We start from the raw sequence: 113402 nt of genomic DNA, 5'->3' as shown, positions 1-113402 counted from the left end.
GGAACATGCCGCCGTGCTGGCCTGGTGCGACAATTCGCTGCAGACGGAGCCCTCGGGGCGCGTGATCGTCCCCGATCCGGCCCGTGCGGCGCTGCAACTGGCCAATTCCGAGACCGGCGTCATCCAGGACCTGCCCCAGGGGCTGGCGGCCAGCGACCTGACCCAGGCCTTCGGAAAGATTCCCTTCGCCTTCAACTGGCTGGGGATCGAGGCCGGTTTCGTCAGCGCCCACAAGCTTGGCGGTCCGCGCGGCATCGGCGCGCTGGTGGTCCGGCGCGGCACCGAGATCGAGGCCCGCATCCGGGGCGGCGGGCAGGAACAGGGCCGCCGCGCCGGGACCGAGAACCTGATCGGCATCATGGGCTTTGCGGCGGCGGCGAAAGCGGCGCAGAATGATCTGGATCAAGGAATCGGGGAAAAAGTGTCGGAAATCCGCGATTCCCTGATGGCTACTCTGGAATCCGGGGCAGAAATGGTTACATTCCCGGGGCGCGAATCCCGCCGCCTGCCGAATACATTGTCGATCCTGACGCCGGGATGGCGCGGAGAGACGCAGGTGATGCAGATGGACCTCGCCGGATTTGCCGTATCGGCAGGCTCGGCCTGTTCCTCGGGCAAGGTCCGGCCAAGCTCCGTCCTGACGGCCATGGGAATCGCGCCGGAATGGGCGGGCGATGCGATCCGCGTCTCGATCGGTCCGACGACGGACCCTCGGGACGTCGTGCGTTTTGCGGATGCCTGGCTGGCGGCTTATGCGCGCTGGCGGCAAAGGAATGATCAGCGGGCGACCGCGGGAAGGGTGTGAGATGTCTGTTGAGACCGGCGAGGCCATCGAAGTCCGCGAGGGTGTAGACCGCGAGACCGTCGAGACCGTTCAAAGCATGGGGTCCTACAAATACGGCTGGGACACCGAGATCGAGATGGAATATGCCCCCAAGGGCATCAACGAGGACATCGTCCGGCTGATCTCGAAGAAGAACGAGGAGCCGGAATGGATGACCGAGTGGCGGCTGCAGGCCTTCCGCCGCTGGCAGACCATGACCGAGCCGAAATGGGCGATGCTGCATTATCCCGAGATCGCCTATCAGGAGCAGTATTACTACGCCCGCCCGAAAAGCATGGAGGTCAAGCCGAAGTCGCTGGACGAGGTCGATCCCAAGCTGCTGGCCACCTATGAAAAGCTGGGCATCCCGCTGAAGGAGCAGATGATCCTGGCCGGGATCGAGGGCGCCGAGGGCGCGCCTGCCGAAGGGCGCAAGGTCGCGGTGGACGCGGTCTTCGACAGCGTCAGCGTCGGCACCACCTTCAAGGACGAGCTGGCCAAGGCCGGGGTGATCTTCTGCTCGATCAGCGAAGCCATCCGCGAGCATCCCGAACTGGTGAAGAAATACCTGGGCTCGGTCGTGCCGCAATCGGACAATTTCTTCGCCACGCTGAACTCGGCGGTCTTCTCGGACGGCAGCTTCGTCTATGTGCCGCCGGGGGTGCGCTGCCCGATGGAGCTGTCCACCTATTTCCGCATCAATGCCGAGAATACCGGCCAGTTCGAGCGCACGCTGATCATCGCCGACAAGGGCTCTTACGTCAGCTATCTGGAAGGCTGCACTGCGCCCAAGCGCGACGTGGCGCAGCTGCACGCGGCGGTGGTCGAGATCGTCGTGCTGGAGGATGCCGAGGTCAAGTATTCGACCGTGCAGAACTGGTTCCCCGGCGACGAGGAAGGCAAGGGCGGCATCTACAACTTCGTCACCAAGCGCGCCGATTGCCGCGAGGCGCGGGCCAAGGTGATGTGGACCCAGGTCGAAACCGGTTCGGCGATCACCTGGAAATACCCGTCCTGCATCCTGCGCGGCGACGAGAGCCAGGGCGAGTTCTATTCCATCGCCATCGCCAACAACCACCAGCAGGCGGATACCGGGACCAAGATGATCCATCTTGGCAAGAACACCCGCTCGCGCATTGTTTCAAAAGGGATTTCCGCCGGGCAGGCGCAGAACACCTATCGCGGCCTGGTGTCGATGCATCCGCGCGCCAAGAACAGCCGCAACTACACGCAATGCGACAGCCTGCTGATCGGCGACAAATGCGGCGCCCATACCGTGCCCTATATCGAGGTCAAGAACACCTCCTCGCGCGTCGAGCACGAGGCGACGACCTCGAAGGTCGATGACGACCAGCTCTTCTATTGCCGCCAGCGCGGCATGGACGAGGAAGAGGCGGTCGCCCTGGTGGTGAACGGCTTCTGCCGCGAGGTCCTGCAGGCGCTGCCGATGGAATTCGCCATGGAGGCGCAGTCGCTGGTCGCCATTTCGCTGGAGGGGTCGGTCGGATGATCGTCACCACCACCCCCGGCATCGAGGGCCGCCGCATCAGCGCCTATCACGGCGTGGTGACGGGCGAGACCATTATCGGCGCCAACATCTTCCGCGACATCTTCGCCGGGATCCGCGACATCGTGGGCGGCCGGTCGGGCGCCTATGAATCCGCGCTGGCCTCGGCCCGCGAAACCGCCTTGTCCGAGATGCAGGACCGCGCGACCGCCCTGGGCGGCAATGCGGTGGTCGGCGTCGACCTGGACTATGAAGTCATCAACAACATGCTGATGGTGTCGGCCTCCGGCACCGCCGTGACCGTCGAATAGGAACCGAACCATGCTGGAAATCAAGAATCTGTACGTCAAGCTTGAGGACGAGGATAAGCAGATCCTCAAAGGCGTCGATCTGACCGTCCCGGCTGGCGAGGTCCATGCCATCATGGGGCCGAACGGCTCGGGCAAGTCGACCCTGTCCTATGTGCTTTCGGGCCGCGACGGCTATGAGGTGACCGAGGGCGAGGCGAGCCTGGAGGGCGAGAGCCTGCTGGAGATGGAGCCCGAGGAGCGCGCCGCCGCCGGCCTGTTCCTGGCCTTCCAGTATCCGGTCGAGATCCCCGGCGTCGGCAACATGACCTTCCTGCGCACCGCCGTGAACGCGCAGCGCAAGGCGCGCGGCGAGGAAGAGCTGTCCTCGGCCGAGTTCCTGAAGCTGATCCGCGAAAAGGCCCGCACGCTGAAGATCGACGCCGAGATGCTGAAGCGCCCGGTCAATGTCGGCTTCTCGGGCGGCGAGAAGAAACGCAACGAGATCCTGCAAATGGCCATGCTGGAGCCGCGCATGTGCATCCTGGACGAGACCGATTCCGGCCTCGATGTCGATGCGATGCGGCTGGTGGCCGAGGGGGTGAACGCGCTGCGCTCGCCCGACCGGGCCTTCCTGGTGATCACGCATTACCAGCGGCTGCTGGACCATATCCGGCCGGACGTGGTGCATATCATGGCCGACGGCCGCATCGTGCGCACCGGCGGGCCCGAACTGGCGCTGCAGGTCGAGCAGCACGGCTACGGCGATCTTCTGGCGGAGGTCGGGTAATGGCGGACACGGCTGTTCTTGCCGCGCAGGTTCCCGCGGTCGAGGGCAAGGCCCGTCCCGGCGACACCGCCCTGGCGGCGCGCCTGGACGCGCTGGACCTGCCGCGCGGCGGCTTTACCCGTCCGGCGCGCGAGGATGCGGCGCAGCGGCTGCAGGCCATGGGCCTGCCCGGCGCGCGCGACGAATACTGGCGCTATACCGATCCGGCAGCTTTCAACGCCGCCCGGCCGCAGCCGGTCGATCTGGCAGCCGATACCAGCACCCTGTTCACCGGCATTGACCGGCTGAACATCGTCTTCGTGGACGGGCGCTTCGATGCCGTCGCCTCGGATGCGCTGGAAGCCGAAGGGGTCGAGATCGAAAGCCTCGCTGCCGCCGAGGCGCGGGCGGATCACTGGGCCGCCGGGTTCTATGGCCGGCTGGAAGCCGCCGGGCAGGTGCCGGTCAAGCGTCCCTTCGCGACGCTGAATACGCTGGCCGCCGCCGAGGGCGTGCTGATCCGCGTTACCGGCAAGCTGGACCGGCCGGTGCACATCACCTATCGCCGCTCGGCCGCCGATGCGGACGTCCATCTGCATCACGTCGTCAAGCTTGAAGAGGGGGCCGAGCTGACGCTGCTGGAAACCGGCTCGATCGGCGCGCGCTCGAACGTGGTGTTCGAGGCCGATCTGGGCCAGGGCGCGCGCTTCCACCACATCAGCGCCAAGCGCGCCAACGATCCCAAGCTGGGGCTGGGCCATATCTTCGCCCGCGTCGCCGCCGAGGCGCTGTTCAAGTCCTTCACCTTGACGGTCAACGGGCTGATGATGCGCAACGAGGCGGTGATCGACATTGCCGGCGACGATGCGGTGGCGCATATCGCCGCGGCGGTGCTGGGCGACGGCGATATCGGCCGTTTCCACCACGACGACACCGTCTTCATCACCCATGCCGCCGAGCGTTGCGAAAGCCGGCAGGTGTTCAAGAAGGTGCTGAAGAACGGCGCCGAGGGCGTGTTCCAGGGCAAGATCCTGGTCAAGCCCGGCGCGCAGAAGACCGACGGCTACCAGATCAGCCAGGGGCTGCTGCTGGACGAGGGCAGCCAGTTCCTCGCCAAGCCCGAGCTGGAAATCTATGCCGACGACGTGAAATGCTCGCATGGCTCGACCACCGGGGCGCTGGACGAGACGGCGCTGTTCTACCTGCGCTCGCGCGGGGTGCCGAAGGAACGCGCCATCGTGCTCTTGGTGCTGTCCTTCCTGGCCGATGCGCTGGACGAGATCGAGGACCAGCGGCTGCGCGACGACATCCTTGGCCGGCTGGAAGACTGGCTGACGGCGCGCGCGGGCAATCCGGGCAAGGCCGGTTCGGGCGGGGCATGAGCCGGGCCGGCATCGTCCCGCGCATTCTGGAAAGCTGGTGGGCGCCGGGCAGGGTGGTCAGATCCCTGCGCGGCATGCCCGACCGGGCGCTGATCGTCGTGCTGATGGCGGCGATGCTGGTGTTTCTGGTCGCGCAGGCCCCGGGCCATGCCCGGGATGCGCAGCTCATGCCCGAGGTGCCCCTGGGCGCGCGCATGGGCGGGGCGCTGCTGGCGGTGATGTTCATGATGCCGCTGCTGGCCTATGGGGTGGCGGCGCTGGTCTCGGGCCTGTCGCGGCTGACGCCCTGGCCGGTGGCGCCGCAGGATTCGCGCCTGGCGCTGTTCTGGGCGCTGCTGGCGGTGGCGCCGGCGATGCTGCTGGCGGGGCTGACCGCCGGCCTGGTGGGCCCCGGTCCGGCGCTTGGCCTGACGCGGGCGGTGGCGGGTCTGGGCTTTCTCGTGATATGGGGCGCGGGACTGCGCGCATTGGCGGGGAACAGATGAAACTGGGCGATCTTGGCGACCTGACGGTCCTGACCCTGCGGGACCCGGAGGCAGCCGTCCGCGTGCTGCGCGAGCTGGACTTGCCGATGGTGGCGCGCTGGATGGTGCTGCTGCTGGCGGTGACGCTCTCCACGCTGCTTGCTGCGCTGTCGCTGCTGCTGTTCCCGGTCGAGGTGGACAACCCCGTCTCGCGCATGCTTTCCGAGCCGATGACGCTGGCCGGCATCCAGCTGGGCGCCATGGTGCTGTCGGCCCTGTTCGTGGCGCAGATCGGGCGGCTGTTCGGCGGCCATGGCACCTTTCCCGACGCCCTGCTGATCGTCGGCTGGGTCGAGCTGATGCTGGTCGGGCTGCAGGCTGTGCAGGTGGTGATGATGGCGCTGTTTCCTGCCACGGCCACGCTGCTTTCCATGCTGGCCTTTGGCCTTTTCCTTTATCTTGCCGTGACCATGACCAAGGCGTTGCACGGCTTCACCAGCACCGGCAAGGTGGTGGTGGGCCTGATCGGCAGCGTCTTCCTGCTTGGCTTCGTGCTGTCGCTGATCGCGGCGGCATTCGGCATCGTCCCCGAGGTGACACCATGAGCTTCGACGTCGAAAAGGTCCGCGCCGATTTCCCGATCCTGTCGCGGCAGGTGAACGGCCGGCCTCTGGTCTATCTGGACAATGGCGCTTCGGCGCAGAAGCCGCGCGCGGTGATCGATGCCATCACCCGTGCCTATGAGGCGGAATATGCCAATGTCCATCGCGGGCTGCATTTCCTGTCCAATCTCGCGACCGAGAACTATGAGCGGGTGCGCGCCATCATCGCCCGCTTCCTGAACGCCCCGCGCGAGGACGAGGTGATCTTCACCTCCGGCGCGACCGAGGGCATCAACCTCGTCTCCTATGGCTGGGCCGCGCCGCGCCTGCAGGCGGGCGACGAGATCGTGCTGTCGGTGCTGGAGCATCACGCCAATATCGTGCCCTGGCATTTCCTGCGTGAGCGCCAGGGCGTCCAGCTGAAATGGGTCGAGCCCGAGCCCGACGGTAGCCTGCCGCCCGAGAAGGTGCTGGCGGCGGTGGGGCCGCGGACAAGGCTGATCGCCGTCACCCATATGTCGAACGTGACCGGCACCGTGGTCGATATCGGCGCCATCGCGCGCGGCACCTCGGTGCCGGTTCTGGCCGACGGCAGCCAGGCCGCCGTGCACATGCCGGTGGACCTGTCCGCGCTCGGCGTCGATTTCTACTGCATCACCGGGCACAAGCTCTATGGTCCCTCGGGGTCGGGCGCGATCTGGATACGGGCCGAACGGCAGGCCGAGATGCGGCCCTTCATGGGCGGCGGCGACATGATCCGCACCGTCACCCGCGACAGCGTCGATTATGCCGACCCGCCGCTGCGCTTCGAGGCCGGCACGCCCGGCATCGCCAACCAGATCGGGCTGGGCGCGGCGCTGGAATACCTGATGGCGCTTGGCATGGAGAACATCGCCGCGCATGAACGCGACCTGCGCGACTATGCCCGCGACCGGCTGCGCAGCCTGAACTGGCTGTCGGTGCAGGGCGACGCGGCCGAGAAGGGCGCGATCTTCTCGATGACCATGCAGGGCGCGCATGCGCATGACATCTCGACCATCCTCGACAAGCGCGGCATCGCCGTGCGGGCGGGGACGCATTGCGCCATGCCGCTCTTGGATTATTTCGGCGTCACGGCCACGGCGCGCGCCAGCTTCGCCATGTATAACACCCGCGCCGAGGTCGATGCGCTGATCGACGGATTGACCTTCTGCCGCGAGCTTTTCGCCTGAACCCCATTGCAGAGCCGCGCGTTTGCGGGTAATCAACGGGGGCTCGCGGTCCCATAGCTCAGCTGGATAGAGCGCTACCCTCCGAAGGTAGAGGCCACACGTTCGAATCGTGTTGGGACCGCCATTTTCCCTTCATCCGCCCTGCCGCCGCGCTTCCTGATCCGGCGCCGCGATGGAATGAAGCCCCGCTCATGGCAGGAGCGGGGCTTGCGTTCGCTGCGGATCTCGGGAGGAAAAATTCCGCAGCCTCTGGGTGACTGATCCGGGGACCGGCCTGTGCAGCCTATCTGGGGGCGGCCGCGGCAAAGGGGAATGCGGGATCACCTGTGACGCGGCGTCATCCGTGGGGTTTGCCTTGGGCGCGTGAAAAACCCGGCCATCGCGAAGGCGACAGCCGGGCGCAAAGGAAGACCCAGGACAGGATCAGGCAAGTTCCAGGTTCAGCCGCTTCTCGAAGGCGCCGCGATAAAGCTGCGACAGCTCGGCCAGCGGCGCGGCGTCGCTGCCAAGCGAGACCCGGTCGGCGCCGAAGCGGCCCACGCGCGCCAGCGGCACGCCTGCCGTCTGGGCCGCTGCGATCAGTTGCGCCGCATTCTCCTCGCTGCAGGCGACCAGATAGCGGGCCTGATCCTCGCCGAAAAGCTGGGCGATATCGGCGCTGTCCAGCGTGACGCCCAGGCCCGCCGCCTCGGCCAGCTCGAAGGCGGCCAGCGCCAGCCCGCCATCCGACAGGTCGGTCGCGGCCGAGACCAGCTTGCCATGGGCGCGCAGGAACTCGCCGTTGCGCCGCTCGGCGGCCAGGTCCACATGCGGCGCGTCGCCCGCCTCGATGCCGAAGGCTTCGGCGGCCAGCGCCGACTGGCCAAGATGGCCGCGGGTCTCGCCGATGACCAGCGCGATGTCGCCCTCGGCCGGCAGGCCGGCGATCAGATCGTCCAGGTCGGCGATCAGCCCGACGCCGCCGATGGTGGGGGTGGGCAGGATGCCCTTGCCGTCGGTCTCGTTGTAAAGCGAGACGTTGCCCGAGACGATGGGGAAGTCCAGCGCCGCGCAGGCCTCGCCGATGCCCTTGATGGCGCCGACGAGCTGGCCCATGATCTCGGGCTTCTCGGGATTGCCGAAATTCAGGTTGTCGGTGGTGGCCAGCGGCAGGGCGCCGCAGGCGGTCAGGTTGCGATAGGCCTCGGCCACCGCCTGCTTGCCGCCCTCATAGGGGTTGGCCTTGACATAGCGCGGCGTCACATCGCTGGTGAAGGCCAGCGCCTTGCGGGTGCCGTGCACGCGCACCACGCCGGCGCCGAGGCTGGGGCGGCGGATGGTGTCGGCGCCGACCTGGGTGTCGTATTGCTCCCACACCCAGCCCTTGTGGGCGTGGTTCGGGCTGCCGATCAGCGATTTCAGCGCCGCGATGGGGGTGATGGCGGGCAGGGCGGGCATCTCGCCCGCTGCCGGGGTCTCGATCCAGGGACGGTCGTATTCCGGCGCGCTGGAGCTGAGCTTGGACAGCGGCAGGTCGGCCTTGACCTCGTTGCCGTGGACGATCAGGAAACGGTCCTCGGCGATGGTCTCGCCGACGATGGCGAAGTCCAGGTCCCATTTCTCGAAGATCGCCCGCGCCTCGGCCTCCTTCTCGGGCTTCAGCACCATGAGCATGCGTTCCTGCGACTCGGACAGCATCATCTCATAGGCGGTCATGTTGGTTTCGCGCTGCGGCACGGCGTCGAGCACCAGCTTGATCCCCAGGCCGCCCTTGTCGCCCATCTCGACCGCCGAGCAGGTAAGGCCCGCCGCGCCCATGTCCTGGATCGAGATCACGCTGTCGGTCTGCATCAGCTCCAGGCAGGCCTCCAGCAGGCATTTCTCGGTGAAGGGGTCGCCGACCTGCACGGTGGGGCGCTTTTCCTCGATGGTGTCGTCGAACTCGGCCGAGGCCATGGTGGCGCCGCCGACGCCGTCGCGCCCGGTCTTGGCGCCCAGATAGACCACCGGCATGCCGACGCCCGAGGCGGCGGAATAGAAGATCTTGTCGCTGTCCGCGAGGCCCGCCGCAAAGGCGTTCACCAGGCAGTTGCCGTCATAGCTGCGGTGGAAGCGCACCTCGCCGCCCACGTTCGGCACGCCGAAGGCATTGCCATAGGCGCCGATCCCCTCGACCACGCCCTTGACCAGATGCGCGGTCTTGGGATGCTCGGGCCGGCCGAAGGACAGCGCGTCCATGGCGGCGATGGGGCGGGCGCCCATGGTGAAGACGTCGCGCAGGATGCCGCCGACGCCGGTCGCGGCGCCCTGGTGCGGCTCGATATAAGAGGGGTGGTTGTGGCTCTCCATCTTGAAGACCACGGCCTGGCCGTCGCCGATATCCACGACGCCGGCGTTCTCGCCCGGGCCGCAGATCACCTGCGGGCCCTTGGTCGGCAGGGTGCGCAGCCATTTCTTCGAGGACTTGTAGGAGCAATGCTCGTTCCACATCGCCGAGAAGATGCCGAGTTCGGTGAAGCTCGGCTCGCGACCGATGATCTCGAGGATGCGCTGGTATTCGTCGGGCTTGAGCCCGTGCGCGGCGATCAGTTCCTCGGTGATCTGCGGTTCGTTCATGTCTGGCGCCCTTTTCCCCGGTTTCCCGGGCCTTTTAAGCGCAGGCGGGGCTTTAGGAAAGGGGCCGCGCGCGGCCCGGCGCGGCGGCGATCCGAAACGGTTCTGCCGCGCCGCGGCGAAGGCGCGGCCGGCGGGCAAAAAAAAAGCCGGGCATGAAGCCCGGCTCAAGTCCAACAGGGAGGTTGAAGGTGATGAGAATTGCTTCAAATCATCCCCTTCGAGATCGGAAATATGTGCAGTCGGCGAACGGTTCAAGGATGATTTCCGCATTGCGGCACATGGCCGATATGCATTCTGCGAATGCCTCGGGCAGAACGGCCGGGCAACTGCCCGCTTGCCGCTCATCCGAGGGGGCGGTCGCCGGCCTGTTCCTCGGTCTGCTGCCTGCGCAGCGACTGGATTTCCTCCAGCACGAAATCGCGGAAGGCCGCGACCCGGCGCGAGGCGCGCAGTTCTTCCGGGAAAGCCAGAAAGACCGGCACCTCGCCGGATTCGATATCCGGCAAGACACGGGTAAGATTGGGAAAATCGGCGCTGAGGTAATCCGGAAGCACGCCGATGCCGACATGGTTCAGCACCGCCTGCAGCACGCCGAAATAGTTGTTCACCATCAGCGTCGATTTCATGGTCCGCGCCAGCAACATCTGCGACAGCACGGCGCCCGAGCTGACCTGCGGCGTCTGCGGGCTCTGGCAGATCAGCCGGTGCGGCGCCAGATCCTCGAGCGTGTGGGGCACGCCGGCCTTTTCCAGATATTCAGGTGTGGCGTAAAGCCGCATGCGGATATTGAGCAGGCGGCGACGGATCAGGTCCTGCTGGTTCGGCTCTTTCATGCGGATGGCGACATCGGCCTCGCGCATGGGCAGGTCGAGGACGCGCTCTTCCAGCATCAGGTCGATCTTGAGGTCCGGATAGCGGTCATAGAGCTTGGCCAGGCGCGGCACCAGCCACATGGTGCCGAAGCCGGTGGTCGTGGTGACCTTGAGCTCGCCGAAGACGTTCTCCTCGCTGTCGCGGATGCGGGCGGCGGTGGTGTCGAGCTTGCGGACCATGGACGAGGTCGCCTCGAACAGCAGTTCGCCCTGTTCGGTCAGGATCAGTCCCCGGGCATGGCGGTGGAAAAGCGTGGTGCCCAGCGAATCCTCCAGCGCGCGGATCTGGCGGCTGACGGCGGATTGGGACAGGTGCAGAACATCGCCCGCGTGGGTCAGGCTGCCCGCGTCGGCGACGGCGTGAAATATTCTTAACTTATCCCAATCCATAACAGTGCTTTCTTGCGGCATCAGCCATGCAATCCGTGCAACCCTTACCACAGAAGGTTAGCGGAACAAGCCTGCAAAACGCCCGGAAAACCCTTTATCCGTCAGTGTTGCTGACGCACACTGCCCGCCGAACCGCCATCCGCCCGGAAAGGGCCGGACAAGCGTGCAGAATACCGCCCGCGGGGTCCGATTCTCCGCCGGGCGCCGTCACGGGCTTTTGAACGCCGGCGGCATCGGGATGGGCCGCCGCGGGCCCTGGCCGCATGACATAAATCATGGCGTTCCCTCGCCTTGCGTCCTAAAAAGGCGCGTCGCGAGCAGGAGGCTAGTCATGGCGGTAGGGGTTTTCGATTCGGGTCTGGGCGGGCTGACGGTTCTGGCCGCGATTGCCGCCCGCATGCCGGACCTGCCCTTGGCCTATCTGGGCGACAACAAGCACACGCCCTATGGGGTGCGCGACGCCGAGGATATCTTCGACCTGACCTGCGCCGGGGTCGAGCGGCTTTGGGACGAAGGCTGCGACCTGGTGATCCTGGCCTGCAACACCGCCTCGGCCGCGGCGCTGCGGCGCATGCAGGAGACCTGGCTGCCCGAGGGCAAGCGCGTGCTGGGGGTCTTCGTGCCGATGATCGAGGCGCTGACCGAGCGGCGCTGGGGCGACAACTCGCCGCCGCGCGAGGTGGCGGTCAAGCATGTGGCGCTGTTCGCCACCCCCGCCACCGTCGCCAGCCGGGCCTTCCAGCGCGAACTGGCCTTCCGCGCCATCGGCGTCGATGTCGAGGCCCAGCCCTGCGGCGGCGTGGTCGACGCGATCGAGATGGGCGACGAGATCCTGGCAGAGGCGCTGGTGACCAGCCATGTCGAGGCGCTGCTGCGCCGCATGCCGCATCCCGAGGCGGCGATCCTGGGCTGCACGCATTACCCGCTGGTGCAGGCCGCCTTCCAGAAGGCGCTGGGGCCGCAGGTCAAGGTCTATTCCCAGCCCGATCTTGTCGCCGAAAGCCTTGAGGACTACCTGAAGCGCCATCCGGAGATGCTGGGCAGCGGCACTGTCTCGCGCTTCCTGACCACCGGCGATGCCGAGCGCGTCTCGGGCAAGGCCACGCAATTCCTCCGCCATCCGATCAGGTTCGAAAGTGCCTGAAACTGGAAAGCTTGAACGATGAAATCACTGAAGAAAAAGCGCCGCATCCAGATCATTGTCGCCGCCGCCCTGGCGCTGGTGCTGGCGGTCGGGCTGATCGGCTACGGTTTTCGCGACGGCATCAACCTGTATCGTTCGCCCAGCCAGATGGCCGAAAGCCCCCCCGAGGCCGGCGAGGTCTTTCGTCTGGGCGGTCTGGTCGAGGACGGCAGCCTGATCCGCGGCGCCAGCGAGACGGTGAGCTTCCGCGTCACCGACGGCGGCGCCTCGATCCCGGTGCGCTTTACCGGCGTGCTGCCCGACCTGTTCGCCGAAGGCCAGGGCATGATCGGCACCGGCCGGATGGAGGGCGACACCTTCGTCGCCACCGAGATCCTGGCCAAGCATGACGAGAACTACATGCCGCGCGAGGTCATCGACTCGCTCAAGGAGCAGGGCGTCTACGAGGACCCGAACTCCTGACGCAACGCGCGCCCGGTTAACAGGGCGTTAACCGCACTCCCCCAGCCTTGGCCCCATTTCAGCAAGTGGGGGCTGGCATGAAGACAGTGGAACAGATCGCGGCCGAGATCGTCGCGCGTGAGGGGGGCTACGTCAACGATCCCGACGATCCGGGCGGGGCGACGAATTTCGGGGTGACGCTGGCGACGCTGCAGCGGCTGGGCATCGACAGGACCGGCGACGGGCGCGTCGACATCCGCGACGTCAAGGCGCTGACCCGCGCCGATGCCGAGCGCATCTTCGTCGAGCATTACTTCCGCCGGCCGCATCTGGCGGAACTGCCGGCCTCGGTGCAGGCCTCGGTCTTCGACATGTATGTCAATGCCGGCACCAATGCGGTGAAGATCCTGCAACGGCTGGTGACGCGCATGGGCTTTGCCGCGACCGACGACGGCCTGGTCGGGCCGCGCACCATCCTGGCCGCCCGGCAGGCCGAGGCGGCGGCGCCCGGCCATTTCGCCGATGCCTACGGCATCGCGCGGCGCAACTACTACTATTCGCTGGGCGATGCGCGCCCGGCCAGCCGCAAATACGCCCGCACGCAATCGGGGGGCAAGGGCGGCTGGATCCTGCGGGCCGAGGAGTTCATCTCGCCCCGCTATCACCTGTCGCTGGCCGAGCATCGCGCAAGGGTGGCGGCATGGGGCTGATGGACCGTTTCCTGGGGGCGGGCGCCGCCGCCGCCACCGTCGCCAATGCCGCCACCGGCATGGCCGAGGTGTTCCGCGAGAACGCCACCCGCCGCATGGAGCTGGACGAGCAAGCCTATGCCCGCGCCATCACCCAGCACGGCGCGGAATTCGCCGCCGCGCCGCGGGGCTGGTTCGATGGCATGATGAACGGGCTGAACCGGCTGCCGCGTCCCATGATGACGCTGGGGACGCTGGCGCTCTTCGGCTATGCCATGGTCGAGCTCGAGGGCTTCGGGCTGCGGATGCAGAACCTGAACCTTGTGCCCGAGCCGCTCTGGTGGCTGCTGGGCGCCGTCATCAGCTTCTATTTCGGCGCGCGCGAGGCGCATTACTTTCGCAGCCGGCCCGTCATCCGCAACGCGCCCCCGGCCACGCCGCTGACGCTGCCGACGCCGGAGGCCGGCGGGTCCTTCGGCGACAATCCGGCCCTGCGCGACTGGGCCGAGGCGGAAGCCGCGAAATAGCGATGCTGTGACAATCTGGCAGGCGCGGGGGGCTGGCTTGCCGCCCGCGCCACGGCTATTCTGCGGGGCAGCCACCCGGAGGAAGCCCATGATCGCCGAAATCGGCCATTTCGCCCTGATCCTTGCCTTTGCCGTGGCGCTTTTCCAGATGATCGTGCCGATGATCGGCGCCGCCAGAGGCTGGGGCGGCTGGATCGACAGCGCCCGCCCCGCCGCGCTGGCGCAATTCGGGCTGATCGGCATTTCCTTCGCGGCGCTGACCATGGCCTTCGTGACCTCGGACTTCTCGGTCGCGCTGGTCTACGAGAATTCGCATACCGCCAAGCCCATGCTCTACAAGATCAGCGGCGTCTGGGGCAATCACGAGGGCTCGATGCTGCTCTGGGTGCTGATCCTGTCGCTGTTCGGCGCGGCGGCGGCCAGCTTCGACGCCAACCTGCCGCCCAAGCTGCGGGCGCGGGTGCTGTCGGTGCAGGCGGCGATCGGCGCGGCCTTTCTGGCCTTCATCCTGTTCACCTCGAACCCGTTCGCCCGCATGGCGAGCCCGCCCTTCAACGGGCGCGACCTGAACCCGCTGCTGCAGGACCCCGGCCTCGCCTTTCATCCGCCGTTCCTTTATCTCGGCTATGTCGGGCTCAGCATGGCCTTCAGCTTCGCCGTGGCGGCGCTGATCGAGGGGCGGGTCGATGCCGCCTGGGCGCGCTGGGTCAGGCCCTGGACGCTGGCGGCCTGGGTCTTCCTGACCATCGGCATCGCGCTGGGGTCCTGGTGGGCCTATTACGAGCTGGGCTGGGGCGGGTTCTGGTTCTGGGACCCGGTGGAGAACGCCAGTTTCATGCCCTGGCTGATCGCCGCCGCGCTGCTGCATTCCGCCATCGTCGTGGAAAAGCGCGAGGTGCTGAAAAGCTGGACCATCCTGCTGGCCATCATGGCCTTCGGCTTCTCGCTGATCGGCACCTTCATCGTGCGTTCGGGCATCATCACCTCGGTGCACAGCTTCGCCAGCGACCCCGAGCGCGGCGTGTTCATCCTGGCGATTCTGGCCTTCTTCGTCGGGGGGGCGCTGCTGCTCTTTTCCGTGCGCGCGGCCTCGATGCAGGCGCGGGGCGCCTTCGCCCCGGTCTCGCGCGAGGGGGCGCTGGTGCTGAACAACATCCTGCTGGCGGTTTCGGCCTTCGTGGTCTTCATCGGCACGGTCTGGCCGCTGGTGGCCGAGATGGCCTGGGACAAGAAGCTCTCGGTCGGCGCGCCCTTCTTCGAGAAGGCCTTCACCCCCTTCATGGTGGCGCTGGCGATCATCCTGCCGCTGGGCGCCATCCTGCCCTGGAAGCGCGGCCGGCTGAAGCGCGTGCTTTATCCGCTGCGCGGCGCGCTGGTCTTTGCCGCCGCCGTCATGGCGCTGGTCTTTGCCGTCTCGACCGGGCATTCGGCGCTGGCGGTGATCGGCGCCGGGCTGGGTGCCTGGCTGGTCGGCGGCGCGGTGGCCGACCTGTGGCTGCGCACCGGCAATTCCGGCCTTGCGCGCCTGCGCCGCCTGCCGCGCGCCGATTGGGGCAAGGCGGTGGCCCATGCCGGGCTGGGCGTCACCTTCATCGGCATCAGCCTGCTGATGGCCTGGCAGGTCGAGGACATCCGCGTCGCCCAGGTCGGCCAGACCTTTACCGTCGCCGGCTATGACATCACCCTGGAGGCGGTCGAGGAGCGCCCCGGCCCGAACTACGATTCCATCGTGGCCACGATGAGGGTCGGCCGCGACGGCCGGCAGGTCGCCCTGCTGCATCCCGAAAAGCGGGTCTATCCGGTGCAGGCCATGCCGACGACCGAGGCGGCGATCCAGAACGGGCTGTTCCGCGACCTCTATCTGGTGATCGGCGACGAGCAGCAGGCCGGCGGCTGGGCGGTGCGCAGCTATATCAAGCCCTTCGCCAGCTGGATCTGGCTGGGCTCGGCGCTGATGGCGCTTGGCGGCTGCATCAGCCTGTCCGACCGGCGCTATCGCGTCGCCGCCGGCGCACGGCAGAGCCGGGCCGCGGCCCAGCCGGCGGAGTAGGCGATGCGCGTGCTGATCCTGACCCTGTCGCTGCTTTTGGCGCTGCCGGCCCTGGCGGTCCAGCCCGACGAGGTGCTGTCCGACCCGGCGCTGGAGTCGCGGGCGCGCGAGATCTCGAAGATCCTGCGCTGCCCGGTCTGTCAGGGCGAGACCATCGACGAATCCAATGCGCCGATCAGCCGCGACCTGCGGCTTTACCTGCGCGAGCGGCTGGTCGCGGGCGACAGCGATGCCGAGGCGGTGCAGGCCGTCACCGACCGTTTCGGCGAATACGTGCTGTTCGAGCCGCCGGCGCGCGGGGTGAACTGGCTGCTTTATCTGGCCGGGCCGGTCATGGCGGTCCTGGCGCTGCTGCTGGGCTGGCGCTTCGTGCGCTCGCGCAACCTGCCCGAGGAAGGTCCGGCCCGGCTCTCGGACGAGGAAAAGGCCCGGCTGGACCGGATCATGCGCGACTGACGCAGGGTCGGGCCTTTTCCCCTGGCCGGTGCTTGGGCAGGATAGCCGAAAGCAGGGGGACCGGATGAGCTTTCAGACCATCGAATTCACGCATCGGGACGGCATTGCGCGGCTGGCGCTGAACCGGCCCGACACCGTCAACGCGCTGAACCGCACCATGCGGGCCGAGATCGTGGCGGCGATGACGAACCTGCCGCAGGGCACGCGTTGCGTGGTGCTGACCGGGACCGGGCGCGGCTTCTGCTCGGGCCAGGACCTGACCGACGCCACGGCCGGCTTCGACGTGGAAATCATCCTGCGCGAGGAATACGAGCCGATGCTGGCCGCCATCTCGGACGCGCCGGTGCCGGTGATCGCGGCGGTGAACGGCATCGCGGCCGGGGCGGGGGCCAATCTGGCCCTGGCCGCCGATGTGGTCATCGCCAGCGAAAGCGCCAGTTTCGTGCAGGCTTTCAGCCGCATTGGACTGATCCCCGATGCCGGCGGCACCTTCATCGTGCCGTGCTCGGTCGGCGTGCCGCGCGCCATGGGAATGATGCTGTTCGCCGACCGCATCCCGGCGGCCCGGGCGGCGGAATGGGGGCTGATCTGGGAGGCGGTGCCGGACGCGGAATTCGCGACCGTGGTGGCAGAGCGGGCGCAAACCCTGGCCGAGGGGCCGACCGCGGCCTTCCTGGCGATCCGCCAGGCGCTGCGGGCATCAAGCGGCAACGACATGGCGGCGCAACTGCAACTGGAGGCGCGGCTGCAGGGCGAGATGGCGCGCAGCCGGGATTTCGCCGAGGGCGTCGCGGCCTTTCTGGAAAAGCGCGCGCCGCGCTTCATCGGACGCTGAGCCGGGCGCGCTGCGGCCGGGCTCAGCCGATGCGCAGGAAGCGCGGCGCCGAGTCGCGGTTGTCGAAGAAGGGCACCGTCGGCGGCGGGACAAGCGGGCTGTCCCCGGCCGCGGCCAGCAGGCCGGCGACTTCGGCCAGCACCACCTCGGTGATGAAGGGCAGGTCCAGCGCCCGCGCCTCGGGCAGCGGCACCCAATGCAGATGCGAAAGCTCGTCGCAGGCGGCGCTGAAATCGTTGCGGTCGCCATGCAGGCGCTCGGCATCCAGCAGCAGGAAGCGGGCGTCGAAGCGGCGCGGCCGGCCGGGCGGGGTGATGGCACGGAACAGGTAGATCAGCGCCGAAGGATCGGGCGCCAGCCCGGCGCCGGCGTAATGGTCCCAGCCGCTGGGGGCGGGTCCGGGCCGGCCGGTCAGCAGGCCGGTTTCCTCGGCCAGTTCGCGCAGGGCGGCGGCGGCCAGCGCCAGCGGCGTGGCGGCCGAGCCGGGGCGCGGCTCGGCCGCCAGCAGGGCCGAGGTCCGGGGCGGCAGGTCGCCGGCCAGCCGAACCTGCGCATCGGCGGCATCCACCGCCCCGCCGGGAAAGACGTATTTCGAGGGCATGAACACGGCCGAGGCGCCCCTTTGCCCCATCAGCACCGACGGCCCGCCGCGGGCCTTGCGGTCCAGCACGATGATGGTGGCGGCGTCGCGGATCGGCGGCTCGGCGGCGCTGCGGCTTGCGGGGGCGGTTCCGGCCTCGGCGCTCACGACGCGGCGGCCTCGATTCCCGCGGGCCCGGCGCCGAAGCCATGCATGCGGCGCGCCCATTGGAAGCCGATCATCCCGCCCTTGATCAGCGGCAGCAGCAAGAGCGACAGCACGACCGCGCCCAGGCTGAAGCCGATCAGCATCGCCATGGCCGAGGGCCGATACATCATGTAGACCGCCAGCAGCAGCGGCGCGCCCAGATGCGAGACCAGCAGGATGGTCAGATAGGCCGGCCCGTCATCGGCGCGCTGGTGGTGCAGTTCCTCGCCGCAATGCGGGCAGGCCGGGCGGACCGACAGGTAGCCCCGGAACAGCCGCCCCTCGCCGCAGGCGGGACAGCGGCCCAGGGCGCCGCGCAGCATGGCCGGCTTGACGGGACGTTCGGGCAGGGTGGCATCGGAATAGGCATGAGGCATCGGCGCGTTCCTTTCCTGTTCCGCCCCTATGTAGGACAAGAGGCCCGCAAAGAAAAGCGCCGCGGCCGACCGCGGCGGCAGCGGCAAAGCGACGCAGCGGCCTCACGCCGCGATCATCTGCGAGGCCATGACGATCCGGTTGCGCCCCGAGGATTTCGCGTTGAGCAGCGCCCGGTCGGCGCTGGCCAGCAGCGCCTCGGGGTCCAGTGCCGGCGCATGCGGACCGGGATGGCCGACCGCCACGCCCACCGAGATGGTGACGTCCAGCTCGGGCAGCGCGCAGCCATGTGGCAGGGCGACCGGCGCGGCCATCACCGCATGGCGCAGCGCCTCGGCGATCCGGCGGGCGCTGCGGGCCGGGCAATCGGGCAGCACGGCCAGGAATTCCTCGCCGCCGATCCGGGCCAGCAGCGCGCCCTCGGGCAGGGCGGCGGCGAGGCGGGCGGCGACCTCGGCCAGCACCGCGTCGCCGGCGGGATGGCCGTGGACGTCGTTCACCTGCTTGAAACGGTCCAGGTCCAGCAGCATGACCGCCAGATCGCCCCGGCCCTCCTGCGCCTCGGCCGCGAGTTCGGCCAGGCGGGGCAGGGCATAGCGGCGATTGTGCAGCCCGGTCAGCGGGTCGGTCATCGCCCAGCGCATGTTGCGCCGGGTTTCATGCCGGCGGCGGTCGGCCTCGTGCTTGCGGGCAAGCTGGGCTTGCAGGCGCATGGCCGATTCGGGCGCGGCGTCGGGACCGGCGAGATCCCAGGCCAGCACGTCCCCGGCGCCGAGGTCCAGCGCCACCGGCATCATCTCGGCCCGCCCGGCGCGCAGTGCGACGACGAAGCCCGCCTCGCGCGAATGCGGGCGCGAGCGCAGCTCGGACAGCAAGCGCAGCCCGTCGCCCGGCTGCTGGATATCCGCCGCGATCAGGTAAAGGTCGGCCACCCGGCCCGACGCCGCCTCGGCCAGGGCGCGCTCGGGATCGCTGACCGAGATCGCGAAATCGACCCGGCCCTGCAGGGCGTGGCGCCAGCCCAGGGCGGTGGCCGGCTGGTCGGCGACGAAGACCGCGCGCGGCCGGGCGTCATGGGCGTCATTGGCGTCATGGGCAAAGCCCGCCGCCGCCTCGGCCAGGCCGGGAAGGGGGTCTGGCAACGCGTCCGCCTCGTGCCGGATCAGCCCGCGGATCCGGGCCAGCAGCGTCAGTTCGTCGCCCGGCTCGACCAGCGCCGCGGCGCCGGCGCGCAGCGCCGCCACGCGATCCGGGCCGCTGGCCTGGAGCAGCACCGGCAGTTCGGCGCCGCAGGGCAGGGCGCGCAGTGCCGCGCAAAGCGCCGGTCCGGCCATATCGGGCAGGCTGGCGCCGATCAGCACGATCTGCGGGTGAATCAGCCGCGCCATGCGCAGCGCCTCGGCCCCCGAGGCGGCGGTCGAAACCTCGTAGCAGGCCGAGACCAGCCGCACCTTCATGGTGATGCGATTCGTCGGCACGCCGTCAACGACAAGAATACGTCCCGCCATGGTCATGCCCGCTTTACACCCGCTGCCCTGGCCCGCATCTTGCGCGACAATAGTTAACAAATCCTTTCCGGCCGCGACGATTTCGCCGCGGCCTCGAAGAAGGCGAGAGACGCATGACACCGAACGAGGCGCGCGACATCGCGGAGGCGGGCTTCGCCCATATCGCCGGGGACGCCGATCTGGCGGGGGCGCTGCTGGCGCAATCGGGCAGCGACGTGGCGGGCCTGCGCGCCATGGCGGCGCGGCCTGAATTCGCGGTCTTCGTGCTGGATTTCCTGCTGGAGCAGGACCAGCGCGTGCTGGACTTCGCACAGGTCGCGCAGATCGCGCCGCAGCGGGTGCAGATGGCGCGCGCCGTGCTGGGCGGGGGCGACCCCTGGTAGGGGCCGCCCGCCGCGTCAGGCGACCTCGGCGAAAACCTTGTCGAGCGCCTTTTCCAGCTTCTCGAACATCTCGTCCATCTGCGCCTCGGTCAGGATGAAGGGCGGGCACAGCACGATGGACTGGCCGAGCGGCCGGCAGATCAGCCCCAGATCGGTGCAGGTATTGGCGATGCGCTCGCTGACCGAAAGCTTGCCGTCGAAGGGGGTCTTGCTCGGCTTGTCCTTGACCGCCTCCAGCGCCCACATGAAGCCGATGCCGCGATATTCGCCGATGTTCGGCCGGTCGGCGATGCGCTTCAGCCCCTCTTCGAAGCGGGGGGCGAGGCGGCGGACATTCTCGGCCAGCCCCTCGTTCATCACCACGTCGATGGCCTTCAGCGCGATGGCGCAGCCGACCGGATGGCCCGAGGCGGTGAAGCCGTGCGGAAACTCCTCGATCGCCTCGACGGCGGCCTCGACCCGTTTCGCGAGGTCGGGGCCAAGGATCACCGCGCCCATGGGGAAAAAGCCCGCCGTCAGGTTCTTGGACGAGATGATGGCATCGGGCATGAAGTCGTAGGTCAGGCAGCCCCAGGTGCTGCCGGTGCGCCCGAAGCCGCAGATCACCTCGTCCGAGATCATCGGGATGTCGTGCTTTTTCAGGATCGGCAGGATGGCCTGGAAATAGCCCTGGGCCGGCGGGATCACGCCCCCCGCGCCCATCACCGGCTCGGCGAAGAAGCCGGCGATGGTGTCGGCGCCCTCGCGGGTGATGGTATCCTCCAACTCGCGGGCCAGGCGGGCGACGAACTGCGCCTCGGTCTCGCCTTCCTCGCCATAGCGCCAGTAATGCGGGCAGGTCAGATGGATGAAGCCGGGCAGCGGCAGGCCGAAGACCGAATTGTAGGGCTTGCCGGTCATCGAGGCCGAAACCGCGGTCACGCCGTGATAGGCGTTCCAGCGCGTCAGGATCTTGCGCTTCTGCGGCTTGCCTTCGGCGGCGTGCAGGAACCACAGCATCTTGACCATGGTGTCGTTCGCCTCGGAGCCGGAATTGGTATAGAAGACCCGGCCGCTGTCGAAGGGCGAGACCTCGACCAGCTTTTCCGACAGCATCACCGTCTGGTCGGACATGCGGCCGAAAAAGGCGTGATAGCCGGGAAAGCGGTCGTATTGCGCCTTGGCGGCCTCGATCAGGCCCTTGTGGTCGAAGCCGGCGACCATGTTCCACAGGCCGGAATTCGCGTCCAGATAGCGGCGGCCATGCACATCGACGATATAGGGACCCTCGCCATGGGTCACGACGACGGTGCCCCGCTGATGGACCGAGGGCATGTCGGTGAAACCATAGAGCGAATAGGTCTCGGCCCGGGCTTCCCAGCTTTGCGGTTGGTTCATGTCGTCAGCCTCCATCTGCTTTGCGGGCAGGCTAGCCGGGCGCCGGGGGCGGTTCAATGGGGCGCCGTCGCGGTTCGGGCCAAGTGACGGCCGCGGCGCGGCGCACCCGGCGAATTGCCCGACGGCGCGGCGAAAACACCGCCTAGCGCGGGCGGGGCAGGCCGATCCGGTCCAGCGCCGCCTCGATGGCGGAAAGCGGCGCGGCGCGCGTCTCGGCCACCAGCGCGTCGAAGCGGCGGCGCAGCGCGGCTTTCTCCTCGCCCCGGCAATCGTTCCAGGGCCGGCCCTGCAAGCCCATGTGCAGCACGTAATAGCCGATGAAATGCGGCCGCTCGCCGGCGGCCAGCAGCGCGCGATAGGCCTCGTGCGCGCCGCAGCGGCGCAGGGCGGCCGCATCGGGAATGCCGGCCGCGACCAGGGCGCGGGCGGTCGCGGGGCCGATATTCGGGATCGTGGTCAGGTCGCTCATCTTCGCCCAGCCTTTCCAAGGCAGCCGATTTCCTGTATCAGCGCGCGAACCCCAAGGACAGCACGGCATGAGCGACCAAGCCCCGAAATCCGCCCCGGCGGTGAAGAAACTCTTCATCAAGACCTATGGCTGCCAGATGAACGTCTATGACAGCCAGCGCATGGCCGAGGCCATGGGCGCCGAGGGCTATGTCCTGACCGAGAACCAGGCCGAGGCGGACATGGTGCTGCTGAACACCTGCCACATCCGCGAAAAGGCGGCCGAGAAGCTTTATTCCGACCTCGGCCGGCTGAAGCCGCTCAAGGCGGAAAAGCCGGACCTGAAGATCGGCGTGGCCGGCTGCGTCGCCCAGGCCGAGGGGCAGGAGATCCAGCGCCGCATGCCGATCGTCGATCTGGTGGTGGGACCGCAGGCCTATCATCGCCTGCCGGCCATGGCGCGCGCCGGAGGCGGCGTCGATACCGAATTCCCGGCCGAGGACAAGTTCGAGCACCTGCCGAAGCCCGCCGCCACCCGCCGCGCCCCTGCCGCTTTCCTGACCGTGCAGGAGGGCTGCGACAAGTTCTGCGCCTTCTGCGTCGTGCCCTATACGCGCGGGGCCGAGGTCTCGCGCCCCGTCTCGCGCATCCTGGCCGAGGCGCGCGACCTTGTCGCCCGCGGCGTGCGCGAGATCACGCTTCTGGGCCAGAACGTCAACGGCTGGCACGGCGAGGGGCCCGAAGGGGCCGAATGGGGCTTCGGCCGGCTGATCCGGGCGATTGCGGAAATCGACGGGCTGGACCGCATCCGCTATACCACCAGCCACCCCAACGACATGGCCGAGGACCTGATCGCCGCGCATCGCGACGAGCCGAAGCTGATGCCCTATCTGCACCTGCCGGTGCAGTCGGGCTCGAACCGCATCCTCAAGGCGATGAACCGCAAGCATACGGTGGACCAGTATCTGCGGCTGATCGAGCGCATCCGCGAGGCGCGTCCCGACATCATGCTGACCAGCGACTTCATCGTCGGCTTCCCCGGCGAGACGGACCAGGACCATCAGGACACGCTGGCGCTGGTGCGGGCGGTGAATTTCGGCACCGCCTTCAGCTTCAAGTATTCGCCGCGTCCCGGCACCCCGGCCTATGAGCGGCCGGAGGTCGAGGGCGCCGTGGCCGATGCCCGCCTGCAGGAGCTGCAGGCGCTGCTGACCAGCCAGCAGAAGGCCGCGCAGGAAGGCATGGTCGGCCGCGAACTGGGCGTGCTGTTCGAGAAGCCCGGCCGCAACCCGGGGCAGATGGTCGGCAAGTCGGACTATCTGCACGCGGTCTTCGTCGAGGCGCCCCAGGCCAGGGTCGGCGACCTGGTGCGGGTGCGCATCACCCACAGCGCGCCGAATTCGCTGGCGGGCGTGCTGGCCGCCTGAACGGCACTGGCCCGCGCCGCCGGGCGCGTGCCGTTTCTTGGGCGTCGCGCCTTGCCGCCCTGCAGAAGTGGTTTTCCGTGCGCTGCATCGCCCAAAACCGCCCGGGGGGCTGATCGGCCAGCCGCGCATGGCGCACCCTGCCGCCACCCTCTCCGGCGGCGGGGGCCGCCGCAGGGCTCAGGCGGTCGTCAGTTACGGCCCCGTCCGGGCGGGAACGAGGGCGGGAATGCCTGGGTCATGGCTGGCCGGCACAACAGCCGGCCGCCCTCTCACCCGCATTTCGAATGGCCGCAGGACGGACAGGTCATGCAGCCCTCGATCATGCGCATGCCGTATTGGCCGCAGGCCGGGCAGGCCGGGCCGCGCGGGCGTTCGCCCACCGCCATGACCTCGGCCTGGGGGTCGGATTTCAGCCCCATGCCCTCGCCGGCCAGGAAGCCGGTGGCGATCATGTGCCGCTCGATCACCCCGCCGATGGCGGCGAGGATCGAGGGCACGTAGCGCCCCTCGATCCAGGCACCGCCGCGCGGGTCGAAGACCGCCTTCAACTCCTCGACCACGAAGCTCACGTCGCCGCCGCGCCGGAACACCGCCGAGATCATCCGCGTCAGCGCCACGGTCCAGGCGAAATGCTCCATGTTCTTCGAGTTGATGAACACCTCGAACGGCCGGCGGTGGCCGCCCTGCACGATGTCGTTGATGGTGATGTAGATCGCATGCTCGCTGCCGGGGAATTTCAGCTTGTAGGTCGCGCCCTCCAGCGCCGCCGGGCGGTCCAGCGGCTCGGTCAGATAGACCACGTCGGCGCCCTTGTCGGCCTGCGGCGCCTCCTCGGTCTTTTCGCTGACCGACAGGACCGAGCCGGTGACGTCGTTCGGGCGATAGGTCGTGCAGCCCTTGCAACCCTTGTCCCAGGCGGCCAGGTAGACGTCCTTGAAATCCTCGAAGGAAATATCCTCGGGGCAATTGATGGTCTTGGAGATCGAGCTGTCCACCCAGTCCTGCGCCGCCGCCTGCATGGCGACATGGTCCAGCGGCGCCAGGGTCTGGGCGTTGACGAAGTAATCCGGCAGGGGCGCGTCGCCCTTCAGGTCGCGCCACATCTGCACGGCGTAGTCCACGACCTCCTCCTCGGTGCGCGAGCCGTCCTTTTGCAGCACCTTGCGGGTATAGGCATAGGCGAAGACCGGCTCGATGCCGGAACTGACATTGCCGGCATAGAGGCTGATCGTCCCGGTCGGCGCGATGCTGGTCAGCAGCGCGTTGCGGATGCCGTGCTGCGCCACCGCCTCGCGCAGATCCGCATCCATGCGCTGCATGAAGCCCGAAGCCAGGTATTTCTTCGCGTCGAACAGCGGGAAGGCGCCCTTTTCGCGGGCCAGATCGACCGAGGCGAGATAGGCGGAACGCGCGATGGCCTTCATCCAGGCCCGCGTCTGCTCGACCGCATCCGCCGCGCCATAGCGCAGGCCCAGCATCAGCAGCGCATCGGCAAGCCCGGTGACGCCCAGGCCGATGCGGCGCTTGGCCTGCGCCTCGGCCGCCTGCTGCGGCAGCGGGAATTTCGAGGCATCGACCACGTTGTCCATCATCCGCACCGCGGTGCGGACCAGCTCGTCCAGCGCCTCGGGGTTCAGGCGCGCATCGACGGTAAAGGGCGCCTCGACCAGCCGGGCCAGGTTGACCGAGCCTAGGAGGCAGGCGCCATAGGGCGGCAGGGGCTGTTCGCCGCAGGGGTTCGTCGCCGCGATAGTCTCGGCATAGTTCAGGTTGTTCTGCTGGTTGATGCGGTCGATGAAGATCACGCCCGGCTCGGCATAGTCATAGGTCGCGCGCATGATGCGGTTCCACAGGTCGCGCGCCCGCACGGTGTGATAGACCTTGCCGTCGAATTGCAGGTCCCAGGAGGCATCCGCCTTGACCGCCTGCATGAAGGCATCCGTCACCAGCACCGACAGGTTGAACATGCGCAGCCGGGCGCTGTCCTGCTTGGCCTCGATGAAGGCCTCGATGTCGGGATGGTCGCAGCGCATGGTGGCCATCATCGCGCCGCGGCGCGAGCCCGCCGACATGATGGTGCGGCACATGGCGTCCCAGACATCCATGAAGGACAGCGGCCCCGAGGCGTCGGCGGCCACGCCCTTCACCTCGGCGCCGCGCGGGCGGATGGTGCTGAAGTCATAGCCGATGCCGCCGCCCTGCTGCATGGTCAGCGCGGCCTCCTTGAGCATGTCGAAGATGCCGGCCATGCTGTCGGGAATGGTGCCCATGACGAAGCAGTTGAACAGCGTCACCTCGCGCCCGGTGCCGGCGCCGGCCAGGATGCGGCCGGCGGGCAGGAACTTGAAATCCTCCAGCGCGGCATAGAAGCGGTCCTCCCACAGCGCCGGCTCCTTCTCGACGCGGGCGAGGTCGCGGGCGACGCGGCGCCAGCTGTCCTCGACCGACAGGTCGATCGGCTGGCCCTCGGCGTCCTTGAGCCGATACTTCATGTCCCAGATCTGCTCGGCGATAGGGGCGGAGAATCGGCTCATGGCGGGCGTCCTTGGCTAGGGTCGGAATCGGGGCGAGCGGGTCTTATACAGCCGCGCCCGCCCGGTTGGAGTCGGAAAAACATGAGAGGTATGAATATAGGCGAAACCGGCGCCGATTTCCAGATCTTGCGGGCGCGCGCACGGCCCGCGCAACCTGTGGGGGCAGGCTATTGCTGCCCGCCGGCCAACTCGTCGATGACGTTCTGCCACAGGCTGGCCGGCTGCGCGCCGGTGACGACATGGGTGTCGGCGACGATGAAGGTCGGCACCGAGTTGATGCCGCGTTGCCGGGCATGCAGTTCGCGGCTGGCGATCTGGTCGCGATCCTCGGCCGTGGCGAGCAGGCGGCGGATCATCCGACCGTCCATCCCGGCCTTCTCGCCGATCTCGACCAGAACGTCCGGGTTCGAGATGTTCCGGCCCTCGCGCCAATGCGCCCGCATCAGGCCGGACATGACCGGGCTCTGCACACCCTCCAGCCCGGCCCAGTAGAGCAGGCGATGGGCGTCGAGCGTGTTCGGCACCCGCTCGATCAGCGAGGGGTTGATCCACAGGCCCAGCCGCTCGCTGGCCTCCATCACCGGCTTCATGGCGGCGATGATGCCCTTCTCGTCAGTAAATTTCATCTTCATGTAGGCGACGTAATCCATTCCGGCCTGCGGCATCTGCGGGTCGAGGCGAAAGGGCTGCCAGGTGATGGCGAAAGGGTGGCCGGGGCGGCTTTCCAGCGCCCGGTCCAGCTCGGCCTTGCCGATCAGGCACCAGGGGCAGACCGGGTCGGCGAAGATGTCGAGGCGCACTTGGCCGGGAAGGGGGTCGGTCATGGTCGGTCCTTGCGATGGGTGTCGTGCTGTGCGCGCGAATGGAGGTCGCGCAGGGCGCGGCGGTTGATCTTGCCCGTGGGCGTCCGGGGCAGGGCCGGCAGGCGGATGTATTCGCGCGGCTGCTTGTAGCGCGCCAGCGCCGCCTCGGCCTGCCGCCGCATCGCCTCGGCCGTGGCGGGGCCGGTCCAGAAGGCGGCGATGATGCTCGTGCCGGGGCCGACAGGCAGTTCGGCGGCGGCGACGTCGCCGGCATCGGGCAGGGCGGAAAGCGCATCCTCGACCTCGCCCGGTGCGACGCGGAAGCCGCCGGCATTCATCATGTCGTCGGCGCGGCCCAGGGTGCGGATCGCCCCCTCGGGCGTGGCCTCGGCCAGGTCGCCGGTCAGGAACCAGTCGCCCCGGAAGCGGGCGGCGGTCTCCTCGGGCTGGTCGAGATAGCCGAGGAACAGGCCGGGGTCCGAGCGGTGCACGGCCAGGATGCCGGGGCCCGGGCCCGGTGCGCCGCCATCGTCGAGGATGGCGATGCGGCGGCCGGGCTGGGGGAAGCCGGCCGTGCCCTCGGGCGCCGGCCGGGCCGGGCTGCCGGACAGGAAGGTCGAGCATTCCGACATGCCCATGGCCTCGTGCAGGTCGGTGCCGGTGCGCGCCTGCCAGTCGCGGCGCAACCCGGGGTCGAGCCGCTCGCCGGCGGTGAGGCCGTGGCGCAGCCCGGCCCAGGGCCTCCACTCGGCGCGCAGCATGCGGCGGAAGACGCCGGGCGCGGCGGCGAGGATGGTGGCGCCGTGGCGGCTGGCGATCAGCGGAATCTGCTCGGGCGCGACGCCTTCGGCCGGGATCAGCGCCGTGGCGCCGACGGTCCAGGGGTCCATGAGCCCGGTGCCGAGCGTGAAGGTCCAGTTGAAGGCGCCGGCATGCAAGAGCCGGTCCTGCGCCGTCAGCCCATACCACCCGTCGAACATCATCCGGCGGGCGAGGATGGCGCGATGCGCGTGGCAGACGGCGCGCGGCTGGCCGGAGGTGCCCGAGGTGAAGACGATATAGGCCAGGTCGTCGGGATCGCGTTGCGCGAAGCCGGCCGGCGGCAGGGCGGCGAAATCGGCGAGCCGGGCGGCGGGCAGAACCGGGGCCGGGTGGTCCGGGAGCGCGATGCCCTGGTCGGCGACGATCATCGCCGGGCGGATGGCGGCGGCGATCCTGCCGATCTCGGGCGCAGTCAGCATCGGCGAGGTCGGGACCGGCACGATGCCGGCGGCGATGGCGCCGAGATAGGTCACCGGGAAGCCGGGATTGTTGCCCAGCCGCATCAGCAGCCGGTCGCCGGGTGCAAGGCCGGCTTGCAGCAGGCCCGTGGCGGTGCCCAGCACCGCCCGGCGCAGCCGGGCGTGCGACCAGCGGTCGGCGCGGCTGAGGCCGAGGACCGACATGGCCAGCTTGTCCGGCACCGCCAGCCCGGCTTGCAGCACATGTTCGGCCAGATTCATCCCGTCACCTCCGCCCGGTCCAGGGCTTCGGGATAGAGGCTTGCGGCGCGGCTGGAAAGGGGGCTCTGCCCCCCGCGAGGCCGGCTCCTTTCGGGGCCTGCCTCGCGTCCCCCGGGATATTTGTGCAAGAAAGAAGCCGGCGGCCGGGCATGAAAGCGGCCGGCGCCTTGCGGGGCCGGCCGGTTCCGAAATTCCGGGTGCCGTCGAATCAGAGCAGCTTCAGATCCGAGGCCGAGCTGCGGCCGTCGCGGCCGGATTGCAGTTCGTAGGCGATCTTCTGGTTGTCGTTCAGACCGGTCAGGCCGGCGCGCTCGACCGCCGAGATGTGGACGAACACGTCCTTGCCGCCGTCATCGGGCGCGATGAAGCCATAGCCTTTGGTGGCGTTGAACCATTTCACGGTGCCGGTAGCCATTATACCGTCTCTCCTTCAAGTCCTCCCGGGGCGAGATTGCGCCCGGGCCGTGCAGCCCTTTCCCGTCAAGTCCGGCTGCCCCGTGAAGGGAGGCGGTAGAAAGTCGTGCTCACGCGGACGAGAGGATGAACGATTCGCGGAAAAACGCAAGCAATAATGCGTCGCGCAAGTTGACGCGAGGTCAGCTTGCGCGGTGCCATGGGCAGATTCTTGCTGATCTGCGCCGGTCAGCGCAGATCGGGCGGCGTGGCCTCGGCGGCGAGGGCCTGGATCGCCTGATCCAGCCCCAGGCTTTCGCTGCCCTGCCGGTCGAGGCGGCGCACGGAAACGCTGCGCTCCTCGACCTCCTTCAGGCCGACGGCCATGATGACCGGCACCTTGCCGACCGAATGCTCGCGGACCTTGTAGTTGATCTTTTCGTTGCGGGTGTCGGCCTCGGCCCGCAGCCCGACCTTGCGCAGCGCGGCCACCACCTGATGCACGTAATCGTCGGCGCCCGAGACGATCGAGGCGACCACGACCTGGCGCGGCGCCAGCCAGAGCGGCAGCTTGCCGGAATAGTTCTCGATCAGGATGCCGATGAATCGCTCGAAACTGCCCAGCACGGCGCGGTGCAGCATGACCGGCATGTGTTTCTGCCCGTCCTCGCCGACATATTCCGCCTCAAGCCGCTGGGGCAGGTTGAAGTCGCATTGGAAGGTGCCGCATTGCCATTCGCGGCCGATGGCGTCGGTCAGCTTGAAGTCGAGCTTCGGCCCGTAGAAGGCGCCGTCGCCGGGATTGACCTCATAGGGCAGGCCCAGGTGCTCGATGGCGCCTTTCAGCGCCGCCTCGGCCTTGTCCCAGATCTCGTCGGAACCGACGCGCACATCCGGCCGGGTCGAGAGCTTGATGTCGAATTTCTCGAAGCCGAGATCCTTGTAGACCGAGGACAGGAGCCCGATGAAGCCGGCGCATTCCGCCTCGATCTGGTCCTCGGTGCAGAAGATATGCGCATCGTCCTGGACGAAGCCGCGCACCCGCATCAGCCCGTGCATGGAGCCCGAGGGCTCGTAGCGGTGGCAGGAGCCGAATTCGGCCAGCCGCAGCGGCAGGTCGCGATAGGATTTCAGGCCCTGGTTGTAGACCTGCACATGGCAGGGGCAGTTCATCGGCTTGAGCGCGTTGATGCGCTTTTCCTTGGCGCCTTCCTCGTCCACCTCGACGATGAACATATTCTCGCGATAGGCTTCCCAATGGCCCGACTTCTCCCACAGGATGCGGTCGACGACCTGCGGGGTCTTGATCTCCTTGTAATCGGCGCGGATCAGCCGGCGGCGCATATAGGCTTCCAGCTCGCGATAGATCGACCAGCCGTTGGGGTGCCAGAACACCATGCCCGGCGCTTCCTCCTGGAAATGGAAGAGTTCCATTTCGCGGCCCAGCTTGCGGTGGTCGCGCTTCGCGGCCTCCTCCAGCATGGTCAGATGCGCCTTGAGGTCGTCGCGGTTCTTGAAGGCCACGCCGTAGATGCGCTGCAGCATCGGCCGCGAGGCGTCGCCCAGCCAATAGGCGCCGGCGACATGCGTCAGCTTGAAGGCGTCGGCCGGCACCTGGCCGGTATGCTGCAGATGCGGGCCGCGGCACAGATCCTGCCAGTCGCCGTGCCAATACATCCGCAGATCCTCGCCCTCGGGGATGCGGTTCACCAGCTCGACCTTGAAGGGTTCGCCGCGGTCCTCGTAATAGGCCAGCGCCCGGGCGCGGTCCCAGACCTCGGTGCGCACCGGATCGCGGGCGGCGATGATCTGCTTCATCCGCGCCTCGATGGCGCCCAGGTCCTCGGGGGTGAAGGGCTCGGCGCGGTCGAAGTCGTAGAACCAGCCGTAATCGCGCACCGGGCCGATGGTCACCTTCACGTCCGGCCAGAGCTCCTGCACGGCGCGGGCCATGATATGGGCGAGGTCGTGGCGGATCAGCTCCAGCGCCGGCTCGCTGTCCTTCATGGTGTTGATGGCGATCTTGCCGCCGGTCGTGATCGGCCATTGCAGGTCGATATGGCGGCCGTCGAGGCTGGCCGAGATGGCGTTCTTGGCGAGGCTGGGGGCGATGGAGGCCGCGACCTCGGCCGCCGTCACGCCGGCGGGATAGTCGCGCGCATTGCCATCGGGAAAGGTCAGGGAGATCTGGGACATGGAGTCCTCCTCGTCGGTTTGGCGCCCACGGAACGCCCGGTTGCGGGTATGTCGGGCGGGTGTGGCCCGATTGCCGGGCGTTGTCAATGCGGCTAGGGTCGCGGGGGGCTTTGCGCCCCCGTCGCGCGAGGCGCGACTCCCCCGCAGGGTATTTGGGAAACAGAGAAATGACGCAGTTTCTGGAAGGGCCGCAGGGGCGGCGCATCGCTTATGAACGGGTCGAGGGGCGGGGGCCGGGCGTAGTGTTCCTGGGCGGGTTCCGCTCGGACATGCAGGGCACCAAGGCGCTGTGGCTGGAGGATTGGGCGCGGGCGCGGGGCCGGGCCTTCCTGCGCTTCGACTATTCGGGGCATGGCGAATCATCGGGCGCCTTCGAGGAGGGCAGCATCGGCGACTGGTTCGCCGATGCCATGGCCGCGATCCGCGGGCTGACCGAGGGGCGGCAGGTGCTGGTCGGTTCCTCGATGGGCGGCTGGATCAGCCTGCTGCTGGCAAGGACCATGCCCGAACGGCTGGCCGGGCTGGTCACGGTGGCGGCGGCGCCGGATTTCACCGAGCGCGGCTATTGGGCCGGGTTTTCGCCCGCCGAGCGCGCGGCGCTGCAGGAGCGGGGCCGGGTCGAGCAGCCCAGCGACTATGGCGAGCCCTATGTCATCACCCGCCGGCTGATCGAGGACGGGCGCGACCATCTGGTGCTGGACCAGCCCCTGCCGCTGCCCTTCCCGGTGCGCTTCCTGCAGGGCACCGCGGATGCCGATGTGCCGATGGCCTGGGCGCTGGACCTGCTGGACCATGCGCGCGGCGAGGACATGCGGCTGACGCTGGTGAAGGGGGCGGATCACCGTTTTTCGACGCCAGACTGCCTGGCGCAGATCGGCGCGGCGATCGAGGAGGTCCTGGCGCGGGGATGAGAGGGGCGCGGCCGGCAGAGCGGGCCGCGCCGGGTTTCCCGCGAAAGGTCAGACCGCGATCTTGGAATCGTGTTCGGTGAGGTTGCTGACGCCGCAATCGACCGGGACCGGGCCGCTGCGGCGGCGCTTGCGCTGGCCGGCGGGCTGGACCTGTTCGTCGATGAAGTCCAGCACCAGCGGGCGGATGTTCAGCCGCCAGCTCTTGCCGGCGAAGATGCCGTAATGGCCGGCGCCGGGCTCCAGGTGCTGGGTCTTGCGGCTTTCCGGCACCCCGGTGCAGAGCGCCAGCGCCGCGACGCATTGGCCCGGGGCCGAGATGTCGTCATTGGCGCCCTCGACCGTCATCACCGCGACATCGGTGATCTTGCCCAGGTCGACCGGCTTGCCGTTCACGGTGAAGCGGTTCAGCGCGATTTCGCGCTCCTTGAAAATGCGCTCGACGGTGGAGAGGTAGAATTCGGCGGTCATGTCCATCACGGCGAGATATTCGTCGTAGAAGGTGTTGTGCTTGTCGCCCTCGGAGGCCTGGCCGCGGGCCTCGGCGAAGATCTTGTCGAGGAATGCCTTGGCATGGGTCTCGGCATTCATGGCGATGAAGGAGGAAAGCTGCGCGAGGCCGGGATAGACCATGCGCCCGGCGCCGCGATACTTGAAGCCGACCTGCTGGATCATCAGGTAGTCGAGTTCGCCCATGGTGATGCGGTTGCCGAAATCGGTCACCTCGGTCGCCGCCGCGTCGGGATCGATGGGACCGCCGATCAGGATCAGCGAGCGGGGCTGGGCCTTGGGGTCCTCCTCGGCCAGGAGCGCGGTCGCGGCCAGGGCCAGCGGCGCCGGCTGGCAGACCGCGATCACATTGGTGTCGGGGCCGAGATGGCGGATGAAATCGACCAGATACTGGGTGTAGTCGTCGATGTCGAACTTGCCGCAGCTGACCGGAATGTCGCGGGCATTGTGCCAATCCGTCACATAGACTTCGCAGTCCGGAAGCAATGATGTGACCGTGGTGCGGAGGAGAGTGGCATAGTGACCCGACATCGGCGCGACCAGAAGAACCTTGCGGGCCAGCGGCGTGCGCCGCGCGACGCGGAAATGCACCAGGTCGCCGAATGGGCGCTCGATCACCGGCTCGACATAGACGACATGGTCCTGGCCGTCCTCGGAGACGATGGGCGGGATCTCCCAGTCGGGCTTGATGACCATGCGGGCGAAGCTGCGCTCGGTCACCCGGCCCCAGGCCGACATGAGCTTGAACAGCGGATTCGGCATCAGCGCGAAGGCCGGATAGGAGGCCAGGGCGCGCGCGCTGGCGCCCATCCATTCGTTGGTGTTCCGGATCGTCTCCATCGCGTCGTAGGAGATGATACCTCTCAAACCTTTATACGTCGTCATTCCCAACCTTCTCCCGTGAACCCGCCGGATTCGGCCTTGCCGGGGAATGACACGGCTTTACCTGCGTATTGTGCTGGGCATAATGATTTTACGGTTCAGGGAGGATTGTCAATTATGGCGGGCAAAGACGAAAAGCCGGAAAGCGAAACCGGGGCCCAGACTGCGGCCAGCCCGGGCAGGGGCCGCAAGGCGGGGGCGAAGGGCCGGGCAGCCGCGCAGGCCGAGGCCGCCCCGGCCGAATCGGACAAGCCGAAACGGACCCGCCGGGCAAAATCCGCGTCCGTCGCCGAGCAGCCGGCCGCGCCGAAGGCCACCGCTTCCAAACCCGCTGCAGCGAAGCCTGCCACCGCAAAGCCCGCCGCCGAGCAGCCGCAGCAGCCGGTGAAGCCGGCCGCGCCGAAGGCCACCGCTCCCAAACCCGCCGCAGCGAAGCCTGCCGCCGCAAAGCCCGGCGGCGCGAAAGCCGCGACCAAGTCGGGGGCGCGCAATGCCGTGTCGCGGGCTCGGGCGGCCAGCCGCAGCGATCCCCGCACCGGCACGCGCCGCAAGCCGGCCGCCAAATCGGCGGCCAAGGCCAAGGCCGAGCCGGCGACGCTGGGCGCCGTGGACGAGGCGCTGCGTCCGCTGGGCGCCGTCGGCCCGGGCGGCCTGCCGCCCATGGGCGCGCCCGTCGCCACGACCCCGGCGCCCGCCGCGGCTGAAAAGCCCGCCGCCGACGCGTCGCCCGCACCCGGTTCCGCCGCCGCCTTTGCCGAGGCCGCCTTCGGCGTCGGCAGCCGCCTGCCCGAGAAACTGGCCCAGAACATCGAGCGCATCGAATCGCTGACGCAGCGCCTGATCAGCGCCCTGGCACAGCGCCGCCCCCACAGCCCCGGGGTCGAGATGCCCGGCCCCGACCTTTTCGCCACCGCGACCTCGGCCTGGATCAAGCTGCTGGCCGAGCAGCCCGAGCGGGTGATCGGCCAGCAGGTCAGCTATTGGGGCGAGACCCTGCGCCATTTCGCCGAGGCCCAGGCCGCGCTGGCCCGCGGCACGCTGACCCCGCCGCCCAGCGAGGGACCGCGGGACCGGCGCTTCTCGAACCCGCTCTGGGAGGCGCATCCCTTCTTCAACTTCATCAAGCGGCAATACCACATCAACGCCCAGGCGCTGCAGGAGGCGGCCAGCGCCCTCGACCTGCCCGAGATGAGCGACCGGCGCCGCATCGAGTGGTTCACCCGCCAGATGATCGACATGATGGCGCCGACCAATTTCCTGGCGACCAATCCCGATGCGCTGGAAAAGGCGCTGGAGACCGAGGGCGAGAGCCTGGTCAAGGGGCTAGAGAACCTGGTGCGCGACGTCGAGCAGAACAGCGGCGAGCTAATCGTCTCGCTGGCCGACCGCGACGCCTTCCGCGTGGGCGAGAACATCGGCACCAGCGAGGGGACGGTGGTCGCGCGCACCAGGCTTTACGAACTGATCCAGTACAAGCCCACCACCCCGCAGGTGCACGAAATCCCGCTGGTGATCTTTCCGCCCTGGATCAACAAGTTCTACATCCTCGACCTCAAGCCGCAGAACAGCCTGATCAAATGGATCGTCGATCAGGGGCATACGCTGTTCGTGGTGGCCTGGAAGAACCCCGATCCCAGCTATGCCGACACCGGCATGGACGACTACGTCTCGGCCTATCTCGAGGTCATGGACCGGGTGCTGGACCTGACCGACCAGAAGAAGCTGAACGTCGTCGGCTATTGCATCGCCGGCACCACGCTGGCGCTGACGCTGTCGCTTCTGAAGCAGCGCGGCGACGACAGGGTGAACGCGGCCACCTTCTTCACCGCGCTGACCGATTTCGCCGACCAGGGGGAATTCACCGCCTATCTGCAGGAGGATTTCGTCTCGGGCATCGAGGAGGAGGCGGCGCGGACCGGCGTGCTGGGCGCACAGCTGATGACCCGCACCTTCAGCTTCCTGCGCGCCAACGATCTGGTCTGGGGCCCGGCGATTCGCAGCTACATGCTGGGCGAGATGCCGCCCGCCTTCGACCTGCTGTTCTGGAATGGCGACGGCACCAACCTGCCCGGGCGCATGGCGGTGGAGTATCTGCGCAGCCTGTGCCAGCAGAACCGCTTCGTCCGCGACGGGTTCGAGCTGATGGGCCATCGCCTGCATGTCGGCGATGTCACCGTGCCGCTCTGCGCCATCGCCTGCGAGACCGACCATATCGCGCCCTGGAAGGACAGCTGGCGCGGCATCGCGCAGATGGGTTCGAAGGACAAGACCTTCATCCTGTCCGAATCGGGCCATATCGCCGGCATCGTCAATCCGCCCAGCAAGAAGAAATACGGTCACTATACCTCGGATGCCGGCTTCGATCGGGACGAGCAGCACTGGCTGGACCGGGCGCAGCACCATGAGGGCAGCTGGTGGGGCCGCTGGGGCGAATGGCTGGCCCGGCGGGCAGGAGAGATGGTCGAGGCGCGCGACCCCGGCGAGGGCTTCGGCCCCGCGCCCGGGCTTTACGTCCACGAGCGGGCGTAAATTTTTTCTGCACTGCAGCAAGAAAATCTTGCAATGCTGCAGTGCAGAAAGTATATGGGGAACAGAAGAGTTCAACCGGTGCCGAAGCTTCGCGCCGACCTAGGAGAGAGCAAATGGCCAAGACCCCTGACTTTACCAAGACCATGCAAGAAGTGATGGCGAAATTCCCGGTCGATACCTCGTCGTTCCAGGACGCCTTCAAGTCGCAGACCGCCCTGGGCGAAAAGATGGCCAAGGTTGCCCTGGCCGCTGCCGAGCGTTCGACCGAGATCTCGGCCCAGTGGGCCAAGGACACCATCGCCCGCATGGGTGAGCTGACCTCGTCCAAGGAAGAGCCGGCCGAATACGCCAAGGCGCTGAGCGACTTCGCCACCGCCGCCGCCGAAATGGCCGCCGAGCACATGGCCGCCTTCGCCGAAGTCGCCAAGAAAGTGCAGATGGACACCGTCGATCTGATGCTGACCGCCGGCAAGGACCTGGCCTCGGACGCCCAGAAGGCCGCCGAGAAGGCCACGCGCGAGACCCAGGCCGCGGTCAAGAAAGCCGCTGCCGCCGCGACCACGGCCAGCACGGTGACCAAGGCCTGATCCGGCCTCGGACGTTTCGGGACAAGGGGGCAGGTTTCTGCCCCCTTTTCTCATGCCCGCCGGGGCGTCCCGCTTTGCCCAGCATGGCGATTTTCTTTGCATTTCTCCGGGTCATTTCCCATCATGCTGCAAATGCATTGCCGGAGGAGCCATGGCTGAGGCCGAGAACACGACCCCGCTTCTGATCAAGCGCTATGCAAGTCGCCGCCTCTACAACACCGAGACGAGCGATTACGTCACGCTGGAGGACATCGCGGGCTTCATCCGTGCCGGGCGCCAGGTGCGCATCGTCGATCTCAAGACCGGCGACGACCTGACCCGGCAATATCTGTTGCAGATCATCGCCGAGCACGAGGGGCGGGGCGAGAATGTGCTGCCCATCGACGTGCTGATCGACCTGGTGCGCAGCTATACCACGCAGGCGCAATCGGTGGTGCCGCAATTCCTGGCCGCGAGTTTCGAGATGCTGCGCGAGGGCCAGTCCAAGATGATGGAGAATCTTTCGACCTTTCCCAACCCAATGTCCTCGATGCCGGGGTTCGAGGCGCTGCAGCGCCAGCAGCAGCTGTTCCTGAAGGCGATGGCAGCGGGCTGGGGCGCGGGCAGCAGCGGCCCCGACATGGACGAGATGGAGGGCGAGGCGTCTTCCGGCGGCAAGAAGGGCTCGGGCGGCGAGGACATGGCCGAGATCCGCCGGCAGCTGGCCGAGCTTCAGAAGCGGATTTCGAAGCTTTGAGAGAACTGCGACTTGCGCAGCCCGGCCCGTCGCGCTAGACGAGCCGCCACGGACGGTTGGCCGAGTGGTCGAAGGCGCACGCCTGGAAAGTGTGTAGGCGGGGAACCGTCTCGAGGGTTCGAATCCCTCACCGTCCGCCACTTGCCCTTGCGAAAGCGTTCTCCCGATCCGGCTCCAGCCGGAATTTCTCGTTGTTTTCGAGGGTTATGCGGGAGAGGCTGAGCACTGGCCTCTGGACCAAGAGGTCAGAAAGCGCTCTCTCAGGGCCGATATTCTCCGGACCTGTTGCCTGCGTCGATTTGGTGAATTTTTTCTAAGCGAATGTAATTATTAGACCTTTTTGGGTGGCGTGCTGAACACTTGGATTTCAGGGTCGCACCCCAGAAGGAACACAAATCGAACTCCGCCAGCTGTTCGCACTCCTCAACCGTCAGCCTGAGATGGTCCGGCCGAGACGTCCACCACGCCATCTTGCTTCCAGTCTTCGGCGTCCAGATCCCGCACACGAGCAAGGAAAACCCTGTGGAAATCGTTGATTTTAGAGGTCAGCCACTGATGCTGGCGGGGCCAGTCTCGCTCGTCTTCCGGATCGACATTCGTCATGTAGACCGAGATACGGCAATCGCGCCGCGTGGGGAGTTCCTCCCACTCGAGGGGATAGCCGAGCTCGTGCTCGATGGCTTGCCGTTGTTCGTGGAGTAAGTGAAAGAAGGCCTTCGCCTGGTCGCCAGCGATGTATAGTTCCGTCCTGATCTGTCGCTTCGGGCGGATCATTACCGCTCCAAGGTTGAAACCGGTCCGACCAATAGAGTAGCCCATCCACGACTGCGGCTGAGGTTTACGGCCACCGGAAACAGGACCTGCAGCTTGGTCAAGCGCCTGATGAAACGCGCCCCAATAGGCTCGCTGCTTCACCCGCGTGTCAGACAGTTCCGCTTCATCGATGGCTCTCGCGGCCTGCGCTACCGAGCGAGACCAGTCGTTCGGCTTGGAAACGATGTTGAATTTGGGTGCAGCGGGCGAGTCCCCGATCCTCCACAGCTCAACCTCCAATCCGAAGAACCGGAAGCTCTCGTCTGTGATCTTGTTGAGCCAGTCGAGTGTCGAACGATGCTCTTCTGTGAATCTGGCTGCAATCCATACAATCGTCACGGCTTCCAGCCCCGAGGCATACGTCAGGAGCTGCCCCAGGTGACTGTGATCCGTGCGTTCAAGCTGGTTCTCGACGAGCACCCAAGCACCGGTTCCGATGTCCTTGCACAGGATGTCGGCCCGAAATGGTCCAACGGCCTTCTCCTGTGCTTCCAGTTCGAGGTCGATGCCGAGCGCTTCGCCCAGTACCGTCAGGTTTTCTTCTCGCGCCAACCACGGGGTGAAGTCACTGGACTCGCTCGTCCAGATATTCCGTAGATCGACACGGGTCAGTCGACCGAGAACATGTTTGGAAGCAGTCATCTACTTTAGGCCCTCAATAGTATTCGCGAATATACCCGTAGGCCTTCTCGAAAAGCTCTGCATCCTGGTGCAGCTTGTAGCGAAAGAGCGTCTGACGAAGCGCCTTTTTTACCTCGCGTTCGCCCGCGTGCGTGGCTTGCCAGCCGTCGAACCTCACCGCACGCACGATCTCATCGATATCGTCCACTACCCGCTTGACCATCACGGGCGTGTCGCCGTTCCGGGCTTCCTCGAACAACTCGGTCAACGCCGCCTTGCCACGGTCGATGTCCTCTTCTTCCGGCGTCTCGCGTTCGGTCTTAACCACGTCTTTCGCCAGCGCCAGAAGCTCCTTCAGGAAGTCGATCGACAGCAGGAGACCCTGCTGATGCCGGTTCTTCAGGTCCTCCAGGCGCTCGCCCAGCGCCTTGAACTTCGGATTCCCCGCATGCTTCCGTAGGCGGCCCGCCAGCTTGACCGAGATTTCCTTGGCCTTCTTTTCCGGGTCAGGGTTGCCGAGGACCGCTTCGAGCAGTTCGGCATCCAGAACCAGCGTATCGAGATCATCCCGCACCGCATCCACATGGACGTTCTCGTGGATCAGCTCGATGGTCTTGGCGCCCAGCCGATGCCAAAGCAGCCGCCCTGTGCCGCTGGAGGGCTTCAGCGACTCGTAGACCTGCGCCAGCCAGCGATAATCGGTCTCGTACTGCGTCAGCACCGGATCGGGCGACAGGGCCTCCCAGATCCGCGCGAGCACGCTGAAGTCGGCCGCAAAGGCGTCGCGCAGGTCGTTGTTCGGGATGCACTCCTGCGCGGCGATCAGGCCCTCGTAGCCGGTCAGGCTCCGGTCCACGCCCGCAAAATAGGCCAGGCACTTCTGCAGCGCGGTCGGCAGTGCGTTGATCAGCTCGGCGATGTTCGACACCGCCTTTTGCACGCCTTCCTCGTCGAACTTCAGCGCCTGCGCCACGTCGTCGAAGATGCCGAGGTAGTCGACGATCAGGCCATGCGTCTTCTGCTCGCCATAGGGACGGTTGGTCCGGCAGATCGCCTGCAAGAGCGTGTGGTCGCGCAGCGGCTTGTCCAGATACATCGTCTGCAGGATCGGCGCATCGAAGCCGGTCAGCAGCTTTGACGTCACGATGATGATCTTCAGCGGGTCCTTCGGATCGCGGAACCGGTCGAGCAGCTTCTCCTCGGCATCGCGGTCGCGCTTGAAGGCCGCATATTCCGGCTCGCCGCTGTTGACCGAGATCACCACGTCCGAAACCTCAGGCGGCAAGTGGCGGTCGAGTTCCTGCTTGTAGAGCAGACAGCTTTCGCGGTCGAAGGTCACGACCTGCGCGCCAAAGCCGTTCGGGGCGACCTTCTCCTGGAAGTGCTTGGCGATGTCGTCGCAGATCGCGCGGATGCGTTCGGGCGCCTTGACCAGGATCGACATCTTGGCCGCCGCCTTGCCCAGCCGATCCCGGTCCTCGTCGGTCAGACCTTGCGTCAGCTCAGCGTAGGCCTCCTCGATGGCCTTCTGGTCGATGTGCAGGTCCACCAGCCGCGGCTCGAAATGCAGCTCCTTCGTCGCCCCGTCGCGGATCGAGTCGTTCAGGCCATAGCGGCTCATGTAGCCGCCTTCGTCGGTGTCGGCGCCAAAGGCGTAGAAGGTGTTCTTGTCGGCGCGGTTGATCGGGGTGCCGGTCAGGCCGAACAGGAACGCGTTCGGCAGCGCTTCGCGCATCTTGCGGCCCAAATCGCCTTCCTGTGTGCGGTGCGCCTCGTCCACCAGCACGATGATGTTGTCGCGGTCGTTCAGTACACCATCGGCTTCGGCGAACTTGTGGATCGTGGTGATCACCACCTTGCGCGCATCCTTGCCCAGCAGATCGGCCAGTTCCTTGCGGCTTTCCGTGCGCACCATGTTGGCCATGTCGGCGGCATAGAAGGTGCCGGAGATCTGGCTGTCGAGGTCGATCCGGTCCACCACGATCAACACCGTGGGGTTCTTCAGCGCCGGGTGCAGCCGCAGCTTGCGCGCGGCGAACAGCATCAGCAGCGATTTGCCCGACCCCTGGAAATGCCAGATCAGCCCCTTGCGCGGCTGGCCCGCCACGACCCGCGCGACGATCTTGTTGACGCCGTCCACCTGCTGATAGCGGGCGATGATCTTGATGCGGTGCTTGCCCTTTTGCGTGGCGAACGCGGTGAAGCTGTCGAGCATGTCGAGCACCATCGCCGGGCGCAGCATCGACGCTGCGGCCTTTTCCACCTCGCCCAGCGATTGCTTGCCGTCACCGTCGCGCCAGGGGCCCCACATATCAACCGGCATCCGGACGGAGCCATAGCGGAACTCCTTGCCCTCGGTCGCCACCGAAAAGACGTTGGGCACGAACAGCTCCGGCACGTTCTTCTCGTAATCGTCATGCACCTGCAAGGCGGCGTCGAGCCAGCTTTGGCTGGACCGCACCGGCGTCTTGGCCTCGATCAGGACCAGCGGAATGCCGTTGACCAGCAGCACCAGATCGGCGCGCTTTTCGGTCTTGCCGGCACGGACGGTGAACTGCTGGGTGACGACAAAGCTGTTCTTCTCGATCCCGTCAAAGTCGATCAGGCGGATGGTGACATGTTCGCCATTTGCGCCGAAGGGCATTGAGCGTTCGCCCAGCGCCCACGCGGCAAATTCCTCGTTCGCCTTTACCAGCCCGTCCGACCGCGCGCCCATGACGATGGCGCGCAGACGGTAGAGCACGTCATCGGCCCGGCCGGGGTTGGCGGCGATGTCGGGGTTCAGGCGGATCAGGGCGTCGCGCAGATGGGGTTCGACCAGAACCTCTTTCGGCTGGCGGGGAAGGTCGGCGGGGGCGACGTAGTGCCAGCCAAGGCCCGCGATCCTGCCGCCTGCGCGCGCGAGGCCGGTGGAGAGTTGCGCCGGGCGGGCCGAGGCCGCGCCCGTGAGAAGGTCGCGCAGATGGGCTTCGACGGTGTTGGACTCGTTAAACAAGCGCTGCCTCCAGAATCTTCTTCTGTAACGCCTGTGCACTGGCCTTTCGCGCTTGTAGCGCTTTCAAGCGCAAGACGAACTTATCTCTCAAAGACGACAGCTCAGCTTGTAGTTCGCGGCCTGGAATTGCGAAGAGCAATCGCTTCTGCGTCGTGATCGGAACTTGGTTTCGTGTGCTCTGGCGCATTATTGTGCTCAATTGATACTTAAAAACTGAACTCTCCAGAAACCAGCGCAGATAGTCTGGATCAAGATTTTCAGAGTTGCACCGATAGTATGTGGTCGAGGTGCTGGCGACGATAGGTGTGGGCCATTCGGGCAGACGGGTAACTCGACCAACGGTGGCATTGTGGGAAAGCACAATGTCCCCGGTCTGGGCTGGAGGGATACGCAGAGCAGTCGCTCTTTCTGGCCGGATGCGACGACAGCTTTCCAGATCAATTTCACCATCATCTGTGATATCCGTAGCCGACAGATATGGATATCCGACGGAGCCTAACTCAGAAGCGGTCGGATATTGCGACCCGTGGTTTCCGTCTTGCAAGGCTGCAAGATACCCGAAGTCCAGCAAATCCTGCCCCGTCAGGATGCGCCAGCCATCTTCAGGTTTTGCCTTGGCCAGATCTGGCTTTCCTTCCGGAAGGTTTAGCGGACGACTGATAACTTCCTTCTCGGTCGCAGCCTTGGTGGCAATGAGTGCATCAATTGCCGCATCAAACGCATATTTGATCGCTTCGCTTGCCGATAGCGCCTCCACCAACCGCGCCTGCTCCTGGATCGGCGGCAGCAGGAACTCGAAGGCTTCAAGGTCCGAGAAGTTGATGTAGGGGTTCACCGACCCTTTCGAATGCTTGATCGAATAGCTGTGGAACGCCTCGGTCTGCATCAGGAAGGGCAGCAGGTCGGGCATCAACCGGGCGGGGTCTTTCGTCTCGAGGACGAAGGTCGTGTTCGCCGTGATCCCCTCGAAATCCGCCAGCGCCACCTTGCGCAGATAGGTCCGGCGCGACCCGTAAAGCACATGCCCCGGTTTGAACCGCATGTGGAACGCTGGACCAAGGTAGTCGTCCCCGATCAGGCCCCAGCGCCGAATACGCAGATCGTCGGTGTCCATGTGTTCCCCGGCGACATAGCGTTCGAGCCCGGAGTCCCACGGATCGACCTTGTCGTTGACCTTTCGCACCACGTCGCCAAAGGCAACGCGCCTCCACCCCGCTTTGGAAATCGGCCGCTCAAGCATCGGCATCCTCCGCAGGCGTCAGGCCATCGAGCATGTCCACCAGTGCGTCCATGCCCGACCAGAAGTCGCGCCCATCCTCGTCAAAAGTCGCCCAGGTCGCCGCCAGCGTGACACCGCCCGCCACCGCCGCCTTGGGCCGCTTCACATAACGGGCGATCGACAGGTTGCCGCCCTCAGCCAGCACATCCGCCACCTCCGCCACCGCGGCAAAGCCGGGATCATCCGCAAAGGCGTGATAGGCCGACAGGATACGCGCCTGATGGTCGGGGCGCAGAAAGCTTTGCGCGCGTTCGCGGGCAATCTCGGCGACCGCGTCGATGAAGAGGATGCGCCCCTTGCGCGCCTCGGGCTTCTGCGACCGGCAGATCACCACGCAGGCCTCCATCGGCGAGTTGTAGAACAGCCCAGGCCCCAGCCCCAGCACGCATTCGACCCGGTCGGATTCGATCAGCTTGCGCCGCATCTCGGCCTCTTCATTGCGGAATAGGACGCCATGCGGAAACAGGATCGCGCACCGCCCGGTCTTCGGGTGCATCGACGACAGGATGTGCTGGAAGAAGGCGTAATCAGCCCGACCCTGCGGCGGGGTCCCAAGGAAGTTGCGCCCCCAGGCATCCTGCTCCCAAGCGCCACGGTTCCATTTCTTGATGGAATAGGGCGGGTTGGCCAGGACGACGTCGAAGGTGCGCAGCCGGTCGCCCTGCACGAAGGCGGGCGCGGCCAGCGTGTTGCCGCTGGCGATGTGGAAATCGTCCACGCCATGGATGACCAGGTTCATCCGCGCAATGGCGGCGGTGATGGTGATCAGCTCCTGCCCGTAAAGGCCGGTTGTGCGGATGTCGCCCCCGCGCCGCTTCACCTCGGCCAGACACGAGATCAGCATGCCGCCGGTGCCGCAGGTCGGGTCATAGATGCTCTCGCCCGGCTGCGGCTCCAGCATCTGTGCCATCAGATGGACGAGGGTGCGGTTGGTGTAGAACTCCTGCGCGGTATGGCCGCTGTCGTCGGCGAACTTCTTGATCAGGTATTCGTAGCCATTACCAAGCTCGTCCTCGGGCACGGCGGCAAGGGTCAGCTCGTGCTTGGAGAAATGCTCGATCAGGTTCTTCAGCGTGCTGTCAGGCATCTGGGCCTTGTCGGTCCAGTTCGCATTCCCGAAGACGCCCTGCAGGCGTTCGGGGTTGGCGGCCTCGATCGCGAGGAAGGCCGACAGCAGCGCCCGGCCGACATCGCGCGGTGCTGCGCGCACGTCGTTCCAATGCGCGCCTTCGGGGATCACGAAGCGGTCGTTGGCGGTGGCGGTCGCGTAGCCTTCATCGCCGGTTTCGTCGAGGGCTTGCTGGTAATCCCCATCCCAGACGTCGGACAGCCGTTTGAAGAACAGCAGCGGGAAGATGTACTGCTTGTAGTCGCTGGCATCGATGAGGCCGCGCAGCAAGGTGGCAGCGCCCCAGAGATAGCTTTCGAGTTCGCGTTGGGTCAGCCCGCTCATTGCAGCCAGCCTCCTTCGACCAGCACCTTGCGCAGGTGGTCCTCGGCTTCCCGGGCGTCGGCCAGCGCGGTCTTGAAGGCATCGACGGCCTCGGGCAGCGGCGGGATGTCCTGGCCGATGGGCGGCAGGACGTAACGCGAGATGTTCAGCGTCCAGCCTTCCTTCTTGATCTCGTCCAGCGTCGCCACCTTGGCGCGATCCTCGACATCCTCGAATGCGCGGTACCAGGCGACGATCTGGTCGCTGTGCTCCTGATCGAGGAAGTTCTGCGCCCGGCCTTTGCGGAACAGGCTCGAGGCGTCGATGATAAGGACCTTGTTCTTTCGAGCCTCGGGCTTCTTACGGCGCAGGATGACGACACATCCGGCCAGCTGCGTGCCGTAGAACAGGTTCGGCGCAAGGCCGATCACCGCCTCGACCATGTCCTTTTCCAGCAGGGCCTGCCGGATCGAGCCTTCGGCCGACTTCCGAAACAGCGCGCCTTGCGGCAGGACGACGGCCATGCGGCTGTTCCCGATGGGCGCCATCGACGCGATCATGTGCTGGACGAAGGCATAGTCGCCGTAGCTTTCGGGCGGGATGCCGTACTGTGCGCGGCCCCAAGGGTCGGCCTCCCACAGGTCACGCCCCCATTCCTTGAGCGAGAACGGTGGGTTCGCGATGACGCAGTCGAAGGTGGCAAGGCCGCCAGTGCTGGAATCCGTGAAAGCCGGGTTCCGCAACGTGTCCTCACGGGCCACCTGGAAGTCCTCGATCCCGTGCAGGACGAGGTTCATCCGGGCGATCGCGGCCGTGGTCAGGTTCTTCTCTTGGCCGTAGATCTTGCCGTAGAAGGTGCGCGGGTCGCCGCCCTTGCGCATGACATGCTCGATAGCCCCGAGCAGCATGCCGCCCGTGCCGCAGGCGGGGTCGTAGATGCTTTCGCTTTCCTGGGGATCGAGGATTTCGACCATCATGCGCACGACGCTGCGTGGCGTGTAGAACTCGCCCGCCTTATTTCGACGGGTGACGTCGGCGAACTTGCCCACCAGATATTCATAGGCGTCGCCCAGCACGTCGGTGCTGACGGCGGTGTTGCCGAGCCCGATCCCCGAGAACCCCTCGATAAGATCCTTCAGCAACTCGTCGGAGAACTTCTCCTTGTTGCCCCAGTCCGCCGAACCGAATACGCGGAAAAGCGTGTCCGGATTGGCCCGCTCGATCTCCTGCATGGCCCTCTGGAGGGCCGCGCCGACGTTGGCCGGGACTTCCCGGATGTCGTTCCAGTGACAGCCCTCAGGCAGCACGAAACGGTGCACCTCCGGAAACAGGGAGGGGTCCGCTTCGCCGTAGATCTCACGAGCCTCAGCCGTCTCTTCGTCCCAGACGTCGGAGATGCGCTTGAAGAACAGCAAAGGAAGAATGTAGCCCTTCCAGTCGGTACGATCGACTGCGGAGCCGCGAAGAGTATTCGCGGCGTCCCACATCGCAGATTTCAATTGCAGACCATTGTTCAACGAATCGTTCATTCTTCACTCTGAGTGCCGCCGGGGGCCTTGGGGGCTGCGCTTGCCTCGACCGCCTTCAGCCGTTCATATTCCTCGACGGCCAACACGACGACGACAGGCCGCCCGTGCTTGGCCACCGCCACCGGTTCGGTACGAGCCAGATCGATCAACCGTCCAAAGCCGTATTTCGCGTCTTTCGCGCTTAGGGTCTGCATTCGTCTCCCCGCCTACGCCTTCGCCACTTTTGGCCAATTTGGCCCAATGAAGCAATAGCCGCAGTGGCGTGAGATTGTGCGGCGAGGTGTTCAGGTGCCGGAGAAGAAGTGCTTCTGCTCGATCCAGCTGAGCGGGAACGGGTCCATAAGGCCCGCAAGTGTAATGGCATCGTTCTGTCGTCCGTCGAGAACCGCCTCAATGATGCCAGGCTCAAGCTGCGTCAGGCGCAGGATGCGCGTCATATAGGACGTCGCGATCCCCTCGCGCTCGGCCAGTTCGGCGATGGTGGCGAACTCACCCGACTCGAGCATCCGCTTCCAGCGGAAGGCGCGGGCCAGCGCCTTGACCAGCGTGTTGTCCGCCTTGCGGTCTGGCCGGAAACCATCGGGCAGGTGCATTTCCTTGCGCCCGCCGCGCTTCACGACGCGGAACGGTACGTGGAGGGTCACCGTCTCGGGGATCGGAGCCCGGCGGGTCATGCAGCTCCTCCGATGCCGCCGGCCAGCATCTCGCGCGCGAGGCCATAAAGGCCGTCCACGCGCAGCCGGACGTTCAAGCCTCCCACGCCGATGTCGACCCGCTCCACCGACAGCGCTACGATGCGCGCCTGCTCGGCAGGGAATAGCTCGTCCCACAGCGGGTCGAGCTGCTGCAGGGCTGCTCGGGCGTCGGTTTCGGTGATGTTGGCGTGGGCACGCGCTGCCTTCCACGTGCCCGCGATAATCTCGGGCTGGCGGAAGACGGCACGCAGTTGGTCGAAGACGGCGGCCTCGATCTCCCCTGCTGGCACTCGGCCCACGGGGCATGACCCGGCACCGTGCTTCAGCACTGTCTGGCTGACGTAGTAGCGGTAGAGCCTGTCGCCCTTGCGAGTATGGGTCGGCGAGAACGCGGCGCCATCGGGACCGAAGAGTAGTCCCTTCAGCAGTGCGGGCGTGTCGGCGCGAGTCCGGGCGGCGCGCTTGCGGGGGCTTTCCTGCAGGATGGCGTGGACGCGATCCCACGCTTCGCGGTCGATGATCGCGTCGTGCTCACCGGGATAGCTTTTGCCTTTGTGGACCGCGTCACCGATGTAGGCGCGGTTGCTGAGCATCCGATAGATGTATTTCTTGTCGATTCGATTGCCGCGCGGCGTCCGGAGGCCGCGTGTGCCGACCTCTCGCGCCAGTTCCGTGCAGGACCCGATCTCGAGGAAGCGGGCGAAGATCCAGCGCACATGCGCAGAGGTTTCTTTGTCGACGACCAGTTTCCGGTTCTCGACCCGGTAGCCGTAGGGCGGCACGCCACCCATCCACATCCCTTTCTTCCTGCTGGCGGCGACCTTGTCGCGGATGCGTTCGGCCGTCACCTCGCGCTCGAACTGGGCGAAGCTGAGCAGGATGTTCAGCGTCAGCCGCCCCATGGACGTGGTCGTGTTGAACGACTGCGTGACGGAGACGAACGTCACGCCGTTCCGGTCGAACACCTCGACCAGCTTGGCGAAGTCGGCGAGCGAGCGCGACAGGCGGTCGATCTTGTAGACCACGACGACATCGACCAGCCCGTCCTCGATGTCCTCCAGCAGCAGCTGAAGGCCGGGCCGTTCAAGCGTGCCGCCCGAGATGCCGCCATCGTCATACTGATCGCGGACCAGCACCCACCCTTCGGAGCGCTGGCTGGCGATATAGGCTTCGCAAGCCTCGCGCTGGGCATGCAGGCTGTTGAACTCCTGCTCCAACCCCTCCTCGGAGGATTTGCGGGTGTAGACGGCGCAGCGCAGCTTGCGGACGGGTTTCGATTTTTCCGGCGGCTTCGTCATGTCCGGCCCCGGTGATTCCTGAGGCCGAAGAACACCCAGCCGTTCCAGCGCGTGCCGGTGATCGCACGCGCGATGGCGGAGAGCGACTTGTAGGGCCGCCCCTGCCATTCGAAGCCTTCGGAGGTGACGGTAACGACCTGCTCGACGCCCTGCCACTCGCGCAGCAGCCGCGTGCCGGTGATCGGGCGGCCGCGATCGGCGCGGATGCCGCGCTTCTTCTTGTCGCCGCCGTCCAGTTCCTCGCCGAGCCGTTCCAGCCGCCGGATCGTCTCGGGCTTCAGCCCGCCATAGGCGAGTTCCTGAATGCGGTAGGCCAGGCGGGATTCAAGGTAGCGGCGGTTGAACGGCGGCGGCTCGCTGTCGAACAGGTCGCGCCACTGTTGCTTCAAGTCGGGCGTCGGTGTGGTCTTGAGCGCGGCCAGGCGCGCGAGGATGGGATCGGACTTGTTCATGCATTTCTCCGGGGCGTCGGAGTTGCATGACGGCATTGGTCGGACTGATAGTGTAGGCAACTTTCTCCAGTGTCGTCAGATTCTTCTACTGTCTCCCGCGTGCGCAGCCGACCCAGCCCGAGCGCCAGCAGCCTGCACAGTTCGGCGCGGCGCTCGGCCGGGGTCATCAGCATGGGGGACAGGGGATTGGGTCGTTTCATCAGGATCAGCCCGGTTGCTTCTCCTGAGGAAAAGCCACCCGTCCCGGAGGATCGGGACAGCGGGCACAAGATTATTTTGCCTTTTTCCTCTCTCGGGTTAGCCTTGGCAAACTCTGATCATGGAGACCTGCATGGTTCGAGCGCCTGCCAAGTCCTGCCCCGCCCTGTTCCGCCTGTTCGGCGATGCTGAGGCGTCGATGATCGCCGCGTTCCTGCAAATGCGGGTTTTCGACAAACTGACCTGGCTGGTCGATTACTACTTCGATCCGGATGAAACGGACGGGAACGTGCCGGCCGCCATGCTGCGCGAGCAGCGCAAAGAGAAGCTGTCACCGCTCGAAAACGAAGCGGCCCGCATCGTCACCATGTCGTCAGATCGCGGCCAGTTCGCGCTCGACGGACTGGTTCGCTCCAAACTGACGACAGAGCAGAAGCGCGAGTTCGAGGGGCAGCGCGACGCGCTGGCGCGCAGCTTGTGGGCTTATCTCAAGGAGCCGATGTTGTTCGAGGCGGCCGAGAACACCCTGCATCTGCGGCTCTATCGCCGCTATGACCGCCACTACCAGACGTTCATGGTCGCGCCTGTGGAAGACGGCGCGGCTGATGTCGCCTCATCAGCGCTGGACACCTTGCTGGACGATCTGCGGGATAGGCTCGATCGGGGCGACGGGTATGAAGTCGACCGGTTCGCTATTCCCCAGGACGGCGATGTGCCCGCCGAGGTCATGTACCTTGTGGTTCACCCGGAAGCCCCCACCAGTGTGCGGGAACTCCACGACGACGGGCAGCGCACGACAATGTATTTCCGCCCACCAGGGGAAATCATGATCGTGCACACCCCGAGTACCGGACGCGTGCATGTCCGTGCTGGGACCCGAAAGCTTCGCCATGACGCGGCCGAGAGCTTCATCAGAACGGTCCTCGAGCAAGAGCCCTCGCAACAACCTGTCGATTTTCAGGCCTACGACATCGCGCGGTTCTTTAACGGGTTCGATCTGGGACTCCCCGAGTTCGACGACGCAAGCATCCTGCGAGCTCGCGTGATCCGCGCGGACATCAGTATCGGAAACCTCGCCAACAGGCTGTCGGTCTCGACGTCCCTGGATGAAGACATAGGCCAGCTGATCAGCGATCAGCCGGGCCTTGAGAGGATATTTCGCAATGCCCTCGCGATGCGGTTCGTGGAAATTGCTGTTCAATACCGGCGGGCGGGCGTGGACGGCGAGCGCACGCTGGACTTTACCCTGACGGATCGAAACACCACGAGCCTGCTGAGCCTGGATGATCCGTTCGAGCGCGTCCTCGGTCACCGCTTGCTCCGCCATTGGGGCATATTGCGTGATGGTCGCGCACCGACGCCCAGAGAGAGCACGGCGGTGCTGCCTGCATTGCTGGCTTTGTGGAACCTGGCATCTGACCGGATAAACGGTGCCTGGCTTCATGAGCGGGGGGTAGACGTCAAAACCCTGCTCGATCTCGGGTTCCTGGTCCCCTCAGGTTGGGAGGGTGACGACCTGATCGACGAAGAAGACGATTTCGGGGAACATGTGGCAAAGGTCGTGGAGCGTCCTGAAGGACTCGAGCTTCACTCGAGCGACGGCCAGTCATCGTCGGCCGCGCTGCCTGAGCGTTACCGTGTCTATCGGATTCGAGACGGATGGGTCGCCAGCCACCTGCGCGAGCAGCTTGGCAAGGCGCTGGACATCACAGCGATGGAGAACATCCGGCCCGACCTCATCGCGCTCGGCGCACTCGAAATCGACGGGCGTGATGTGCCGCTCTATCTCGCGCGCCGACTCGAGGACGAACGGGTCCGCGCCGCCATCGACACCGAGCTTCGCGCGCGTGACAAACAGGGGATCGGGCTCGTCCTGCAGGCGGGCGACGTGGCCGGCGTCTGCCTGGCGGCAAATGTGCTCGCCAGACTCGCCGACCATATCCTGCCGGAGGGAGCCGAATTTGCTGTCGATCTGACAAGCCTGACGGCAGCATTTCGTCGGAACCGGTCGTTGGCCCAAGGTGGGGCGGCTGTCGAGTTCCACAAGTCGGGCACCGGCGCCGGGGTGCTGAGCGTACCAGGCCGAGGCACGATCGACATTGTGGGGGAAAATCGCGTCACGGTCATCGATCGACTGGTACAGGCATATCCGACGCCCATGAAGACCGAGGACATGATCGCAGGGTTCGGGGGGCAATCCCTCAGCAGCATTTTTGGCCAGCCATTGTGGGACAAGCTGAAGGCTGGCTTCATGCGCTCTCCGAAGCGCGGACAATGGGAGATCGCGGTCTGACCGCCAACTGCGCTCCAACTGCGTTCAGGGGCTCTGACTAACTGCGATTCGCTGTTTCATTTGAGTTGCTCCTTCAACGACGGAGCATTTCAAATGCCGACCCACAACTCTCATCTCCCGGCGGTGCGCTGCGCGCAGGACCGCACGCCCCGCATCTCATCTAACGACTGGCGCTGCAGCCGCTGCGGCGCACTGCTTGGCATCCACCGCGACGGCCTGATGCATGTGAGCTTCGCGCGCGGTCACGAATATCTGTTCAGCTATCCCGCCACGGCGACCTGCCGGCGCTGCGGGACCATGAGCCAGACGAAGGGACCGGCGCGTTAAGCCGCGCCGTTCCCCTGAATTTCCCGATCATCAGAGGCGCACGACGCCCTGAGGCCCGAGAGAGGCGCTGGACGCCCGGCCGGAAGGCTGGCGTCCCGTGTCTTTCTCCTGGTTCGCGATCCGCGAGGATCTCGCCCGTTCGTCGTCGACCCTGCAATCTCAACGCGATTATCGTGCCGTCCGGTCGGCCGAACCGTCGCTTCGGCCTTACGCCGATATCGTCGGGCTGCTCGGCGCCCTGCATCATGGGCATCTCGATTTCGATGGGCGAAACGCCATTCTCGCCGCCCTCGTGCGCAGGTCACAAGGCCGCGATCGTCCCGCGGGATTGGCCCTGCACGTCATGCTGCTTTCCCTGTGGCCGGGGCTCGATGCGATCCGCAACCGCTGCCTGCGTCGTCGTGTCGGCACTGCTGACGAGATCAGCTCCGACCTCCTGGCCCGCAGCACGGAAATCATCCGGACCCTTGATCTCGGTCGCGTCACCAATATCGCCGCCACCGTGCTGATGAACACCGAACGCGATCTGTTGCGCGCCCATCGACGCGAGATCGACCGCCAGCAATCTTGCGCGGAGGTAGAACCCGACTGGATTGCCGCGCCGCCGTCATGGGCGGAACGGGCCCGGATGCGGGCGGAATTGCGGGCTGATCTGTCGGCGGTAATCGGGTCAGATGCCGATCTGGTCCTCGGCGTCGCGGTGGACGGCTTAAATCAGATCGAGATGGCAAGCGCGCTCCGCCTGTCCGATGGGGCGGCGCGGAAACGTTATCAACGCGCCGCTGCGCGCCTGCGAGGCCATTACCGGCCTTGAGCCGCCTCGTGCCACGGATCCACCACCTCCACGCCCATGGCGGCGAAGGGCGCGGTGTCGCGGCTGGCGACGGGATAGCCCTGTGCCGCGGCAATGGCAGCAATCGCGCCATCGGCAAAACTCACGGCCTGTCCCTGCCGGCGCGCCGTTGCCATCAATACTCCGAAGGCACTGGCAGCGGCCTCGTCGAACGACAGGATACGTGCCGGAAATACCTCGGCCAGCATCTGCTCGAGCCGCGCGTCAAGATCGTCCCGACGCCGCCCAGCGTCCAGGCATGCAATGCCGAACCGCAACTCGGCCAGGCTGATGGTGGTCAGGTGCAGGGTGGTCAACTCTTGCCGGTTGAGCCAGTCGATCACCCGCGGCTCTGGCGCCGGCTTCATCGTCTCCGAGACGACATTGGTGTCGAGGATGATCATTCGAAACCGGCCGGCTCCGCGGGCGTCCGGTCGCGTTCGACCGAAAGGTCGTCCGTCTCGGCGCCGGACCAGATACTGCGCATCAGATCACCCGCGCGCGGGCGCGACTGCGGCAGCACCGCGCGGGCAATGATCTCGCGCAACTCGGCCTCGGCGCTGCGACCATGCGCGGCGGCCTGCGCCTTCAGCGCGCGATGCACCTCTTCCGGGATCTGACGCACGACGATCTGGGCCATGATGAAGCTCGCTCGATATCAATTTTAATTATAGATATCACATTTAATCGCGGCTTCAATGTCCCGATCGGCGTGCGGGGGTGGCTTTTGAACAGGTGAAGCCCCTGTTCACGAGCCCGATCGATGACACTGCCGCCCATTCCGCCGCCTGATCTCCTGAAACGTCTGCCGGGGTATTACCGCCGCTGGGAGCTGACCGAGCTGGTGATGCCAGACCGGTATTACTTCTTCGAAGCAGCCGGCCAGCATGAGGATGGCGAGGACCTCTTCGCGGTTTATGTCCAGCCGGCTGATATGGCGCCGGGCGAAGGGCGGCTGCAATGAGCGCGCCCGGCATCGATCGCGACCAGATCGCGCTGTTTGTCGACGTGGTCTTTTCCTGGTGCGACGGCCTGATCCCGCTGCGCGGTCTGCCCGAGAAGGGCGTGACGCCGGTGCCGTCGAACGACCTGCGCTGGATCCCGGCAGACGCGAGCGCGCCCGAGAACATCGCCACAGCCGCGCGAGCCGCCGCCTCCGTCGGGCGCGCGATCTATGTGATCCCCGGCACGGTCGGAAACAGCGGCGAGGGCCGCGCTGAGCATGTCCGGCAGATGCAGGCGCTGGTCGTCGATCTCGACGAGGGCGACATCGCCGCCAAGCGGGACCACCTGATCCACAACCTCGGCCCGGCGACGCTGACCATCGAGAGCGGCGGGGTGACGGAGGCCGGACAACCCAAGCTGCACCTGTGGTGGAAGTTGACCGAACCGGCCGAGGGCGAGGACCTCGCCCGGCTCTGCCGGCTTCGGGCGGCGATGGCGCTGAAGGTCGGCGGCGATGACAGCTTCGGCTCGGCGCATCAGCCCATCCGGGTGCCCGGGACGATCCATGGTAAATATGGACGGACGGCGCAGGTCCGGATCGTCGACCAGCAGCCCATTGAGGTCGATCTGGCTGAGTTCGCGGCCCTCGTCGCTGCGATGCCCGCGCTCACCCCGGAAACCTCAGGCTCAGCGTGGTTCGACTTCAACGCCGGTAGCAAACCCGCAGTCGATGACGTCCTGACCACGCCGGTGCGCGAGGGCACGCAGGATGACTGGACCCGGTTCCACGGGGCCAGCGCCGCGATCGGGCACTACCTCCGTCAGGCGCATGATGGCCGGCTCAGCCTCGACGAGGCCTGGGAGGCAATCTGCGGCTACAACGCCGCCATGTTGCGGCCTAGTTGGTCCGAGGAGCGCCTCAAGGCCGAGACCCGGCGGCTCTGGCAGCGGCATCTCGAACGCAACGGACCTGCGCAGCCGCCGCGGCAGGAGGCGCCGACAGCCCCGCTCGCCTGCTTCAGCCTCGGCCAGCTGCTCGATGACCACAGCGCGCTGCCCGACGACATCATCGCGCCGCGCGTGCTCACACCGGGCGGCCTGCTGGTCCTTGGCGGAGCGCCCAAGGTCGGCAAGAGCGACTTCCTGATCTCCTGGCTCGTCCACATGGCCGCGGGCGTGCCGTTCCTCGGCTTCACGCCGCCGCGGCCGCTGCGGGTGTTCTACCTGCAGGCCGAACTGCAGTATCACTATCTGCGCGAGCGTTTGCACCAGATCGGCCTGCCGTCCGAAGTCCTTGTTGCCGCGCGCGACGGCTTCGTCGCCACCCCGCGGCTGAAGCTGCTGCTCGACCACGGTGGCGTCACCCGCGTGCTGGAGGCGATCCGGAGCGCTTTCCGCGACAGCCCGCCCGACATCCTCTGCGTCGATCCTATCCGCAACGTCTTCGACGGCGGTCCCGACAGCGGCGGCGAGAACGACAACAGCGCGATGATGTTCTTCCTCAAGGAGCGGGTCGAGGCGCTGCAAGACGCGATCAATCCCGATGCCGGGATCATCCTCGTCCACCACACGAAGAAGCTGTCGAAGCAGCAGGTGAAGGATGATCCCTTCCAGGCGCTCTCCGGCGCCAGTGCTCTCCGGGGCTACTACACCTCCGGCCTGATCCTGCACCGCCCGGACGAGGACAGCACCGCCCGTCGCCTCGAGATCGAACTGCGCAACGGCCCGGCGCTCGAGCCGAAGCTGGTCGACAAGATCGGGGGTACATGGGTTGAGGTCAGCCCGCTCTTCGAACGCGTCGTCGGCCAGGAAATGGGCGCAAAGCACGATACCGAGCGGGATCGCAAGCGCGACGTCATCCTCTCGATCCTGCTCGCCGAGGCCGCCGAGGGGCGGCTCTATACCTCGACGCAGTTCCGCGAGGCCTTCGAGAACCAGTTCGGCCTTGGCAGCCAGTCGACGATTCGTGACCGGATCAATGTGCTGAGCACCAAGGGCTATATCCGCTTCCTGCGCGATGGCACCGAATTCGGCCACGAGGTCGTTCGCTCGAGGTTCGGATATCTCTGCGTCCACGGCATGGTGTTCGGCAGCGAGGCGCAGGTCGATCCGGAGTCCGGCGAGGTGCTGTCGACCGGCAAACCGGTCGTTCCCAGCCACTACAAGTCGCCCGCCAACGGCCTCTGCATGGAGCTGGAGGACCCCTGCAACTGGCCCGATCCGGAGGACGACCATGCGTGAAATCGTCCTCCAACACGTTTGTTCGTCCTCCCGGATTTCTTGTTCGACCTCAGGACAAACATGTTCGTCCTCCTCCGTTGTTCGTCCTCAACCCTGCAAAATCAATGGTTTGGCACAGGACGAGGACAAACATGTTCGTCCTCTTGTTCGACCTCTGTTCGTCGTCGAAAAGGCTTCAATATCAATCTCTTGTTCCGTTTGGAGGACGAACAACGGGACCCCCCATACTACGTATGGGAGGGCCGGCCTCAGGGCCGAGCCCCCCATCCGTGACGTCCGTGCCCGCGGTCCACCTCTCCGATCTCGTGTCTGCCTCACCCGATCACGGCGGCCAGAACGACAGGAGATGACGATGGCCCGAATGAAACTGACGATGATGCGCTACATGCCTCCCGGCTACGGCGGCACGCGGCGCAGCCCCGATGAGGTCAAGCGCGACGGCTGGCAGGAGATGGGCCTGCTGGCGGTCAGCCTGGACGATCCGCGCCTGACCTGGCCCGAGCGCGAGATGGTCGCGCAGCTGGGCCGCAAGCTTTACGGCCCCCGCGAGGGAGGGCGCGGCGATGGCTGATCGCGACTGGACCGCGGACGACGTCGCCGATCATTTTGAGGAGGCGTTCCGGACGCTGCGCAAGCTGCCGCCGGTAAAAGCGCAAGGCTACTTCAACGCCTGGCCGCAGGTGCTGCGGACGAAGCGCGAGATTGCCGCGATGGAGCCCGAGCCGATGCGCGTCTGGCCATCGGCGGCGGCCATCACCCGGCTGGAGCGGACCTTCGACTGGGTCCTCTGGATCGAGGAGCCCGAGCGCAAGCTGATCTGGTCGCGGGCGGCACGGGTGCCGTGGAAGGTGATCGCGGGCGAGATGGGCTGCGACCGGACCACGGCCTGGCGGCGCTGGCAGCTGGCGCTCACGAAGATCGCTGCCCGGCTGAATGCGTGAGCGAGTCCAGAGTGTTGCAACACATTCGTGTTCGACACGTGCAACAGATCCGTGCTAAAAGCAGGGCATGATCGGGAGAAGAGCGCCAGGAGCGCCACCGATCGTTCCCACACCCATTCCATCCATTTCGCGAGGCCCCATGCCTGTGCGCCCGCCGATCCATCGCCCGGTGGGGCGACGCGACAAGCGTGAACGCGACCGCGATGCTGACCGTAACCGCGACCCCGCGGTCAGGGCGCTCTACAAGTCCGCCCGCTGGCAGCGTGCGCGGCAGATGTTTCTCGCCCGGCACCCGCTCTGCGCGGAATGCCAGCGTCAGGGCCGTGTGAGCGCCGCCAATACCGTCGATCACATCATCCCGCACCGCGGCGACACGGAGCGGTTCTGGGACCCGGACGGTTGGCAGCCGCTCTGTGCCAGCTGTCACAGTCGCAAGACCGCGAGCGAGGATGGCGGCTTCGGCAACGCCCGCCGCCAACCATAAACCACCGCCCCCCCGGGGGGAGGGTAAATCTCTGGGGCCTTCCAGCCCCGGACCGGGCGCCAAGCTTTCTGCATCCGTGGCCAAAATGGCGAGGGGGGGGTAGCGGCCCATGCAACAAGGAAATACAGCCGTGTCCGATCGCGAACTTGTCATCGAATATCATGGGCTTGATCGCCTCGTGCCTTACGCGCGCAACGCCCGTACCCATTCCGAGGCGCAGCTGGCCGAGATCGCCGGCTCGATCCGCGAGTTCGGATTCGTGAACCCGGTGCTGATCGCCGAGGACGGCACCATCATCGCCGGCCATGGTCGCGTACTGGCCGCGCGCCTGCTTGGCATGGACGCCGTGCCCTCCATCAGGCTGACCGGCCTGACCGAGAGCCAGCGCCGGGCGCTGGTGCTGGCCGACAACCGCATCGCGCTGAATGCGGGCTGGGACGAGGCGCTGCTGGCGCTGGAACTGTCCGACCTGAAGGAGGCTGGTTTCGATCTCGGGATCATGGGCTTTGAGGACGGCGAACTGGACCGACTGCTGGCCGGCGCGGAAGCGGAGAACGAGACGTCGACGCCACCCGTCATTATCCCCGAGCCTCCGCGTCATCCGGCCTCGCGCACCGGCGATCTGTGGCTGCTCGGCGATCACCGGCTGCTCTGCGGTGACAGCACATCCCACGACGATGTGCGCCGGCTGATGAATGGCGAGCGCGCCGTGCTGTTCGCGACCGACCCGCCCTATCTGGTCGATTACGATGGCTCCAATCATCCGACCCGCAACAAGGACTGGTCGGCGTCCTACGGCACGACCTGGGATGACTCGAGCCAAGGGGCAGAACTCTATGACGGTTTCATCGCGGCGGCGGTGGCCGAGGCGATTACCGAGGATGCGGCCTGGTATTGCTGGCACGCCTCGCGCCGCCAGGCGATGCTGGAAGCCTGCTGGGAAAAGGCCGGGGCGTTTGTGCATCAGCAGATCATCTGGGTGAAGGACCGCGGTGTTCTCACCCGGTCGCATTATCTCTGGAAGCACGAACCTTGCTTCATGGGCTGGCGTCGCCCGAACCGACCGCCCAAGGTCGCCGATCAGACGCTGCCCTCGACCTGGGAGATGCCGTCCTTCGCCAGGGACGAGCGCCCCGATCACCCGACCCCGAAGCCGCTCGATGCCTTCGGCATCCCGATGCGCCAGCATGTCGCGCGCGGCGGCCTCTGCTACGAGCCCTTCTCGGGCTCGGGCTCGCAGATCATGGCCGGCGAGGTCAACGGCCGCCGCGTCTTCGCGATGGAGATCAGCCCCGCCTATGTCGATGTCGCTGTGGAACGCTGGCAGGCCGAGACCGGCAAGGACGCGATCCTCGATGGCGACGGCCGGACCTTCGCGCAGGTGAGGACCGAGCGGCTGGGCGATGATGCCGGGGCCGAGAAAGCGGATGACGACGCTAAGGGTGACGCCGCCCCCCGCAAGCGCCGCCGGAGCAAGGCAGCATGAAACAATCACGCCTCATGTCGCTGGTCGAGTCCATCGCCAATGTCATCGTCGGATATGGCGTTGCCGTCGCCACGCAGATCCTGATCTTCCCGTTCTTCGGGCTGCACGTCACGCTGACGCAGAACATGGCGATGGGCGGGATTTTTACCATCGTATCGATAGTGCGTTCCTTCGCCTTGCGGCGGGTGTTCGAGGCTATGCGGGTCGGTGGCGGCGAGCACGAGTCCGACTCTCGGGGATAAGCCCGATTCATCAGCATTGCGGGAGGAGAACAGCCGGAAAGGACAAGGATCATGGCGGGTCGCAAGCCACTGCCGACGCAGCTCAAACTGGTCAAGGGCACGGCCCGGTCGCACCGGCTGAACCCGGATGAGCCGCAGCCGGTGGTCGCGACCCCGGACCCGCCCGAGCATCTCGACGAAGCGGCTGCCGCGAAGTTCACCGAGATGGCCGCGCTGCTGGCGCGGCATGGGGTGATGACCGAACTCGATGTCGGCGCGCTGGCCCGTTACGTGGTGATCTGGCGCCGCTGGCTCGAGGCGGAGGCCGAGGTCAAGCGCCGCGGCCCGGTGGTGAAGACCGTGGGCGGGAATATCATCCAGAACCCGTTCCTGGCGGTGGCCAATAAATGCCTCGCGCAGATGGGCCAGATCGAGAGTGAGTTCGGGATGACGCCATCCAGCCGCACCCGGGTGCGCATGGCAGAGCCGCCCAAGACCCGCGACCCGTTCGAGGATTTTCTGAACCGTGGCAGCAGCGCGTAAATCTGGTACCGCTCGGAAGGCACCGGCGTGCCCGGTCACCGCCTATGCAAAGGCGGTCACCGGCGGCAAGATCACCGCCGGCCGGCTGGTGAAGCTGGCCTGCGCACGGCATCTGGAGGACCTGAAGACCGGCAAGACCCGCAGTCTCTCCTGGGACCGCGCCGCCGCGCTGCACGCGATCGAGTTTTTCAGCCATCTGCGGCACTCGACCGGGGAATGGGCCGGCCAGCCCTTTGTGCTGCAGCCATGGCAGCAATTCGTGGTCGGATCCGTCTTTGGCTGGAAACGCGCTGATGGGCTCAGGAGGTTCCGCACTGCCTATGTCGAGGTGGCGCGCAAGAATGGCAAATCCGCGCTGCTCGCAGGCATCGCGCTCTACGCGCTGATCGCCGATGGTGAGGCCGGCGCGCATGTCTATGCCGCGGCGACCACCCGCGATCAGGCGCGCATCGTGTTCGGCGAGGCCGAGCGTATGGTGGCGGCGAGTCCTGCATTGTCAGCGCGGGTGACGCGCACCGTGAACAACCTCGCGGTGCTGCCCACCGCGTCGTGGTTCCGGCCGCTCTCGGCCGATGCCAGCAAGATGGACGGGCTCAACGTGCATCTGGCCGCCGTGGACGAGGTGCATGAACATCCGGGGCCGGAGATCATCCAGAAGCTCAACACCGCCACCGGTGCCCGGCGCCAGCCGCTGATCGTCGAGATCACCACCGCCGGCCATGACCGCCATTCGGTCTGTCGCCAGCATCACGAGTTCTCGGTCAAGGCGCTGGAAGGGTCTGTGCCGCATGAGACGGCCGATAGCTGGTTTGCCTATATCGCCACCATCGACGCGGGCGATGACTGGACTGATCCTGCGGTCTGGGTGAAGGCCAATCCGAGTCTTGGCGTGACGGTGAAGCGCGATGATCTGAAGCGCCAGATCGACGAGGCCCGCGAGATGCCGGCGCAGCAGAACGCCATCCGGCGGCTGCGGCTGAATGAATGGACCGAACAGGTCACCCGCTGGCTCGACATGGGCGTCTGGGCCGAGGGCGGGCCGGGTGACGGGGCTGATTGGCGAGACATCCGCGCCGGGCTGGATGATCTGGAGCAGAAGCTGCTGGGCCGCGAATGCTATGGAGGGCTCGATCTCGCCCGGGTCAACGACCTCTCGGCCTTCATGCTGCTGTTCCCACCGACGGGGGACCCCGCGCTCGGCGACCTCGCAGACAAATGGATCGTGCTGCCCCGCTTCTGGGTGCCTGAGGAGGACATCCTGCGCCGCGCCCGGCGCGACCGGGTGCCCTATGCCACATGGCGCGACCAGGGGTTTTTGACTGCCACGCCCGGCAATGCCACCGACTTCGCCTTCATCGAGGCGGAGATCATCGCACTCGCGGGGCGCTACGATCTGCGCGAGCTCTCTTACGACCGCACCTTCGCCGGAGAGATCGTCCAGCATCTGCAGGATGAGGGGCTGAACCTCGTGCAATTTGGGCAGGGCTTTTTGAGCATGGCGGCACCGACCGCGGAACTGGAGCGCCTCTCGGTGTCGCGGCTCTTGTGGCATGGCGGCCATCCGGTGCTGCACTGGAATGCCTCGAATGTCGCCGTGCGCCATGATCCGGCCGGCAATATCAAGCCGGACAAGGAACGCTCCTCGGAGCGCATCGACGGCATTGTCGCGATCTGCAACGCCCTCGGCCGGGCGCTCCTGCGCGACGTCAATGCCGGCCGCTCAGTCTATGACAGCCGCAGCATCCTGGTGCTGTAGGCTACCCGTCTTACGGAAAGAATGCCCATGTCCTTCTGGTCCCGCTGGTTTGCAGGCGCCCCGCCTGCGGCCTCGCCTCCGCACGCCCCATCACCGCGCGCGTCCGTCCAGGAGGCGGGTGGCGGGCTGGTCATCACCTCCGCTGCCGAACTGGACGCTGCGCTGAGGGCCGGGGCGGTCAGCGGCTCCGGCATGGCGGTGACGCCCGACAGCGCCATGCGGGTGGCGGCAGTCTATGCCTGCGTGCGCATCATTTCCGGCGCGGTGGCAACGCTGCCCTTGCATATCAAGCGCCGGGTCGATGCCCGGACCCGCGAGGATGCCTCGGATGCCCCGATCTGGCAGCTGCTGCGGCGAAGGCCCAATCGCTGGCAAACGCCATCGCAGTTCCGCCGGATGCTGCAGGCGCATCTGCTCTTGCGCGGCAATGCCTATGCCATGATCGTGCGCTCGCGCGGCACCGTGCAGGCGCTGATCCCGCTGCATCCGGATCGGGTCGAGGTGGTGCAGGACAAGGACCTGGCGCTGAGCTTTCTCTATACCCGCCCCGATGGAAGGCGTCTGCGGCTGGCGCAGGACGAGGTGCTGCATCTGGTCGGGCTGACGCTGGATGGGGTGCGAGGTGTCTCACCCATCGCCTATGCCCGCGAGACCATCGGACTGGCGCTGGCAATGGAGGATCACGGCGCCACCACCTTCCGCAACGGTGCCCGGGTCTCGGGCGTGCTCAGGCACCCGCAGAAGCTCGGACCCGAGGCGGTGGCCAATCTCAAGGCCGGGCTCGAGGCATTCCGCGCCGGCGGTGACCAGGAAGGCAAGCACCTCATCCTCGAGGAAGGTATGGATTACGCCCGCATCGCGATGACCGCCGAGGATGCGCAATGGATCGAGAGCCGCAAGTTCAGCCGCAGCGACATCGCCATGTTCTTCGGGGTGCCGCCGCACATGATCGGCGACACCGAGAAGTCCACCAGCTGGGGCACCGGCATCGAGCAGCAGTCGATCGGCTTCGTAGCCTATACGCTCGAGGATCACCTGACCATGTGGGAGGAGGCAATCGACCGCGACCTGATCGGCGCGGATGATCTGCTCTATGCCCGGTTCAACCGCGCAGCCCTGGTCAAGGGCGACATCCGGGCCCGCTGGGAGGCCTATGTGAAGGGTCTGCAATGGGGGGTGTGGAGCCCCAACGAGATCCGCGCGCTCGAGGACCAGAATCCACGTGCCGGCGGCGACATCTATTATCCGCCGCCCAACATGACGGCTGCGGCCGGGGACGCGGGTGACGATGCGGACGCGCCCACAAGCGAAGGAGTTTCCGATGAGCCTGCGTGATCTTCCTGCCGGACCGGCCTTGCCGCGCCCCGCGGCGTTCCAGGGCGATGCGCCATCGGACGCATTGGTCCGCTGGGCCGAAACGCCGGTCGCCGCGCAGGTCACTTCCGTCACCGAGAGCGACAGCACCATCACCATCTTCGACGTGATCGGCGAGGATGGTATGGGCGGCGGGGTGAGCCTGCGCCGGATCGCAGCGGCGCTCAGCAGGATCGGCCCGCAGGCGGTGACGGTGCAGATCAACTCGCCGGGCGGCGACATGTTCGAGGGCATTGCCATCTACAACCTGCTGCGCGCCCATCCGGCCGCGGTCACCGTCGAGGTGCTGGGCCTCGCGGCCTCGGCGGCCTCCATCATCGCCATGGCCGGCGACGAGATCCACATGAGCCCCGGCAGCTTCCTGATGCTGCACAATGCCTGGGGCGTGGTGATCGGCAACCGCCACGATATGGCTGAGGCCGCTGCGCTCTTCGAGACATTCGATGCCGCGCTGGCCGGGATCTATGCCGCCCGCAGTGGCAGGCCACAGGTCGAGGTTGTCGCGTTGCTGGATGCCGAGACCTTTCTCAGCGCCGAGGAGGCGATTGCGGCCGGGATGGCCGACTGCATGGTCGAGGGTTCGGCCGCTGGCCTGCCCGCGCAGTCACCGCAGAGCGGCGCGCAGTCGCGCCCCGACATTCAGGCGCGGCGCCGCATAGACGCGGCACTGGCCCAGCAAGGTATCCCGCGATCCGCGCGGCGCGCGATGCTGAGAGACCTCACCGGCACGCGGAACGCTGCCGAACCCGCCATGCAGAACGCTGGCCTCCCCCTAAGCGCCATCCGGCAGCTCATCGATACCATCCGCTCATAAGGAGACCCCCATGGGCATCCAGAAATCCCCCCGCATCCACGGGGCCGTTCGCGTGCGTGCCGAGACCGGCGACGCGAACGCCATCCTTGCCGATCTGAACCGCGCCTTTGCCGCCTTCAAGGACGAGCATCAGGCCGAGATCAGCAGCATCAACGCCCGCTTCGCCGATGTCGTGCAGACCGAGAAGGTCGAACGCATCAATGCCGAGATCACCCGGCTTCAGGGCGCGCTCGACGAGACAAATGCCATGCTGGCGGCAGCCAGGCTCGGCGGCGGTGTCGGCAGCGTAGATCGGTCGGACAGCCCCGAGACCCGCGAGCACGCCCGCGCCTTCAACCAGTTCTTCCGCCGCGGGGTCGAGGCCGGGTTGCGGGAGTTGGAGGTGAAGGCCGCGCTCCGCACCGACAGCGATCCCGATGGCGGCTATGTCGTCCCCGACCAGATGGAACAGATTATCGACCGGGTGCTGGGCTCGGTCTCGGCCATGCGCGCGATTGCCAGTGTCATCTCGATCTCGGCCGGCAGCTACAAGAAGCTGGTCAATCAGGGGGGCGCTGCGGCCGGCTGGGTCGGCGAGCGTCAGGCCCGCCCCGAGACCGCCACCCCGAGGCTCGCTGAACTGGCTTTCCCGGCGATGGAGATCTACGCCAACCCGGCTGCGACCCAGACGCTGCTCGACGATGCAAGGGTCGATATCGCTGCCTGGTTGGCCGAAGAGGTCTCGACCGCCTTCGCCGAGGCCGAGGCTGCCGCCTTCATCACCGGCGACGGGGTGAACAGGCCCCGCGGCATCCTGGCCTATGACACGGTCGCCAATGCCTCTTACGCCTGGGGCAAGATCGGCTACACCGCCTCGGGCGTCGCGGCCGCATTGACCGATGCCAGCCACAACGGCGTCGATGCGCTGATCGACCTCGTCTACGGGCTGAAGCAGGGCTACCGGCAGAATGCCCGCTTCCTGATGAACCGCTCGCTGCAGGCTGCGATCCGCAAGCTGAAGTCGAAGACCGAGGAGCTCTATCTCTGGCAACCCCCGGTCCAGGCTGGCCAGCCGGCAACGCTGCTCGGCTATCCGATCAGCGATGACGACAACATGCCCGATATCGCCGCCGGAGCTTTCCCGATCGCCTTCGGGGATTTCCGGCGCGGCTATCTGATCGTCGACCGCTTCGGCATCCGGGTGCTGCGCGATCCCTTCACCAACAAGCCCTATGTGCATTTCTATACCACCAAGCGCGTCGGTGGCGGGGTGCAGAATTTTGATGCCATCAAGCTGCTGAAGATCGCGGCCAGCTGATCGCCCGGCTGAACCAAGGCGCGCGCGCGGCAGGGTTCAGCCCGCGTCTTCCCACCCACATTCCTGCACAGGAGGATCCGATGAAGGATCTGCATTCCAGTCTCTCGGTGGCCGCGGCCATCAATGCTGCCACCCTCACCGACGACAGCACCCCCGTGGCCATTGATCTGCGCGGTCATGACGGTGCCGAGATCATTCTCGCCATTGGCGTGGGCGGCATCACCTTCACCTCGACCAACAGGATCGAGTTCATCCTGACCCATTCCGATGACGACAGCAGCTATGAGGCGGTGACCGCAGCCGACCTGCTGGGCGTCCCGACCGTGGGCGAAGGCGGCATCGTCAAGGCGCTGGTCGAGGCCCACGCCACCGCCGCCGTTTACCGCTTCGGCTATGTCGGAACCAAACGCTACCTGAAGCTGCTGGCGGCGCTTGAAGGCACCCATGCCACCGGCACGCCGATTGCCGGCCTGGTGATCAGGGGTCACGGCCGGATCAACCCGCAGGCCGATCAGACCTGAGACCGATGCTGCAATAACTGCGCGGGCGGTGAAGACCGCCCGTGCCCTGCCTCAGGGGGTTTTTGCCCATGTTCACGCTGACCCGCATCACCATGTCCGCGGCCACGCCGATCATGCTAGCCGAAGCCAAGGCGCAGCTTCGGGTCGATCACGAGGACGAGGACCTGTTGATCCAGCATTATATCGATGCGGCCACCGCCTGGCTCGACGGGCCGGCGGGGATCCTCGGCCGCTGCCTAGTCACGCAATCCTGGCAGATGGATCTCGATGCCATCACCGGACCGATCCTGCTGCCGTTTCCCGACAGCGAGATCGACAGCGCCGTGTTCACCGATGCCGCGGGCGGCGATCTCGATTACCGGATCGACCGGCGGGACCAACGCCTGTTGTTGCGACCCCTCGCGGGCTTTGGCCGTCCTGCGGCGATCACCTTCACCGCGGGCTATGGCGCCCCCGCCGAGATCCCCGCCGCCATCCGTCAGGCCATGCTGCTGCTGATCGGGCATTGGTATGAGCATCGAGAGGCCGTCAGCCTCGGGGCAAGTCCATCGGCGCTGCCCATGGCGGTCGATGCGCTGCTCGCCCCCTATCGCAGGATCCGGCTGTGAGAATGGTTGCCGGACGCCTGCGGCGCCGGGTCACCTTCCAGCAGGCTGTGATCATCCGCGATCCGGACGGGATGCTGATCCAAGGGTGGGAGGATCGCTTCACCCTCTGGTGCCATGTTCATTATCTGCGCGGCTCCGAGGCCGTCATGCAGGCACGGCTGGTCTCGAAAGCACCGGCCATCCTGACGATCCGCGCCAGCGCCGAGACCCGCGCCATCACCTCGGAATGGCGGGCCCTCATCGACGCGGTGATCTTCGATCTCAAGGAAGATCCTCGGCCCAGCGAGGATGGCGCCTATTTCGAGATGCTGGTTGAGGCGTGAGAGGCCCAGAATGGGGGAGGCGCCGATGACACCGCACAGTTCTGACCGGTCGAACGCCGAACTCGAGGCGATGCTGACCCGTGCCGCCGAGCAGGGGGCGAAACGCGCGCTCGCCGATGTCGGCCTCGACGGCGACGAGGCCGCGCTCGACATCCGCGATCTGCGCTCCCTCGTGGACTGCATCCGGCTGGTGCGGCGCACCGCCATGCAGACCGCCGTCCGCATGATCACCACCGGCGTCATGCTGGCGCTGCTCGCGGGCATAGCCATCAAGCTCAAGATCTTCGGCGGCGGTCCGTAGCCGCGTACCATCCCATTCATCGGCCCGCAATGACCCGCCCTCGAGGCGGGTTTTTCGTTTTCGGAGGCCCCCCCATGACGATGACCTTCCACCACCATTGGCGCAACGTGCCTGAGGGCACCTGGCGTTGGCCGAATTTCAGCCCTGCCGAGATCGCCTGCCGGGGTACTGGCAAACTGCTGATCAACGAAACGGCGCTCGACAAGCTGCAGGCGCTGCGCGACCGGCTGGGCAAGCCGCTGATCGTCCGCTCCGCCTATCGCAGCCCCGAGCACAATCGCGCTGTCGGCGGCGCCACCCGGTCGAAGCATCTCGATGGCGCCGCCTTCGACATCGCCATGGCGAACCACGACCCGGTGGCCTTCGAGGCGGCAGCCCGCGAGGTTGGGTTCCTCGGCTTCGGTTTCTATCCGCGCTCGGGCTTCATGCACGTCGACCTCGGCCCCGTGCGCCAGTGGGGCGAGCGGTTCCCGGTGCGGGCGACAGCATTTGCAGCCGAAACGCCGCCCGCGCGCGAAGTGCTGGCCGACAGCCGCACGATGAAGGGTGGTGGCGCGGCAGGCGTAGCCACGCTGGGCGCTGCCGGGGTGGAGGTTGCGCAGAGCGTTCTGGCCGAGACCCAGACCGCGATCCTGCCGCTGGTGCCGTATCTCGATACGCTCCGCTGGGTGTTCATCGTCGTGGCACTCGGTGGCATCGCGGTCACGATCTACGCGCGTCTCGATGACTGGCGCAGGGGGCGGCGGTGATCGCCAGGCTGGTCACCGGGATTGCCACGAGCCCGTGGATGCGGGCGGCGCTGCGCTACGGAGCCATCACGCTCGCCGTGCTCTTGTTCCTGTTTTCGCTTCGGCGCTCCGGGGAGCGAGCGGGACGCCTCGTCGAACGCCTCGAAGCCACGGAGAAGGCCAATGACGTCCAACGCCGGATGCTGGAAGCGGCGGCTCGCCGTCCTCGTTCTCGCGACGATTTGGTTGAGCGGCTGCGCGACGGACAGTTCTGATGTCGATAGACTCGGTGCCTGTCCGCCGGTCGTCGAGTATAGCAGGGAGCTCCAGGCGCAATCGGCTGAAGAATTGGCCTTGCTGCCGGAGGACTCGGCCATCATGGGAATGATCAGCGACTACGCTGTGATGCGGGAGCAGGCGCGGGTTTGCGAGTAAGCCCCGACACCGCGGACACTAACCGCCTATACATCTGGTCACCGTCCGGGTACTATCAGGCAGCGGTTGACGAGCGAGGCGTCGCCGGAGCGGAGCAGCCATTGGACTTCAACACCGTAGAAACTGATTCTATTTTTCCTACTGATGGCATCGATACTCTCCTTGTCGATCATCTACGGAAGATTATTTTTGAAGACGAACAAGAACACGAATTTCTTTGCAAGCGCCTGGAGCAGGCTCGAAAAGACGCCGAACAGCTCAAATCAAAGGTGAACGGCGACGCCGCTTTGCGGCTCCAGAAACTTCAAGCCTGCCTGGATGAAGCCAACACTGCCTTTGATCGCGCCGCGGTGGAGCTTCAGCACCTCGAGGGTGATCGAAAAAAGTATCGAGACTTAATCGAACGGGCGCGCGAGGGGAAGTGGTCGGAGACAGAAAAGGCGAAAGCGAAGGAATTTGCCGATGGTACGCTATCCGATCTGAAGCAGAAGATCGCGCAAGTCGAGACGCAGATCGAGGACTTATGGAAACGACGTGACGAGACGTCACAAGAGACACAGGTCCTGACGGAAGCGAAAAAAGCCGCGGAGCAGCAACTGTTTCTCTTGCTGGGAGGGGGTGCTCCGCCGGAGTTCTTTGAGGCTTTGAGAAAGCGCGAGACAGATCTCGAAGCGAAATTGCAGGCTGAATCAGTTCAAAAAATTGATGCATTGAAGGCACGCGAAAGCGAGGTTTCGATTGCGGAGACCAATTTGAGCCGAATGACAATCGAGTTGGAGGCTGCTCGCTCACGCGCCTCGCGAATGGCCTCCGTCGGACCGCTCGGGCGCTTCGCCCGAAATCTTAATCCGCGGAACTTGGTCCGGCGCAGTGAGGCCGCCATTCAGAATGACATCGACGCCCGACGGCAGGAATTGGACGCCGCAAACGCTGATATCGAGCGCATTACGAAAGAGCTGGCAGACTTGCGGGCCAGGTACGACACAGAGCATGAGGCGCTGCCGGAATCTCTGCGCGGAAAGCTGATCGACGAAACCAAAACGAATTTGAGTGATCTCTCAAACAAGCTCGCGAACATCGAGCGGATGGTCCATGAAATCAAATCCGAGCTGGAAGCGCACGAATCTGAGCTTTCGAAATACCGAAAGGAATTTGAGGTCGAGCATCAGCGGCATGTGACGGCTCGCTTGGATAACATGCTCTGTCACGCACAAACTGCCCTCGCCGAAAACAAAAAAGAGATAGACGACGCGGCCGGGCGACTGCAACGCGCAGAACAGAGCCGAGCGCGCCTTTTGAGTATGATCGACGGGCGACGTGCAAGGCTGGAAGCCGCACTTGCTGATTGCGATGGTCGGGCGAGAGCGCATCTCGAACCTCTCCAGCGCGCCGAAGCTCGTTTGCGTCGCCGGCTTCAGGATCGTGCGCAAAAGGCTGGAATGGTTCTTGACCCGAAGACTGGCACGTTCCGGGAGCAGGAGGTTCCTCAACTCGAGACTGCTGTTGCCCGCGCGACCTATCGACGGCGCGGCGAGGCCTTGTCCTCTCTTGCGACCTTGCCGGTCTTGCTCCAGCGCCGCGAGCAAACAGGCTATGTGAGCAAGGATGATGAAAGACTTGCGACGGTTTTTGCAGCCATTCGTGACGAAGTGGAGCCAAGTGAAGCCGAACGCCCCGAATTCATCGACCGTTTTTGCGACATTGTCTTTGGCGATGACGAGGAGGAACGGCCGTTTTTCGTCTCCTTGGTGTCAAAGAAGGATGACCAACTGCTTGTTCTGGTTCGACCTGCAGAAGTGCTGCCGCAACTGAAAAGCTGCTTGCCTGAGGCAATGTCGGTTTGCCTGCTTTGCCGGCTCGATTACGGTTCCAGAAATACGCCGGACAACACGACGCTTCTAGTTCTGGACGCTGCGGTAGTTCCGGATTGCGCGCCGCGCCCATTTGAGGCAGTCGCTTCTTTTTTGCGCTATACATCGCGACGCTCGTTGCCAGCAGCGACACCTGCACTTGATGAGATTCTGGAGCAAGCGCAAGCTCTGCCAGACATGCTGGAGGAAGTGCTCCAGGATCGGTTGACTGACTGGCAAGGCTATCTGGACTGGGCCAACCGCGAGATTTCGCGCAAGGCACCTTGGGCAGCTATGGGACCCGGCGAGTGGGAAGACAATGCCTGGAATGGTGTTGTCATTTGTGAAGGTGCTGCGGCGGCCCGCCATATTTCCGGTGCCCGCCTGCCGAAGGACACACGCCGCAGTGTTGAGCTCTATCCATTGGAAGAACCCTGGAAGCAGGGTGATCGTAGGGGCCAAGCCATCAGTTATCGCTGTACTGATTTCAAGGTAATCGGACCCGCTGCACTCAGGCAGGATTTCTTGAAGGATTGCCCATGGCCTGACCCCAAAGCCATTCAGGTCCGGTTGAACTTTTCGCGCAAGGCTGATGTGACTGCGTTGGCCAAGATGGCCGAAAGCACATCGCTTGGATTGAGAGATTTGAGCGAAGCAACCGGCTCAAAGACGCAACTTGATCGTTACGGGTCAGCCCTGACGCAATTGCAGTTCGGGGCGAGCGGTCGGCGGCAAGCCAACCGCTTGCCCGCCGCCCCCTATTTGATGGCATCGCTTTTCAACGTAACGCTGGCGGCAAAACCATCAGACAGGCCTGATCGGCTTTTGAATGAGCAGATCGCCCAGATGTACCGCCTTAACGAGGATCAAAAGGCCGCCGTCGGCGTCATGCTCGCCGCGCCCGAAATCGCCTATATTCAAGGCCCGCCGGGAACCGGAAAGACCACGATGATCGCCGCGGCTTGCGCGCACTTCGTCCGGTCGGGGCATCGCGTGCTGATTGCCTCGCAGACCAACCTTGCGGTCGAGAACGCGCTTGATCGCCTGAGGGATGACCCCGAGGTTCGACAGCTTTGGCTAAGCAAAGACGACGGAGAGGAAAGAAAATCGACAGCTGTCGCCGAGTGGTATGAGATGGCCGCAGAACATGTGAAACAGAAGGTGAGCGGGCCGCTCAAGTCTCTGACAGCAGAGGTCAAGCAACTGCAGATCTGGCTGGGGCGCGCCCGAAAGCTGGCCGATGATCGACGGGTTTCGGATGCGGACATTGCGGCGCGCAAGGATGCGCTCGAGCGAGCCAATGCACGGCTGGACGAGGTGAGAGCGCGACAGAAGGCGGAATCAGAAACTAACGGGCGTGCGGCATGGTGGGCCATGGCTCGCAACGCGCTTGCGAATTTAGAGGATTGGGATCCCTCCTGCTTTAGGCCTGAGCTCGCGCCAGATGTGGCCGACCTTCTCGTAATGCTTGTCGAGCAGGAGGGAGGTAAGGCGCATCTTGAGGTCTCGGCGCCAGCTCTGCATCGCCAGGTGCAAGAACGGATCCGCGACATCCAGTCGAGGTTGAGGGACGAAGGGGATCAGGTTGGCCGAGAGAGGGCCGAGGGCGCAAGACAGCGGATACTCGATGCGTGGCCGGCTAAAGGGTCGCCCGTAGCGGAAGGATCCGGCGACGACGAGGCGAGTGCAAAAACCGAAGCAGTGGTGGCCGATCGCGAGCGTCTGCTTGCACAGCAGGCCCTGGCCGATGCACGCAGCCGTGGCGATAGGGTCCATGAGCAGTGTGTGGAACTGTTGTCGGAGGCGAGTGAATTTCTCGATCTTTCGGCCGAACCGTCTCCGTCCGACGTAGCGGCAGCGATAGCCCAGATCGAGGGCATTCTGGACTTGCGTACAAGCCGCCTCGCAGAAGCCGGTCCACTTGAGGATTGGTTGCCTTTGCTGGATGAATGGGTTGGCGACCTGAAGCAGCAGGCGGAGAAACGTTCCGCTACGGATCGCATGGGCGAACGCTATGTGCGCAGCGCCAATGTCATCGGCATCACGTGCAACGCCGACTTCAGGATCCTTTCGGACAACGGATTTTCCAACTTTGATGTGGTGATCGTTGACGAGGTCAGCAAGGCGACTCCGCTGGAGTTGCTACGCCCGATGCTTCTTGCACCCAAGACGATCCTTGTTGGTGATCACCGGCAGCTTCCTCCGACGTTCGAGTTTGCGTCTTTCTCGAAGCCGGACAAGTCTCTCACGGACGACGAGGATGCGGAAGCTTTGGAGCGTGAGGCCGAATTGCTACGTAAATACGAGCGTTTGACGACGGCATCGCTGTTCCGCGACGGCTTTGCCGAAATAGACCCCAGTAGCAGAGCGGCCCTAAACACCCAATATCGCATGCATCCGCAGATCATGTCGCTGATCAATCGTTTTTACGACGGGCGGTTGCAATCCGGTCTGACCGATCCGGATGGGCTGGATACCAGCGCCAGATGGTCATGGCGGACACATGGCCTGAACCTGAAGTCGCGATCCGGCGGACAGTACCTTACAGAGAGTCTTCATGCGCTGTGGATCGACAGTTCGGAAGATGAAACCGGAAAGGTTGCCTACGAGGACAGCGACGGGACCGGCATCGGAAATGAGCTTGAAGCACGACTCGTCGCCCAAGTCGTCGAGGACATTGTCAATGTCTGCGAACGAGATCATCGCACCAAGACCATCGCCGTCGCCACTTTCTACAACCGCCAGAAAAGGTTGATCCGCAAGGAACTCGAGTCGAGGCTCGGCGAGCGTTTCAAGGGCCTGCGAATAGACGTCGAGACGGTCGACCGGTTCCAGGGGAAGGAGGCGGACATCGTGATCGTGAGCATGGTTCGAAACAGATCTCAGCGTTTGGGCAAGAACTCCAATCCGGCGAAATTCGAAAGGATCAATGTGGCGTTCTCGCGGGCGCGCGATCTTCTGGTGGTGATCGGAGCGCGGAAGACCTTTGAGCGATTTGAGGTTGCGATCGAACCTGTTGACGGTGGCGCGCCGCGACGAACCCCCGTCTATGGGCAAATCATCGGTGATATCAAGGAACTGGGCGGTCTCTGGCAGGCCAAGGATATCCTTGGGCCGAAGCCGCTGCGCTCCAAGAGAAAAAATCCATGAGGCTGGGAGAGGCGTCTGTGTGGTTTCCGGTCCTGCACCTTCGTGCAAAGGTAACCTATCGTCTCCTGCCGGAGCTCACTCCACTGCACCGGGCTCTGGAAAAGGCGGTGGTTCGGTTTTCACGCAGCGACAACACCCTTGCCAAAGCACCGATCGGCAGCTTGTTTCGGGAGGTTTTCGGCGTGTCGGGCGCCCGGGAAATCATGCCCGATGTCCTCGGCGATCTTATTGAACGCGGGCGCGTTCATCGGGTGGCCGAGCACGAGATCGACCCGTCCTTGCTCCGCCTTGTCGATCTTGCGCCGGGGCCCGACGAGCCGCACGGTGCGCGTGCGGCGGAGCCGTCAGAGCAAGCCCGAAAATCGGCACAGGATCGAACAATCGAGCGGTTCTTTGATCCGGTCCTCGAAGAAATCGTTGAGGCCGATGTTCTGCTTGCCGAGCCCGTGGATGGGAGCTGTTTTCGTATCCCTGTCGACCCATTCTCGACCGATCCCCCTCGGCATTGGATTGACGGCGAACTCAGGGCTGAGTTGCAGGACGACATGCAGGTATACAATGCAACCTGCGAGAAGATTGGTCATCGATGGCGACGCGGCGACGCCGTGCTTGTCCTCAGAGACGGCGAGCTTTCCTTCGAATGCAGCGACCCGCGCGAGAGCGAGTATTTACGCGGTCTTCCACAAACGGTGCGGCGCTCCTGGTTGTTGCCGGACCGCCAGGACGGACCGAACCATTCCCCGCTTGAGGATGATGCCGCGGTGTCGCTCCATTGCCGGTTGCCCGAGGGGCTGCTTGGGCTGACATTGGTTCGTGGCTTGCCCGAGGCGATATCGACAGAGTTGGATTTTCCGTCATCGGTCGTCCTGGCCAAGCTCGATCCCGTGGAGGGTGTAACCGCGCCGACGTTCATTTCACCGCCGGCTCGGGGGCAAGCCATGCGGGTGGCTTATCCGCGGGAAGACAATCCAGGTGTCGCGGGAGTCTTTCTGGCGAGGGAGGGGCGCGAATACCTTAGGTTGCCCGTCATATGGGAAGGATTGCATGCTGAAATCGGGGTGTTCCGCACGACAGGTGGCTTTGCGCAGAGCGGTTCGGAATGGAGCGAACTGGTCGCTGCCCTTGAAAGTGAATGCCGGTTTTCGGAAGTTCCAGAGATATTTGTGCTGCCTGCATTTTGGCTGCCGCCAGCAACGTTTTGGATCAGTCTCATTGATCGGCTCAGGCATGAGCCGACGTCGCAAACATGGATGCAAGGGATCGTTGACGCGCTTGAAAACCTGCCGAGCTCTGTTCTTGAAGGGCTGGTCGAAACCTTGGCGAGAGATCCCTCACTGGATCAATTCCGACGTTCACAGCCTGAATTGGGCAGACTCGATCCTACTGCAACAGGGCTTGTCTCCAAAACGGATCAGCAATCTCGGGAGCTAGGGCTCGTTCCGCCCGAATTCGACAGAGTCGTCGCATTTGATACGTCATCTGTTCTTGAGTTTGGCGATCTGGCAGACCACCTTCTGCCGACAGATTTCTTAGTGTTTCCGAAAACGGTTGCAGAAGAAATCGAAAGGAAGAAAACACAAAAAGACGACTTCCGATGGAAAAGTCGGAAGAATTTGCGTGCAATTTCGAGACTTCCGAAAAATCATTGGGCGGCACCCTTCCCTGATGTGAATTACCTTAAGTCAGGCGACAAGCGGAATGCAGATGGAGAGATTATCGCAGCGCTGATTCCCTACCGTCAGCCAGATCGCATAGTAGTTCTTGTCTCCGAGGACCTGGACTTCGTGCCGAGGTGCAAATCCTACAATATCGATGTGATGAGGGCAGAAGACTTCATGACCGATTCAAAGACACGGCGGAGGAACATCCAGAAATGAGCTTTGTAGCAGATAGGCGCTGGCGAATTGAGGCTCAGAAACGTAGGGAGATGTATCTCGACCGCATCCGGGACACTACATCGCGATATGCCGAACGAAATCGCGAACGCCTTGATGCCCTAGCTGAACAAGGTTTGGATGTTTTCGTTGCCGATGATTACCGCGATTGTCGCCGGGCGCTTGCACGGGTCGAACAGTTGTTAAGCAGAGACGCGGAACAAGCGCGGGATGAAAACATCCGCTTGTCTGGCATGATGCGTGGGTTGAACGGCCGCGCCCGTGAGAACCGTCGCTCCGCTCAGGCCGCTGAGAGAGAAGCGGCAGCCGCAGCCGCCGAGGCCGAGCGAGAAATCGCCCGCGAGCGCCTAGCCGGCGAGCGCGATGCGCGGAACGCAAGAAACGCACAGGAACTGGCTGCACAGGAAAATTTGCTCGATATGCTCCGCAAAGCCCGTGCGTCCTTGCCGAGCGCAATCGAGCGAGACCTCTGCCAGCAAGATTTGATGGCGCTTCGCCGCGAGATTGAGAGCGAGCCAATCGAGCTTGCGGTTTATGAGCGTCGGCGTTCAGAGCTGGCAAGTCGCCTTGATACGGTAATGGCGGGCGCCCGAGAGAAGGCCGAAACTCTCAAACACGCCAAGCAACGCGAAGACGACCGGCGCGAGAAGGAAGCCCTGCTGGAAGACGCGCTGGCGGTCTATGCGCAGTTGGGCGACGATCTGGCCCAAGCAGCGATCAGCGGCTTGCGACCGACCCTGACCGATGAGGGGCTTACGCTGCAAGACTTGGATGAAAGGCTTTCTGCGATCCGCCAGGCCGCCGATGAGCGCGCCCTGCAGGAGGCTGCGCGACGGCACGTGGTTTCTGGTCTTCTGCGCGAACTGCGCAACGCGGGGTTTGTCGTTTCCGACCCGAAGCTCGAAGCGGGCGAGGCCGCCGCCGTGGTCATCAAAGCACAGCGTCCATCTGGCGCGCAGGCGGCTTTCCGCGTCAATCTGGATGGGATGACTTACAAATTCGATCACTATCAAGGGCAGGCTTGCCTCGATGACGCTGACAAGGTCTTGCCTCGGCTGCAGGATATCTACGGGATCGAACTCGAAGAAGAGAAGGTTTCGTGGCGCAATCCGGACATGATCGGAAAATCGGCCAAGCAGTTGCCGGACGGTTCGGAGGAGCGCAGGAAATGAAGTCGGTTCATCGTCCTGTATGGTTGCGTAGCTTGGAAACGCATGCTGGCCTGGTGTCTTGCCTTGTCGTTCACGGCGAGGTTCACGATCTGCGCCGCAATCCTTGGACGACAGAGTATCAGCGCGTACCCGAAATGGTCGCCGCGGCACTTCGCGAGGGCGCCTTCAAGTCCGTGATCGAATGGGATCCCGTAACGGGAGTCCACGGCCGCGATGCGGCGAAATGGGAGACCTTGGCCAGCTCGGCAGGGCCGGCCGAGGCTCGAGGTGCGGATTATGCTGTTGCCCCGGATGCGCGTTTTGACAGTGCGGAACCTTCGCCGGTTACTGTGGAAGATTTCGTCGCCATCGTGCTCAGGGTACTGTCCAACAAGACCGCGCAGCCGACGGCCTTTGTCGCCAATCTGGCGAACTTTGCGTTCTCGTTCGGCCAGAATCCCTCACAGAGTGAACGAGACCTGCTTGCGCGACTTGCCAAGGCCATTGTCGGCGCGGCGCACCCAGAGGAGGTAGGGCCAAAGAACCTGTTGGTTCTCATCACACCCACTGCCCATGCGCTTCCCTTGTCGATGCTGCCGGGCCCGGCGCATCTACGCGAGGTTGTCGTGCCGCTGCCGGATCGGCAGGAGCGAGCTACGATATTAGGAGACCGGCTTCATCAATGGCGGCTGAAGAACCGACCTAAGGCCGGTCAGGCGGGATATGAGGACCTGATTGATGCGCTCGACGGGATGTCGTGCCAGGATATCCTGAATATCGAAGGATTGTCTGTCCGATGCTCTGAAACCGAAGAGTTCACGGCCGACAGTCTGTTGAGCCTCTATCGTCATGGTATTCAGACCAGCGCGTGGGAGGCACTCAGCCGCGATAAACTTCTCTCGATGCCGACCATGTTGGAAGAGCGCGTCAAGGGCCAAACTCACGCAATCGAGAAAGTCACCGCTGTCACCATTCGAGCCTTTACCGGCCTTTCAGGCTTACAGCATTCTAGGCGGCAACGAATGCCGAAAGGTTCGCTGTTCTTTGTCGGTCCCACCGGAGTCGGTAAGACGGAACTGGCAAAATCTCTCGCGGAGTTCCTCTTTGGGGATGAAGAGGCGTTCATTCGCTTCGACATGTCAGAATTCAACCATGAACACAGCGACCAACGCCTCATTGGCGCGCCGCCGGGATACGTCGGCTATGAGGAGGGTGGGCAGTTGACGAATGCCATCCGAAAGCGTCCTTTTTGCGTCCTTCTCTTCGACGAGATTGAAAAGGCCCATGTACGAATTCTCGACAAGTTTCTTCAAATTCTGGAAGATGGCCGCCTTACGGACGGACGCGGTCAAACCGTGAGCTTCTCGGAAGCAATTATAATATTCACGTCAAACATTGGTGCTGCCGAGATCGCTCCGACATTGACCGACGAAGAGACGAGAAAGGCTTTTAACAGTAGCGTGCGGGATTATTTCGTGAGGGAAATGGGGCGACCTGAACTCTTGAACCGAATTGGCGACAATATCGTCGCGTTCAACTTTGTTCGTGACAGGGGCTTTCTGGCTGAAATCATGCGGAGCAAACTTGGCTCGCTTCGCGCGCAGCTCCAGGATAAATATGGTATTCGGGCCGTCCGAATCGCTGAGGAACGTGTATTTCTTGAGAAGGTTGCAGGCGAAATCGACCCTAGCATGGGCGGACGCGGTGCCATCACCGCATTGACGAAATGGGTGATCGACCCGATTTCTAGGTTTCTTTTCAACGAGGTGCCGGATAGAGCCATGTGTATTGGCCAAACGCTTGTTATCGAGTTGACTAATGAAGGTTTGCCTCGTGTGACACTTGAGGCGTCATGACCCGGTATTTGAACATTGCTTCCCGTATACCCTGCACGGCCGTCGAAGGGCCTGGGCTACGCTATGCGCTTTGGGTTCAGGGTTGCGACATCGATTGTCCCGGTTGCTGCAATCAGGATTTACTGCCCTTCGTGCGCAGGCAGACCATTCTTTCATCGCAAATCGTGGACGAGATAGAGGAGGCCCGTGACTACTACGGCATTGAAGGGGTTACTTTCCTTGGCGGTGAGCCGTCCTATCAAGCGCAAGGGCTGGCCGAGGTTGCCAGCTCCTGCCAGAGACTTGGATTGTCCGTAATGGTATTCACCGGCTTCAGGCTGGAACAACTTCGTCGGCGCAATCTGCCGGGAGTTGAAGCGTTGCTTGAACACTCGGATATCGTGGTCGACGGCCCCTTCGTTGCGGCACAGCCGGATCAGAGGCGGAATTGGGTAGGTTCCTTGAACCAGAGGTTCCACTACATGACTTCAAGATACAGGCGGTCGATTGAGACGTCATCTTTTGATCGCCCGGCTGTCGAAGTGCGTGTGGGGTTAGACGATCAATTGCTAATGAATGGTTTTCCTATGATCCATTCTGCGGAGCCTCCCTCCAAGCCGAGTTGAGCCGGAGAAGGTTGGACGTCAGGCCCATCCCCTCCGCCACTTATTTCGCATAACATCTTGTTTTTATTGAGACTTTACCCAGCCGGTCGCTAGGTGATCCGTCATCCTTTCCCCCAATGCGCGGGCGGTTGATTCGAGTGAAATCCGCAATAATTGCGGATTTGCCCCCGACCGAAGCCGGGGGGCGATGGCGTCAGGCTTCGACCGGCCCAAGCGCGCGCTTGAGGATGCCATGCACTTGGCTCACGGCCCGACCGGTTTCCGCAGCGATCTGCCGATGGGTCTTGCCCTCGCAGCGCAGGGACAGGACCGTGCGGGACAGGGCATCCATATCCCCACGCAAGGCAGCCTCGCACTTGATCATATCGGCCAGCAGCTTCTGGTTCACCCGAGGCGGGCGGGGCTGCTTCGCCTTCTGCCGCTTTTCCTCCTGCCGCTCGGCCACGCGCAACCGTTGGCCGCGACGAATGGCGGCAATCTGAGCATCACGGATCGCCTTGAGGTTCTTCGATGCCATAGGATCGAAGCTGGAAAGTCCGCGCGGGATGATATGCACGTCACAAAGAACCGGGACGCCGTAGCGCGCCGCGACCTCGGCTTTCACCTGTTCCGCATAGGTCATGCCGCACCCCCGATCTGGCGAAGGTCGCTTGCAGCGAGTTCCAGGCCGAGGATAGGCAGAGGGACGCCCTGTGCCGCCACGATGGCAATGTAACCCTCAATCCGGGCGACTGCCTGGGCGATGCGGTCTTTCTCGCTCCGGGTCATGCCACGCCCTCCATGCGGTCAAGGCGGCGGTGGCCGATCAGAAGCGCCTCGCGCTGAAAGGCGACTGCGTTGCGGACGGACTGATAGTCGCCCGCGCCGCTCTCAATTTCATCGAGCGCCAGGCGCAGCTTGTCAGCTGTCAATCGGCACGCAACTTTGACCCCCTTTCGGCGCCCAATAATGACCCCGCTTGGTCAGCACGGGTAGCTGGCCCGATGCGGTGTAGCCTCCATACAGCGCAACCGGATCGGGCCAGCGGCGTCTCGGTCATTCCCGCGTCTTGAAGCGCCAGCTCTCGTTGCCGGTCTCGACGATGTCACAGTGATGGGTCAGTCGGTCGAGGAGCGCCGTTGTCATCTTCGCGTCTCCGAAGACGGTCGGCCATTCGCCGAAGTCGAGGTTCGTCGTCACGATGATCGAGGTGCGTTCGTAAAGGCGACTGATGAGGTGGAACAGGAGCTGGCCACCCGTCTGGGCGAACGGCAGATATCCCAACTCGTCGAGGATCAGGAAGTCGAGGCGGCACAGGAGATCCGCAGTGCGTCCCTGTCGGTCGGCGCGGGCTTCGGCGTCCAGCTTGTTCACCAGGTCCACGACGTTGAAGAAGCGGCCGCGCTTGCCACGGCGGATGCAGGCCCGGGCGATGCTGACGGCAAGGTGGGATTTGCCGGTCCCGGTGCCGCCGATGAGGACGACGTTACGCTGATGCTCGAGGAACTCTCCGGAGGCCAGATCGCGCACCAGCGTTTCGTTTACGGGCGTGTCTTCGAAGCTGAACTCGTCGACTTCCTTGGCCAAGGGCAGCTTGGCGATGGTCATCTGGTATTTGATCGAGCGAGCTTGTTTCTCGCTGATCTCGGCGTTCAGCAGGTCGCCCACGATTTGCTGCGGTTCGTGCTGTCGCTTCACCGCCGTGGCGATGATCTCATCGTAGGCGGCCTTCATGCCGTAGAGCTTCAACTGGCCCATCGCGTCCAGCACCTGTGATCTTTCCATGGCGGGGTCTCCTGAGGCTGTCGTAGCGTTTGCAGTCGGCCACGGGCTCGCAGGTCAGGCGCAACGCGTCCGGCGTGGCGATGGTCAACGGAGGTGGTGGCTCGCGATGTCGGGCCAGGATGTTCAGAACGACCGATGCCGCCGGGGCGCCTTCGGTCAGGGCCTCGACGCAGGCAGCCTCGACGGCTTCCAGTCCATCCGTTGGGATCATGCTCAGGATCTGGACCATCTGACGGTCACCGTTCGGCACGCGCCCCAGCTTACGCTGGACGCGTCGTATCGCCGGCGGCAGTTCCCATTCCTTGAAGGGAGCGCCGTTTCGAAGGGCGCCGGGCTTGCGGGCCAGCACCGGGATGTAGTGCAGCGGGTCATAGATGGCCTTGTCGCGCCCGAAGGCGCGGTCGTGCCGGCCGACGATCTTGCCGTCCTGCCAGACCTCGACCCGCTCGGCATAGGCGCGGATCTCGACCGGACGGCCGACGGCGCGACCATCGACCGAGTAGCGGTTCTTGTCGAACCTAACGAGGCAGGTCTTGGACACCGAGGCCGGCACGGCATGGAATCCGTCGAAAGGGCCGACGTAGGGCACCAGGCTCGCCCGCTCATCCTGGAACACGTCCCAGATTGTCCGATCACGCAATTCCTGGTGCGGATGGGCCTTGGCCCAGGCAATACAGCGATCCTGAAGCCAGGCGTTGAGTTCCGCGTAGCTCTTGAAGCGCGGCCGCGGCACGAAGAACCGCCGCCGGACAACGCCAACCTGGTTCTCTACTTGTCCCTTCTCCCAGCCGGACGCGGGGGTGCAGGCGACGGGATCGACAAGGTAGTGTCCGCACATCTGCTGGAACCGGCGATTATACGCGCGGTCGCGGCCGACGAAGATCGTGTCCACCGCCGTCTTCATGTTGTCGTAGATCCCACGCGCACAGGCGCCGCCGAAGAAGGCAAAGGCCTTGTCATGGGCATCGAACACCATTTCCTGCGTCTCTCGCGGGTAGGCCCGGACGAACAGCATCCGGCTATGACAAAGCCGGACGTGAGCCACCTTCACCGTGGTGGTCACGCCGTCGATCAGAACGACCTCGTGACTCCAGTCGAACTGGTAGGCTTCACCCGGATCGAAGCTCAGTGGCACATAGGCGGCGGCTGACGCTTCCTGCTCCGCCTGCGACCACGAAGCCGCATAGCGTCGGACCGCGTCGTAGCCGCCGTCATATCCGAGGGCCCTGAGCTCTTCGAAAATCCGGATGCGGGTCAGCCGCTCGCGCTTCGGCTTGCGCGCATTCGCCGCCAGCATCTCGTCGAGCTTGCCTTTCCAGGGACCGATCTTCGGCTGCGGTTGGACGGTTCGCTCGTAAGTCATCTCCGTTGCGCCGGACCGGATCACCTTCCGAACCGTGTTCCGCGATACCCGCAGCTCTCGGCAGATATGCTTGATCGACTTCTTGTCCTGGAAATACGCCCGGCGGATCTTCGCAATCGTCTCCACAACCAGCATCCCACACTGTGCCCCCCGATAGCCTCGGAGGCATCATGACCATCAGCGTAAGGGGGTCATTTTTGGAAGCCGATTACCCCGTTACGGGGTCAATTTTGCACGCCGGTTCACACCGAGGCAGGTCAGTCGCTCACAACACGCACTCGCGTTGAGGCATCGGAGATCCGCCTTGATGGCCTCTACAAGGTAAGAAAAGTCGACACCACAATAGCCACGGGCTACCGTGTGCATCTTTCGGACCAAGATGGCAACGAGATTATCGCGGACGTGGGCGAGGTGATGACGACCCTTGCTGATCGGGAAGTGATACGCGATGCAGAGTGGTCGAAAGTGCCGGTTTTCCTTCAGATAAATGGCAAAAAGCGACGCGGCGAGGTCGCCGATGCGGCCATCATACGGGCTCGCCCGTACGATCCCGAGACGGATGGAGAATGGCACTAGGAGCGCCTATATCCTTTCATTCTTCCACAGCCACCGCATCACCTGCTTGACCGGGCGTCGCACGACGAGCCCGGTCATTGGCTTATGGGCGGTGCGCATTTCCCGGGACACCTGGAGGAATTCGATCTCCCCGCATTTGGAGCATCGCCAGGGCGGCCGCGCGACCGGGTGGTCGGGGCCAACAACCTTCACCAGGTCGGACGCCCAGTAATGCACGGTCTTGCGGCACGACCGGCATTTGATGGTCACCACCATGTCATGCTGCGCCGCATCGGCCATCGCATAGTATTTGCCGGGTTCGTATTTCACGCGGATGTCGGGCATGGTGATTCTCTCTGTCCGATGAGAACATAAAGAGAACACCGTGGCAACCAGCTGTGAAGCCCGCCCGGAAGCCGGGAGACATGGCGAATTTGTATATCCAAAAGTACAAATTCATCAAATATTTGTGGAACGTGGTGACCCACACGCGACAGGTAGCGTCCCTGAATGAGGGAGAACGTTATGAAGACCGCTGCTTGTCTCCAGGAAATCTATAATCGGGCCGAAGCCATGATCGACAATTTGGACATAGGACTGGCCTGCTTGGCCGCGCTGGAGGCGGCATTGATCCAGCAAGGTGCGCCGCCGACGCCAGTGATTGCGGCGATCCGGCGCTACCTCGAGGACGTGCGAGCCGATGCGGATCGCGTGGCGCGGTTGACGATGAAATCGCCCCAACCGTGAACGTCAAAAGACCGTCCGACGCGGACGCATTCGGACGGTCGGACGCACAACTAGCGGTTGTGCGCTAAGTAGCTGAAATCCTTGTATTTTTGGCTCCGGCGGTAGGGATCGAACCTACGACCAATTGATTAACAGTCAACTGCTCTACCGCTGAGCTACGCCGGAACACGGGGCGGTGTATAGCTTCGCTCTTTGGGGGCGTCCAGAGGGGTTTGCGGATTTTTTTTCCTCGATCTCGGAAATTCCCGCTGCCGGGTGTTCAATGGGCGGAAAACACCGATCCCGAGGTGATCGGACCGCCGGTCGAGACCGCGCCGAGCTCGGACAGGGCAATCAGATGCGCCAGCACATTGCGCGTCGCCGCGGGAATCAGCATCGGCGGCACCTGGTAGATTTGCCGCGCAAGCGACTCGGCCGTGGCGGGGCCGGCGCGTAGCGCCGAAAGGATCTGCACCGTGCGCGCGCGCCGATGCGCCGCAAGCTCGGCCAGACGCGCCGAAGGATCGTGCACCGCCGTGCCATGCGCCGGCAGCAGCAGCCGCGCGCCCGCCGAATAGAGCCGCTCCAGCGAGCGGAAATAATCCGCCAGGTCCCCGTCCGGCGGCGAGATGATCGTCGAGGACCAGCCCATCACCACATCGCCGCAAAAGATCGTCTCGTCCTGGCGAAAGGCTAGGTGGCCGGCGAAATGGCCGGGCGTGTGCAGCGCGGTCAGCCGCCATTCGTCGGTCTCGACCACCGCGCCGTCGCTCAGGGCGATGTCGGGGGCGAAATCGCGGTCAAGACCTTCGCCGCCTTCGATGGCCCCTTCGCGTGCCAGCCGCTCCATCACCGCCGAGCGGCCCGCCTCGGCGGGGCCGAAGCCCAGGATCGGCGCGCCGGTGGCCTGCGCGAGCGCGCGGGCGCCGCCGGAATGGTCCAGATGCGCATGGGTGACGAAGATATGGCTGATGCGGCCTGCCCCGGCGGTCAGGATCGCCTGGCGATGCGCGGCAAGGTCGGGGCCGGGATCGATCACGGCGACCCGCTCGCGCCCCAAAAGGAAGGTGTTGGTGCCCGGCCCGGTCAGAGGCGAGGGATTGTCGGCGGTGATGATCCGCAGGGCTTTCTCGGCGCTTGTCATGCGGCTAACCTAGCCAGGGACGGGCCGGTTTTCCAAGGCCGCAATGAAGGCGAAGGGCGATGAATTTCGACTGGCTGAAACGGGTCATGCCGCGCGGCCTCTACGGGCGGGCGGCGCTGATCCTGTTCCTGCCGGTCGTGGTGGTGACCATCGTGGTCACCGTCATGTTCCTGCAGCGGCATTTCGAGGACGTGACCCGGCAGATGACCTCGGGCATGGCCCATGAGGTCGCACTGGTCGCCGCGCGGATCGAGGCGGCGCCGGATATCGAATCGGCGCGCGTCTCGGCCGGCGAGGTGGCTGGCCCGCTGGGGCTGGAGCTGGTGCTGCCGGCCGAGCCCGGCGCGGACTGGCGTGGCTTCTACGATCTTTCCGGCCGCATCGTCATCGCCGAGCTGCACGAGCGCGTGCCGGCGGTGCGCGCCGTCGATCTGAGCCAGCGCCGAGAGGTGCGGGTGACGCTGCAGGGGCGCTGGGGCGACTATCGGCTGGCGTTTCCGCGCGGCCGGGTCAGCGCCTCGAATCCTCATCAGCTGCTGGTGCTGATGATCGGCACCTCGCTGTTGATGACCGCCATCGCCACGATCTTCCTGCGCAACCAGCTGCGGCCGATCAAGCGCCTGGCGCGCGCCGCCGAGGAATACGGCAAGGGCCGGATCATCCCCTATCGCCCCGGCGGCGCCAGCGAGATCCGCAGCGCCGGCACCGCCTTCCTGGAGATGCGCGCCCGCATCGAGCGCCAGAACGAGCAGCGCAAGCAGATGCTGTCCGGCGTGAGCCACGATCTGAGGACACCCTTGACCCGGCTGCGGCTGGGCCTGTCGATGCTGAGCCCGGACTATCCGCCCGACCCGGACGAGATCGCGGCGCTGGAAGGCGACGTGGCGGCGATGGGCCGGATGGTCGACGCCTTCCTGGACCATGCCCGCGACGCGGCGCAGGACGCCCCGCCCGAGCCGGTGCCGGCGCTGGATTTCCTGCGCGGCATCGTCGCCGACGCGCAGCGCGGGGGGCAGCGGGTGGTGCTGCATTCGGTCGCGGGCGAAGAGGCGGGCCGCGCCACCTTCAGCCGCGACAGCCTGCGCCGCGCCGTCGAGAACCTGATCGGCAATGCCGTGCGCTATGGCGACCGCGCCGAGGTCGATGCGGCGCTGGGGCCGAGCTATTTCCGCATCTCGGTCGAGGATGACGGGCCCGGCATCCCGCCCGAGAAGCGCGAGGAGGCGCTGAAGCCCTTCACCCGGCTCGACCCCTCGCGCAACCAGAACCGCGGGCAGGGGGTGGGGCTGGGCCTGTCCATCGCCGCCGACATCGCCCGCGCCCATGGCGGTCAGCTGCGGCTGGGCGAGGGCGAGCGCCTGGGCGGCTTGCGGGCCGAGATCGTGATTCCGCGCTGAGCGGCGCGGTTGCGGGACGCCCCCCGGCGGGCTAAGGCTGTCACAAGGACATAAGACAGAAGGGATTCCGCGATGCGGGCATTCGTATTTCCGGGACAGGGCGCCCAGGTCGTGGGCATGGGGCGCGAGCTGGCCGAGGCCTATCCGGCGGCGCGCGCAGTCTTTGCCGAAGTGGACGAGGCGCTGGGAGAGAGCCTCTCCGACCTGATCTGGAACGGCGATATCGAGACGCTGACCCTGACCCAGAACGCCCAGCCGGCGCTGATGGCCACCTCGCTGGCCGCCTTCCGGGCGCTGGAGGCCGAGGGTTTCGGCATCGCGGACGCGGATTTCGTCGCCGGCCATTCCCTGGGCGAATATTCGGCGCTTTGCGCGGCCGGCGCGCTGAGCCTGGCCGATACCGCGCGGCTTCTGCGCCTGCGCGGCCAGGCCATGCAGGAGGCGGTGCCGGTCGGGCAGGGCGCCATGGCGGCGATCTTGGGGCTGGACTTCGCCGCCGTCGACCAGATCGCGCGCGACGCGGCCGAGGGCGAGGTCTGCCAGGCCGCCAATGACAACGACCCGGCGCAGGTGGTGATCTCGGGCCACAAGGCGGCGGTGGAGCGCGCGGCGGCGCTGGCCAAGGAGCGCGGCGCCAAGCGGGCGCTGATGCTGCCGGTCTCGGCACCGTTCCATTCGGCGCTGATGCAGCCGGCGGCGGCGGTGATGGCCGAGGCGCTGGCCGCGGTCGAGATCGCGGCCCCGGCCGTGCCGCTGGTCGCCAATGTCCGCGCCGAGCCGGTGAGCGAGCCGGGCGCCATCCGCCGGCTTCTGGTCGAGCAGGTGACCGGCGCCGTGCGCTGGCGCGAGTCGGTCGAGTTCCTGGCCGGCGCGGGCGTGACGGAGTTCTGGGAGATCGGCGCCGGCAAGGCGCTGTCGGGCATGATCAAGCGCATCGCCAGGGAGGCGGCGGTGAAGAATATCGGCGCTCCGGCGGATATCGCGGCGCTGAAGGGGTAAAGGGGGCTCCGCCCCCATCCCTGCGGGATTCCCCCGGGGTATTTGGAAAACGGAGAAGAGCTTGATGTTTGATCTGACGGGCAGGAATGCGCTGGTGACCGGGGCCTCGGGCGGGATCGGCGGCGCGGTGGCCGAGGCGCTGCATGCCGCCGGGGCCACGGTGGCGCTGTCGGGCACGCGCGAGGCGCCGCTGCGGGAACTGGCCGAGAAGCTGGGGTCGCGGGCGCATGTCGTGACCGCCAACCTGGCCGATGCGGCCGCGGTCGAGGCGCTTCCCAAGGCGGCGGCCGAGGCCATGGGATCGGTCGATATCCTGGTCAACAATGCCGGGATCACCCGCGACAACCTGTTCATGCGCATGTCGGACGAGGAATGGGCGCAGGTGATCGAGGTTAACTTGACCTCGAGCTTCCGGCTGTGCCGGGGGGTCTTGCGCGGCATGATGAAGGCGCGCTGGGGGCGGATCGTGAACATCGGCTCGGTCGTCGGCGCCACCGGCAACCCGGGGCAGGGCAACTATGCCGCAGCCAAGGCGGGCCTGGTCGGCATGTCGAAGAGCCTGGCCTATGAGGTCGCCTCGCGCGGGATCACGGTGAACTGCGTCGCGCCGGGCTTCATCGAGACCGCGATGACCGACAAGCTGAACGACGAGCAGAAGGGCCGGATCCTGACGCAGATCCCTGCCGGCCGCATGGGTTCGGCGCAGGAAATCGCCGCTGCGGTGCTGTATCTGGCCAGCCCCGAGGCGGGCTATGTCACCGGCGCCACGCTGCATGTCAACGGCGGCATGGCGATGATCTGATGATGGTTTATGCGGGTTGCAAGATCACGTCTCCGTGCTATATCCCGCAAGCAAGGCTGCAGGGGAACCGCCCTGGGCTGTGACCGGCAATCGCTGGAACATCTGGGCGGATTGCCCGCGAAAACGAGGAAGAGACATGAGCGATATCGCTGATCGCGTGAAGAAAATTGTCGTCGAGCACCTGGGTGTCGATGAGGACAAGGTGACGGAAACCGCCTCGTTCATCGACGATCTCGGCGCCGATTCGCTGGATACCGTGGAACTGGTCATGGCGTTCGAGGAAGAGTTCGGCATCGAGATCCCGGACGACGCCGCCGAGACGATCCAGACCTTCGGCGATGCGGTGAAGTTCATCCAGGGCGCGGTCTGATCCTGCTCTGAGAGACGTGAAGGGCGGTGCTTTCCCGGGGAAGCGCCGCCCTTTTTCTTTGCCTGCGGCGGTTTGACCCGACGTCGCGCGGAACCGCCGCGTCCCGGCCTTCGTTTTCAGGGCGAACCTGACGAAGGAGAGTTTCATGGCCGTAAATGTCAAAGGGCTCAGCGACAATGCCCGCAAGACCGCGATCGCCGAGCTGAATGCCCGGCTGGCCGACGCCCTAGCGCTGTCGGCGGCGATCAAGCAGGCGCATTGGAACGTCAAGGGCCGCAACTTCATCGCGGTGCACGAGCTGTTCGACACGGTCAAGGCGCGGCTGGACGAGCATGTGGACATGATGGCCGAGCGCGTGCAGGTGCTGGACGGGGTGGCCGTCGGCACGGTCGAGAAGGTGGCCAAGGCCAGCACGCTGAAGGAATATCCGACCGACCTGACCAAGGCCGAGGACCATATCAAGGCGGTTTGCGAGCGGATGCGCGATTACGGTGAGAAGGTGCGCGCCGCCATCGACGCCACCGATGAGGCGGGCGATGCCGATACCGCCGACCTGTTCACCGCCGCCTCGCGCACCGCCGACAAGGATCTGTGGTTCCTGGAAAGCCATCTGGAGTGAGGGGCCTGCCAGAGTGACGAACCGGGGCCTTGGCCCCGGTCTTGCTTTCTGCGCCGCTTACTTCGGCATCGGTGCGGTGATGCCCTCGACATAGAAATTCATCGAGGACAGGTCCTGGTCGCTGGCCACTTGCCCCTCGGCCAGCCAGTCGCTGCCATCCTGCTTCTTCAGCGGCCCGGTGAAGGGGTGGTATTCGCCCGAGGCGATCCTGTCCTTCAGCGCCAGCGCCTCCTCCTTAACCTCGGGCGGCACGGCCTCGGTGATCTCGCCGATCTCGACCTCGCCGTCGCCGATGCCCAGCCAGACCGAATGCGAGGTCCAACTGCCGTCCAGCACGTCGCCCACGCGCTTGACGTAGTAGGGCGCCCAGTTGTCGATGATCGACGAGACCCGCGGCGTGGGCTTGAAGGCCGCCATGTCGCTGGCCTGGCCGAAGCCGATGGCGCCGGCCTCCTGGGCCTTGGCCAGCGGCGCGGTCGAGTCGGTGTGCTGCAGGATCACGTCCACGCCCTCGGCGATCAGCGCGGCGGCGGCGTCGGCCTCTTTCGCGGGGTCGAACCAGCTATAGGCCCAGACCACCTTCATCTCGACATCCGGGTTCACCTTCTTGGCGTGGATATACGAGCTGTTGATGCCCTGGACCACCTCGGGAATCGGGAAAGAGCCGATATAGCCGATCTTGTTCGATTTGGTCATGCGCCCGGCGATGGTGCCCATGACGGCGCGGCCCTCGTAGAAGCGGGCGTCGTAGGTGGCGACGTTCTCGGCGGTCTTGTAGCCGGTGGCGTGCTCGAACTTCACGTCCGGGAACTTCTTGGCGACGTTGATCGTCGCGTCCATGAAGCCGAAGCTGGTGGTGAAGATCAGCTTGTGGCCGGAAAGCGCCAGCTGGGTGATGGCGCGTTCGGCATCGGCGCCCTCGGGCACGGATTCGATATAGGTGGTCTCGACGCGGTCGCCATATTCCTTTTCGACCGCCTGGCGGGCCAGGTCGTGCTGATAGGTCCAGCCGCCGTCGCCCACCGGCCCGACATAGATGAAGCCCACCTTGAGCTTTTCATCCTGCGCAAAGGCGGGCAGGGCCGAAGCGGCCACAAGGGCGGCGGCGCTGCCGAGAAGGGTTCTGCGGTTCATCATGGTCTCCTGTTGGTTGCGCTAGCGCAGCGCGTGGAAGGGCCTGCCCAGCGATCCGGGGGCAGCAGCCCCGCCCGAGCGGCCGAATTTCTGCCGGGCCGAGATCAGCACCAGCACGGCGATGGTGGCCAGATAGGGCGCCATGCTGAGCAGCTGCACCGGCACCGCGACCCCCGCCGCCTGCAGGCGCAGCTGCAGCACGGTGACGCCGCCGAAGAGCCAGGCGCCGGCCAGCACGCCCCAGGGGTTCCATTGCGCAAAGACCACGATGGCCAGCGCGATCCAGCCGGCGCCGGCGGTCATGCCCTCGGTCCATTGGAGCACCGTGGCGATCGAGATATAGGCGCCGCCCATCCCGGCCAGCGCGCCGCCGAAGCCGATGGCGGCCATGCGCAGAGCGCGCACCGGATAGCCGAGGGCATGGGCGGCGTCGTGGTTCTCGCCCACCGCGCGCAGGATGAGGCCGGGGCGCGAGCGCATCAGGAACCACCAGACCGCGGGCACAAGGGCGAGGCCCAGCCAGATCATCAGGTTCAGCCGCAACGGCCCGGCCAGCATCGGCGGTGCCTTGACGCCTTCGTAAGGCTTGCCGAACATCGCGGTCAGGCCCAGGCCGAACAGCGTCAGCGCAAGGCCCGTGGCGACCTGGTTCGACAGCAGGAATTGGGTCAGCACCGCGAAGATCATCGACAGCGCCGCCCCGGCGACGGCGGCGGCGACGAAACCCAGCGCCGGGCTGCCGCTGGCATGGGCTGCGGCAAAGCCCGCCAGCGCGCCGCCGATCATCATGCCCTCGACGCCCAGGTTCAGCACGCCGGCGCGTTCGACGACCAACTCGCCCAGGGCCGCGAACAGGATCGGCGTGGCGGCGCCCAGCAGCAGGATGAAGACGGAAAGCGGGTCGATCATCATGCGCGCCTCCGGATGCGATAGCGGGTCAGGATGTCGAAGCCGAGCAGGAAGAACAGCAGCATTCCCTGGAAAACCTGCACCGTCGCGGCGGGCAGGTTCAGCATCATCTGCGCCAGTTCCCCGCCGATATAGGTCAGCGCCATGAGCAGCCCGGCCAGCAGGATGCCCAAGGGATGCAGCCGGCCCAGAAAGGCTACGATGATCGCGGTGAAGCCGTAGCCCGAGCCGAAGCTTTCGGTGATCTGCCCGGCCGGCCCCGCGACCTCGAAAAGCCCTGCCAGCCCCGCCAGCGCGCCCGAGACGCCCAGGCACAGCGCCACCAGCCGCTCGGGGCGCACGCCGGCGAAGCGCGCGGCGCGGGGCGCGGCCCCGGCGGTGCGGATGTGGAAACCGAGCACGTGGCGCGACATGACGAACCAGGTCGCCGCCAAGGCCAGCACCGCCGCCACCCCGCCCCAATGCAGGCCGGAGCCCGCGATCAGCTCGGGATTCGCGGCGGGTTCGTATTGCTGCAGGTTGCGCGAGCCGGGAAAGTTGAAGCCCTCGGGGTTCTTCATCGGCCCGAAGGCCATCCAGGCGGCGACCTTCTGCGCCACATAGACCAGCATCAGCGAGACGAGGATCTCGGACGCGCCGAACCAGTTCCTCAGCAGCGCCGGGACCATGCCCCAGGCCCAGCCGCCCGCCGCGCCGGCCAGGATCATCGCCGGGAAGATCCAGAACGCATCCAGCGGATAGGCGGCCAGCGCCACCGCGGCGCCGCAGATCGCGCCGATGATGTATTGCCCCTCGGCGCCGATGTTCCATATCCCGGCGCGGAACCCCAGCGCCAGGCCGCAGGCGATCAGGATCAGCGGCCCGGCCTTGACCAGAAGCTGCGGCCGCGAATAGCTGGCGGCGGGACCGAAGAGCGGGTCCCAGAAGATGGTGCGGATCGCGGCCAGCGGGTCGAAGCCCATGGCGGCGAACAGCGCGCCGCCGACGATCATGGTGGCCAGGACGGCAAGCACCGGGGTCGCGACCTGCCAGAGCAGCGGGGCGCTGGCGCGCGGTTCAAGCCGGAACATGCGCCACCTCCATGCCATGGGCGCCGCCCAGCATCAGCCCGATCTCCTCGACCGTCAGCCCTTCGGTGGGCCGGGGGGCGGACAGCCTGCCCTGGTTCAGGGCGCAGAAGCGGTCCGACAGCTCCAAGAGCTCGTCGAGGTCCTGGCTGATGACGATCAGCCCGGCGCCCTGCGCGGCCAGGTCCAGCAGCGCCTGGCGGATGGCGGCGGCGGCGCCGGCATCGACGCCCCAGGTCGGCTGGTTGACGACCAGCACGCGGGGCCGGCCCAGCACCTCGCGGCCGATGACGAATTTCTGCAGGTTGCCACCCGACAGCGCGCCCGCCGCCGTGCCGGGGCCGGGGGTGCGCACATCGAAGGCGCGGATCACCTGTTGCGCGAAAGCCGTGGCCGCCTTGCGGTCGATCAGGCCGCGCCGGATCAGGTTCTGCCGCGCCCCGGCGGTCAGCAGCGAGTTCTCCGCCAGGCTGAATTCGGGCACGGCGGCATGGCCCAGCCGGTCCTCGGGCGCGGCGAGCAGCCCGGCGCGGCGCCGCGCCTCGGGGCCGGCGGCTGAGAGGTCGCGCCCCTCCAGCACCACGGTGCCGGGGGTGGTCGCGGTCTCGCCCGACAGGGCCGAAAGCAGTTCCTCCTGCCCGTTGCCGGCGACGCCGCCGATGCCCAGGATCTCGCCCGCGCGCAGGCTCAGCGCGATCTCCTTCAGTGCCACGCCCTCGCCGCCCGGGGTGGACAGGCCCCGCACTTCCAGCACGGAGGCGCCGGGCTTGCGGCCGGAACGGTCCACCAGCCGCATCTCGGCCCCGACCATCATCGCCGCCAGTTCGCGGGCGGAATGGGCGCGCGGATCGACCGTGCCGACCAGCCTGCCCTGGCGCAGGATGGTGGCGCGGTCGCAATGGCTGCGGATTTCCTCCAGCTTGTGGCTGATATACAGGATCGCCGTCCCCGCCTCGGCCAGTTGGCGCAGGGTGGCGAACAGGATCTCGGCCTCCTGCGGGGTCAGGACCGAGGTCGGCTCGTCCATGATCAGCAGCCGCGGGCCTTGCAACAGGCAGCGCAGGATCTCGACCCGCTGCCGCTCGCCCGCCGACAGGCTGGCGATGCGGCGGGCGGGGTTCAGTGGCAAGCCGTAGCCCTGCGACAGCTCGGCGATGCGGCGCGCGAGTTCGGGGCGCGGCGGCGGGTTCTCCATCCCCAGCGCGATGTTTTCCGCGACCGTCATCGCATCGAACAGGCTGAAATGCTGGAACACCATGGCGACGCCGGCGGCGCGGGCGGCGCGCGGGTCGTGCGGCGCGTAGGGCGTGCCCAGCAGCGCCATCCGTCCCTCGTCCGGCCGCACCAGGCCGTAGATCATCTTGACCAGCGTGGACTTGCCGGCGCCGTTCTCGCCCAGCAGGGCATGGATCTCGCCCCCCGCGACCGCGAAGGACACGTCGTCATTGGCGCGCACGCCGGGATAGCTCTTGCCCAGGCCCTCGGCCCGGAAAACATCGGTCACTGTCGCGCGCCTCGCTGTCTTTTGCGCAAAGATTAGCGGTTTTCCGCCGAGGGGCAATTGCACAATCCGTCAGGTCGGACCTAGATTGCGCCATGCCGGAAAATTCACCCCGATTCATCCACCTGCGCACCCATTCCGAACATTCGCTGCTGGAAGGCGCGGTGCCGGTCAAGAAGCTTGCCGATCTTGCGGCGCAGAACGGCATGCCCGCCGTGGCGCTGACCGATACCAATGCGCTGTTTGCGGCGCTGGAATTCTCGGTTAAGGCGCAGGATGCCGGCGTGCAGCCGATCATCGGCTGCCAGGTGACGCTGCAGGCCGAAGTGACCGGCCCCGTCGTGCTGCTGGCGCAGAACGAGGCCGGCTGGCTGAACCTGATGGAGCTGTCGACCTGCCTTTACCTGCGCGACGACAATGCGCTGCCGCATGTGACGCTGGCCGAACTGGAAGCCCATGCCGAGGGGCTGATCTGCCTGACCGGCGGCGCCGGCGGGCCGCTGGGCCAGCTGGTGCTGCAGGGTCGCGTGCCCGAGGCCCGCGCCCTGGCCGAGCGGCTGGCGGCCGCCTTCCCGACCCGGCTTTATGTCGAGCTGCAGCGCCACCACGATGCCGAGGGCCAGCCGGTCCCCGAGGAGGCGGGCTCGGAAGGCGGCATGATCGACCTCGCCTATGCGCTCGACCTGCCGCTTGTCGCCACCAACGACGTGTATTTCCCGAAAGCCGAGCTTTTCGACGCCCATGACGCGCTGATCTGCATCTCGGACCGCGCCTATGTCGACCAGACCGCGCCGCGCCGCCGGCTGACCCCGCAGCATTACTTCAAGACCGCCGCCGAGATGGCGACGCTGTTCGCCGACCTGCCCGAGGCGATCCAGAACACCGTCGAGATCGCCCGCCGCTGCGCCTTCGCCGTCAAGAAGCACAAGCCGATCCTGCCGCGCTTCGCCGATGACGAGGTCGAGGAGCTGCGCCGCCAGGCCTGGGACGGCCTGCGCGCCCGTCTGGCGGTGATCCCGCATTCCGCCACGGTCGAGGAATACGAGGAACGCCTGCGCTTCGAGCTGGGCATCATCGAGCAGATGGGCTTTCCCGGCTATTTCCTGATCGTTGCCGACTTCATCAAATGGGCCAAGGAACACGGCATCCCTGTGGGCCCCGGCCGCGGCTCGGGCGCGGGGTCTCTGGTCGCCTATGCGCTGACGATTACCGACCTTGATCCAATCCGTTACAGCCTGCTCTTCGAGCGGTTCCTGAACCCCGAGCGGGTGTCGATGCCCGACTTCGACATCGACTTCTGCATGGATCGCCGCGAGGAGGTGATCCAATACGTGCAGGAGAAATACGGCCGCGACAAGGTCGGCCAGATCATCACCTTCGGCGCGCTTCTCTCCAAGGCGGCGGTGCGCGACGTCGGTCGCGTGCTGCAACTGCCCTTCGGCCAGGTGGACCGGCTGTCCAAGATGATCCCGGTCGAGGGCGTGAAGCCCGTCAGCGTCACCAAGGCGCTGGCCGACGAGCCGCGCCTGCGCGAGGCCGCCAAGGAAGAGGTCGTCGCCCGCCTGCTGGACTATGCCGCCAAGATCGAGGGACTGCTGAGGAACGCCTCGACCCATGCCGCGGGCGTGGTGATCGGCGACCGGCCGCTGCACCGGCTGGTGCCGCTTTATCGCGACCCGGCCTCGGACATGCCGGCGACGCAGTTCAACATGAAATGGGTCGAGCAGGCCGGGCTGGTCAAGTTCGACTTCCTCGGCCTCAAGACCCTGACGGTGATCCAGAACGCGGTGGACCTGATCAATGCCGGCGGGCGGCCGCTGCATGTCGCGGCCGACGGCCCGGGTGCTCTACGAGCCCGCCAAGGGGGCCGAGAACCAGATCAACGCCATCCCGCTGGACGACAAGCCCAGCTATGACCTCTTTGCCAGCGCCCGCACCGTGGCGGTGTTCCAGGTCGAAAGCTCGGGCATGATGGACGCGCTGCGGCGCATGAAGCCGACCTGCATCGAGGATATCGTGGCGCTGGTCGCCCTCTACCGCCCCGGCCCGATGGAGAACATCCCGACCTATTGCGAGGTCAAGAACGGCCTGCGACCCCTTGAATCCATTCATCCTTCCATCGATCATATCCTGGCCGAGACCCAGGGCATCATCGTCTATCAGGAACAGGTGATGCAGATCGCCCAGGTCATGGCCGGCTACAGCCTCGGCGGCGCTGACCTGTTGCGCCGCGCCATGGGCAAGAAGATCGCCGAGGAGATGGCCAAGGAGCGGCCCAAATTCGTCGATGGTTGCGCGGCACAGGGAATCGACAAGAAGAAGGCCGGAGAGGTCTTTGACCTGCTTGAGAAATTCGCCAATTACGGCTTCAACAAGTCCCACGCCGCCGCCTATGCCGTGGTCAGCTACCAGACCGCCTGGCTGAAGGCCAACCACCCGGTGGAGTTCATGGCCGCGGTGATGAACTGCGATATCCACCTGACCGACAAGCTCGCTGTCTACAAGCGCGAGGCCGACCGGATGGGGGATCGAGACCATGCCGCCCTGCGTGAACCGTTCGGAGGCCATGTTCAGCGTCCGGGACGGCAAGATCCTCTATGCGCTCGGGGCGCTGAAGGGCGTCGGCGTCGAGGCGATGAACCTGATCGTGCAGGCGCGCGGCGACCGGCCCTTTGCCGACCTGCACGACTTCGCCCGCCGGGTGGACATGCGCCGGGTCGGCAAGCGGCCGCTGGAGATGCTGGCCCGCGCCGGCGCCTTCGACGCGCTGGAGCCGAACCGGGCGCGGGTGCTGAAATCGCTGGACGGGCTGGTCGCCTGGTCGGCGGCGGTGTCAGGAGGCGGCGCCTCCAGCCAGTCCTCGCTGTTCGGCGGGGGCGAGGATCTGCCGCGCCGCGCCCGGTCGCCGCACCGGTCTGGATGCCGGCCGAGAAGCTGGCCGAGGAACAGTGCGGCGGTGGGCTTCTATCTGTCCGGCCATCCGCTGGACGACTATCAGCCGGCGCTGCGCCGCAAGGGGGTGCAGACGCTGGCCGAGGTGACGCAGGCGGAGGCCGACGGGGGCGCTGGTGGCGCAGCCTGGCCGGCACCGTCGCGCATCGGCAGGAAAAGAAATCCGCGCGCGGCACCCGCTTCGCCTTTGTCGGCCTGTCCGATCCGACCGGGCTTTACGAGGTCACGGTGTTTTCCGACACGCTCGACGCGCGCATCGCCAAGCATCTGGAGCCGGGCGAGAACGTCGTCCTGCAGGTGCAGGTCGAGCCGTCGGGGGATCAGGTCAAGCTGCTGGCGCGCTCGGTCACGCCGCTGGATCAGGCGGTGGCGGATGCCGGGGCGAACCGCCTGGCGGTCGAGATCGCCGGGCTGGATGCCGTGCCCGGCATCGCCGAGGCGCTGGCCCGCATTCAGGCCGAGCTCAACGCGCCCGCCCGCGCCCGTGGTCCCATCGCGCTGCGGCTGAAGGATGGCGGCGATCTGGTCGATATCGAGATCGCCGAGGACGCGCCCCTGACCACCCCCGCCCGCCAGGCGCTGCGCGTGCTGCCGGGGGTGCTGGAGGTGGTCGAGGAGTAACGCTGGCGCTTCCGGGCAATGCGGCGGCGATGGTCAAGCGCCTGCCTGCGGCGCGGGCGCGCGCCCCCGGCATGGCCCGTTCCTGATCCGCCGGCGGCAAAAACCCCCGGGCGGCGGCGATGGACCGTTGATCACGGCCGCGTTATGGCGAATCCTAAGGAACCTCATGGATTGCGGGCTGTCGTTGGGCTGGGGCGACTCGCGGCAAGGGATTCGGATGCAGCTGGACGCCGTCTTGCAGGTTCTCGATGCGTTGCGCCTGCGCAAGGCGCGGGCGCTGTTGTATTTCCTGCTGGCCGACCGGGCCCCGGTGCATCGCACGGAAAAGGTCACCGACCTGTTCTGGCAGAATTCGGACGAACACAAGGCCTCGGCCTCGTATCGGCAGGCGGTCAAGCATATCCGCCGCGCCATGGCGGGCACCCCCGGCTGGGCGCTGGAGACCAATGCCGGCGAGATCGCGTTGCGGCTGCCGGATGGATTCGTGCTGCAGCAGGAACTGGCCACGCGGCTGGCCGGGCCGGGCTGGGACCCCGAAGAGGCGGGTCGCCTGCGCCTGCTGATCGACCAGACCGTGCAGCTTGAAGGGATCAGCGCCTCGTTCGACAGCTGGCTCGCGATCACCCGCGCCAGCCTGCTGGCCGGGCTGCGGCAGGTGCTGGACCGCCGGCTGGCCGGGCTGGCCGGTTCCGACCCCGACACCCAGCGCGCGCTGGCCGAGTTCGCCATCGCGCTGGAGCCTTCGAACGAGAATGCCACGCGGCTCCTGATGCGGCTCGACTGGCAGGCGGGCCGGCCGACCCGCGCCATCGAGCGCTACAACACGCTTTACGCCCATCTCGACGAGCTTTTCGACCAGGAACCCGAGGCCGAGACCGTCGAGCTGCTGGCGGCGATCAAGCTGGACCCCGGCGGCGGCGGGCGCCACGGCCCGCAGCGCGACCGGCTGCCCCAGGTCAGCCTGTCGGTCTCGCTCCGGCGCGCCGGGGCGACGGGCACGAGCTGGAAAGCCTGACCAACGTGCTTTTCGCCGACCTGCGCATGCGCATGGGCCGATTCCGCGAATGGTGGATCGTCGAGGAGGGCACGCCCGAGCCGCAGGCGCGCATCACGCTGAAGCCGTTCTATCTGCAGGGCGGCTTGCGGCTGTTCGCCGAGGTGCAGCGCGGCACCGGCGGTCATCTGGTCTGGTCGGAATGGATCGAGGAGCCGCAGACCGATTGGGAAGCCAAGGTCCGCCTGCTGCTGTCCAACATCGCCAATGCGCTTTCCGTGGTGGTCTCGGACCGCTCGCTGTCGGATTCCGGCTCGGGCATCTATGACGACTGGCTTCGGGCGCAGGCGCTCCTGGACAGCTGGTCGCCCGAAACCGAGGCCGAGGCGCTGGCCATCCTGCGCGAGATCGCCGCGCGATCGCCGCCCTTCGGCCCCGCCCATGCCGAGCTGGCGGGCGCGCTGAACGTGCGCCATGTGCTTCTGCCCGGCACCTACCAGACCGAGGAGCTCAAGCGCGACGCCATGCATCACGCCATCGTCGCGGTGACTGCGGACCCGCTGGACACCCGCGCGCATCGCGTGCTGGCCTGGTGCTTCTGCCATCTGGGCTATTTCGACCTGGCCGAGTTCCATTTCGACCAGGCGGGTCTTGAACCGCAACAACCCGCTGACCCTGGCCTCCTGCGCGCTCGGCTTCGCCTTTTCGGGCGATCTGCGAAAGGCCGCCGGGCTGGTCGCCGAGACCAAGCGCCATGCCGCGGTGATGGAGCCGTTTCACCAGATCTATCTGGCGGCGGCGGATTACCTCTGCGGCGATTTCGCGGCGGCGGCGCGGCAATGCGAAAGCGGCGCCGGGCTGATGCCGACGGTGGGCGGCTGGCACAGCGCCGCCCTGTGGCGGCTGGGCGAGGCCGAGGCGGCGGCGCGCCGGCTCGACGCCTATCTGGCCGAGCTGCGCGGACAATGGCGCGGCCCGCCGGCGCCGACGGATGCGCAGCTGCTGGACTGGTTCCTGTCGGTCTTTCCGCTGCGCGACGAAGCCTGGCGGCAGGAGCTGCGCGAGACGCTGGAACAGGCCGCCGCGGCCCGCAGCCGCTTCCATGTCTAGCGGCACATGTTGGTGGCGTAGATCCCGACCGAGCGGTGGAAGGCGCGCAGCGGGCTCGACATGATCTCGTTCTTGACGTCCTTGGCCGGGCGGCCGTTGCCGTCCTTGAACCGGCTGCGCTCGCGGATCGCCTCTTCCATATGCGCCTCCAGCGCGGCCTGCAGCGCGGGGGTCCAGCCCGGCGCGGCCTTGCCGGCGAATTCGCGCACCATTTCGAGGATCTCGGTCTGCATGCCGGCCAGCATCAGCGCCCGGTCCAGCTCGTAGGACAGGGGCGGGCGAAAGCCCTCGGCCTCGCCCTGGGCGCGCAGCATGGCATCGGCGATGCCCAGCGTCTCGTCCGAGGGCACCACCAGGATGCGGGTGTTGCGGTCCGGCTTCTTGCTGCCGCGGCGGCGGCTTTCGAACTCGATGCGGACGGTGGTGCTGTTCAGGATCGCCTCGCGTTCGGCGTCGCTGAGTGCCGCGCCGCCGTCATGCACCGAGAAATCCTGCACCACACAGCGCGCAGCGCGCGCTTGACGCGTTCCTCCAGCGCGTCGAGCTCGGCCTTGGGCACGCCGGCCTTGCCGCGCTGCGACAGCTCGACCATCAGCCGGCCGATATATTCGACGTTCAGCGGCTCGCCGTCGCTGCCCTTGCGGGGGCTGATGCTGCCGTCCTTGTGCAGCCAGGCTTCGGGCTGGTCCACCTCGGCCCCGACGATGATGTATTTGCGTTTCGTCCCGGTCATGGTCTTGTCTCCGTCATTCTCTGGCGAGGGCGATCAGTTCCAGCATGGTCGCGGGCCTTGGCAGCCCGGCCGCCGCCTCGTCCTCGCCGGCCAGCACCACCCGGCGGATCGAGCCCAGCACCGAGCCGCGCAGCAGCGCGCTGCCCAAGGGACCGAAGCCGCCCCGCTGGCCGTGCAGCTGCGCCTCGACCATCAGGAACTGGTAGAGCGGGCCCCATTCCAGCATCTCGGCGTCGATGCGGATCGGCGCCTCGGGATGGGCGGCGGCGAAATCCGCGGCCAGGCGGGCGGGGGCGATGCGGGCGGGCCAGTCGCCGGGCAGGGCTGCGACGGCGGCGCGAAGCGCCTTGTTGCCCGGCCGCAGCGGCAGGGCGATGGCGGCCGAGGCATTGTCCATCGCGATGACCGCCGCCGCCGTCACCGGGGCGCGCAATTCCGGCGCCACGCTGGCCGAGATGCCGGTCAGCGGCGCGCCTGGGCTTGCGCCGAAGAACAGCGGCCAGTCGATGCGCCAGTCGGTCTCGGCCTCGCTGGGGGCATAGCCGCGCTTGAGCAGCGTGCCCAGATTGTGCAATCCCGAGCGGCCCAGATGATAGGCCGCCAGCGGCAGGGCGTGGAAGGCCCGGCACAGCCCGTGCAGCAGCGTGGTTTCGTCCAGCGCCCAGCAGCCGGGCAGGGCGTCGCCGTCCAGCCCGGCGATCTCGGGATGCAGGAAACGCGGCAGCAGGTCGCCGGTCAGGATGGCGTGCCAGCATCGCACGGCGTGGACGCGGGACAGCGCATAGGCGCGGAACGGCTCCTCTCCCCTTGCCATCAGCCTGCGGGCCAGCCGGTTGTGGAACTGCATCCAGGCCACGGTCAGCTCGTGCAGCATCAGCGAGTCGCGGTTGCGCTCGTCATAAAGCGCGCGGATCGGCCGCGGGTCGGGGTCCGAGATGGCGCCGGCCGCCCGCGCATAAAGCCGCGCCAGCCTTGCGCCCGGGGTCAGGCGGAACAGGCAGGTCTCGGGATCATAGACATGGGTCAGCATGGCCGGGCCGGGGCCGTAGACGGTTTCCAGCGTCAGCGGATTGTCGATCAGGTTGTAGCGCCGCACGGGCTTGGCGTCCCCGTCGCCGCCGCTGCGGGCATAGGGCACGCTGTCGGCCGGCACGCTGCTGCCCATGTCATGGCCCATGAGCTGGGCCAGATAGGTATAGCCCGAGGGAATATGCGCCGTCCGTTCGAGGCAGGCGATGCGCCAGTCCGGGGTGGTGCGCATCAGGATCTCGGGCAGGCGCTGGCCGATCCCGGCGCGGTCGTCCGGCGCGGAAAGGGGCGAGGCCAGCGCCCCCATGTCGCGCAGCGCCCCGCGCATCGGCGCGCATCCCGTGGGACAGGCGCCCGGTCGGGGTTCCTCTCGTGGCGCCGTCATGGCCAGGCCGTCATCACGCATGTGGTCCTCACAAATAGGGCAGGCCGGTCTCTTCGGTGAAAGGCGGAGGGGGGGCGTCGGGCCGGCAGACCCAGACGCTGAGCGGCCCCTCGGGCACCGAGATCTCGCGGCAGGCGGGCGGGGTGTCGAAGCAGCCCGCGGCATCCGGGTCGCCGGGCGGGGCGGGGTGGATGGCGGCGGCTTCGGGAAACAGCAGGGCGGCGCGGCGGGCATAGCCGCGGATGCGGTTGCGCACCGGCTGCAGCGCGTCCGCGCCGCCCAGAGAGCGGGCGGCCAGCAACTCCATCAGGTTCAGCTCCATCAGCAGAAGCTCGCGCAGGGCCTTGTCCGCCGCCAGTGCCGGGTCGCGATGCACGCCATAGCCCAGCACCGGGTCCTGACCCTCCAGGCTCATGCTGCGGCAGATCATGGCGCAGGGGCCGCGCGGGGTCTGGATCTGCCACCAGTCGGTGCGCCGCCGCAGCGCCGCGCCGCCCCGGGCCCGGTCCAGCCGCCCGGCCAGCCCGGCCAGCCGGATCCAGTCCGCGGCCACCGGCAGGGCGGGGCGCCGGCCCAGCCACCAATCCGCGACCGCCCGCCGCTCGCAGGCTTCGTCCATGGCGGCCAGGCGTGCCTGCCCGGCATCGGGATGCGCGGCCAGCCCGTCGCGCCAGGGCTCGAAACCGCCGCCGCCCGCCCGGAAGGCGGCCAGCGCCAGGATCTCGGCCGTCTCGCCGATGCAGCGGTCGAAGGCCTCGTCGCGGCTCTGGCCGGCGCCGCTGGCGGTGCGGCCGTCGGCGGTCAGCGCCTGCAGGATGACAAGCCCCGGCGCGAAGAAGCTTTCGCGCCAGTCGTGCCGTTGCCAGCTTGCGGTCAGGTCATGGGCGCTTCGGCCGGGTTTCTCCATCGGCGCAGGGGTCCTTGGCAGCAGGTTTCCCTGTTCCTAGCGCAAGCCTGTGATCGCGGCGTGAATTTTCCCCGCCCGCCCGCGTTCCCGACCCCGGTCATGCGGCTTCGTCCGACGCCGGGGGACGGTCGGGCGGCGCGCGGCTGGCCCGATCCGTCACGCGCGACTGACACAGCCAAGCCCGGACGTGACGGAACGACCGGCCGCCATCCCCCGCACGGCGCAGGGAGCGGCTGCAGGAATCGCCTTTTACCCCTTGCAGTCATGGGAAATTTACAAATCGGTGCGACTGGAGGGGCGTGACCGGCGCGGCCTCTGCCTGCCGCCTGCCATACCAGACAGTCCAGTTGCGAATTGACACCCCGGCCCCTGGCAGGTGACAAATCCGGACAGGGAGGCGGGCGGCCCCCCAGGGCCGAGGCCCTGGCAAGGCCGTTCGGGAACGATGACGCCGCAAGGCACGACTCGGAGGGAAACATGCAACGAACCGTATTCTGGCTTGCCGGGCTGATGGTGCTGCCCGTCGCGGCCGAGGCCAGGACCGAAATCTCGTGGTGGCACGCGATGACCGGCGCCAATGCCGAGGTGGTGACCAAGATCGCCAATGATTTCAACGCCAGCCAGGAAGATTATGAGGTCAAGCCCGTCTTCAAGGGCACCTATCCCGAAACGCTGAACGCCGGCATTGCCGCCTTCCGCGCCGGCCAGGCCCCGGACATCATCCAGGTCTTCGACGTCGGCACCGGGGTGATGATGGGCGCGCAGGGCGCCATCAAGCCGGTGGCCGAGGTGCTGCAGGAAGGCGGCTACGACTTCGACAAGAGCCAGTATCTGCCCGGCATCGTCGGCTATTACTCGACGCCCGAGGGGGACATGCTGTCCTTCCCCTACAACTCCTCCTCGCCGATCCTGTATTACAACAAGGACATCTTCGAGAAGGCGGGGCTGGACGTGGACAACCCGCCCAAGACCTGGGCCGAGGTCTGGGCCGCCGCGCGCCAGATCAAGGAATCGGGGGCCGCGACCTGCGGCTATACCTCGACCTGGCTGACCTGGATCCATACCGAGAACTTCGCCGCCTGGAACAATGTCAGCTGGGGCACGAACGAGAACGGCCTGGCCGGCACGCCCGAGCTGAAGATCGACGGCCCGCTGTTCGTCAAGCATTTCCAGGAACTTGCGGACCTGGCGAAAGAGGGCGTCTTCGTCTATGGCGGCCGCACCAGCGAGGCCAAGCAGAACTTCACCTCGGGCGAATGCGGCATCCTGACCGAAAGCTCGGGCGGGCTGGGCGACATCGTGAAATCGGGCATGAACTACGGCATCGGCCAGCTGCCCTATGACGAGACCGCCGAGGGCGCGCCGCAGAACACCACGCCGGGCGGTGCCTCGCTTTGGGTGATGGGCGGCAAGTCGGACGAGACCTACAAGGGCGTCGCCGCCTTCTTCAACTACCTGTCGCAGACCGAGGTGCAGCAATACCTGCACGAACAATCGGGCTATCTGCCGGTGACCATGGCGGCTTACGAGGCGACCAAGGGCTCGGACTTCTACCAGCAGAACCCGGGCCGCGAGACGCCGATCCTGCAGATGATGGGCAAGGAGCCGACCGAGAACTCCAAGGGCGTGCGGGCGCCGAACCTGCCGCAGCTGCGCGACATCCAGAACGAGGAATACGAAAAGATGCTGGCCGGCCAGCAGGACGCGGCCACGGCGCTGAAGAACGCCGTCGAGCGCGGCAATGCCGCGATCCGCGAGGCCGCGGGCGGCTGAAACCAGGGGCGGGCGTTGCGGCGCCCGCCCGATCCGACAAGGGGGACGGATGAGACGCACGGTCTTTCCGCACAAGCTGCTGCCCTGGCTGCTGCTGGCGCCGCAACTGGCGATCACGCTGATCTTCTTCTACTGGCCGGCGGCGCAGGCCTTTCGCCAGTCCGTGCTGCGCGAGGACGCCTTCGGCCTGAAGACGACCTTCGTGGGGCTGGCGAATTTCCGCAAGGTGCTGAGCGATCCGAACTATCTGAACTCGGTCCGGGTGACGGTGGTGTTCTCGGTGCTGGTCGCCTTCTGCGCCATGGCGATCGCGCTGTTCCTGGCGGTGCAGGCGGAAAAGATCATCCGCGGCAAGGGCTTCTATCGCACGCTGATGATCTGGCCCTATGCGGTGGCGCCCGCCATCGCCGGCATGCTGTGGCTGTTCATGTTCAATCCCAGCTTCGGCACGTTGGCCTGGCCGCTGCGGCGGATGGGCATCTACTGGAACCCGCTGCTGGACGGCGAGCAGGCGATGGCGCTGGTGGTCGCCGCCGCGACATGGAAGCAGATCAGCTACAACTTCCTGTTCTTCGTCGCGGGCTTGCAGGCGATTCCCCGCTCGCTGCTGGAGGCGGCGGCCATCGACGGCGCCTCGCGCCGGCATGCCTTCTGGACCATCGCCTTTCCGCTGCTGGCGCCGACGACCTTCTTCCTGCTGGTGGTGAACACCGTCTATGCGCTGTTCGACACCTTCGGGATCATCCATGCCGTGACCGGCGGCGGCCCCGGCAAGGCGACCGAGACGCTGGTCTACAAGGTCTATAACGACGGTTTCGTGAACCTGATCATGGGCGATTCCGCCGCGCAATCGGTGATCCTGATGATCATCGTGATCGCGCTGACCGCCTTCCAGTTCCGCTTCATCGAGCGGAGGGTGCATTATGGCTGAATCCTCTCCGCTGGCCGCGCGCGGCGCCGGGCGAGTGCTGGCGCATTTCTGGATGGTGCTGGGCGTGATCGTGGTGGCCTTTCCGGTCTATTACGTCTTCGTCGCCTCGACCCATTCGGTGCAGACCATCCTGCGCCCGCCGCTGCCCCTGCTGCCCGGACCCGAGGCGGCGCGGAACTATTCCGATGCCTTCTCGGGCGGGATCAGCCGCATCGGCGGGGTCAGCCTGTGGCGGCTTCTGGCCAATACCACCATCGTCGCCATGGGCATCGCGCTGGGGAAGATCGCGATCTCGATGGCCTCGGCCTATGCCATCGTCTTTTTCCGCTTTCCGCTGCGCATGGCCTGTTTCTGGCTGATCTTCATCACCCTGATGCTGCCGGTCGAGGTGCGCATCCAGCCAACCTACAAGGTCATGGTCGACCTGGGGCTGATCGACACCTATCCGGGGCTGATCCTGCCCTTGATCGCCTCGGCCACCGCGACGCTTCTGTTCCGGCAGTTCTTCATGACCATTCCCGATGAATTGCTGGAGGCGGCGCGGGTCGACGGCGCCGGGCCCTGGCGGTTCTTCAGGGACATCCTGTGGCCGCTGTCGCTGACCAATGTGGCCGCGATCTTCGTGATCCAGTTCATCTATGGCTGGACGCAATACCTGTGGCCGCTGCTGGTCACCAATTCCAACGAAATGAACACCATCGTCATCGCGCTGAAGAAGATGATCTCATTCGCCGATGCCGATACGCCCTGGAACCTCGTGATGGTCACAAGCGTGCTGGCCATCCTGCCGCCGATCCTGGTGGTGGTGCTGATGCAGCGCTGGTTCGTCAAGGGCCTGGTCGAGACGGAGAAATAGATGGCCCGCATCCTGCTCAACGACGTCCGCAAGAGCTATGCGGGAAACGAGGTGATCCATGGCATCAGCATCGAGATCGCCGACGGCGAATTCGTGGTGATCGTCGGACCTTCGGGCTGCGGCAAGTCCACGCTTCTGCGCATGGTGGCCGGGCTGGAGGCGATCAGCGCCGGCACCATCGAGATCGGCGGCAAGGTGGTCAACGACCTGGAACCGCGCCAGCGCGACATCGCCATGGTGTTCCAGAACTATGCGCTTTATCCGCATATGTCGGTGCGCGAGAACATGGCCTACGGGCTCAAGATCGCCCGGATGCCGAAGGCCGAGATCGAGGCCCGCGTCGCCAAGGCCGCGACCATGCTGGAGCTGGAGCCCTATCTGGACCGCAAGCCGCGCGCGCTGTCGGGCGGCCAGCGCCAGCGCGTCGCCATGGGCCGGGCGCTGGTGCGCGAGCCGGCGGCGCTGCTGCTGGACGAGCCGCTGTCGAACCTGGACGCCAAGCTGCGGGTGCAGATGCGCCTGCAGATCAAGGAGATGCACCTGCGCACCGGCCAGACCACGCTTTATGTCACCCATGACCAGGTCGAGGCGATGACGCTCGCCGACCGGCTGATCGTGATGAACAAGGGCGTGGCCGAGCAGATCGCCACGCCGCTGGAGGTCTATGAGCGCCCGGCCAGCGAATTCGTGGCGGGCTTCATCGGCTCGCCGGCGATGAACATCTTCACCGTCGGGACGGCCGAGGGCGGCGTCACCCTGCCGGGCGGCGCGGTCCTGCCGCTGCCCGGCGTGCCGCGCGGCGGCGACCTGCGCCTTGGGCTGCGCCCCGAACATCTGCGGCTGGCGCAGCCGGGCGAGGCGGCGATCCCGGTCCTGCTGCGCTCGGTCGAGCGGCTGGGCGCGGACGCCTTCGGCTATGGCATGATCGAGGGCTCGGAGGTGCCGATGGTGCTGCGCCTGCCCGGCACCAGCCGGGCCGAGCGCGGCGACCGCATCGCGGCGGTGCCCGATCCGGCGCATCTGCATTTCTTCGACCCCGGCAGCGGCCGCCGCGTCGAGGGTTGAGGGGTCGATCAGCCAGCGTGAAAAGGCGGGCCGGGGCGGCCGCAAGCCGGCCGCCCGGGGGGATGCTGCGGGCACCGTTCCCGGACTTCGCCGCCAGGGCCTGCGCGGCATCCGGCGGCGTCGGGCCGGCCCTGCCATTGCCGCGCCCCGACCGGCAGGCTGCCAAGAGAGCGGGTCCTGCGACATGACGGGCCTGCCTGTCCCGTGGCAAGCAAGGCAGCATAGCCGGCCGCCTATTCGGCCAGCGCCTTGTCCAGCGCCTCGACCATCGGCCGGGTCAGGGTCTGCGGCCTTCGGTCGATGCCGGCCCAGCCGCGCTTAAGCGCCATGTCGATGTCGATGGCGCGGGCGGTCTCGGTTTCGGTCAGCTCGTCCCAGCCGAGCGGTGCCGCCACCGGCGCGCCGGGCCGGGCGCGGACCGAGAAGGGTGCGACCGCCGTGGCGCCGCGTTCGTTCCGGAGCCAGTCGATGAAGATCCGCCCCTTGCGGCTGGCCTTGGACAGCGCCACCGTATAGCGGTCCGGCTCGTCCCGGGCGCAGAGCGTGGCGAAGCCGTGGGCGAAATGCTTGAGTTCGTCCCAGCCCAGGTTGCGGCGCAGGTTCACCACCAGATGCACCCCCTTGCCGCCGGTCAGCATCGCCCAGGGGTCCAGGCCCAGGTCCCGCAGCCGGCCGCGCAGCGCCAGGGCGGCGGCGCGCACGGCGGCGAAACCCAGCCCCTCGTCGGGGTCGAGGTCGAAGACCAGCCGGTCCGGCCGCTCCAGCCGGTCGCGGCGCGCGGCCCAGATATGGAATTCGACCGTGCCCATCTGCACCGCCGCCACCAGCCCGGCCGCATCGGTGACATAGGCATAGGGCGCCGCCTCGCCATCGCTTTCGGTGATCTGCATCTGCTTCACCGGCTTGGGAAACCCCTTGCCCGGATGCTTCTGGAAGAACCGCTCGCCCGCCATGCCCTCGGGCAGGCGCAGCATCGACAGAGGCCGGTCGGCGGCCTCCTGCAGCATCAGCGGCGCAACCTGCTGGTAATAGCGGGCAAGCCCGGCCTTGGTCAGCCCGGCCTTGCCCGGGCCGGCATCGGCAAAGATCACCCGCTCGGGATGCGAGATCGCGACGCCTTCGATCCGTTCGGGCATGGATGGCTCCTCTTCTGCCTGCGGGGCAACGCCGGGCGGGCGGTTTGGGTTCGCCCCCGCCCGCGGCGCCCCGGCGGGCCGGGGTGGTTGCGCCGCCGGCCAAAGCCCGCTATGTCGGGCGCCCATACCGGTCGCAGCCTACCCGGTCATCAAAACAAGGGTCACATCATGAAGACGACAGTTGTCTGCTCGGGCGGACTCGATTCCGTGTCGCTGGCGCATATGATCGCCGCGCAGGGCGGGCTTTCGCGCCTGATCTCCTTCGACTACGGCCAGCGCCACCGCAAGGAGCTGGATTTCGCGGCCAGCGCCGCCCGGCGGCTGGACGTGCCGCATCACGTCATCGACATGCGCGGGGTGGGGGCGGTGCTGACCGGCTCGGCCCTGACCGGCGGGGCCGAGGTGCCGGACGGGCATTACGCCGAGGAGACCATGCGCATCACCGTGGTCCCGAACCGCAACGCCATCATGCTGACCATCGCCTTCGGCATGGCGGCGGCGGTGGGCGATCAGGCGGTGGCGGCCGCCGTGCATGGCGGCGATCATTTCATCTATCCCGATTGCCGCCCCGCCTTCACCGAAGCGTTCCAGCAGATGCAGGACGCGGCGCTGGACGGCTATGCGCGGCTGCGGCTGCTGACCCCCTTCGTGCATCGCACCAAGGCCGACATCGTCACCGAGGGCGCCCGCCACGGCACGCCCTTTGCCGAGACCTGGTCCTGCTACAAGGGCGGCGCCCTGCATTGCGGGCGCTGCGGCACCTGCGTCGAACGGCGCGAGGCCTTCCACCTGGCCGGCATCCCCGACCCGACCGCCTATGAGGATGCCGATTTCTGGCGGCAGGCCATCGCGGAACGGGGGCGGGCCTGATGTTCCGCATCGCCAAGGAGTTCCATTTCTCGGCCTCGCACCAGCTGGCGCATCTGCCGCCGGATCACCAATGCGCCCGGCTGCACGGGCACAATTACATCGTCGTGGTCGAGCTGGCGGCGGCCGAGCTGAATGCCGACGGCTTCGTGCGCGACTATCACGAGCTTGCGCCGCTGAAGCATTATATCGACACGCATTTCGACCATCGCCACCTGAACGACGTGCTGGACGGTCCTTCGACCGCCGAGAACATGGCGCGGCATTTCCATGACTGGTGCAAGGCGCGCTGGCCCGAGACGGTGGCGGTCCGGGTGTCCGAGACGCCCAAGACCTGGGCCGAGTATCGGCCATGACGCTGCGTATCGCGGAAATCTTCGGCCCGACCATCCAGGGCGAGGGCGCGCTGATCGGCGAGCCCACGGTCTTTGTCCGTGCCGGCGGCTGCGATTATCGCTGCCTCTGGTGCGACAGCCTGCACGCCGTGGACAGCAGCCATCGCCACGAATGGCGGCCGATGAGCGCCGAGGCGATCTGGGCCGAGGTGCGGCGCCTGTCCGGGGGCCAGCCGCTGACCGTCTCGCTGTCCGGCGGCAATCCGGCGATCCAGGATTTCGCCCCGCTGATCGCGCTGGGACGCGCCGCGGGCTACCGTTTCGCCTGCGAGACGCAGGGCTCGGTCGCGCAGCCTTGGTTCGCGGACCTGTCCATGCTGGTGCTGTCGCCGAAGCCGCCGTCGAGCGGGCAGCTGGTCGATTGGGACGCCTTCGACCGCTGCTTGCGGGCGGGCGAGGGCGCGGGCCAGCAGGTGCTGAAGATCGTGATCTTCGACCAGGCCGACCTGGACTGGGCGCGCGAGGTGGCCGCTCGCCATCCCGGCCTGCCGCTCTACCTGCAACCGGGCAACCCCGAGACCGATCCCGCCCTGCCGGTCGATCCGCAGGCCTTGGCCGACCGGCTGCTGTGGCTGGTCGAGAACACGGTCGGCCGCGGCTGGCTGAAACCGCGCATCCTGCCGCAGCTGCATGTCCTGATCTGGGGTAACCGGCGCGGCGTCTGACATTCGGAGAGAACCATGACCGAGACGATCTACAGCGGCCTCAAGCAGCTGGGCGGCGCCACCCTGCTGCCCGAAAGCCCCGACAAGGCCGAGCTGGAGCGGGTGCAGAACCCGCAGGCCGACGTGTCCTATAACGTGCGCTTTACCGCGCCCGAGTTCACCTCGCTCTGCCCGATGACCGGGCAGCCGGATTTCGCGCATCTGGTCATCGACTATGTGCCCGGAGACTGGCTGGTCGAGTCGAAATCGCTGAAGCTATATCTCGGAAGCTTCCGCAATCATGGTGCTTTCCATGAGGATTGCACCGTCTCGATCGGCCGGCGGCTGGCCGGGTTCCTTGCGCCGCGCTGGCTGCGCATCGGCGGCTATTGGTATCCGCGCGGCGGCATGCCCATCGATGTCTTCTGGCAGACCGGACCCATGCCCGAGGGGGTCTGGATCCCCGACCAGGGTGTTCCGCCCTATCGCGGCCGCGGCTGAACCTGCCCGGCAAGAACCTATCAGTCGGCGCGGTCCCGAGTATCGGGCCGCGCCGATTTTTCTTGACAGTCCCCTCGCGAGTATGTGAGCATTTGCCCATCGCATTAGCAAATGCCGATCCGCAGGGGAGGACAATCGAATGAGCATGATGCTGCGCGGCCTGATGGGGGCTTGCGCCATGACGGCGCTGGCGGCGCCCGCCTTGGCCGAGACGCTGACCATCGCCACCGTGAACAACGGCGACATGATCCGCATGCAGAAGATGACCAAGCCGTTCACCGATGCGAACCCGGACATTCAGCTGGAATGGGTCACGCTGGAGGAGAACGTGCTGCGCCAGCGCGTCACCACCGACATCGCCACCAAGGGCGGGCAATACGACATCGTGACGGTCGGCAATTACGAGGTGCCGATCTGGGCCAAGCAGGGCTGGCTGACGCCGCTCGAGGACATGGGCGAGGATTACGACGCCGCCGACATCCTGCCGCCCATCGCCGAGGGGCTGTCGCTGGACGGCAAGCTTTATGCCGCGCCCTTCTACGGCGAATCCGCGATGATCATGTATCGCACCGACCTGATGGAAAAGGCCGGGCTGGAAATGCCTGAGCGCCCGACCTGGGATTTCGTCTATGACGCGGCGCGCAAGATGACCGACAAGGCCAACGAGGTCTATGGCATCTGCCTGCGCGGCAAGGCCGGCTGGGGCGAGAACATGGCCTTCCTGACCTCGATGGGCGCAAGCTACGGCGCGCCCTGGTTCGACATGGACTGGAAGCCGCAATTCTCGGGCGAGGCCTGGAAGAAGGCGCTGACCGATTACGTCACCATCATGAACGAGGCCGGCCCGCCCGGCGCCTCGTCGAACGGCTTCAACGAGAACCTGGCGCTGTTCCAGACCGGCAAGTGCGGCATGTGGATCGACGCCACCGTGGCGGCCAGCTTCGTGTCGAACCCCAAGGATTCCACCGTGGCCGACAAGGTCGGCTATGCGCTGGCGCCCGAGGGCGAGAAGCCGCAGATGTGGCTCTGGGCCTGGACGCTGGCGATCCCGTCCTCGACCGATGCGCCGGATGCGGCCAAGAAGTTCGTCGCCTGGGCGACCTCGAAAGCCTATACCGAGCAGGTCGCGGCGGAAGAGGGCTGGGCGAACGTGCCGCCGGGCACCCGGACCTCGCTTTACGAGAATCCGGAATACCAGCAGGCCGCGCCCTTCGCCAAGCCGACGCTCGACAGCATCATGTCGGCCGATCTCGCGAACCCGACCACCGTGGAAGTGCCCTATATCGGCGCGCAATGGGTGGGCATCCCCGAGTTCCAGGCGCTTGGCACCGCGGTCGGCCAGCAATTCTCGGCCGCTCTGGCGGGCCAGGCCAGCGTCGATCAGGCCCTGCAGATGGCCCAGCAGATCGCCGAGCGCGAAATGGCCCGGGCCGGCTATCCCAAGTGACAGGCGTTGCTGAGTCAACCCGGACCTGAGCCGGGGCAGGGGGCGGCAAGCCCGGCCCCTGCCACCCAACCCGAACCTTCATCGCTCGCGTGGGAGGCGCGCCGATGGCTACCAGACATCAGAAAACACTCGCGCGCCTGATGGTCGCGCCCTCGGTCCTGCTGCTTCTGGGCTGGATGATCGTGCCGCTGGCCATGACGCTGTGGTTCAGCTTCCAGAGCTACAACCTGCTCTCGCCCGGCATGGAACGCTTCATCGGCTGGGCCAATTACCAGTATTTCCTGTCCGATCCCGCCTTCTGGACCGCGATGCAGAACACGCTGCTGCTGGTCGGGGGCGTGCTGGTCATCACCGTGGGCGGCGGCATCCTGCTGGCCTTGCTGCTGGACCAGCCGATGTTCGGGCAGGGCATCGTGCGCATCCTGGTGATCGCGCCCTTCTTCATCATGCCGACCGTCTCGGCGCTGGTGTGGAAGAACATGTTCATGAACCCGGTGAACGGGCTTTTCGCCTGGCTCGCCAAGGCGGTGGGCGCGCAGCCCATCGATTTCCTGGCGCAATATCCGCTGATGTCGATCATCCTGATCGTCGCCTGGCAATGGCTGCCCTTCGCCACGCTGATCCTGCTGACCGCGCTGCAATCGCTCGACAGCGAGCAGATGGAGGCGGCCGAGATGGACGGCGCCGGGACCTGGGCCAAGTTCACCCACCTGATCCTGCCGCACCTGTCGCGCGCCATCACCGTGGTGATCCTGATCGAGACCATTTTCCTGCTTTCGGTCTTCGCCGAGATCCTGGTCACCACCAATGGCGGGCCGGGCTACCAGTCCACCAACCTGACCTATCTGGTCTTTTCGCAGGCGCTGCTGCAGTTCGACGTGGGCGGCGCATCCGCCGGGGGCATCATCGCCGTCATCCTTGCCAACATCGTCGCGATCTTCCTGATGCGGATGATCGGCAAGACGCTGGAGTAAGAACCATGGCCCGCAAGACTTCCGATACCCGCCGCTGGGGCTTCACCATCCTGGCCTGGGGCGTGGCGTTCCTGATCTTCTTCCCGATCCTGTGGACGATCCTGACCAGCTTCAAGTCCGAGGCCGACGCCATCGCCAGCCCGCCCAAGTTCCTGTTCTTCGACTGGACGACCCAGAACTATGCCGAGGTGCAGTCGCGCTCGCCCTATTTCCGGCATTTCATGAACTCGGTCATCATCTCGGTCGGCTCGACGCTTCTTGGCCTGCTGATCGCCATTCCGGCCGCCTGGTCGATGGCCTTCCAGCCGGCCAAGCGCACCAAGGACCTGCTGATGTGGATGCTGTCCACCAAGATGATGCCGGCGGCCGGGGTGCTGATCCCGATGTATCTGCTGTTCCGCGGCTGGGGGCTTCTGGACACCCGCGCCGGGATCACCGTCGTCCTGATGCTGATCAACCTGCCGATCATCACCTGGATGCTCTACACCTATTTCCGCGAAATTCCTTCGGAAATCCTGGAAGCCGCGCGGATGGACGGCGCCAGCCTCAGGAACGAGATCCTGCACGTGCTGACGCCGATGGCCGTGCCCGGCATCGCCTCGACGCTGCTTCTGAACGTGATCCTAGCCTGGAACGAGGCGTTCTGGACGCTGAACCTGACCACCTCCAAGGCGGCGCCGCTGACGACCTTCATCGCCAGCTATTCCAGCCCCGAGGGGCTTTTCTACGCGAAACTCTCGGCGGCGAGCACCATGGCCATCGCCCCGATCCTGATCCTGGGCTGGTTCAGCCAGAAGCAACTCGTGCGCGGCCTGACCTTCGGCGCGGTGAAATGAAAAGGGGGGAATGATGGGTAGCATCACGCTTCAACAGGTCCGCAAGACCTTCGGCGAGGTCGAGGTCATTCCGGGCGTCGATCTGGAGATCAGCGACGGCGAATTCGTGGTCTTCGTCGGCCCTTCGGGCTGCGGCAAGTCCACGCTTCTGCGGCTGATCGCCGGGCTTGAGGATGTGACCTCGGGCCGGATCGTCATCGACGGGCAGGACGTGACCCAGGCGGCGCCGGCCAAGCGCAAGCTGGCCATGGTGTTCCAGTCCTATGCGCTTTACCCGCATATGTCGGTCAGGAAGAACATCGCCTTTCCGCTGAAGATGGCGGGCATGGCGGCGGACGAGCAGGAGCGGCGCGTCCAGCATGCGGCCGGCATCCTGAACCTGACCGACTATCTGGACCGCCGTCCGGGCCAGCTGTCCGGTGGCCAGCGCCAGCGCGTCGCGATCGGCCGCGCCATCGTGCGCGAGCCCTCGGCCTTTCTGTTCGACGAGCCCTTGTCGAACCTCGACGCGGCCTTGCGGGTGAACATGCGGGTCGAGATTTCCGAGCTGCACAAGAAGCTGGCGACGACGATGATCTATGTCACCCATGACCAGGTCGAGGCGATGACCATGGCCGACAAGATCGTCGTGCTGCGCGCCGGCCGGGTCGAGCAGGTGGGTTCGCCGCTCGAACTTTACCGCAAGCCCGCGAACCGCTTCGTGGCGGGCTTCATCGGCAGCCCGAACATGAATTTCATCGAGGGCGAGGCCGCCGCCGCCATGGGGGCCCATGCCATCGGCGTACGCCCCGAGCATTTCACCATGTCCACCACCGGCGGCCAGTTCGCCGGCACGGTGGGCGTGGCCGAGCATCTGGGCTCGGACACCTTCCTGCATATCGAGCTGGACGGCGGCACCCCCATCGTCGCGCGGGCGGCGGGCGAGTTCCCGGTGGATCACGGCGACCGCATCTGGCTGACCCCGCAGGACGGCCGGGTCTATCGCTTCGACCAGCAGGGGTTGGCGCTGTAAGCGCGCCGCCCCTATCGGGGCCGCGCCCGCGGCTTCGTTCCTGCATGACAGAACCGGGATGAATTCGGATGGACAGGCTTTCCAACCAGACCCTAGACCGCCTCGGCCAGCCGGTGCCGGGCTATGACCGCGCCGCCCTGCGCCCCGGCATCCTGCATTTCGGCGTCGGCAATTTCTTCCGCGCCCATCAGGCCGCCTATCTGGACCGGCTGATGAACATGGGGCTGGCGCAGGACTTCGCCATCATCGGCGCCGGCGTCATGCCGGGCGACGTGCGGATGCGCGACACGCTGGCGGCGCAGGACTATCTTTACACGCTGGTCGAGCAATCGGCCGAACGCTCGGATGCCCGGGTGCTGGGGCCGATCGTGGACTATATCGCGCCGGGCGATCCCGCGCGGGTCATCGCCGCGCTGGCCGATCCGGCGATCCGCATCGTGGCGCTGACCATCACCGAGGGCGGCTATTTCATCGATGCCGCCACCGGGCATTTCGACCCGGCCCATCCCGCCATCGCGGCGGATGCGCAAAATCCCGACGCGCCGCGGACCGTGTTCGGGCTGATCGTCGCGGGGTTGAAGGCGCGGCGGGCGGCGGGCCATGCGCCCTTCACCGTCATGTGCTGCGACAACATCCCGCATAACGGCAAGGTCACCTGCGAGGCGGT

At 66.0% G+C, this 113402-nt stretch carries 107 protein-coding genes, 3 tRNA genes and 1 pseudogene (2 of these 111 cut by a window edge); 71 read left to right on the top strand and 40 right to left on the bottom strand.

Translation table 11 applies throughout. The annotated features are described in order from the left end of the window. The 9 genes from LOS78_RS14570 to LOS78_RS14530 all read left to right on the top strand — a co-directional run. Positions 1-805, top strand: partial view of a cysteine desulfurase family protein gene (locus LOS78_RS14570; protein ID WP_230377280.1) — the 3' portion only. 263 nt of this gene lie to the left of the window's left edge; only the last 805 of its 1068 coding nucleotides appear in the window; the start codon falls outside the window, past its left edge; it ends in the stop codon at positions 803-805. Between the two features lies 1 nt (position 806). Then, a complete protein-coding gene (gene sufB / locus LOS78_RS14565; protein ID WP_230377279.1) occupies positions 807-2333 on the top strand; it encodes a Fe-S cluster assembly protein SufB in 1527 nt (508 codons plus the stop codon). After that, the gene (locus LOS78_RS14560) at positions 2330-2641 is read left to right on the top strand and encodes a heavy metal-binding domain-containing protein (RefSeq protein WP_028712396.1); all 312 of its coding nucleotides are present in this window, start codon (positions 2330-2332) and stop codon (positions 2639-2641) included. Before sufB ends, LOS78_RS14560 begins: the two co-directional genes overlap by 4 nt. Positions 2642-2651: 10 nt before the next feature. Beyond that, positions 2652-3407, top strand: coding sequence for a Fe-S cluster assembly ATPase SufC (gene sufC / locus LOS78_RS14555; RefSeq protein WP_230377277.1), 756 nt, complete (start codon positions 2652-2654; stop codon positions 3405-3407). Beyond that, positions 3407-4768, top strand: coding sequence for a SufD family Fe-S cluster assembly protein (locus tag LOS78_RS14550; protein ID WP_230377276.1), 1362 nt, complete (start codon positions 3407-3409; stop codon positions 4766-4768). Before sufC ends, LOS78_RS14550 begins: the two co-directional genes overlap by 1 nt. Then, positions 4765-5253, top strand: coding sequence for a hypothetical protein (locus tag LOS78_RS14545; RefSeq protein ID WP_230377275.1), 489 nt, complete (start codon positions 4765-4767; stop codon positions 5251-5253). The genes LOS78_RS14550 and LOS78_RS14545 overlap by 4 nt, the downstream gene beginning before the upstream one ends. After that, the gene (locus LOS78_RS14540) at positions 5250-5837 is read left to right on the top strand and encodes a YIP1 family protein (RefSeq protein ID WP_028712400.1); all 588 of its coding nucleotides are present in this window, start codon (positions 5250-5252) and stop codon (positions 5835-5837) included. The genes LOS78_RS14545 and LOS78_RS14540 overlap by 4 nt, the downstream gene beginning before the upstream one ends. Then, positions 5834-7045, top strand: coding sequence for a cysteine desulfurase (locus LOS78_RS14535; protein ID WP_230377273.1), 1212 nt, complete (start codon positions 5834-5836; stop codon positions 7043-7045). Before LOS78_RS14540 ends, LOS78_RS14535 begins: the two co-directional genes overlap by 4 nt. A gap of 47 nt (positions 7046-7092) precedes the next feature. Then, a tRNA-Arg gene (locus tag LOS78_RS14530) sits at positions 7093-7169 on the top strand. 299 nt (positions 7170-7468) lie between these two features. Here LOS78_RS14530 and purL read toward each other — a convergent pair. Together purL and LOS78_RS14520 are read right to left on the bottom strand one after the other, a co-directional pair. Beyond that, on the bottom strand, positions 7469-9640 hold the full coding sequence (gene purL / locus LOS78_RS14525; protein ID WP_230377272.1) for a phosphoribosylformylglycinamidine synthase subunit PurL: 2172 nt from the start codon (positions 9638-9640) through the stop codon (positions 7469-7471). Positions 9641-9981: 341 nt separating this feature from the next. Beyond that, positions 9982-10902 (bottom strand): LysR family transcriptional regulator, encoded by a 921-nt coding sequence (locus LOS78_RS14520; RefSeq protein ID WP_028712403.1) that lies wholly within the window; start codon positions 10900-10902, stop codon positions 9982-9984. Between the two features lie 331 nt (positions 10903-11233). On the opposite strand from LOS78_RS14520, the gene LOS78_RS14515 reads away from it, so the two are divergent. From LOS78_RS14515 to LOS78_RS14485, 7 genes are all read left to right on the top strand, one after another. Then, positions 11234-12046 carry a glutamate racemase gene (locus LOS78_RS14515; RefSeq protein ID WP_028712404.1) on the top strand — a complete coding sequence of 271 codons (813 nt, stop codon included), beginning with the start codon at positions 11234-11236 and terminating at the stop codon, positions 12044-12046. 18 nt (positions 12047-12064) lie between these two features. Next, positions 12065-12508, top strand: a complete 444-nt coding sequence (gene ccmE, locus LOS78_RS14510) for a cytochrome c maturation protein CcmE (RefSeq protein WP_028712405.1) — start codon at positions 12065-12067, stop codon at positions 12506-12508. Between the two features lie 77 nt (positions 12509-12585). Continuing rightward, complete coding sequence (locus tag LOS78_RS14505; protein WP_230377271.1) at positions 12586-13197, top strand: holin-associated N-acetylmuramidase; 612 nt, start codon at positions 12586-12588, stop codon at positions 13195-13197. Continuing rightward, positions 13188-13703, top strand: a complete 516-nt coding sequence (locus tag LOS78_RS14500; RefSeq protein WP_230377269.1) for a holin family protein — start codon at positions 13188-13190, stop codon at positions 13701-13703. Before LOS78_RS14505 ends, LOS78_RS14500 begins: the two co-directional genes overlap by 10 nt. A gap of 88 nt (positions 13704-13791) precedes the next feature. Then, positions 13792-15753 carry a heme lyase CcmF/NrfE family subunit gene (locus tag LOS78_RS14495; protein ID WP_230377267.1) on the top strand — a complete coding sequence of 654 codons (1962 nt, stop codon included), beginning with the start codon at positions 13792-13794 and terminating at the stop codon, positions 15751-15753. Between the two features lie 3 nt (positions 15754-15756). After that, positions 15757-16209, top strand: coding sequence for a cytochrome c-type biogenesis protein (locus LOS78_RS14490; RefSeq protein WP_230377266.1), 453 nt, complete (start codon positions 15757-15759; stop codon positions 16207-16209). A 64-nt stretch (positions 16210-16273) separates the two neighbouring features. After that, positions 16274-17044, top strand: a complete 771-nt coding sequence (locus LOS78_RS14485; protein ID WP_230377264.1) for an enoyl-CoA hydratase-related protein — start codon at positions 16274-16276, stop codon at positions 17042-17044. Between the two features lie 22 nt (positions 17045-17066). Here LOS78_RS14485 and LOS78_RS14480 read toward each other — a convergent pair whose 3' ends face one another. From LOS78_RS14480 to LOS78_RS14470, 3 genes are all read right to left on the bottom strand, one after another. Further along, positions 17067-17792, bottom strand: coding sequence for a DNA mismatch repair protein MutT (locus LOS78_RS14480; RefSeq protein ID WP_230377263.1), 726 nt, complete (start codon positions 17790-17792; stop codon positions 17067-17069). Beyond that, on the bottom strand, positions 17789-18208 hold the full coding sequence (locus LOS78_RS14475; protein WP_028716765.1) for a DUF983 domain-containing protein: 420 nt from the start codon (positions 18206-18208) through the stop codon (positions 17789-17791). Before LOS78_RS14475 ends, LOS78_RS14480 begins: the two co-directional genes overlap by 4 nt. A gap of 102 nt (positions 18209-18310) precedes the next feature. Beyond that, the gene (locus LOS78_RS14470) at positions 18311-19714 is read right to left on the bottom strand and encodes a diguanylate cyclase domain-containing protein (protein WP_230377261.1); all 1404 of its coding nucleotides are present in this window, start codon (positions 19712-19714) and stop codon (positions 18311-18313) included. Between the two features lie 113 nt (positions 19715-19827). On the opposite strand from LOS78_RS14470, the gene LOS78_RS14465 reads away from it, so the two are divergent. Further along, a complete protein-coding gene (locus tag LOS78_RS14465) occupies positions 19828-20097 on the top strand; it encodes a DUF3572 domain-containing protein (RefSeq protein WP_028712414.1) in 270 nt (89 codons plus the stop codon). A gap of 15 nt (positions 20098-20112) precedes the next feature. On the opposite strand, the gene LOS78_RS14460 is transcribed toward LOS78_RS14465, so the two are convergent. After that, a complete protein-coding gene (locus LOS78_RS14460) occupies positions 20113-21474 on the bottom strand; it encodes an aminotransferase (protein WP_028712415.1) in 1362 nt (453 codons plus the stop codon). A gap of 142 nt (positions 21475-21616) precedes the next feature. Further along, positions 21617-21943, bottom strand: coding sequence for a TfoX/Sxy family protein (locus LOS78_RS14455; RefSeq protein WP_230377259.1), 327 nt, complete (start codon positions 21941-21943; stop codon positions 21617-21619). A gap of 67 nt (positions 21944-22010) precedes the next feature. Here LOS78_RS14455 and miaB point away from each other — a divergent pair, with 67 nt between their 5' ends. Continuing rightward, positions 22011-23348, top strand: a complete 1338-nt coding sequence (gene miaB, locus LOS78_RS14450) for a tRNA (N6-isopentenyl adenosine(37)-C2)-methylthiotransferase MiaB (protein ID WP_230377258.1) — start codon at positions 22011-22013, stop codon at positions 23346-23348. A 269-nt stretch (positions 23349-23617) separates the two neighbouring features. Here the strand turns inward: miaB and LOS78_RS14445 are convergent, their stop codons facing one another. The 5 genes from LOS78_RS14445 to thrS all read right to left on the bottom strand — a co-directional run bounded on the left by LOS78_RS14445 (position 23618) and on the right by thrS (position 30776). Beyond that, a complete protein-coding gene (locus LOS78_RS14445) occupies positions 23618-25882 on the bottom strand; it encodes an adenosylcobalamin-dependent ribonucleoside-diphosphate reductase (protein ID WP_230377257.1) in 2265 nt (754 codons plus the stop codon). Between the two features lie 167 nt (positions 25883-26049). Then, positions 26050-26706, bottom strand: a complete 657-nt coding sequence (locus LOS78_RS14440) for a DsbA family oxidoreductase (protein ID WP_230377256.1) — start codon at positions 26704-26706, stop codon at positions 26050-26052. Then, positions 26703-28187 (bottom strand): class I adenylate-forming enzyme family protein, encoded by a 1485-nt coding sequence (locus LOS78_RS14435; RefSeq protein ID WP_230377255.1) that lies wholly within the window; start codon positions 28185-28187, stop codon positions 26703-26705. Before LOS78_RS14435 ends, LOS78_RS14440 begins: the two co-directional genes overlap by 4 nt. A gap of 208 nt (positions 28188-28395) precedes the next feature. Then, a complete protein-coding gene (locus LOS78_RS14430; RefSeq protein WP_011747293.1) occupies positions 28396-28602 on the bottom strand; it encodes a cold-shock protein in 207 nt (68 codons plus the stop codon). Between the two features lie 227 nt (positions 28603-28829). Then, the gene (gene thrS / locus LOS78_RS14425; RefSeq protein WP_230377254.1) at positions 28830-30776 is read right to left on the bottom strand and encodes a threonine--tRNA ligase; all 1947 of its coding nucleotides are present in this window, start codon (positions 30774-30776) and stop codon (positions 28830-28832) included. Between the two features lie 167 nt (positions 30777-30943). Here thrS and LOS78_RS14420 point away from each other — a divergent pair, with 167 nt between their 5' ends. Continuing rightward, a complete protein-coding gene (locus tag LOS78_RS14420) occupies positions 30944-31687 on the top strand; it encodes a carboxylesterase (protein ID WP_230377253.1) in 744 nt (247 codons plus the stop codon). Between the two features lie 48 nt (positions 31688-31735). Here the strand turns inward: LOS78_RS14420 and phaZ are convergent, their stop codons facing one another. Next, positions 31736-33079, bottom strand: a complete 1344-nt coding sequence (phaZ, locus tag LOS78_RS14415; RefSeq protein WP_156929441.1) for a polyhydroxyalkanoate depolymerase — start codon at positions 33077-33079, stop codon at positions 31736-31738. 114 nt (positions 33080-33193) lie between these two features. Here phaZ and phaC point away from each other — a divergent pair, with 114 nt between their 5' ends. From phaC to LOS78_RS14395, 4 genes are all read left to right on the top strand, one after another. Beyond that, positions 33194-35605, top strand: a complete 2412-nt coding sequence (gene phaC / locus LOS78_RS14410; protein WP_028712424.1) for a class I poly(R)-hydroxyalkanoic acid synthase — start codon at positions 33194-33196, stop codon at positions 35603-35605. 113 nt (positions 35606-35718) lie between these two features. Beyond that, complete coding sequence (locus tag LOS78_RS14405; protein WP_028712425.1) at positions 35719-36192, top strand: phasin family protein; 474 nt, start codon at positions 35719-35721, stop codon at positions 36190-36192. Positions 36193-36343: 151 nt separating this feature from the next. After that, positions 36344-36928: a polyhydroxyalkanoate synthesis repressor PhaR gene (gene phaR, locus LOS78_RS14400; protein WP_028712426.1), complete on the top strand. Its 585-nt coding sequence runs from the start codon at positions 36344-36346 to the stop codon at positions 36926-36928. A gap of 50 nt (positions 36929-36978) precedes the next feature. Next, a tRNA-Ser gene (locus LOS78_RS14395) sits at positions 36979-37068 on the top strand. Positions 37069-37351: 283 nt separating this feature from the next. Here LOS78_RS14395 and LOS78_RS14390 read toward each other — a convergent pair. The 9 genes from LOS78_RS14390 to LOS78_RS14350 form a co-directional block, all read right to left on the bottom strand. Then, entirely contained in the window at positions 37352-38383 is a 1032-nt protein-coding gene (locus tag LOS78_RS14390) for a DUF4268 domain-containing protein (RefSeq protein WP_230377252.1), read from the bottom strand. Positions 38384-38396: 13 nt separating this feature from the next. Further along, positions 38397-41357, bottom strand: coding sequence for a type I restriction endonuclease subunit R (locus LOS78_RS14385; RefSeq protein ID WP_230377250.1), 2961 nt, complete (start codon positions 41355-41357; stop codon positions 38397-38399). Next, on the bottom strand, positions 41350-42597 hold the full coding sequence (locus tag LOS78_RS14380) for a restriction endonuclease subunit S (protein ID WP_230377249.1): 1248 nt from the start codon (positions 42595-42597) through the stop codon (positions 41350-41352). Before LOS78_RS14380 ends, LOS78_RS14385 begins: the two co-directional genes overlap by 8 nt. Continuing rightward, positions 42590-44089 (bottom strand): class I SAM-dependent DNA methyltransferase, encoded by a 1500-nt coding sequence (locus LOS78_RS14375; protein WP_230377248.1) that lies wholly within the window; start codon positions 44087-44089, stop codon positions 42590-42592. The genes LOS78_RS14380 and LOS78_RS14375 overlap by 8 nt, the downstream gene beginning before the upstream one ends. Continuing rightward, a complete protein-coding gene (locus tag LOS78_RS14370) occupies positions 44086-45597 on the bottom strand; it encodes a class I SAM-dependent DNA methyltransferase (protein ID WP_230377247.1) in 1512 nt (503 codons plus the stop codon). The genes LOS78_RS14375 and LOS78_RS14370 overlap by 4 nt, the downstream gene beginning before the upstream one ends. Then, complete coding sequence (locus LOS78_RS14365) at positions 45594-45791, bottom strand: type II toxin-antitoxin system Phd/YefM family antitoxin (protein ID WP_230377246.1); 198 nt, start codon at positions 45789-45791, stop codon at positions 45594-45596. Before LOS78_RS14365 ends, LOS78_RS14370 begins: the two co-directional genes overlap by 4 nt. A 90-nt stretch (positions 45792-45881) precedes the next feature. Continuing rightward, positions 45882-46271 carry a hypothetical protein gene (locus LOS78_RS14360; protein WP_230377245.1) on the bottom strand — a complete coding sequence of 130 codons (390 nt, stop codon included), beginning with the start codon at positions 46269-46271 and terminating at the stop codon, positions 45882-45884. Further along, positions 46268-47590, bottom strand: coding sequence for a recombinase family protein (locus LOS78_RS14355; protein WP_230377244.1), 1323 nt, complete (start codon positions 47588-47590; stop codon positions 46268-46270). Before LOS78_RS14355 ends, LOS78_RS14360 begins: the two co-directional genes overlap by 4 nt. Beyond that, positions 47587-48042 carry a DUF2924 domain-containing protein gene (locus tag LOS78_RS14350; protein WP_230377243.1) on the bottom strand — a complete coding sequence of 152 codons (456 nt, stop codon included), beginning with the start codon at positions 48040-48042 and terminating at the stop codon, positions 47587-47589. The genes LOS78_RS14355 and LOS78_RS14350 overlap by 4 nt, the downstream gene beginning before the upstream one ends. A 331-nt stretch (positions 48043-48373) precedes the next feature. On the opposite strand from LOS78_RS14350, the gene LOS78_RS14345 reads away from it, so the two are divergent. The 3 genes from LOS78_RS14345 (at position 48374) to LOS78_RS14335 (ending at position 51674) form a co-directional block, all read left to right on the top strand. Continuing rightward, entirely contained in the window at positions 48374-50533 is a 2160-nt protein-coding gene (locus tag LOS78_RS14345) for a hypothetical protein (RefSeq protein WP_230377242.1), read from the top strand. Positions 50534-50626: 93 nt separating this feature from the next. Continuing rightward, entirely contained in the window at positions 50627-50860 is a 234-nt protein-coding gene (locus tag LOS78_RS14340; RefSeq protein ID WP_230377240.1) for a hypothetical protein, read from the top strand. Positions 50861-50957: 97 nt separating this feature from the next. Next, the gene (locus LOS78_RS14335) at positions 50958-51674 is read left to right on the top strand and encodes an RNA polymerase sigma factor (RefSeq protein ID WP_062563252.1); all 717 of its coding nucleotides are present in this window, start codon (positions 50958-50960) and stop codon (positions 51672-51674) included. Here the strand turns inward: LOS78_RS14335 and LOS78_RS14330 are convergent. Beyond that, positions 51662-52096: a type II toxin-antitoxin system VapC family toxin gene (locus LOS78_RS14330; protein WP_011748362.1), complete on the bottom strand. Its 435-nt coding sequence runs from the start codon at positions 52094-52096 to the stop codon at positions 51662-51664. The genes LOS78_RS14335 and LOS78_RS14330 overlap by 13 nt on opposite strands. After that, a complete protein-coding gene (locus tag LOS78_RS14325; protein ID WP_018000085.1) occupies positions 52093-52332 on the bottom strand; it encodes an Arc family DNA-binding protein in 240 nt (79 codons plus the stop codon). Before LOS78_RS14325 ends, LOS78_RS14330 begins: the two co-directional genes overlap by 4 nt. Before the next feature lie 123 nt (positions 52333-52455). Between LOS78_RS14325 and LOS78_RS14320 the strand changes: the two genes are divergently transcribed. The 23 genes from LOS78_RS14320 (at position 52456) to LOS78_RS14210 (ending at position 77217) form a co-directional block, all read left to right on the top strand. Next, positions 52456-52656 (top strand): hypothetical protein, encoded by a 201-nt coding sequence (locus LOS78_RS14320; RefSeq protein ID WP_230377239.1) that lies wholly within the window; start codon positions 52456-52458, stop codon positions 52654-52656. Next, positions 52653-54878 (top strand): AAA family ATPase, encoded by a 2226-nt coding sequence (locus LOS78_RS14315; protein WP_230377238.1) that lies wholly within the window; start codon positions 52653-52655, stop codon positions 54876-54878. Before LOS78_RS14320 ends, LOS78_RS14315 begins: the two co-directional genes overlap by 4 nt. A gap of 352 nt (positions 54879-55230) precedes the next feature. After that, a complete protein-coding gene (locus LOS78_RS14310) occupies positions 55231-55449 on the top strand; it encodes a hypothetical protein (protein WP_371824713.1) in 219 nt (72 codons plus the stop codon). Further along, a complete protein-coding gene (locus tag LOS78_RS14305) occupies positions 55442-55819 on the top strand; it encodes a DUF6362 family protein (protein ID WP_230377234.1) in 378 nt (125 codons plus the stop codon). The genes LOS78_RS14310 and LOS78_RS14305 overlap by 8 nt, the downstream gene beginning before the upstream one ends. 139 nt (positions 55820-55958) lie before the next feature. Beyond that, complete coding sequence (locus tag LOS78_RS14300) at positions 55959-56303, top strand: HNH endonuclease (protein WP_018000081.1); 345 nt, start codon at positions 55959-55961, stop codon at positions 56301-56303. Between the two features lie 109 nt (positions 56304-56412). Next, complete coding sequence (locus tag LOS78_RS14295; protein WP_152367667.1) at positions 56413-57789, top strand: site-specific DNA-methyltransferase; 1377 nt, start codon at positions 56413-56415, stop codon at positions 57787-57789. Next, positions 57786-58031: a hypothetical protein gene (locus LOS78_RS14290; protein WP_062563245.1), complete on the top strand. Its 246-nt coding sequence runs from the start codon at positions 57786-57788 to the stop codon at positions 58029-58031. Before LOS78_RS14295 ends, LOS78_RS14290 begins: the two co-directional genes overlap by 4 nt. Positions 58032-58082: 51 nt before the next feature. After that, a complete protein-coding gene (locus LOS78_RS14285; RefSeq protein WP_230377232.1) occupies positions 58083-58553 on the top strand; it encodes a phage terminase small subunit P27 family in 471 nt (156 codons plus the stop codon). After that, the gene (locus LOS78_RS14280) at positions 58537-60309 is read left to right on the top strand and encodes a terminase large subunit (RefSeq protein ID WP_230377231.1); all 1773 of its coding nucleotides are present in this window, start codon (positions 58537-58539) and stop codon (positions 60307-60309) included. Before LOS78_RS14285 ends, LOS78_RS14280 begins: the two co-directional genes overlap by 17 nt. A gap of 27 nt (positions 60310-60336) precedes the next feature. Continuing rightward, complete coding sequence (locus tag LOS78_RS14275; RefSeq protein WP_230377229.1) at positions 60337-61644, top strand: phage portal protein; 1308 nt, start codon at positions 60337-60339, stop codon at positions 61642-61644. Continuing rightward, positions 61631-62497 (top strand): head maturation protease, ClpP-related, encoded by an 867-nt coding sequence (locus tag LOS78_RS14270; protein ID WP_230377228.1) that lies wholly within the window; start codon positions 61631-61633, stop codon positions 62495-62497. Before LOS78_RS14275 ends, LOS78_RS14270 begins: the two co-directional genes overlap by 14 nt. 10 nt (positions 62498-62507) lie before the next feature. Further along, positions 62508-63794 (top strand): phage major capsid protein, encoded by a 1287-nt coding sequence (locus LOS78_RS14265; RefSeq protein WP_230377226.1) that lies wholly within the window; start codon positions 62508-62510, stop codon positions 63792-63794. An 80-nt stretch (positions 63795-63874) separates the two neighbouring features. Further along, positions 63875-64315: a hypothetical protein gene (locus LOS78_RS14260; protein WP_230377224.1), complete on the top strand. Its 441-nt coding sequence runs from the start codon at positions 63875-63877 to the stop codon at positions 64313-64315. A 68-nt stretch (positions 64316-64383) separates the two neighbouring features. Then, complete coding sequence (locus LOS78_RS14255) at positions 64384-64923, top strand: head-tail connector protein (protein ID WP_230377222.1); 540 nt, start codon at positions 64384-64386, stop codon at positions 64921-64923. Between the two features lie 2 nt (positions 64924-64925). Beyond that, on the top strand, positions 64926-65246 hold the full coding sequence (locus tag LOS78_RS14250; protein ID WP_230378524.1) for a phage head closure protein: 321 nt from the start codon (positions 64926-64928) through the stop codon (positions 65244-65246). Between the two features lie 25 nt (positions 65247-65271). After that, positions 65272-65547: a DUF6127 family protein gene (locus LOS78_RS14245; RefSeq protein ID WP_230377220.1), complete on the top strand. Its 276-nt coding sequence runs from the start codon at positions 65272-65274 to the stop codon at positions 65545-65547. Positions 65548-65621: 74 nt separating this feature from the next. Next, complete coding sequence (locus tag LOS78_RS14240) at positions 65622-66296, top strand: D-Ala-D-Ala carboxypeptidase family metallohydrolase (protein ID WP_230377219.1); 675 nt, start codon at positions 65622-65624, stop codon at positions 66294-66296. Then, positions 66293-66550: a hypothetical protein gene (locus LOS78_RS14235; RefSeq protein ID WP_230377217.1), complete on the top strand. Its 258-nt coding sequence runs from the start codon at positions 66293-66295 to the stop codon at positions 66548-66550. The genes LOS78_RS14240 and LOS78_RS14235 overlap by 4 nt, the downstream gene beginning before the upstream one ends. Positions 66551-66811: 261 nt before the next feature. Further along, entirely contained in the window at positions 66812-71710 is a 4899-nt protein-coding gene (locus tag LOS78_RS14230) for an AAA domain-containing protein (RefSeq protein ID WP_230377216.1), read from the top strand. Then, complete coding sequence (locus tag LOS78_RS14225; RefSeq protein WP_230377215.1) at positions 71707-73587, top strand: PIN domain-containing protein; 1881 nt, start codon at positions 71707-71709, stop codon at positions 73585-73587. The genes LOS78_RS14230 and LOS78_RS14225 overlap by 4 nt, the downstream gene beginning before the upstream one ends. Continuing rightward, positions 73584-74777, top strand: a complete 1194-nt coding sequence (locus tag LOS78_RS14220; protein WP_230377214.1) for a hypothetical protein — start codon at positions 73584-73586, stop codon at positions 74775-74777. The genes LOS78_RS14225 and LOS78_RS14220 overlap by 4 nt, the downstream gene beginning before the upstream one ends. After that, entirely contained in the window at positions 74774-76612 is a 1839-nt protein-coding gene (locus LOS78_RS14215) for an AAA family ATPase (protein ID WP_230377213.1), read from the top strand. The genes LOS78_RS14220 and LOS78_RS14215 overlap by 4 nt, the downstream gene beginning before the upstream one ends. Then, positions 76609-77217, top strand: a complete 609-nt coding sequence (locus LOS78_RS14210; RefSeq protein WP_230377212.1) for a 4Fe-4S single cluster domain-containing protein — start codon at positions 76609-76611, stop codon at positions 77215-77217. The genes LOS78_RS14215 and LOS78_RS14210 overlap by 4 nt, the downstream gene beginning before the upstream one ends. A gap of 193 nt (positions 77218-77410) precedes the next feature. On the opposite strand, the gene LOS78_RS14205 is transcribed toward LOS78_RS14210, so the two are convergent. From LOS78_RS14205 to LOS78_RS14185, 5 genes are all read right to left on the bottom strand, one after another. Next, a complete protein-coding gene (locus tag LOS78_RS14205; protein WP_230377211.1) occupies positions 77411-77839 on the bottom strand; it encodes a hypothetical protein in 429 nt (142 codons plus the stop codon). Between the two features lie 142 nt (positions 77840-77981). After that, the gene (locus LOS78_RS14200; protein ID WP_230377210.1) at positions 77982-78128 is read right to left on the bottom strand and encodes a hypothetical protein; all 147 of its coding nucleotides are present in this window, start codon (positions 78126-78128) and stop codon (positions 77982-77984) included. A gap of 124 nt (positions 78129-78252) precedes the next feature. Further along, complete coding sequence (gene istB / locus LOS78_RS14195; protein ID WP_024843951.1) at positions 78253-78981, bottom strand: IS21-like element ISPkr1 family helper ATPase IstB; 729 nt, start codon at positions 78979-78981, stop codon at positions 78253-78255. Further along, entirely contained in the window at positions 78911-80479 is a 1569-nt protein-coding gene (istA, locus tag LOS78_RS14190; protein ID WP_028717560.1) for an IS21 family transposase, read from the bottom strand. The genes istB and istA overlap by 71 nt, the downstream gene beginning before the upstream one ends. A 447-nt stretch (positions 80480-80926) precedes the next feature. Beyond that, entirely contained in the window at positions 80927-81244 is a 318-nt protein-coding gene (locus tag LOS78_RS14185) for a hypothetical protein (RefSeq protein ID WP_230377209.1), read from the bottom strand. Between the two features lie 180 nt (positions 81245-81424). On the opposite strand from LOS78_RS14185, the gene LOS78_RS14180 reads away from it, so the two are divergent. Then, positions 81425-81646, top strand: a complete 222-nt coding sequence (locus tag LOS78_RS14180; RefSeq protein ID WP_230377207.1) for a hypothetical protein — start codon at positions 81425-81427, stop codon at positions 81644-81646. 90 nt (positions 81647-81736) lie between these two features. Here LOS78_RS14180 and LOS78_RS14175 read toward each other — a convergent pair. Together LOS78_RS14175 and LOS78_RS14170 are read right to left on the bottom strand one after the other, a co-directional pair. Next, positions 81737-81811, bottom strand: a tRNA-Asn gene (locus LOS78_RS14175). A gap of 94 nt (positions 81812-81905) precedes the next feature. Continuing rightward, entirely contained in the window at positions 81906-82769 is an 864-nt protein-coding gene (locus LOS78_RS14170; protein ID WP_230377205.1) for an MBL fold metallo-hydrolase, read from the bottom strand. A 59-nt stretch (positions 82770-82828) separates the two neighbouring features. Between LOS78_RS14170 and LOS78_RS14165 the strand changes: the two genes are divergently transcribed. The 5 genes from LOS78_RS14165 (at position 82829) to dps (ending at position 86956) form a co-directional block, all read left to right on the top strand. Further along, on the top strand, positions 82829-84166 hold the full coding sequence (locus tag LOS78_RS14165) for an ATP-binding protein (protein WP_230377204.1): 1338 nt from the start codon (positions 82829-82831) through the stop codon (positions 84164-84166). Between the two features lie 72 nt (positions 84167-84238). After that, the gene (gene fabD, locus LOS78_RS14160) at positions 84239-85165 is read left to right on the top strand and encodes an ACP S-malonyltransferase (protein WP_028712429.1); all 927 of its coding nucleotides are present in this window, start codon (positions 84239-84241) and stop codon (positions 85163-85165) included. Positions 85166-85229: 64 nt separating this feature from the next. Next, positions 85230-85967 (top strand): 3-oxoacyl-ACP reductase FabG, encoded by a 738-nt coding sequence (gene fabG, locus LOS78_RS14155; RefSeq protein WP_230377203.1) that lies wholly within the window; start codon positions 85230-85232, stop codon positions 85965-85967. 136 nt (positions 85968-86103) lie between these two features. Continuing rightward, positions 86104-86337 carry an acyl carrier protein gene (locus LOS78_RS14150; protein WP_010397399.1) on the top strand — a complete coding sequence of 78 codons (234 nt, stop codon included), beginning with the start codon at positions 86104-86106 and terminating at the stop codon, positions 86335-86337. A 145-nt stretch (positions 86338-86482) separates the two neighbouring features. Beyond that, positions 86483-86956, top strand: a complete 474-nt coding sequence (gene dps / locus LOS78_RS14145; protein WP_024844371.1) for a DNA starvation/stationary phase protection protein Dps — start codon at positions 86483-86485, stop codon at positions 86954-86956. Positions 86957-87013: 57 nt separating this feature from the next. Here dps and LOS78_RS14140 read toward each other — a convergent pair whose 3' ends face one another. The 4 genes from LOS78_RS14140 to LOS78_RS14125 are packed head-to-tail and all read right to left on the bottom strand — an operon-like array spanning position 87014 to position 91570. Further along, complete coding sequence (locus tag LOS78_RS14140; protein WP_230377202.1) at positions 87014-88090, bottom strand: BMP family ABC transporter substrate-binding protein; 1077 nt, start codon at positions 88088-88090, stop codon at positions 87014-87016. 21 nt (positions 88091-88111) lie between these two features. Beyond that, positions 88112-89002, bottom strand: coding sequence for an ABC transporter permease (locus LOS78_RS14135; RefSeq protein ID WP_028712433.1), 891 nt, complete (start codon positions 89000-89002; stop codon positions 88112-88114). After that, positions 88999-90069, bottom strand: a complete 1071-nt coding sequence (locus LOS78_RS14130) for an ABC transporter permease (protein WP_230377201.1) — start codon at positions 90067-90069, stop codon at positions 88999-89001. Before LOS78_RS14130 ends, LOS78_RS14135 begins: the two co-directional genes overlap by 4 nt. Beyond that, on the bottom strand, positions 90056-91570 hold the full coding sequence (locus LOS78_RS14125; RefSeq protein WP_230377200.1) for an ABC transporter ATP-binding protein: 1515 nt from the start codon (positions 91568-91570) through the stop codon (positions 90056-90058). Before LOS78_RS14125 ends, LOS78_RS14130 begins: the two co-directional genes overlap by 14 nt. Positions 91571-91662: 92 nt before the next feature. Here LOS78_RS14125 and dnaE point away from each other — a divergent pair. The 3 genes and pseudogenes from dnaE to LOS78_RS14110 all read left to right on the top strand — a co-directional run bounded on the left by dnaE (position 91663) and on the right by LOS78_RS14110 (position 97244). After that, a pseudogene (gene dnaE / locus LOS78_RS14120) lies at positions 91663-95140 on the top strand (DNA polymerase III subunit alpha). Between the two features lie 217 nt (positions 95141-95357). After that, positions 95358-96155 carry a BTAD domain-containing putative transcriptional regulator gene (locus LOS78_RS14115; RefSeq protein WP_230377199.1) on the top strand — a complete coding sequence of 266 codons (798 nt, stop codon included), beginning with the start codon at positions 95358-95360 and terminating at the stop codon, positions 96153-96155. A gap of 630 nt (positions 96156-96785) precedes the next feature. Then, the gene (locus LOS78_RS14110) at positions 96786-97244 is read left to right on the top strand and encodes a hypothetical protein (RefSeq protein ID WP_230377198.1); all 459 of its coding nucleotides are present in this window, start codon (positions 96786-96788) and stop codon (positions 97242-97244) included. Here LOS78_RS14110 and LOS78_RS14105 read toward each other — a convergent pair. The 4 genes from LOS78_RS14105 to LOS78_RS14090 form a co-directional block, all read right to left on the bottom strand. Then, positions 97241-97726, bottom strand: coding sequence for a hypothetical protein (locus LOS78_RS14105; RefSeq protein ID WP_230377197.1), 486 nt, complete (start codon positions 97724-97726; stop codon positions 97241-97243). The genes LOS78_RS14110 and LOS78_RS14105 overlap by 4 nt on opposite strands. Further along, on the bottom strand, positions 97675-97977 hold the full coding sequence (locus LOS78_RS14100; protein ID WP_230377195.1) for a hypothetical protein: 303 nt from the start codon (positions 97975-97977) through the stop codon (positions 97675-97677). The genes LOS78_RS14105 and LOS78_RS14100 overlap by 52 nt, the downstream gene beginning before the upstream one ends. Positions 97978-97990: 13 nt before the next feature. Beyond that, entirely contained in the window at positions 97991-99334 is a 1344-nt protein-coding gene (locus LOS78_RS14095; protein ID WP_230377194.1) for a hypothetical protein, read from the bottom strand. An 85-nt stretch (positions 99335-99419) separates the two neighbouring features. After that, positions 99420-100298 carry a YcaO-like family protein gene (locus LOS78_RS14090; RefSeq protein WP_028712440.1) on the bottom strand — a complete coding sequence of 293 codons (879 nt, stop codon included), beginning with the start codon at positions 100296-100298 and terminating at the stop codon, positions 99420-99422. Positions 100299-100775: 477 nt separating this feature from the next. On the opposite strand from LOS78_RS14090, the gene ugpB reads away from it, so the two are divergent. Genes ugpB through LOS78_RS14070 form a run of 4 tightly spaced genes read left to right on the top strand, consistent with a single transcriptional unit; the run spans position 100776 to position 104923 of the window. After that, positions 100776-102071, top strand: coding sequence for a sn-glycerol-3-phosphate ABC transporter substrate-binding protein UgpB (gene ugpB / locus LOS78_RS14085; protein WP_230377193.1), 1296 nt, complete (start codon positions 100776-100778; stop codon positions 102069-102071). A gap of 49 nt (positions 102072-102120) precedes the next feature. Then, positions 102121-103002, top strand: a complete 882-nt coding sequence (gene ugpA / locus LOS78_RS14080) for a sn-glycerol-3-phosphate ABC transporter permease UgpA (RefSeq protein WP_028712442.1) — start codon at positions 102121-102123, stop codon at positions 103000-103002. Further along, a complete protein-coding gene (ugpE, locus tag LOS78_RS14075; RefSeq protein ID WP_028712443.1) occupies positions 102995-103858 on the top strand; it encodes a sn-glycerol-3-phosphate ABC transporter permease UgpE in 864 nt (287 codons plus the stop codon). Before ugpA ends, ugpE begins: the two co-directional genes overlap by 8 nt. Next, positions 103859-104923, top strand: coding sequence for a sn-glycerol-3-phosphate import ATP-binding protein UgpC (locus LOS78_RS14070; RefSeq protein WP_230377192.1), 1065 nt, complete (start codon positions 103859-103861; stop codon positions 104921-104923). A gap of 233 nt (positions 104924-105156) precedes the next feature. Here LOS78_RS14070 and ligD read toward each other — a convergent pair whose 3' ends face one another. Next, on the bottom strand, positions 105157-106059 hold the full coding sequence (gene ligD / locus LOS78_RS14065; protein WP_230377191.1) for a non-homologous end-joining DNA ligase: 903 nt from the start codon (positions 106057-106059) through the stop codon (positions 105157-105159). Positions 106060-106227: 168 nt separating this feature from the next. Here ligD and queC point away from each other — a divergent pair, with 168 nt between their 5' ends. The 9 genes from queC to LOS78_RS14020 form a co-directional block, all read left to right on the top strand. After that, on the top strand, positions 106228-106929 hold the full coding sequence (queC, locus tag LOS78_RS14060; protein WP_028712446.1) for a 7-cyano-7-deazaguanine synthase QueC: 702 nt from the start codon (positions 106228-106230) through the stop codon (positions 106927-106929). Beyond that, positions 106929-107282, top strand: a complete 354-nt coding sequence (locus LOS78_RS14055) for a 6-pyruvoyl tetrahydropterin synthase family protein (RefSeq protein WP_230377190.1) — start codon at positions 106929-106931, stop codon at positions 107280-107282. The genes queC and LOS78_RS14055 overlap by 1 nt, the downstream gene beginning before the upstream one ends. Next, a complete protein-coding gene (queE, locus tag LOS78_RS14050; protein ID WP_230377189.1) occupies positions 107279-107986 on the top strand; it encodes a 7-carboxy-7-deazaguanine synthase QueE in 708 nt (235 codons plus the stop codon). The genes LOS78_RS14055 and queE overlap by 4 nt, the downstream gene beginning before the upstream one ends. Before the next feature lie 15 nt (positions 107987-108001). After that, the gene (gene queF, locus LOS78_RS14045; protein ID WP_230377188.1) at positions 108002-108466 is read left to right on the top strand and encodes a preQ(1) synthase; all 465 of its coding nucleotides are present in this window, start codon (positions 108002-108004) and stop codon (positions 108464-108466) included. Positions 108467-108605: 139 nt separating this feature from the next. Next, complete coding sequence (locus LOS78_RS14040) at positions 108606-109913, top strand: sugar ABC transporter substrate-binding protein (protein ID WP_230377187.1); 1308 nt, start codon at positions 108606-108608, stop codon at positions 109911-109913. 104 nt (positions 109914-110017) lie between these two features. Further along, a complete protein-coding gene (locus LOS78_RS14035; RefSeq protein WP_028712451.1) occupies positions 110018-110887 on the top strand; it encodes a carbohydrate ABC transporter permease in 870 nt (289 codons plus the stop codon). A 5-nt stretch (positions 110888-110892) separates the two neighbouring features. Beyond that, positions 110893-111723 (top strand): carbohydrate ABC transporter permease, encoded by an 831-nt coding sequence (locus LOS78_RS14030; protein ID WP_028712452.1) that lies wholly within the window; start codon positions 110893-110895, stop codon positions 111721-111723. A 13-nt stretch (positions 111724-111736) separates the two neighbouring features. After that, positions 111737-112735, top strand: coding sequence for an ABC transporter ATP-binding protein (locus LOS78_RS14025; protein WP_230378523.1), 999 nt, complete (start codon positions 111737-111739; stop codon positions 112733-112735). A gap of 68 nt (positions 112736-112803) precedes the next feature. Continuing rightward, positions 112804-113402, top strand: partial view of a mannitol dehydrogenase family protein gene (locus tag LOS78_RS14020; RefSeq protein WP_230377186.1) — the 5' portion only. The gene runs 865 nt beyond the window's last position; the window shows 599 of its 1464 coding nt (coding positions 1-599); the start codon lies at positions 112804-112806; its stop codon lies off the right edge, out of view.

The organism is Paracoccus sp. MA (assembly GCF_020990385.1).
Classification (GTDB): Bacteria; Pseudomonadota; Alphaproteobacteria; order Rhodobacterales; family Rhodobacteraceae; genus Paracoccus.
This window is presented reverse-complemented; position numbering and strand designations above follow the sequence as displayed.

Excerpts from the sequence above, each read along its gene's own strand:
- LOS78_RS14345 (WP_230377242.1), top strand. The coding sequence starts at position 48,374 with ATGGTTCGAGCGCCTGCCAAGTCCTGCCCCGCCCTGTTCCGCCTGTTC.
- LOS78_RS14095 (WP_230377194.1), bottom strand. The coding sequence starts at position 99,334 with ATGCGCGGGGCGCTGCGCGACATGGGGGCGCTGGCCTCGCCCCTTTCC.
- LOS78_RS14180 (WP_230377207.1), top strand. The coding sequence starts at position 81,425 with ATGAAGACCGCTGCTTGTCTCCAGGAAATCTATAATCGGGCCGAAGCC.
- LOS78_RS14360 (WP_230377245.1), bottom strand. The coding sequence starts at position 46,271 with ATGACCCGCCGGGCTCCGATCCCCGAGACGGTGACCCTCCACGTACCG.
- ugpE (WP_028712443.1), top strand. The coding sequence starts at position 102,995 with ATGGCTGAATCCTCTCCGCTGGCCGCGCGCGGCGCCGGGCGAGTGCTG.
- LOS78_RS14215 (WP_230377213.1), top strand. The coding sequence starts at position 74,774 with ATGAAGTCGGTTCATCGTCCTGTATGGTTGCGTAGCTTGGAAACGCAT.
- LOS78_RS14560 (WP_028712396.1), top strand. The coding sequence starts at position 2,330 with ATGATCGTCACCACCACCCCCGGCATCGAGGGCCGCCGCATCAGCGCC.
- LOS78_RS14100 (WP_230377195.1), bottom strand. The coding sequence starts at position 97,977 with ATGACCGGGACGAAACGCAAATACATCATCGTCGGGGCCGAGGTGGAC.
- LOS78_RS14285 (WP_230377232.1), top strand. The coding sequence starts at position 58,083 with ATGGCGGGTCGCAAGCCACTGCCGACGCAGCTCAAACTGGTCAAGGGC.
- LOS78_RS14545 (WP_230377275.1), top strand. The coding sequence starts at position 4,765 with ATGAGCCGGGCCGGCATCGTCCCGCGCATTCTGGAAAGCTGGTGGGCG.
- ligD (WP_230377191.1), bottom strand. The coding sequence starts at position 106,059 with ATGCCCGAACGGATCGAAGGCGTCGCGATCTCGCATCCCGAGCGGGTG.
- LOS78_RS14520 (WP_028712403.1), bottom strand. The coding sequence starts at position 10,902 with ATGGATTGGGATAAGTTAAGAATATTTCACGCCGTCGCCGACGCGGGC.
- LOS78_RS14405 (WP_028712425.1), top strand. The coding sequence starts at position 35,719 with ATGGCCAAGACCCCTGACTTTACCAAGACCATGCAAGAAGTGATGGCG.
- LOS78_RS14150 (WP_010397399.1), top strand. The coding sequence starts at position 86,104 with ATGAGCGATATCGCTGATCGCGTGAAGAAAATTGTCGTCGAGCACCTG.
- LOS78_RS14460 (WP_028712415.1), bottom strand. The coding sequence starts at position 21,474 with ATGAACCAACCGCAAAGCTGGGAAGCCCGGGCCGAGACCTATTCGCTC.
- LOS78_RS14220 (WP_230377214.1), top strand. The coding sequence starts at position 73,584 with ATGAGCTTTGTAGCAGATAGGCGCTGGCGAATTGAGGCTCAGAAACGT.
- LOS78_RS14430 (WP_011747293.1), bottom strand. The coding sequence starts at position 28,602 with ATGGCTACCGGCACCGTGAAATGGTTCAACGCCACCAAAGGCTATGGC.
- LOS78_RS14275 (WP_230377229.1), top strand. The coding sequence starts at position 60,337 with ATGTCCTTCTGGTCCCGCTGGTTTGCAGGCGCCCCGCCTGCGGCCTCG.
- LOS78_RS14295 (WP_152367667.1), top strand. The coding sequence starts at position 56,413 with ATGCAACAAGGAAATACAGCCGTGTCCGATCGCGAACTTGTCATCGAA.
- LOS78_RS14380 (WP_230377249.1), bottom strand. The coding sequence starts at position 42,597 with ATGCTTGAGCGGCCGATTTCCAAAGCGGGGTGGAGGCGCGTTGCCTTT.
- ugpB (WP_230377193.1), top strand. The coding sequence starts at position 100,776 with ATGCAACGAACCGTATTCTGGCTTGCCGGGCTGATGGTGCTGCCCGTC.
- LOS78_RS14040 (WP_230377187.1), top strand. The coding sequence starts at position 108,606 with ATGAGCATGATGCTGCGCGGCCTGATGGGGGCTTGCGCCATGACGGCG.
- LOS78_RS14435 (WP_230377255.1), bottom strand. The coding sequence starts at position 28,187 with ATGAATCTGGCCGAACATGTGCTGCAAGCCGGGCTGGCGGTGCCGGAC.
- LOS78_RS14035 (WP_028712451.1), top strand. The coding sequence starts at position 110,018 with ATGGCTACCAGACATCAGAAAACACTCGCGCGCCTGATGGTCGCGCCC.
- LOS78_RS14255 (WP_230377222.1), top strand. The coding sequence starts at position 64,384 with ATGTTCACGCTGACCCGCATCACCATGTCCGCGGCCACGCCGATCATG.
- sufB (WP_230377279.1), top strand. The coding sequence starts at position 807 with ATGTCTGTTGAGACCGGCGAGGCCATCGAAGTCCGCGAGGGTGTAGAC.
- LOS78_RS14505 (WP_230377271.1), top strand. The coding sequence starts at position 12,586 with ATGAAGACAGTGGAACAGATCGCGGCCGAGATCGTCGCGCGTGAGGGG.
- LOS78_RS14330 (WP_011748362.1), bottom strand. The coding sequence starts at position 52,096 with ATGATCATCCTCGACACCAATGTCGTCTCGGAGACGATGAAGCCGGCG.
- LOS78_RS14090 (WP_028712440.1), bottom strand. The coding sequence starts at position 100,298 with ATGGAGAAACCCGGCCGAAGCGCCCATGACCTGACCGCAAGCTGGCAA.
- LOS78_RS14495 (WP_230377267.1), top strand. The coding sequence starts at position 13,792 with ATGATCGCCGAAATCGGCCATTTCGCCCTGATCCTTGCCTTTGCCGTG.
- LOS78_RS14355 (WP_230377244.1), bottom strand. The coding sequence starts at position 47,590 with ATGACGAAGCCGCCGGAAAAATCGAAACCCGTCCGCAAGCTGCGCTGC.
- LOS78_RS14290 (WP_062563245.1), top strand. The coding sequence starts at position 57,786 with ATGAAACAATCACGCCTCATGTCGCTGGTCGAGTCCATCGCCAATGTC.
- LOS78_RS14470 (WP_230377261.1), bottom strand. The coding sequence starts at position 19,714 with ATGGCGGGACGTATTCTTGTCGTTGACGGCGTGCCGACGAATCGCATC.
- LOS78_RS14245 (WP_230377220.1), top strand. The coding sequence starts at position 65,272 with ATGACACCGCACAGTTCTGACCGGTCGAACGCCGAACTCGAGGCGATG.
- LOS78_RS14475 (WP_028716765.1), bottom strand. The coding sequence starts at position 18,208 with ATGCCTCATGCCTATTCCGATGCCACCCTGCCCGAACGTCCCGTCAAG.
- LOS78_RS14115 (WP_230377199.1), top strand. The coding sequence starts at position 95,358 with ATGCAGCTGGACGCCGTCTTGCAGGTTCTCGATGCGTTGCGCCTGCGC.
- LOS78_RS14135 (WP_028712433.1), bottom strand. The coding sequence starts at position 89,002 with ATGATGATCGACCCGCTTTCCGTCTTCATCCTGCTGCTGGGCGCCGCC.
- LOS78_RS14070 (WP_230377192.1), top strand. The coding sequence starts at position 103,859 with ATGGCCCGCATCCTGCTCAACGACGTCCGCAAGAGCTATGCGGGAAAC.
- miaB (WP_230377258.1), top strand. The coding sequence starts at position 22,011 with ATGAGCGACCAAGCCCCGAAATCCGCCCCGGCGGTGAAGAAACTCTTC.
- LOS78_RS14500 (WP_230377269.1), top strand. The coding sequence starts at position 13,188 with ATGGGGCTGATGGACCGTTTCCTGGGGGCGGGCGCCGCCGCCGCCACC.
- fabG (WP_230377203.1), top strand. The coding sequence starts at position 85,230 with ATGTTTGATCTGACGGGCAGGAATGCGCTGGTGACCGGGGCCTCGGGC.
- LOS78_RS14265 (WP_230377226.1), top strand. The coding sequence starts at position 62,508 with ATGGGCATCCAGAAATCCCCCCGCATCCACGGGGCCGTTCGCGTGCGT.
- phaC (WP_028712424.1), top strand. The coding sequence starts at position 33,194 with ATGGCGGGCAAAGACGAAAAGCCGGAAAGCGAAACCGGGGCCCAGACT.
- LOS78_RS14350 (WP_230377243.1), bottom strand. The coding sequence starts at position 48,042 with ATGAACAAGTCCGATCCCATCCTCGCGCGCCTGGCCGCGCTCAAGACC.
- LOS78_RS14370 (WP_230377247.1), bottom strand. The coding sequence starts at position 45,597 with ATGAACGATTCGTTGAACAATGGTCTGCAATTGAAATCTGCGATGTGG.
- LOS78_RS14485 (WP_230377264.1), top strand. The coding sequence starts at position 16,274 with ATGAGCTTTCAGACCATCGAATTCACGCATCGGGACGGCATTGCGCGG.
- LOS78_RS14420 (WP_230377253.1), top strand. The coding sequence starts at position 30,944 with ATGACGCAGTTTCTGGAAGGGCCGCAGGGGCGGCGCATCGCTTATGAA.
- LOS78_RS14140 (WP_230377202.1), bottom strand. The coding sequence starts at position 88,090 with ATGAACCGCAGAACCCTTCTCGGCAGCGCCGCCGCCCTTGTGGCCGCT.
- LOS78_RS14340 (WP_230377240.1), top strand. The coding sequence starts at position 50,627 with ATGCCGACCCACAACTCTCATCTCCCGGCGGTGCGCTGCGCGCAGGAC.
- dps (WP_024844371.1), top strand. The coding sequence starts at position 86,483 with ATGGCCGTAAATGTCAAAGGGCTCAGCGACAATGCCCGCAAGACCGCG.
- LOS78_RS14305 (WP_230377234.1), top strand. The coding sequence starts at position 55,442 with ATGGCTGATCGCGACTGGACCGCGGACGACGTCGCCGATCATTTTGAG.
- LOS78_RS14440 (WP_230377256.1), bottom strand. The coding sequence starts at position 26,706 with ATGACCGACCCCCTTCCCGGCCAAGTGCGCCTCGACATCTTCGCCGAC.
- istA (WP_028717560.1), bottom strand. The coding sequence starts at position 80,479 with ATGCTGGTTGTGGAGACGATTGCGAAGATCCGCCGGGCGTATTTCCAG.
- LOS78_RS14210 (WP_230377212.1), top strand. The coding sequence starts at position 76,609 with ATGACCCGGTATTTGAACATTGCTTCCCGTATACCCTGCACGGCCGTC.
- phaR (WP_028712426.1), top strand. The coding sequence starts at position 36,344 with ATGGCTGAGGCCGAGAACACGACCCCGCTTCTGATCAAGCGCTATGCA.
- queC (WP_028712446.1), top strand. The coding sequence starts at position 106,228 with ATGAAGACGACAGTTGTCTGCTCGGGCGGACTCGATTCCGTGTCGCTG.
- LOS78_RS14315 (WP_230377238.1), top strand. The coding sequence starts at position 52,653 with ATGAGCGCGCCCGGCATCGATCGCGACCAGATCGCGCTGTTTGTCGAC.
- sufC (WP_230377277.1), top strand. The coding sequence starts at position 2,652 with ATGCTGGAAATCAAGAATCTGTACGTCAAGCTTGAGGACGAGGATAAG.
- LOS78_RS14550 (WP_230377276.1), top strand. The coding sequence starts at position 3,407 with ATGGCGGACACGGCTGTTCTTGCCGCGCAGGTTCCCGCGGTCGAGGGC.
- LOS78_RS14225 (WP_230377215.1), top strand. The coding sequence starts at position 71,707 with ATGAGGCTGGGAGAGGCGTCTGTGTGGTTTCCGGTCCTGCACCTTCGT.
- LOS78_RS14320 (WP_230377239.1), top strand. The coding sequence starts at position 52,456 with ATGACACTGCCGCCCATTCCGCCGCCTGATCTCCTGAAACGTCTGCCG.
- thrS (WP_230377254.1), bottom strand. The coding sequence starts at position 30,776 with ATGTCCCAGATCTCCCTGACCTTTCCCGATGGCAATGCGCGCGACTAT.
- LOS78_RS14540 (WP_028712400.1), top strand. The coding sequence starts at position 5,250 with ATGAAACTGGGCGATCTTGGCGACCTGACGGTCCTGACCCTGCGGGAC.
- purL (WP_230377272.1), bottom strand. The coding sequence starts at position 9,640 with ATGAACGAACCGCAGATCACCGAGGAACTGATCGCCGCGCACGGGCTC.
- LOS78_RS14515 (WP_028712404.1), top strand. The coding sequence starts at position 11,234 with ATGGCGGTAGGGGTTTTCGATTCGGGTCTGGGCGGGCTGACGGTTCTG.
- LOS78_RS14365 (WP_230377246.1), bottom strand. The coding sequence starts at position 45,791 with ATGCAGACCCTAAGCGCGAAAGACGCGAAATACGGCTTTGGACGGTTG.
- LOS78_RS14375 (WP_230377248.1), bottom strand. The coding sequence starts at position 44,089 with ATGAGCGGGCTGACCCAACGCGAACTCGAAAGCTATCTCTGGGGCGCT.
- LOS78_RS14030 (WP_028712452.1), top strand. The coding sequence starts at position 110,893 with ATGGCCCGCAAGACTTCCGATACCCGCCGCTGGGGCTTCACCATCCTG.
- LOS78_RS14535 (WP_230377273.1), top strand. The coding sequence starts at position 5,834 with ATGAGCTTCGACGTCGAAAAGGTCCGCGCCGATTTCCCGATCCTGTCG.
- LOS78_RS14055 (WP_230377190.1), top strand. The coding sequence starts at position 106,929 with ATGTTCCGCATCGCCAAGGAGTTCCATTTCTCGGCCTCGCACCAGCTG.
- LOS78_RS14310 (WP_371824713.1), top strand. The coding sequence starts at position 55,231 with ATGGCCCGAATGAAACTGACGATGATGCGCTACATGCCTCCCGGCTAC.
- LOS78_RS14490 (WP_230377266.1), top strand. The coding sequence starts at position 15,757 with ATGCGCGTGCTGATCCTGACCCTGTCGCTGCTTTTGGCGCTGCCGGCC.
- ugpA (WP_028712442.1), top strand. The coding sequence starts at position 102,121 with ATGAGACGCACGGTCTTTCCGCACAAGCTGCTGCCCTGGCTGCTGCTG.
- LOS78_RS14455 (WP_230377259.1), bottom strand. The coding sequence starts at position 21,943 with ATGAGCGACCTGACCACGATCCCGAATATCGGCCCCGCGACCGCCCGC.
- LOS78_RS14165 (WP_230377204.1), top strand. The coding sequence starts at position 82,829 with ATGAATTTCGACTGGCTGAAACGGGTCATGCCGCGCGGCCTCTACGGG.
- LOS78_RS14390 (WP_230377252.1), bottom strand. The coding sequence starts at position 38,383 with ATGACTGCTTCCAAACATGTTCTCGGTCGACTGACCCGTGTCGATCTA.
- queF (WP_230377188.1), top strand. The coding sequence starts at position 108,002 with ATGACCGAGACGATCTACAGCGGCCTCAAGCAGCTGGGCGGCGCCACC.
- LOS78_RS14025 (WP_230378523.1), top strand. The coding sequence starts at position 111,737 with ATGGGTAGCATCACGCTTCAACAGGTCCGCAAGACCTTCGGCGAGGTC.
- LOS78_RS14170 (WP_230377205.1), bottom strand. The coding sequence starts at position 82,769 with ATGACAAGCGCCGAGAAAGCCCTGCGGATCATCACCGCCGACAATCCC.
- fabD (WP_028712429.1), top strand. The coding sequence starts at position 84,239 with ATGCGGGCATTCGTATTTCCGGGACAGGGCGCCCAGGTCGTGGGCATG.
- LOS78_RS14240 (WP_230377219.1), top strand. The coding sequence starts at position 65,622 with ATGACGATGACCTTCCACCACCATTGGCGCAACGTGCCTGAGGGCACC.
- istB (WP_024843951.1), bottom strand. The coding sequence starts at position 78,981 with ATGGAAAGATCACAGGTGCTGGACGCGATGGGCCAGTTGAAGCTCTAC.
- LOS78_RS14300 (WP_018000081.1), top strand. The coding sequence starts at position 55,959 with ATGCCTGTGCGCCCGCCGATCCATCGCCCGGTGGGGCGACGCGACAAG.
- LOS78_RS14325 (WP_018000085.1), bottom strand. The coding sequence starts at position 52,332 with ATGGCCCAGATCGTCGTGCGTCAGATCCCGGAAGAGGTGCATCGCGCG.
- queE (WP_230377189.1), top strand. The coding sequence starts at position 107,279 with ATGACGCTGCGTATCGCGGAAATCTTCGGCCCGACCATCCAGGGCGAG.
- LOS78_RS14185 (WP_230377209.1), bottom strand. The coding sequence starts at position 81,244 with ATGCCCGACATCCGCGTGAAATACGAACCCGGCAAATACTATGCGATG.
- LOS78_RS14445 (WP_230377257.1), bottom strand. The coding sequence starts at position 25,882 with ATGAGCCGATTCTCCGCCCCTATCGCCGAGCAGATCTGGGACATGAAG.
- phaZ (WP_156929441.1), bottom strand. The coding sequence starts at position 33,079 with ATGACGACGTATAAAGGTTTGAGAGGTATCATCTCCTACGACGCGATG.
- LOS78_RS14130 (WP_230377201.1), bottom strand. The coding sequence starts at position 90,069 with ATGTTCCGGCTTGAACCGCGCGCCAGCGCCCCGCTGCTCTGGCAGGTC.
- LOS78_RS14250 (WP_230378524.1), top strand. The coding sequence starts at position 64,926 with ATGGTTGCCGGACGCCTGCGGCGCCGGGTCACCTTCCAGCAGGCTGTG.
- LOS78_RS14205 (WP_230377211.1), bottom strand. The coding sequence starts at position 77,839 with ATGACCTATGCGGAACAGGTGAAAGCCGAGGTCGCGGCGCGCTACGGC.
- LOS78_RS14465 (WP_028712414.1), top strand. The coding sequence starts at position 19,828 with ATGACACCGAACGAGGCGCGCGACATCGCGGAGGCGGGCTTCGCCCAT.
- LOS78_RS14260 (WP_230377224.1), top strand. The coding sequence starts at position 63,875 with ATGAAGGATCTGCATTCCAGTCTCTCGGTGGCCGCGGCCATCAATGCT.
- ccmE (WP_028712405.1), top strand. The coding sequence starts at position 12,065 with ATGAAATCACTGAAGAAAAAGCGCCGCATCCAGATCATTGTCGCCGCC.
- LOS78_RS14270 (WP_230377228.1), top strand. The coding sequence starts at position 61,631 with ATGAGCCTGCGTGATCTTCCTGCCGGACCGGCCTTGCCGCGCCCCGCG.